At 62.1% G+C, this 115,343-nt stretch carries 104 protein-coding genes (2 of these 104 cut by a window edge); 75 read left to right on the top strand and 29 right to left on the bottom strand.

The features are described from left to right. Positions 1-653: the 3' portion of an anthranilate phosphoribosyltransferase gene (gene trpD, locus KRX51_RS10045; RefSeq protein WP_218363007.1), read on the top strand. Its footprint begins 397 nt before the window's first position; 653 of the gene's 1,050 nt are visible here — the last part of the coding sequence; its start codon lies beyond the left edge, outside the window; its stop codon occupies positions 651-653. A gap of 25 nt (positions 654-678) precedes the next feature. On the opposite strand, the gene KRX51_RS10040 is transcribed toward trpD, so the two are convergent. Beyond that, a complete protein-coding gene (locus KRX51_RS10040) occupies positions 679-2,307 on the bottom strand; it encodes a DEDD exonuclease domain-containing protein (RefSeq protein WP_218363006.1) in 1,629 nt (542 codons plus the stop codon). A 495-nt stretch (positions 2,308-2,802) separates the two neighbouring features. Here KRX51_RS10040 and KRX51_RS10035 point away from each other — a divergent pair, with 495 nt between their 5' ends. The 9 genes from KRX51_RS10035 to KRX51_RS09995 all read left to right on the top strand — a co-directional run bounded on the left by KRX51_RS10035 (position 2,803) and on the right by KRX51_RS09995 (position 11,070). Further along, positions 2,803-3,417: a C40 family peptidase gene (locus KRX51_RS10035; protein WP_218363005.1), complete on the top strand. Its 615-nt coding sequence runs from the start codon at positions 2,803-2,805 to the stop codon at positions 3,415-3,417. 250 nt (positions 3,418-3,667) lie between these two features. After that, the gene (locus tag KRX51_RS10390; protein WP_370625099.1) at positions 3,668-4,639 is read left to right on the top strand and encodes an NlpC/P60 family protein; all 972 of its coding nucleotides are present in this window, start codon (positions 3,668-3,670) and stop codon (positions 4,637-4,639) included. A gap of 3 nt (positions 4,640-4,642) precedes the next feature. Beyond that, complete coding sequence (locus KRX51_RS10025) at positions 4,643-5,812, top strand: glycosyltransferase family 4 protein (RefSeq protein ID WP_218363003.1); 1,170 nt, start codon at positions 4,643-4,645, stop codon at positions 5,810-5,812. Positions 5,813-5,868: 56 nt separating this feature from the next. Beyond that, entirely contained in the window at positions 5,869-6,309 is a 441-nt protein-coding gene (locus KRX51_RS10020; protein ID WP_218363002.1) for an SRPBCC family protein, read from the top strand. Further along, positions 6,306-7,199, top strand: coding sequence for a hypothetical protein (locus KRX51_RS10015; protein WP_218363001.1), 894 nt, complete (start codon positions 6,306-6,308; stop codon positions 7,197-7,199). The genes KRX51_RS10020 and KRX51_RS10015 overlap by 4 nt, the downstream gene beginning before the upstream one ends. A gap of 49 nt (positions 7,200-7,248) precedes the next feature. Beyond that, the gene (locus tag KRX51_RS10010; protein ID WP_218363040.1) at positions 7,249-8,238 is read left to right on the top strand and encodes an ROK family protein; all 990 of its coding nucleotides are present in this window, start codon (positions 7,249-7,251) and stop codon (positions 8,236-8,238) included. 97 nt (positions 8,239-8,335) lie between these two features. Further along, a complete protein-coding gene (locus KRX51_RS10005; protein WP_218363039.1) occupies positions 8,336-9,112 on the top strand; it encodes a lysophospholipid acyltransferase family protein in 777 nt (258 codons plus the stop codon). Between the two features lie 10 nt (positions 9,113-9,122). Continuing rightward, positions 9,123-9,611 (top strand): polyadenylate-specific 3'-exoribonuclease AS, encoded by a 489-nt coding sequence (locus tag KRX51_RS10000; protein ID WP_218363000.1) that lies wholly within the window; start codon positions 9,123-9,125, stop codon positions 9,609-9,611. Positions 9,612-9,681: 70 nt separating this feature from the next. Further along, positions 9,682-11,070, top strand: coding sequence for a class II 3-deoxy-7-phosphoheptulonate synthase (locus KRX51_RS09995; protein WP_218362999.1), 1,389 nt, complete (start codon positions 9,682-9,684; stop codon positions 11,068-11,070). 80 nt (positions 11,071-11,150) lie between these two features. Here KRX51_RS09995 and pknB read toward each other — a convergent pair whose 3' ends face one another. Next, positions 11,151-13,478 carry a Stk1 family PASTA domain-containing Ser/Thr kinase gene (pknB, locus tag KRX51_RS09990; protein ID WP_218362998.1) on the bottom strand — a complete coding sequence of 776 codons (2,328 nt, stop codon included), beginning with the start codon at positions 13,476-13,478 and terminating at the stop codon, positions 11,151-11,153. Positions 13,479-13,573: 95 nt separating this feature from the next. On the opposite strand from pknB, the gene KRX51_RS09985 reads away from it, so the two are divergent. Continuing rightward, a complete protein-coding gene (locus KRX51_RS09985) occupies positions 13,574-13,939 on the top strand; it encodes an Rv2175c family DNA-binding protein (RefSeq protein WP_218362997.1) in 366 nt (121 codons plus the stop codon). On the opposite strand, the gene KRX51_RS09980 is transcribed toward KRX51_RS09985, so the two are convergent. The 4 genes from KRX51_RS09980 to KRX51_RS09965 are packed head-to-tail and all read right to left on the bottom strand — an operon-like array spanning position 13,936 to position 19,349. Then, complete coding sequence (locus KRX51_RS09980) at positions 13,936-14,961, bottom strand: phytoene/squalene synthase family protein (protein ID WP_218362996.1); 1,026 nt, start codon at positions 14,959-14,961, stop codon at positions 13,936-13,938. The two genes, KRX51_RS09985 and KRX51_RS09980, sit on opposite strands and share 4 nt — an antisense overlap. After that, positions 14,948-16,603, bottom strand: a complete 1,656-nt coding sequence (locus KRX51_RS09975; RefSeq protein ID WP_218362995.1) for an alpha-(1->6)-mannopyranosyltransferase A — start codon at positions 16,601-16,603, stop codon at positions 14,948-14,950. Before KRX51_RS09975 ends, KRX51_RS09980 begins: the two co-directional genes overlap by 14 nt. After that, a complete protein-coding gene (gene crtI / locus KRX51_RS09970) occupies positions 16,600-18,252 on the bottom strand; it encodes a phytoene desaturase family protein (protein ID WP_218362994.1) in 1,653 nt (550 codons plus the stop codon). Before crtI ends, KRX51_RS09975 begins: the two co-directional genes overlap by 4 nt. Beyond that, entirely contained in the window at positions 18,249-19,349 is a 1,101-nt protein-coding gene (locus KRX51_RS09965; protein ID WP_218362993.1) for a polyprenyl synthetase family protein, read from the bottom strand. Before KRX51_RS09965 ends, crtI begins: the two co-directional genes overlap by 4 nt. Before the next feature lie 79 nt (positions 19,350-19,428). On the opposite strand from KRX51_RS09965, the gene KRX51_RS09960 reads away from it, so the two are divergent. Then, positions 19,429-20,415, top strand: coding sequence for a methylenetetrahydrofolate reductase (locus KRX51_RS09960; protein ID WP_218362992.1), 987 nt, complete (start codon positions 19,429-19,431; stop codon positions 20,413-20,415). 14 nt (positions 20,416-20,429) lie between these two features. On the opposite strand, the gene KRX51_RS09955 is transcribed toward KRX51_RS09960, so the two are convergent. Beyond that, a complete protein-coding gene (locus KRX51_RS09955; RefSeq protein WP_218362991.1) occupies positions 20,430-21,098 on the bottom strand; it encodes a hypothetical protein in 669 nt (222 codons plus the stop codon). Beyond that, the gene (locus tag KRX51_RS09950) at positions 21,095-21,745 is read right to left on the bottom strand and encodes a GNAT family N-acetyltransferase (protein ID WP_370625097.1); all 651 of its coding nucleotides are present in this window, start codon (positions 21,743-21,745) and stop codon (positions 21,095-21,097) included. Before KRX51_RS09950 ends, KRX51_RS09955 begins: the two co-directional genes overlap by 4 nt. Before the next feature lie 185 nt (positions 21,746-21,930). On the opposite strand from KRX51_RS09950, the gene KRX51_RS09945 reads away from it, so the two are divergent. The 23 genes from KRX51_RS09945 to KRX51_RS09835 all read left to right on the top strand — a co-directional run bounded on the left by KRX51_RS09945 (position 21,931) and on the right by KRX51_RS09835 (position 50,314). Further along, positions 21,931-22,371: an SAV_6107 family HEPN domain-containing protein gene (locus KRX51_RS09945; protein ID WP_218362990.1), complete on the top strand. Its 441-nt coding sequence runs from the start codon at positions 21,931-21,933 to the stop codon at positions 22,369-22,371. Positions 22,372-22,532: 161 nt separating this feature from the next. Then, positions 22,533-22,937 carry a DUF3040 domain-containing protein gene (locus KRX51_RS09940; protein ID WP_218362989.1) on the top strand — a complete coding sequence of 135 codons (405 nt, stop codon included), beginning with the start codon at positions 22,533-22,535 and terminating at the stop codon, positions 22,935-22,937. Between the two features lie 558 nt (positions 22,938-23,495). After that, the gene (gene mraZ, locus KRX51_RS09935) at positions 23,496-23,927 is read left to right on the top strand and encodes a division/cell wall cluster transcriptional repressor MraZ (protein ID WP_218362988.1); all 432 of its coding nucleotides are present in this window, start codon (positions 23,496-23,498) and stop codon (positions 23,925-23,927) included. 158 nt (positions 23,928-24,085) lie between these two features. Further along, complete coding sequence (gene rsmH, locus KRX51_RS09930) at positions 24,086-25,120, top strand: 16S rRNA (cytosine(1402)-N(4))-methyltransferase RsmH (protein WP_218362987.1); 1,035 nt, start codon at positions 24,086-24,088, stop codon at positions 25,118-25,120. Between the two features lie 56 nt (positions 25,121-25,176). Beyond that, positions 25,177-25,950: a hypothetical protein gene (locus KRX51_RS09925; RefSeq protein ID WP_218362986.1), complete on the top strand. Its 774-nt coding sequence runs from the start codon at positions 25,177-25,179 to the stop codon at positions 25,948-25,950. A 254-nt stretch (positions 25,951-26,204) separates the two neighbouring features. After that, positions 26,205-28,121 (top strand): penicillin-binding protein 2, encoded by a 1,917-nt coding sequence (locus KRX51_RS09920; protein ID WP_218363037.1) that lies wholly within the window; start codon positions 26,205-26,207, stop codon positions 28,119-28,121. A 45-nt stretch (positions 28,122-28,166) separates the two neighbouring features. Next, positions 28,167-29,708 carry a UDP-N-acetylmuramoyl-L-alanyl-D-glutamate--2,6-diaminopimelate ligase gene (locus KRX51_RS09915; protein ID WP_218362985.1) on the top strand — a complete coding sequence of 514 codons (1,542 nt, stop codon included), beginning with the start codon at positions 28,167-28,169 and terminating at the stop codon, positions 29,706-29,708. Continuing rightward, on the top strand, positions 29,705-31,195 hold the full coding sequence (murF, locus tag KRX51_RS09910) for a UDP-N-acetylmuramoyl-tripeptide--D-alanyl-D-alanine ligase (protein WP_218362984.1): 1,491 nt from the start codon (positions 29,705-29,707) through the stop codon (positions 31,193-31,195). Before KRX51_RS09915 ends, murF begins: the two co-directional genes overlap by 4 nt. Then, positions 31,192-32,295, top strand: coding sequence for a phospho-N-acetylmuramoyl-pentapeptide-transferase (gene mraY / locus KRX51_RS09905; RefSeq protein ID WP_218362983.1), 1,104 nt, complete (start codon positions 31,192-31,194; stop codon positions 32,293-32,295). Before murF ends, mraY begins: the two co-directional genes overlap by 4 nt. Continuing rightward, positions 32,295-33,761 (top strand): UDP-N-acetylmuramoyl-L-alanine--D-glutamate ligase, encoded by a 1,467-nt coding sequence (gene murD, locus KRX51_RS09900; protein WP_218362982.1) that lies wholly within the window; start codon positions 32,295-32,297, stop codon positions 33,759-33,761. The genes mraY and murD overlap by 1 nt, the downstream gene beginning before the upstream one ends. After that, positions 33,761-35,482, top strand: coding sequence for a putative lipid II flippase FtsW (gene ftsW / locus KRX51_RS09895; protein WP_218362981.1), 1,722 nt, complete (start codon positions 33,761-33,763; stop codon positions 35,480-35,482). Before murD ends, ftsW begins: the two co-directional genes overlap by 1 nt. Before the next feature lie 11 nt (positions 35,483-35,493). Then, a complete protein-coding gene (gene murG, locus KRX51_RS09890; protein ID WP_218362980.1) occupies positions 35,494-36,630 on the top strand; it encodes an undecaprenyldiphospho-muramoylpentapeptide beta-N-acetylglucosaminyltransferase in 1,137 nt (378 codons plus the stop codon). Positions 36,631-36,741: 111 nt separating this feature from the next. Further along, positions 36,742-38,139 carry a UDP-N-acetylmuramate--L-alanine ligase gene (murC, locus tag KRX51_RS09885; protein ID WP_255549630.1) on the top strand — a complete coding sequence of 466 codons (1,398 nt, stop codon included), beginning with the start codon at positions 36,742-36,744 and terminating at the stop codon, positions 38,137-38,139. Then, positions 38,136-38,822 carry an FtsQ-type POTRA domain-containing protein gene (locus KRX51_RS09880; protein ID WP_218362978.1) on the top strand — a complete coding sequence of 229 codons (687 nt, stop codon included), beginning with the start codon at positions 38,136-38,138 and terminating at the stop codon, positions 38,820-38,822. The genes murC and KRX51_RS09880 overlap by 4 nt, the downstream gene beginning before the upstream one ends. A 174-nt stretch (positions 38,823-38,996) precedes the next feature. Then, complete coding sequence (gene ftsZ, locus KRX51_RS09875; RefSeq protein ID WP_218362977.1) at positions 38,997-40,256, top strand: cell division protein FtsZ; 1,260 nt, start codon at positions 38,997-38,999, stop codon at positions 40,254-40,256. Then, entirely contained in the window at positions 40,253-40,990 is a 738-nt protein-coding gene (gene pgeF / locus KRX51_RS09870) for a peptidoglycan editing factor PgeF (RefSeq protein ID WP_370625096.1), read from the top strand. The genes ftsZ and pgeF overlap by 4 nt, the downstream gene beginning before the upstream one ends. Before the next feature lie 144 nt (positions 40,991-41,134). After that, on the top strand, positions 41,135-41,689 hold the full coding sequence (locus KRX51_RS09865) for a cell division protein SepF (RefSeq protein WP_218362976.1): 555 nt from the start codon (positions 41,135-41,137) through the stop codon (positions 41,687-41,689). 10 nt (positions 41,690-41,699) lie between these two features. Beyond that, positions 41,700-41,987, top strand: coding sequence for a YggT family protein (locus KRX51_RS09860; RefSeq protein WP_218362975.1), 288 nt, complete (start codon positions 41,700-41,702; stop codon positions 41,985-41,987). A 271-nt stretch (positions 41,988-42,258) separates the two neighbouring features. Beyond that, a complete protein-coding gene (locus tag KRX51_RS09855; protein WP_218362974.1) occupies positions 42,259-43,293 on the top strand; it encodes a DivIVA domain-containing protein in 1,035 nt (344 codons plus the stop codon). Between the two features lie 329 nt (positions 43,294-43,622). After that, positions 43,623-46,802 carry an isoleucine--tRNA ligase gene (ileS, locus tag KRX51_RS09850; protein WP_218362973.1) on the top strand — a complete coding sequence of 1,060 codons (3,180 nt, stop codon included), beginning with the start codon at positions 43,623-43,625 and terminating at the stop codon, positions 46,800-46,802. A gap of 72 nt (positions 46,803-46,874) precedes the next feature. Then, entirely contained in the window at positions 46,875-48,323 is a 1,449-nt protein-coding gene (locus tag KRX51_RS09845) for a DNA polymerase IV (protein WP_218362972.1), read from the top strand. A gap of 6 nt (positions 48,324-48,329) precedes the next feature. After that, a complete protein-coding gene (locus KRX51_RS10290; RefSeq protein ID WP_218362971.1) occupies positions 48,330-48,959 on the top strand; it encodes a sugar O-acetyltransferase in 630 nt (209 codons plus the stop codon). A gap of 107 nt (positions 48,960-49,066) precedes the next feature. Next, complete coding sequence (locus tag KRX51_RS09835; protein ID WP_218362970.1) at positions 49,067-50,314, top strand: Fic family protein; 1,248 nt, start codon at positions 49,067-49,069, stop codon at positions 50,312-50,314. Here KRX51_RS09835 and KRX51_RS09830 read toward each other — a convergent pair. Continuing rightward, positions 50,289-51,227 (bottom strand): asparaginase, encoded by a 939-nt coding sequence (locus KRX51_RS09830; protein WP_218362969.1) that lies wholly within the window; start codon positions 51,225-51,227, stop codon positions 50,289-50,291. The two genes, KRX51_RS09835 and KRX51_RS09830, sit on opposite strands and share 26 nt — an antisense overlap. A 109-nt stretch (positions 51,228-51,336) precedes the next feature. Here KRX51_RS09830 and KRX51_RS09825 point away from each other — a divergent pair, with 109 nt between their 5' ends. Next, the gene (locus KRX51_RS09825; protein WP_255549619.1) at positions 51,337-51,978 is read left to right on the top strand and encodes a hypothetical protein; all 642 of its coding nucleotides are present in this window, start codon (positions 51,337-51,339) and stop codon (positions 51,976-51,978) included. A 22-nt stretch (positions 51,979-52,000) separates the two neighbouring features. Here the strand turns inward: KRX51_RS09825 and KRX51_RS09820 are convergent, their stop codons facing one another. Continuing rightward, entirely contained in the window at positions 52,001-52,927 is a 927-nt protein-coding gene (locus tag KRX51_RS09820) for a hypothetical protein (RefSeq protein ID WP_218362968.1), read from the bottom strand. A gap of 91 nt (positions 52,928-53,018) precedes the next feature. Between KRX51_RS09820 and lspA the strand changes: the two genes are divergently transcribed. The 4 genes from lspA to rarD are packed head-to-tail and all read left to right on the top strand — an operon-like array spanning position 53,019 to position 56,033. Then, a complete protein-coding gene (gene lspA, locus KRX51_RS09815) occupies positions 53,019-53,570 on the top strand; it encodes a signal peptidase II (RefSeq protein ID WP_218362967.1) in 552 nt (183 codons plus the stop codon). Then, on the top strand, positions 53,563-54,489 hold the full coding sequence (locus KRX51_RS09810; protein ID WP_218362966.1) for an RluA family pseudouridine synthase: 927 nt from the start codon (positions 53,563-53,565) through the stop codon (positions 54,487-54,489). Before lspA ends, KRX51_RS09810 begins: the two co-directional genes overlap by 8 nt. Further along, a complete protein-coding gene (locus tag KRX51_RS09805; protein WP_218362965.1) occupies positions 54,489-55,100 on the top strand; it encodes a hypothetical protein in 612 nt (203 codons plus the stop codon). Before KRX51_RS09810 ends, KRX51_RS09805 begins: the two co-directional genes overlap by 1 nt. A 21-nt stretch (positions 55,101-55,121) precedes the next feature. Further along, a complete protein-coding gene (gene rarD / locus KRX51_RS09800) occupies positions 55,122-56,033 on the top strand; it encodes an EamA family transporter RarD (RefSeq protein WP_218362964.1) in 912 nt (303 codons plus the stop codon). Between the two features lie 8 nt (positions 56,034-56,041). Here the strand turns inward: rarD and KRX51_RS09795 are convergent, their stop codons facing one another. Then, positions 56,042-57,409 carry a D-arabinono-1,4-lactone oxidase gene (locus tag KRX51_RS09795; RefSeq protein ID WP_218362963.1) on the bottom strand — a complete coding sequence of 456 codons (1,368 nt, stop codon included), beginning with the start codon at positions 57,407-57,409 and terminating at the stop codon, positions 56,042-56,044. Further along, positions 57,406-58,608, bottom strand: coding sequence for an alanine racemase (locus tag KRX51_RS09790; protein WP_218362962.1), 1,203 nt, complete (start codon positions 58,606-58,608; stop codon positions 57,406-57,408). The genes KRX51_RS09795 and KRX51_RS09790 overlap by 4 nt, the downstream gene beginning before the upstream one ends. 175 nt (positions 58,609-58,783) lie before the next feature. Between KRX51_RS09790 and dnaE the strand changes: the two genes are divergently transcribed. From dnaE to KRX51_RS09775, 3 genes are all read left to right on the top strand, one after another. After that, on the top strand, positions 58,784-62,350 hold the full coding sequence (gene dnaE / locus KRX51_RS09785; RefSeq protein ID WP_218362961.1) for a DNA polymerase III subunit alpha: 3,567 nt from the start codon (positions 58,784-58,786) through the stop codon (positions 62,348-62,350). A gap of 24 nt (positions 62,351-62,374) precedes the next feature. Beyond that, entirely contained in the window at positions 62,375-63,679 is a 1,305-nt protein-coding gene (ilvA, locus tag KRX51_RS09780; protein ID WP_218362960.1) for a threonine ammonia-lyase IlvA, read from the top strand. Between the two features lie 145 nt (positions 63,680-63,824). Then, positions 63,825-65,396: an MFS transporter gene (locus KRX51_RS09775; protein ID WP_218362959.1), complete on the top strand. Its 1,572-nt coding sequence runs from the start codon at positions 63,825-63,827 to the stop codon at positions 65,394-65,396. A 438-nt stretch (positions 65,397-65,834) separates the two neighbouring features. Here KRX51_RS09775 and treZ read toward each other — a convergent pair whose 3' ends face one another. Beyond that, a complete protein-coding gene (treZ, locus tag KRX51_RS09770; protein ID WP_218362958.1) occupies positions 65,835-67,661 on the bottom strand; it encodes a malto-oligosyltrehalose trehalohydrolase in 1,827 nt (608 codons plus the stop codon). Between the two features lie 62 nt (positions 67,662-67,723). On the opposite strand from treZ, the gene KRX51_RS09765 reads away from it, so the two are divergent. The 3 genes from KRX51_RS09765 (at position 67,724) to KRX51_RS09755 (ending at position 69,109) form a co-directional block, all read left to right on the top strand. Next, positions 67,724-68,371, top strand: coding sequence for a YigZ family protein (locus tag KRX51_RS09765; RefSeq protein ID WP_218362957.1), 648 nt, complete (start codon positions 67,724-67,726; stop codon positions 68,369-68,371). A 107-nt stretch (positions 68,372-68,478) separates the two neighbouring features. Further along, a complete protein-coding gene (locus KRX51_RS09760; RefSeq protein ID WP_218362956.1) occupies positions 68,479-68,715 on the top strand; it encodes a hypothetical protein in 237 nt (78 codons plus the stop codon). Positions 68,716-68,722: 7 nt separating this feature from the next. Then, positions 68,723-69,109 (top strand): RNA-binding S4 domain-containing protein, encoded by a 387-nt coding sequence (locus KRX51_RS09755; protein ID WP_218362955.1) that lies wholly within the window; start codon positions 68,723-68,725, stop codon positions 69,107-69,109. Positions 69,110-69,165: 56 nt separating this feature from the next. Here KRX51_RS09755 and treY read toward each other — a convergent pair whose 3' ends face one another. Next, positions 69,166-71,625: a malto-oligosyltrehalose synthase gene (treY, locus tag KRX51_RS09750; protein WP_218362954.1), complete on the bottom strand. Its 2,460-nt coding sequence runs from the start codon at positions 71,623-71,625 to the stop codon at positions 69,166-69,168. A gap of 137 nt (positions 71,626-71,762) precedes the next feature. Continuing rightward, positions 71,763-73,181, bottom strand: a complete 1,419-nt coding sequence (locus tag KRX51_RS09745) for an exonuclease domain-containing protein (RefSeq protein WP_218362953.1) — start codon at positions 73,179-73,181, stop codon at positions 71,763-71,765. 306 nt (positions 73,182-73,487) lie between these two features. Here KRX51_RS09745 and KRX51_RS09740 point away from each other — a divergent pair, with 306 nt between their 5' ends. Further along, a complete protein-coding gene (locus KRX51_RS09740) occupies positions 73,488-73,751 on the top strand; it encodes a HigA family addiction module antitoxin (RefSeq protein ID WP_218362952.1) in 264 nt (87 codons plus the stop codon). A gap of 103 nt (positions 73,752-73,854) precedes the next feature. On the opposite strand, the gene glgX is transcribed toward KRX51_RS09740, so the two are convergent. Then, positions 73,855-75,996 (bottom strand): glycogen debranching protein GlgX, encoded by a 2,142-nt coding sequence (gene glgX, locus KRX51_RS09735; RefSeq protein ID WP_218362951.1) that lies wholly within the window; start codon positions 75,994-75,996, stop codon positions 73,855-73,857. 384 nt (positions 75,997-76,380) lie between these two features. Further along, positions 76,381-76,929 carry a TetR family transcriptional regulator gene (locus KRX51_RS09730; RefSeq protein ID WP_218362950.1) on the bottom strand — a complete coding sequence of 183 codons (549 nt, stop codon included), beginning with the start codon at positions 76,927-76,929 and terminating at the stop codon, positions 76,381-76,383. A gap of 249 nt (positions 76,930-77,178) precedes the next feature. Here KRX51_RS09730 and bioB point away from each other — a divergent pair, with 249 nt between their 5' ends. The 6 genes from bioB (at position 77,179) to nadC (ending at position 82,873) form a co-directional block, all read left to right on the top strand. Further along, positions 77,179-78,219, top strand: a complete 1,041-nt coding sequence (gene bioB / locus KRX51_RS09725; RefSeq protein ID WP_218362949.1) for a biotin synthase BioB — start codon at positions 77,179-77,181, stop codon at positions 78,217-78,219. Positions 78,220-78,255: 36 nt separating this feature from the next. Further along, complete coding sequence (locus KRX51_RS09720) at positions 78,256-78,558, top strand: hypothetical protein (protein WP_218362948.1); 303 nt, start codon at positions 78,256-78,258, stop codon at positions 78,556-78,558. A 69-nt stretch (positions 78,559-78,627) separates the two neighbouring features. Continuing rightward, positions 78,628-79,194, top strand: coding sequence for a hypothetical protein (locus KRX51_RS09715; RefSeq protein ID WP_218362947.1), 567 nt, complete (start codon positions 78,628-78,630; stop codon positions 79,192-79,194). Between the two features lie 185 nt (positions 79,195-79,379). Continuing rightward, positions 79,380-80,435, top strand: a complete 1,056-nt coding sequence (gene nadA / locus KRX51_RS09710; RefSeq protein WP_218363034.1) for a quinolinate synthase NadA — start codon at positions 79,380-79,382, stop codon at positions 80,433-80,435. 37 nt (positions 80,436-80,472) lie between these two features. Next, positions 80,473-82,026 (top strand): L-aspartate oxidase, encoded by a 1,554-nt coding sequence (nadB, locus tag KRX51_RS09705; RefSeq protein ID WP_218362946.1) that lies wholly within the window; start codon positions 80,473-80,475, stop codon positions 82,024-82,026. Positions 82,027-82,030: 4 nt separating this feature from the next. Then, positions 82,031-82,873 (top strand): carboxylating nicotinate-nucleotide diphosphorylase, encoded by an 843-nt coding sequence (gene nadC, locus KRX51_RS09700; RefSeq protein ID WP_218362945.1) that lies wholly within the window; start codon positions 82,031-82,033, stop codon positions 82,871-82,873. On the opposite strand, the gene KRX51_RS09695 is transcribed toward nadC, so the two are convergent. Together KRX51_RS09695 and KRX51_RS09690 are read right to left on the bottom strand one after the other, a co-directional pair. Beyond that, positions 82,874-83,497, bottom strand: coding sequence for a hypothetical protein (locus KRX51_RS09695; RefSeq protein ID WP_218362944.1), 624 nt, complete (start codon positions 83,495-83,497; stop codon positions 82,874-82,876). 10 nt (positions 83,498-83,507) lie between these two features. Then, the gene (locus KRX51_RS09690; protein ID WP_218362943.1) at positions 83,508-85,301 is read right to left on the bottom strand and encodes a hypothetical protein; all 1,794 of its coding nucleotides are present in this window, start codon (positions 85,299-85,301) and stop codon (positions 83,508-83,510) included. Positions 85,302-85,461: 160 nt separating this feature from the next. On the opposite strand from KRX51_RS09690, the gene hisD reads away from it, so the two are divergent. Genes hisD through KRX51_RS09670 form a run of 4 tightly spaced genes read left to right on the top strand, consistent with a single transcriptional unit; the run spans position 85,462 to position 88,796 of the window. Continuing rightward, positions 85,462-86,811 carry a histidinol dehydrogenase gene (hisD, locus tag KRX51_RS09685; RefSeq protein ID WP_218362942.1) on the top strand — a complete coding sequence of 450 codons (1,350 nt, stop codon included), beginning with the start codon at positions 85,462-85,464 and terminating at the stop codon, positions 86,809-86,811. Next, positions 86,804-87,946: a histidinol-phosphate transaminase gene (locus KRX51_RS09680; protein ID WP_218362941.1), complete on the top strand. Its 1,143-nt coding sequence runs from the start codon at positions 86,804-86,806 to the stop codon at positions 87,944-87,946. The genes hisD and KRX51_RS09680 overlap by 8 nt, the downstream gene beginning before the upstream one ends. Positions 87,947-87,957: 11 nt before the next feature. Beyond that, complete coding sequence (gene hisB / locus KRX51_RS09675; protein WP_218362940.1) at positions 87,958-88,593, top strand: imidazoleglycerol-phosphate dehydratase HisB; 636 nt, start codon at positions 87,958-87,960, stop codon at positions 88,591-88,593. Then, positions 88,593-88,796, top strand: a complete 204-nt coding sequence (locus KRX51_RS09670; RefSeq protein ID WP_218362939.1) for a non-structural protein NS4A — start codon at positions 88,593-88,595, stop codon at positions 88,794-88,796. The genes hisB and KRX51_RS09670 overlap by 1 nt, the downstream gene beginning before the upstream one ends. Here the strand turns inward: KRX51_RS09670 and KRX51_RS09665 are convergent. The 3 genes from KRX51_RS09665 to KRX51_RS09655 form a co-directional block, all read right to left on the bottom strand. After that, positions 88,793-89,413 carry a low molecular weight phosphatase family protein gene (locus tag KRX51_RS09665; protein ID WP_218362938.1) on the bottom strand — a complete coding sequence of 207 codons (621 nt, stop codon included), beginning with the start codon at positions 89,411-89,413 and terminating at the stop codon, positions 88,793-88,795. The two genes, KRX51_RS09670 and KRX51_RS09665, sit on opposite strands and share 4 nt — an antisense overlap. 453 nt (positions 89,414-89,866) lie before the next feature. Beyond that, positions 89,867-90,064: a hypothetical protein gene (locus tag KRX51_RS09660; protein WP_218362937.1), complete on the bottom strand. Its 198-nt coding sequence runs from the start codon at positions 90,062-90,064 to the stop codon at positions 89,867-89,869. Between the two features lie 166 nt (positions 90,065-90,230). Next, positions 90,231-90,992 carry a hypothetical protein gene (locus tag KRX51_RS09655; protein WP_218362936.1) on the bottom strand — a complete coding sequence of 254 codons (762 nt, stop codon included), beginning with the start codon at positions 90,990-90,992 and terminating at the stop codon, positions 90,231-90,233. A 55-nt stretch (positions 90,993-91,047) separates the two neighbouring features. Here KRX51_RS09655 and hisH point away from each other — a divergent pair, with 55 nt between their 5' ends. The 15 genes from hisH to KRX51_RS09580 all read left to right on the top strand — a co-directional run bounded on the left by hisH (position 91,048) and on the right by KRX51_RS09580 (position 105,286). Then, on the top strand, positions 91,048-91,731 hold the full coding sequence (gene hisH, locus KRX51_RS09650; RefSeq protein ID WP_218362935.1) for an imidazole glycerol phosphate synthase subunit HisH: 684 nt from the start codon (positions 91,048-91,050) through the stop codon (positions 91,729-91,731). 61 nt (positions 91,732-91,792) lie between these two features. Further along, entirely contained in the window at positions 91,793-93,133 is a 1,341-nt protein-coding gene (locus KRX51_RS09645; protein ID WP_218362934.1) for an MFS transporter, read from the top strand. A gap of 61 nt (positions 93,134-93,194) precedes the next feature. Continuing rightward, positions 93,195-93,938 carry a bifunctional 1-(5-phosphoribosyl)-5-((5-phosphoribosylamino)methylideneamino)imidazole-4-carboxamide isomerase/phosphoribosylanthranilate isomerase PriA gene (gene priA / locus KRX51_RS09640; RefSeq protein ID WP_218362933.1) on the top strand — a complete coding sequence of 248 codons (744 nt, stop codon included), beginning with the start codon at positions 93,195-93,197 and terminating at the stop codon, positions 93,936-93,938. A 24-nt stretch (positions 93,939-93,962) separates the two neighbouring features. After that, positions 93,963-94,805, top strand: a complete 843-nt coding sequence (locus tag KRX51_RS09635; RefSeq protein WP_370625095.1) for an inositol monophosphatase — start codon at positions 93,963-93,965, stop codon at positions 94,803-94,805. Between the two features lie 50 nt (positions 94,806-94,855). After that, positions 94,856-95,632, top strand: a complete 777-nt coding sequence (hisF, locus tag KRX51_RS09630) for an imidazole glycerol phosphate synthase subunit HisF (RefSeq protein ID WP_218362932.1) — start codon at positions 94,856-94,858, stop codon at positions 95,630-95,632. Beyond that, entirely contained in the window at positions 95,629-96,045 is a 417-nt protein-coding gene (hisI, locus tag KRX51_RS09625) for a phosphoribosyl-AMP cyclohydrolase (protein ID WP_218362931.1), read from the top strand. Before hisF ends, hisI begins: the two co-directional genes overlap by 4 nt. 32 nt (positions 96,046-96,077) lie before the next feature. Beyond that, positions 96,078-97,631 (top strand): anthranilate synthase component I, encoded by a 1,554-nt coding sequence (locus tag KRX51_RS09620; protein ID WP_218362930.1) that lies wholly within the window; start codon positions 96,078-96,080, stop codon positions 97,629-97,631. Then, complete coding sequence (locus KRX51_RS09615) at positions 97,632-98,279, top strand: TIGR02234 family membrane protein (RefSeq protein WP_255549617.1); 648 nt, start codon at positions 97,632-97,634, stop codon at positions 98,277-98,279. Between the two features lie 63 nt (positions 98,280-98,342). Beyond that, on the top strand, positions 98,343-98,522 hold the full coding sequence (locus KRX51_RS09610; RefSeq protein ID WP_218362929.1) for a hypothetical protein: 180 nt from the start codon (positions 98,343-98,345) through the stop codon (positions 98,520-98,522). A 126-nt stretch (positions 98,523-98,648) separates the two neighbouring features. Then, complete coding sequence (gene trpC / locus KRX51_RS09605) at positions 98,649-99,458, top strand: indole-3-glycerol phosphate synthase TrpC (protein ID WP_218362928.1); 810 nt, start codon at positions 98,649-98,651, stop codon at positions 99,456-99,458. Positions 99,459-99,584: 126 nt separating this feature from the next. Next, positions 99,585-100,883: a tryptophan synthase subunit beta gene (trpB, locus tag KRX51_RS09600; protein ID WP_218363031.1), complete on the top strand. Its 1,299-nt coding sequence runs from the start codon at positions 99,585-99,587 to the stop codon at positions 100,881-100,883. 3 nt (positions 100,884-100,886) lie between these two features. Continuing rightward, positions 100,887-101,666 carry a tryptophan synthase subunit alpha gene (trpA, locus tag KRX51_RS09595; protein ID WP_218362927.1) on the top strand — a complete coding sequence of 260 codons (780 nt, stop codon included), beginning with the start codon at positions 100,887-100,889 and terminating at the stop codon, positions 101,664-101,666. A gap of 43 nt (positions 101,667-101,709) precedes the next feature. After that, positions 101,710-102,672 (top strand): prolipoprotein diacylglyceryl transferase, encoded by a 963-nt coding sequence (gene lgt / locus KRX51_RS09590; protein ID WP_218362926.1) that lies wholly within the window; start codon positions 101,710-101,712, stop codon positions 102,670-102,672. A gap of 48 nt (positions 102,673-102,720) precedes the next feature. After that, positions 102,721-104,145 carry a pyruvate kinase gene (gene pyk, locus KRX51_RS09585; protein ID WP_218362925.1) on the top strand — a complete coding sequence of 475 codons (1,425 nt, stop codon included), beginning with the start codon at positions 102,721-102,723 and terminating at the stop codon, positions 104,143-104,145. A 19-nt stretch (positions 104,146-104,164) separates the two neighbouring features. Beyond that, a complete protein-coding gene (locus tag KRX51_RS09580) occupies positions 104,165-105,286 on the top strand; it encodes an alkene reductase (protein ID WP_370625094.1) in 1,122 nt (373 codons plus the stop codon). 7 nt (positions 105,287-105,293) lie between these two features. Here the strand turns inward: KRX51_RS09580 and KRX51_RS09575 are convergent, their stop codons facing one another. From KRX51_RS09575 to KRX51_RS09565, 3 genes are all read right to left on the bottom strand, one after another. Next, positions 105,294-106,556: an amidohydrolase gene (locus KRX51_RS09575; protein ID WP_218362924.1), complete on the bottom strand. Its 1,263-nt coding sequence runs from the start codon at positions 106,554-106,556 to the stop codon at positions 105,294-105,296. A 142-nt stretch (positions 106,557-106,698) separates the two neighbouring features. Then, positions 106,699-108,114, bottom strand: coding sequence for a DUF4921 family protein (locus KRX51_RS09570; RefSeq protein ID WP_218362923.1), 1,416 nt, complete (start codon positions 108,112-108,114; stop codon positions 106,699-106,701). Positions 108,115-108,152: 38 nt separating this feature from the next. Beyond that, positions 108,153-109,208 (bottom strand): glycerate kinase, encoded by a 1,056-nt coding sequence (locus tag KRX51_RS09565; RefSeq protein ID WP_218362922.1) that lies wholly within the window; start codon positions 109,206-109,208, stop codon positions 108,153-108,155. Positions 109,209-109,274: 66 nt separating this feature from the next. On the opposite strand from KRX51_RS09565, the gene KRX51_RS09560 reads away from it, so the two are divergent. The 3 genes from KRX51_RS09560 to KRX51_RS09550 all read left to right on the top strand — a co-directional run bounded on the left by KRX51_RS09560 (position 109,275) and on the right by KRX51_RS09550 (position 112,167). Then, positions 109,275-109,658 carry a hypothetical protein gene (locus tag KRX51_RS09560; RefSeq protein WP_218362921.1) on the top strand — a complete coding sequence of 128 codons (384 nt, stop codon included), beginning with the start codon at positions 109,275-109,277 and terminating at the stop codon, positions 109,656-109,658. A gap of 276 nt (positions 109,659-109,934) precedes the next feature. Beyond that, positions 109,935-111,278 carry an NADP-specific glutamate dehydrogenase gene (gdhA, locus tag KRX51_RS09555; protein WP_218362920.1) on the top strand — a complete coding sequence of 448 codons (1,344 nt, stop codon included), beginning with the start codon at positions 109,935-109,937 and terminating at the stop codon, positions 111,276-111,278. Between the two features lie 124 nt (positions 111,279-111,402). Next, entirely contained in the window at positions 111,403-112,167 is a 765-nt protein-coding gene (locus KRX51_RS09550) for a sulfite exporter TauE/SafE family protein (RefSeq protein WP_218362919.1), read from the top strand. A gap of 52 nt (positions 112,168-112,219) precedes the next feature. Here the strand turns inward: KRX51_RS09550 and KRX51_RS09545 are convergent, their stop codons facing one another. The 4 genes from KRX51_RS09545 to KRX51_RS09530 form a co-directional block, all read right to left on the bottom strand. Continuing rightward, positions 112,220-112,972, bottom strand: a complete 753-nt coding sequence (locus KRX51_RS09545) for an amino acid ABC transporter ATP-binding protein (RefSeq protein WP_218363029.1) — start codon at positions 112,970-112,972, stop codon at positions 112,220-112,222. Positions 112,973-113,043: 71 nt separating this feature from the next. Next, on the bottom strand, positions 113,044-114,015 hold the full coding sequence (locus KRX51_RS09540) for an amino acid ABC transporter permease (RefSeq protein WP_218362918.1): 972 nt from the start codon (positions 114,013-114,015) through the stop codon (positions 113,044-113,046). Beyond that, positions 114,012-114,911, bottom strand: coding sequence for an ABC transporter substrate-binding protein (locus KRX51_RS09535; protein ID WP_255549615.1), 900 nt, complete (start codon positions 114,909-114,911; stop codon positions 114,012-114,014). The genes KRX51_RS09540 and KRX51_RS09535 overlap by 4 nt, the downstream gene beginning before the upstream one ends. Positions 114,912-115,041: 130 nt before the next feature. Further along, positions 115,042-115,343, bottom strand: the end of a protein-coding gene (locus tag KRX51_RS09530; protein WP_218362917.1) for an NADP-dependent malic enzyme. 901 nt of this gene lie beyond the right edge of the window; only the last 302 of its 1,203 coding nucleotides appear in the window; the start codon falls outside the window, past its right edge — the gene reads right to left on this strand; it ends in the stop codon at positions 115,042-115,044.

Raw genomic sequence — 115,343 nt, 5'->3', positions numbered from 1 at the left:
CGGACATGCTCGAGGCCCTCGGCATTGATCTCGATACTGACCGTATCGTCGCCCCGCATCATCCGGACTTCTCACTGACATTCATCTTCGCCAAGAATCACCACCCGGCGATGCGTTTCGCCGGTCCGGTGCGCGCCAAGCTGGGCGTGCCGACGGTCTTTAACCTCCTGGGCCCGCTGACCAACCCCGCCCAGCCGCCAGCCAGCCTGGTCGGCTGTGCCTTCGCCAATCAGCTGGACACCATGGCCGGTGCTTATGCGCAACGCGGCCAGCAGGTGCTGGTGGTACGCGGTGATGATGGCCTTGATGAGATCACTGTCACCGGGCCGACTCAGGTGCGTGTTGTCCATGACGGCACCGTGCGTGCCGACGTGATTCGCCCTGAGGACTTTGGCCTGGAATCAGCACCTATTGATGCGCTGCGCGGTGGCAGCCCTGAACATAACGCCGATATTGCGCGCAAGGTCTGGTCGGGCGAATTGGACGGCCCGATCCGTGATGCGGTCTTGCTGAATTCGGCGGCGGCCATCGCGGCCTCGCGTGGGGTGGGGCAGCGCCCGGTTGTTGAGGCCATCTCTGAGGCGATGGATAGCGCCCGCGAGATCCTCGATTCGGGCCGTTGTGCCGAAATCCTCGCCGATATCGTCGGCTAGGTTTTCTTCCTCCTATATAGAAGGACTACGTCGGCCTCGTTTCGCGCGCCTCTCGGGCTTGTGCTGCCCACTGGCGCCACACCCCAGCCCCGGCCGCCGGTGAGGCCCACACCCCATCGATCGGGCCCAGGCGGACCTCCGGGCGGGTGAGCCATTCGTGCACCACCCCAATCTCATGGGGGTTCGCCCCGCGCAGCACCAGGTCCGCATCATCGGGTAGGACCGTTTCGGCTGCGTGGGTCAGCCGCTGGGCGATCCGCGCGGTATCTGCCGCATTGCTGGAATAACCGGCAGCGGCGAGCCTGCCATGGCGAATAATGGCGATCTCCCACCCGCCGCGCTCACTGGGGCGCGCCGCCTGGATTTGCGATACCGCGGCAAGGCCACCGAGGCGCTGCCGTCGGTCGGCCGCGACAATAATCTCGGCAACCAAGTCACGGGTAAAAGCCGCGCGGCGATACCGGCCCTGCAGCGCTAATTCGGTGACCTTGGCGACCAGGGAACCGATGAGGTCAGCCCCGCCCTGGTGTAGTTCGGTGGCAATGGCGAGCAAGTCGCCGTCGACGTCGGCAAGCAGACTCAATGCATTCTCCGCAGCTGCGCGGCTGCGGAATGGGCCAATGGTGTCTGGGGCAGCGCCGATACGAGGTGCGCGCTTAATGGTGGGGGAGCCGTCGGCACGCGCGCACAGGTACCAGCCACGGCCCGGGTGTTTGCGCTGCCGGTTATATGGCGGCTGCAGGTTCGCCAGCATGCGGGCCTCACGAACCTCGGCATCTAAAGCGTGGGCGCACTCTACGGTGTCCACACGATCGGCGAGCAGCACCATCTCGGACATGCGCTTGCGGGGGTCGGACCCGGTGAAGTACTGGCCGACGCGGCGGCGCAAATCCGACGCAGTACCTATATATAGGGGAATACCGGTAGAGCTACGGAAAATATAGACCCCTGGTCGATGTGACACCCCGGCGATGAGCTCGCGCTTGGCGGCGATGCGGGAATCGCGCGGTGGGGCATATGTGGCGAGCTCGTCGAGGGTATCGACATCCTGACTGCCGAGGCGCTCAATGAGGAAGTGCAGCACATCGACGGTGGCGCGGGCATCGTCATAGGCGCGGTGTGCGCGGTTGATCTCGGTGCCGACGTAGCGGGCGAGATCACCTAGCCGAAATGAGCCGACCTCCTCGCGGTCGAGGAGCTGCCGGGCCAACCGCAGTGTGTCAACCACGGTGGGGTGTGGCCAGCGCAGCCCCAGTTCGACAGTGTTCGCGCGCAGGAAACCCATATCGAATGAGGCATTATGCGCCACCCAGGTTGCGCCTTTGGCGAAAGCGAGGAAGTCGGGCAGCACCGTGGAGATCTGGGGTGCATTGGCCACATCTTCGTCTGTAATGCCGGTCAGAGCAGATATATGGGGCGGGATGGGGGAGCCGGGATTGACCAGTTGGCTGAAGGTGTCCTCGATAATGCCGCCGCGGACGCGGACTGCACCGATTTCAATGATGGCCGCAGCATCTGGTTTGAGGCCCGTTGTTTCTAGGTCAACGACGACGAAGGTGGTCTCCCGCAGCGGCTGTGCGGTGATGGGGGCAGGTGCGGTGCCGGCGCAGTTGGGGGCCTGCGTTAGCGATAACTGCGCGGGATCGTCGTTCACGCGGTCTACTTTAAGGCGACGGTGGACATCGTGATGTCCGGGGTATGAGGGTGTCGAACACCCCAAAACCAGCCAATGTGGCCCGAATCACACTTTGATTTTCGGCTGCGTGACGCCGGGTTGGGGTGTCGGGAAATTGTGAGAGACGTTCATAGATAGAAACTGCTGGTACGGCTTAGGACACAAGATGATAACGACGGTTCGTTACGCTGTTATCTCATTCGTTATCGAGCTGTTATCGGGGCCTGGTTAACGGCACTTACTCGCCGAAAATTGCGAAATGCCGACCGTTGTAGTGGACACAGCTTGATTACATTTCGTAACCTTGCCGAGACATTGCAGGGAAGCTCAGAACGAGCAACCCCGCAACGCACGGACAAGACAACCGGTTCCAACAGGAGCCGGGCCGGGATTTGGATTTACGAAGCCCCCGGATACATACGGAGTTTCCAGCCCTCCCGGCTGGTTCGAACAAAATCTTTTGGAGATCATTTCATGGGTAAGCACCACAACCGCGGCAACTTCGCCCGCAATGCCGCCGTCGCCGGCGCCACCTTCGCCTCCGTTACCGCTATGGCCATCCCGGCCGGCGCCTCCCCGCTGCAGGAGTTCGGCGTCCCCGCCGAAATCGACAACCTCGTTGAGCAGGGTGCCGGCTACGCCTCCGACATCTCCGGTGTTGACGTCAACCGCGCCACCGACGTCATCAACCAGGCTGTCGGCAGCAGCAACTTCGCGGAAGCCGCCGTTGCGCCGAAGGCCATCTCCACCGGCCAGCGCATTGTTGATGCCGCTCGCTCCAAGATTGGTTCCCCCTACGTGTGGGGCGCTACCGGCCCGAGCTCCTTTGACTGCTCCGGTCTGACCTCCTGGGCCTACAGCCAGGTTGGCAAGTCCATCCCGCGTACCTCCCAGGCTCAGGCCTCCTCCGGTATTCCGGTGGCCCGTGGCGCCATCGCCCCGGGTGACATCATCGCTTTCTACTCCGGTGCGACCCACGTGGGCATCTACTCCGGTGGTAACAACGTCATCCACGCCCCGCAGGCTGGCGACGTCGTCAAGGAAGCTCCCATGAACTACATGCCGTACCACTCGGCGGTTCGCTACTAAGAGCCTCCGGATAGGGGCTAAAAACACCCCATCCGCCGCACCAGTCACACTGGTCACAAGCTTTTCGCAATACCCCGCTGCCTGGTTGGCGCGGGGTATTTGCGTTGCTACGCTCGCTGAGGTCCCGGGTCTCATCCGGTGCCCCGCCACCGCTATCCGACTCGCACGTCGTTAACTGTTTGTGAAAGGTTCTTCCGTGAACACACCTGTCAAGGGCTACCGCACGCTGCTCATCGCAAGCGTGGCAGCGATGACCATGCTGCCTGTGGTCAGCCCTGTCGCCGTAGGCCAGCAACTCACTGCCGACGGCATCGACCAGGAGCTTGAAGACCTCTCCCGCAAAACCGAGGCCAATACCGAAGAGCTCATCAAGCTCGACGAAGAGGTCAAGGAAGCCGATAAGGAGATCCAGGCCCTGCAACAGGTGGTCGACCGCAATACCGCGGCCGCCGAGCGTGCCCGCAACCACGCCGAAGACGTTCGCAAAGAAGCCCGCAAATACGCCCGCCAGCGCCTGCGTGGCACCACCATGGACCCGGTCACTGTCGCCCTGGGCTCAGCGGACCCCCAGGACGCTATCGACCGTTCGGCCTATGCCGCCCGCATCACCCGCGAGCAGGAAGAAGCCCTCGGTGCGGTTGCCCAAGCACAGCGCAAGGCCGCGCGGAAGCACACCCTGGCCGCCACCGCCGAAGCAGAAGCTCGCTTCGAGCGCACCCTGCTCGACGAAAAGCGCAAAAAACTCGAATCCGAACGCGCCAACCTCGAACAGCAGCAAGACAAAGTCCGCGATATGGTCGATTCGCTCAGCCCCGCCGAGCTGGCCAAGTGGCGCGCCAAGAACAACCCGGTAACCGCCGGCCTAGAAAGCCTCATCGGCGCCTCCGGTGCCGTCGATGCGGCTATGACCAAGGTCGGTGCCCCCTACGAGTGGGGTGCCACCGGTCCGGGCTCCTTTGACTGCTCCGGCCTCATGTACTGGGCGTACTCCCAGATTGGTATCTCCATCCCGCGGACCTCCCAGGCGCAGCTAAGTGGCGGCACCCCGGTGTCCCGGTCCGAACTGCAGCCCGGCGACATCATCGGCTACTACCCGGGCATCACCCACGTCGGCATGTACGTCGGCAATGGCCAGGTCATCCACGCCTCCGATTACGGCATCCCGGTGCAGGTCGTCGGTATCGATCAGGCTGGCCCCTACCAGGGCGCAGTTCGCTACTAGGCCATGTCGCAGCCAGCGTCACACCCGCGGGTGCTGCTGATCACCAATGATTTCCCACCGCGCGCTGGCGGTATCGAGTCCTACCTGCGGGACTTCTGCGCGCAGCTGCCGCCTGAGTCGCTGACGGTCCTGGCCTCCACCAGGGCACCGCAGCACGATATCGACACCCACGACGCCGCCGCCCCCTACGAGATTGTGCGGCTGCGGGATCGGGTGCTGCTGCCACTGCCACATGTGGCCCGCGCCGCCGCACGCATCATCGCCGAACGCAAGATCGACGTGGTGTGGTTCGGCGCCGCCGCCCCGCTGGCCTTATTAGGCCCGGCGTGCCGACGTGCCGGCGCGAAACGCATTGTTGCCACCACCCACGGCCATGAGGTCGGCTGGTCGATGATTCCCGGCGCCCGCTTAGCGCTGCGCCGCATTGGCCGCAGTGCCGACGCCATCACCTATATCTCGAATTACACCCGGCGCCGGTTCGAATCTGCCTTCGGCACGAGCTGCCAGTACTTCTGGATGCCCTCAGCCGTCGACGCCACATTCTTTCACCCCGACGCCGCCGCAGCCGCCCGCATCAGGCAGCGCCACGATATCGCCGCCGACACCCCGGTCATTGCCTGCATTTCGCGGCTGGTGACCCGAAAAGGCCAGGACATGCTGATTCGTGCATTGCCTGAACTCATCGGTGACTATCCTGCGGTGCAGCTGCTTATTGTCGGCGTCGGCCCTAAAGAAAAAGCCCTGCGTCAGCTCGCTGAGCGTTTTGGGGTCTTAGGCCACGTCATTTTCACCGGGCGGGTCGATTACGCTGACCTGCCCGGCTACTACGCGGCGGCCAATATTTTCGCCATGCCCGCCCGAACCCGCGGTGCTGGTCTCGATGTCGAAGGCCTCGGCATTGTCTACCTTGAGGCACAGGCCTGCGCGGTACCGGTTATTGCCGGTGATTCCGGGGGAGCGCCCGAAACCATCATCGATGGCAGTACCGGCATGGTCTGCCCGGGCGGCGACTATCACGCCATTGGGCGAGCCATCTCAGGGCTGCTCGCCGATACCGACCGCGCAGTGGCGATGGGCCAGGCCGGTCGCCGCCACGTGGAACAGAACTGGACCTGGTCGGCGATGGGGGAGCAATTGCGGGCCGTGCTTGCCGGCACCGCAGCACCGAATTAACCCACCGACGAGGTTGGTTTCCGGCGCGGTTCCGGCTGCACCGGTAATTTGGTGGCATGAGCGAGCGCACGCACGCAGATATCGTCATCAACGCCCCAGTCACCGACATCCTCGATGTCATCGGCGACATCGCTGCTTATCCGACGTGGGCGACTGGCACCACCGAAGCTGAGGTCACTGAAGAGGGCACTGCCCCACTTCGGCCCCGCCGCGCCCGGTTTGTCATTGATGCGATGTTGCGGGATGAATTTGAACTCGAATACACCTGGACCGATACCGCAGTGTCGTGGACCCTGGTTCGTTCACACCTGCAGAAGGCACAAGATGGTCGCTACCAATTGCAGCCCTGCGAAGAAGGCACCCGCGTCACCTACGAACTAACCGCCGATACTGCCGTGCCGATGTTGGGCATGCTGCGTCGCAAAGCCGAGCGGCGCATTATCGACACCGCCTTGAGCTCTCTGAAACAGCGCGTGCACAACCTCGGAAAAGCATGACTGAGCCGGCCTCGCTGCGCCCGTGGCTGCATCTGGTGTGTGATGGCGCCCCGCCACCGGCTGATGCTCAGGAGCTTGCCGACGGTGATAATTACGCCGCCGTCGCCGAGCTCATCGCAAGCCTGCCGACCGGGCCCGATAGCCAACTGGGGGACAACCTTCTCAGCGCTGTCACCGGATTCGCCGGGCTGGAACACCTTGCGGTGTGGTTGCGTGCCCACGCCCAATACCGCGCCACCGGCACACCGGTTTTTATCCGAATCGGCGGCACGGACGGAGAACATCGCGCATGGTTGCGTCGGTTGCGTGGCCCCGGCGAACTCGCTGAATTACTTGATGCGATGAGCCCGCCACTGGCGCGGCACCGCGATATGCCGCCGGTTTTTGGCGAGGCATCGCGGCGCGCCCACGCAATAGATGGGCTTTCCCGACGGTGTACCGCGTTCCATGCCTGTGTGGCCAATGGGGAAGTGGCCGTCCACCCGGGCGGTGCTGCAACCGCCGCCGCAGCCATCGCCACCTGGTTGGGTGTGTGCGTGGCGCCAACGTCGGAAAGCAACCATGCCACCGGGTTACGGCTGTCCAGCCGGGGTCGTGATGATGACGGCGAGCTTGGCTATACCGCGCGTATCCCCGTGCCTTGTGGGCTGACCGAACACCCATTGAGCCGTCATGACGTCAAGGTTTCGGTACGCGGCGGGCACGCCATTATCAGTGTTGACCGGTGGCGGCGGCGGTTCACTCTTCCTGCGGTGCTGGGGGCCTGTGAGCTTACCGACGTCGAGGTTCGCGGAGCCGAGATGGCCAGTGATATTACGAGGAATGGCAGCAGCGACGATATTCTGTTGACATTCCGTTCCGTCGCGGGGCTATTGCCGCGCACCCAATAGGCTCAGCCACGCCCAGGCGTGGACCCAAGGAGACACCGTGACCACCACTATGGCCACCGGGCGCCCCCGCACCGTCGCGGGCGCACCCGCAATCGGCTTCGATATCGGTGGCACGAACCTGCGCGGAGCCGTTGTGACCGACACCGGCGAGATCATCGCCCGAGCCCAGCGCCCCACCCCCAACGTGGAAAGCGAACTCGAAGACACCATCGCCGACACCGTCTTTGAACTGCGCGCCGAAGTCCCGGAGGCAGAAGCTGTCGGCCTTGCTGTAGCTGGTTTCCTCGACGCGCAACGACGCCGAGTGCGGTTTGCGCCGCACCTGCCGTGGCGCGACGCCGATGTCGCAGACCGTCTGGAGCAACGCCTGGGGCATACCGTCACCCTGGAACACGACGCGAATTCAGCGGCGTGGGGTGAGTACCGTTTCGGTGCCGCCCAGGGGGCCAATACCTGGGTGTTGTTTGCGCTGGGCACCGGTATTGGCGGGGCGATGATGCATAACGGCGAAATGTTCCGTGGGGCCTATGGCACTGCGCCTGAATTTGGGCATCTTAGGGTCGTAGCAGGTGGGCGTGAATGCTCCTGCGGTAAGCGTGGTTGTCTCGAGCGGTACTGCTCGGGCACGGCGTTGGCCTATACCGCCCGGGAGCGTGCTGCCTCTGGCGGCTATAGCTCGGATCTGGCTGAACTGGCGCTGCGGCCAGGTTCCGCATTGACCGGGACGGCGGTGATGACGGCCGCCGCGGCCTCGGATCCCTTGGGCTGTGATGTGCTCGATGAGTTCTCTGAGTGGCTTGGTCAAGGCTTAGCCCTTACCGCAGATGTTTTCGACCCGGAGCTCATCGTTATCGGCGGCGGACTTGTGCGCGACCATGAGCTCTACCTTGACCGGGCGCGGGCTGTTTTCGCGGAGTCGATTACCGGTGCGGGGCACCGCCCGGTGGCTCGGGTTGCCCCCGCGCAGTTAGTTGCCGACGCTGGGCTCATTGGTGCTGCGTCATGCGCGATGGCTGATGCGCAACAACGATCGGCATAGCCGCCCACCTGCACAAAAGCTGAACGGCGCTCTTTATTGTCGGGGCCTGCAGTGCTATTTCGGGCACAATTAGTATGATTTGCTCGTGGCAAAAAAAGTGGGCAATAAGTGGTACTTCTTCTTCAAGTACATCCTGATCGGGCCGTGGCTGTGGGTCTGGAACCGGCCGCGCCATTCCGGCTTCGACAAGCTCCCCGACGAGGGGCCGGTCATCTTGGCGTCCAATCACCTTTCCGTGATGGACTCGTTCTTCTTGCCGCTGGTGCTCAAGCGTGAGCTGACTTTCCTGGCGAAGAAGGAATATTTCACCGGTACCGGCATTAAGGGCGCGGTGCAGCGTTTCTTCTTCCACTGCTTGAACCAGGTGCCCATTGACCGCACTTCTGGTGATGCCGCCAAAGACGCGCTGAATGCGGGCTTGAAGGTTCTTGCTCGCGGCGAAGTGCTCGGCATGTACCCCGAGGGCACCCGTTCACATGACGGCCGCCTCTATAAGGGCAAGACCGGCCTGGCGCGGGTTGCCTTGAACTCGGGCGCGAAGGTTTACCCATTGGCGATGTTCGACTCGGAGAAGGCCAATCCCATCGGCACGTGGGTACCGCGCCCAGTCAAGGTTGGTCTGCTTATCGGTGACCCGTTGGACCCGGCGGATTACCGCGATCGCGGCGATGAGTACCACTGCGCCCGTGCCATGACTGATGACCTCATGGCCACGCTGCAGCAGATGTCTGGCCAGACCTACGTCGCGGCGTACTCCGCCGACGTGAAGAATTCGTTGGCCGCTGGGGAGGGCTACCCCGAGGGCGCTGAGCCCGGTGGTGAGCTGGAAACCCCGCCGCCGCCCGGTGCTGGTTCGTTCTGGACTAAACGGTAGCCTGAGCCTCGTGCGTTATTTCTACGACACCGAATTCATCGAAGACGGTCGGACCATCGATCTCGTCTCTATTGGCGTCGTGGCTGAGGATGGACGCGAGTTCTACGCGGTATCAACCGAGTTTGATGCCCGCGCCGCCGGTCCGTGGGTGCGCCAGAACGTACTCAATCAGCTTCCCAGCCCCAGCAGTCCGACGTGGATGTCGCGTGCTGCCATCCGGGATCGGTTGGGGGAGTTCCTTCTTGCCCCCAATCAGGGTGATCCTGAGCTGTGGGCGTGGGTGGGGGCGTATGACCACATCGCGCTTGTGCAGTTGTGGGGCGATATGACCAAGCTGCCGCGGCGGATTCCCCGTTTTACCCGGGAGTTGAAGCAACACTGGCTGGCTGCGGGGTCTCCGAAGCTGCCGAATCAAAATGATGGGCGGCATGACGCACTCGCTGATGCGCGCCATAACCTGGCCCGATACCGGGCTATTGAGGCCCATTTGCGCTCCTGACCACACTGTGGGAAAAGAAATGGGATAGCCGACGGCGACGGATCGATTCGCACCACGTATTATGTCCCGCGTGAGTTGGAGCATCGATGTACCCGTATCCGAGCTGCCCGATCTGCCGCCTTTGCCGCAGGACATTCGGGAGTCCCTTGACGACGCCCTGAGCCGTCAGGCCCTACAGCAGCCATCGTGGGATCCGTATCAGGCTGAGAAGATTCGCCGGATCCTCGAATCGGTACCGCCGATCGTCGTAGCTCCAGAAATCCGCAAACTGCAGCGAGAGCTCGCCGCCGTCGCAAATGGCGAGGCTTTCCTGCTGCAGGGCGGTGACTGTGCTGAGACGTTTGAGTCGAATACCGAGCCGCATATCCGTGCGAATATCAAGACGCTGCTGCAGATGGCCGTTGTGCTGACCTATGGCGCCTCCACCCCGGTGATCAAGATGGCGCGTATTGCCGGCCAGTACGCCAAGCCGCGCTCGTCTGATATCGACGGTGATGGCCTGCTGAGCTACCGCGGCGATATGGTCAACGGCGTGGACGCCACTGAGGCCGCCCGCGTGCACGACCCCTCGCGCATGGTGCGTGCCTACGCTAACGCCGCCGCAGCGATGAACCTGGTGCGTTCCCTGACTACGTCGGGCACCGCAGACCTGCACCGCCTGCACGAGTGGAACCGCGACTTCGTCAACGATTCGCCCGCAGGTGCTCGTTATGAAGACATCGCCGCGGAGATCGACCACGCCCTGGACTTCATGGCCGCCTGTGGGGTGTCTGATAATAATCTGCAGACCGCCCAGATTTACTGCTCCCATGAGGCCCTCGTGGTCGACTACGAGCGCGCCATGCTGCGCCTGGCGGAGGACCACGACGGCGAAACCGCGCTGTTTAACCTCTCCGCCCACCAGCTGTGGATCGGCGAGCGCACCCGCGGTATCGACGATTTCCACATCGCCTTCGCTGCCCTCATCGGCAACCCGGTGGGTGTGAAGATCGGCCCGACGATGACCCCAGAGGAGGCTGTGGCGTACTGCGAGAAGCTCAACCCGCTGCGCCAGCCCGGTCGTCTGACGCTGACCTCGCGGATGGGCAATGACAAGGTCCGCACTGTGCTGCCGCCCATCGTGGAGGCTGTTGAGGAAGCTGGCCATAAGGTCATCTGGCAGGTCGACCCGATGCACGGCAATACCCACACCTCGTCTAATGGCTACAAGACCCGCCACTTCGATCGCGTCGTCGACGAAGTGCAGGGCTTCTTCGAGGTGCACCGCAGCTTGGGCACCCACCCCGGCGGCATGCATATCGAGCTCACCGGCGAGGATGTCACCGAGTGCCTCGGCGGCGCCCAGGACATCTGCGATGTTGACTTGCCGGGCCGCTACGCTTCGGCATGTGACCCGCGCCTGAACACCCAGCAGTCGCTGGAATTGGCCTTCCTGGTCGCAGAGATGTTGCGCCACTAACTGTCCACAGAAAAATAATCCGGCTGGGACGCGGTGAGTCGCGTACCAGCCGGATTTTCTATGCCCTGGGGAAGCCGGGGTCAGGCTGCGCGCACGGAGACTTTATCGTCCTTGTGCATTGTCTTGCCCGGCCGTGGGGATTGGGTGATGACCAGGTCATCATCGGTCGGATCGCCCTTGACATCCAATTGCAGGCCCGCCTCTTCGGCCTTATCTCGGGCATCGCCCACACTGGAGCCGATAAGCAACGGCACTTCCACGCGGTCCGAGATGAACAGCGTCACCCGCGGGTTGGCGGGGTCAACGACCTTGCCGGTGCTGGGGTTGACGCGTTCGACCTCACCGGCCTTGCGGGAGGAGTCGTTATCGATACGTACCTCCTCGACCACAATGCCCGCCTCGTCGAGTTTCTTGCGGGCATCTTCTTCGCTCATTCCCACAACATCTGGGATCTCCACACCATTATTGATGGTCAAGGTCACTTCGCTATCGCGTTCGAGTCCGGTGCCGACCTCTGGTTCGATTTTCAACACCTCGTCGGCCTTGGCGTCATCATCGAATTCTTCGTTGGTGGAGTCTTTCACCCTCAGCCCAGCGTCGGAAAGTATTTTTCGGGCTTCTTCTTCGGTCATCCCGACCACGTTGGGAACCTTGACCGGGGCTGGCCCCTTGGAAAGGAAAACAGTCACTTCACTGGCGACGTTTACTGTTTCGCCGGGGGCGGGGTTGGCTGAGACCACACCACCATCGGGGATGTCATCAGAAAAGACCGCTTCGCCGCGTTTTTCTTTTAATGTGCGCTCCGACAGCAGCTGGGAGTAACGCTGGGCCGAACGGTCCGGCGGCAACGGCGGCACCGTTGGTTTACCTAAAGAGATCAGCACCTCGATGGCATCGCCGCGCACCGCACGCGAGCCTGCCGACGGATTGGACCCGGCCACCGTCCCGGCGGGCACATCATTGCTGTACTCCTCCCCAGAAACCGGGTCGAAGCCAGCCTTGACGATGGTGCGCACAGCCTCTTGGCGGCTCATCCCGCTGATTTGGGGCACCTCGCCGTAGCGGCCCGAACCAAGCCACCACGCACCAACAAGAACAGCGGCGGTGGCGATAAGGGCAATAATGACCCACAGCGCACAACCAGTCCGGGTGCGTTTGCGGCCCTTGGTTGGCTCAGGGCCCCGCGGACTTCGCCCAGGCCCACCAGCAGGCGCACTCCCTGGCCCACCAGTAGGCCCACCAGCGGCGCCCATAGCTGCGGCCCCAGCGGCCGGGACGACGCTGGTATCCGCATTATCGGCGCCACCCTGTGGAGGCAAAATAGCCGTCATGCCCTCAGGGTTAGTGCGGGTGGGGTCATCGTCGGGCTTGCTCCACGCCAGATCAACCCTGGTTTCAGACTCCGTATCGTCATGCGGGCCAAAAGTGCCGGGGGCGGGGGCTCCAGCAATAATCGCGGTGCCGGTGATTCCCGGCTCAGTGTCGTTCGTGTCACCCGCAGCGTCGTCAGGCAGCTCCGCAGCCCGGTGTGCAGCCGAGTCCTTCGGGGACGGCACCGTAAATGACGGCAGCGCCAAATCCTCAGCCACCGACGCCAATTGTGCACTGAACTCGGCGGCGGTGGGGAAGCGATCCGCTGCGGATCGGGCGGTGGCATGTGCCACCAACTCATCAATTTCTGGGGGAATGCCGCCGATAGCGGTACTGGGCGCCGGGACATCCTTGTCCAGGCGCTGCATGGCTATCCCCAAAGCGGAGTCGCCGGTAAACGGCATTGTCCCGGTGAGCAGCTCAAAAAGCAGCACACCGGTGGAATACACGTCTGAGGCAGGGGTGATATCTGCACCAGTGACCTGCTCGGGGGAGAGGTACCCGGCAGTGCCCACAATCGCGGTATTTGCGGTGACTTTAGCGTCGGCCGCAGCGCGCACCAGCCCAAAATCGGTGAGCTTGACCTGCCCGGAATCACTGATCAGAACATTCTCGGGCTTAATATCGCGGTGCACCATGCCGCGCTTATGGGCCAGCGTCAAAGCCTGCAATACCGGCTGCACGACCGCCACCGCTGCGTGTGGGGGCATGGGGCCACGTTCATCGAGGAGTTCACGCAGGTTGCCGCCATTGACGAACTCCATGATCACAAAAACGTGACCGGAGCTATCCGCCCCCTGGTCGTAGACATTGACCAAGCAGGGATCACTGATCGCGGCGACTGAGCGGGCTTCTCGTTCAAAGCGGGTTCGGAAGGCCGCGTCGTCCTGGAACCGGGGGTCCATTACTTTCGCGGCGACTACGGTGCCCAGGCGGGTGTCAAGAGCACGGTAGACCGTCGACATACCACCGCGAGCGATCTTGGGGCCGATTCGGTAGCGGCCATCGAGGAAGTCGCCCTGTCGTAATTCAGTCACGTGTAGCTCCTCTGATTAATTCGCACACCAGTATGGCCGACGTGACACCGCTACGGCTAACGCACCGCAGTAGTAGCGCCGCTACCATGAGTGCCGTGAAGAAAATCCCAGCCTGCACTGATGTCCTTGACCCGTCCGAGCCGGTGCTGCCGGTGCCGGATGTTGCCGAGCGCCTTGACGTCCCGGTTACCCGCGTGCACGCAATGCTCCAGGAACGCACGATTCTCGCTGTTCAGCGTGACAATATCGCCCAGGTGCCGGAGCGCATGCTCACCGAAACTGAGGTCAACCGGTTCCTTCCCGGGGTACTTGCACTCATGCACGACGGCAATTACTCCGACGAGGAAACGTTGGATTGGTTGTTCACCGAGGATGACACGCTTCCCGGGCGGCCCATTGACGCCCTACATGGGCACCTGGCCCGCGAGGTACGCCGCCGCGCCCAGGCGATGGCGCTTTAGCGCAGCACAGCGCGTGCCGACGTGAGCGCTGCCTGGCCAATAGCTGCTGCCCCGTAGGGAATGGCAATGGCCAGGCGTCGTCGCGTTGGCACGACCGCCCGCCCCACAAAGGGGTCATGCCCCTGGGCGGCTATCCGCTCCAAGATGTCCCCGTAGAGAATCCGCGCAGTGCGGATAGCCGGCCGTGCCGGGCCGGAGAGCAGCTGCACCCCGGGGTCCGCATCGCGGTACATGGATCGGTTGACCGCAGCGAAATGCCGCATCGCGGCGGTGATTTCCTTTGTCGCGTGGCCTCGTTGCGCGCATTGGTGCAGCATTTCCGGGTCCACGCCGAAGGCTGCCCATTCGTCGGTAGGCAGATAGATACGACCCCGGCGCAGGTCCTCGGCGACATCGCGCAGAAAATTAGTGACCTGGAAAGCATTGCCCAACGCAATTGCGTACGGCTTGGCCTCTTCGGGGGCAGTGGTGGTGCCCAATACCGGAAGCATCTGCAGACCAATGACCGCCGCCGAGCCCCACATATATTCGGTGAGTTGCTCCCAGGTGGCGAAATGGGCGCGGTGCCCAGTCGCGCCGGGCACGTCCATCAGCATGCAGCGCGCGAAATCTGCGAAAAGGTCCGGTTGGATATCCCAGCGCACGATGGTGTCTGCAGTGGCCGCAGCAATGGACCATTCCTGCTGGCTAAGCGTGCTTTCCGGAGGTGTTTCTGGCGTGGGTTCGGCGGGCGGGTTGTGGTTGATGAAGTCAATGAGTGCGCTCTGTAGCCGGTGGACGTGGTCCTCGGTGTCGGCCGGGTCATTGACCGGCCCTTCAATATCCACGACATCGTCGACAGTGCGGGCCCAGGCGTAGAGGCACCACACTGCGGTGCGCTGTTCAGGTGTGAGCAGGCGTGCGGCAAGGGAATAGGTCCGCCCGTGACCGGCGGAGATGGTGTGGCATAGCTGCCGGGCCGCGGCGAGTTGTTCCGGTGCGATTCCGGTTATGGCGGGCTCAGCGGCATCATTGCGGTGCATGCGTGGTCTCCCATCGTCCGGCGGAAATAGGGGCGGCATCCGGCAGCGCCGGGTCATCTCGGTTGTCGATACCGGCGACGCTGTAGTCAACCGCCTTATCGGCGCCGTCGCCGTGGACACCACGCCACACCAGGCGAGTGGACCACACACCGTGAGTGAGCCATCGGGTAGCGGCTATTGCGCTGAGGGTGATCGCAATCATCCACCCGGGTTCGTAGAAGCGGTTATTGCCGCCGCCGGCGAATGACATACACAAGATGATGGTGCCCAGCACCGTAATATTCACCACCCAGCGGCGCGGCCGAATCGATCCCACAAGCACAAGCAAACTGCTGTGGTACCAGGGCAGAACAACTGAGTTGAAGACCACGATCGCGCCGTGGGCAGCGGCCATGCCTGCCACTGCGCGGCGCGGGGTATTGCGGAATACCAACCAGCTGCCGATCAAGCCCGCCACCAGGCACAGCGCGGAGATCGGCCGGGCGATATCGACGACGGTATTGAAGGTGATGGTGTCGGTGAAGTAGACCGCTACCGACGAGATAATCCCGGCTACCGCACTGGGGGCGGCTAGCGGATTGATGACCTTGACATTGCCGCTGAGCTCAGAAATCCAGCCCCAGCCGGCCCCGGTGATCCAGGTGCACACAGCCAGCACGCCGAGCGTAATAGCCGACAACATCACGCCCACACCAATGATCTCGCCGAGGCGGCCGAAGGTGGTGCGCCAATTGCGGATGGGGGATTTGCGAGTAAGTGCGATCCACACCATGAACGGCATGGCGATTATCGCGGTTGCTTTCAGCGCCACGGCGACGCCGACCAGGGCGGCACCGGCGGCTGCGCCAGGCAGAGGTTTTAGTGCCAGCGCTGCGGTGATGCCCGCGCCGACAAGCGCCAGCATGAGTGCCTCATTGTGCATACCGCCGACTAAGTGGAACAGCACCAAAGGATTGAGGACACCGATCCATTGCGCGAGGACAGGGTCTCCACCTAAACGCAGGGTGATTCGTGGCACGGTCCAGGCAATAGCCAGCACCGAAAGCAGGCACAGTAGGCGGAATACGATGATGCCGCCGGTGACACTATCGCCGGTAATGCTGGTGATGAGCTTGCCCAGGCCCAGGTGAAGCGGGCCATATGGGGTGGTGGTGTTGCGCCAGTCCGCTGATACTTCATAGAGCAGCGGGCCGGGATTCACCGCTGGGCCTTGGGTATATGGGTCGAAGCCGTCGCGCAGCATCGCGCCCTGAATGATGTAGGAATACACATCGCGCGAAAACAACGGACCCGATAGGGACAGCGGAATAAGCCACCACATGAAGGTGCGGTTGACCTCGCTGAGCTTCGTTTTCCAGCCCAGATCGGAGGACTCTGCTGTATCGACCGTGCCGCCACGCCAGATCATCTCCCGCCCCAGGCGCAGCCATGCAGCCAGCACAACAGCGGCACCGACCCAGATGACAAGCTCAAAGACGGCGAAGCCGTGCCCGTAGGTCATCCAATCCAACCCGAGAGCGTCGACAATGCCGCCGCGGTAGCGCGTAGCGCCGGCTCCGTAGGAACCCACCGCCATCAAAGACATACCGGTGACGCCGAGGCGTACCGGTGTCGAGGCGACAGCCGAGCAGAGCTTGTTCATGAGTGGATCGCCTTGAACCTATCTGCGGCAAGAGCACCGGAGAGCATGACGGTGGGCACGCCGACGCCAGGCACTGTGGTCGAACCTGCGTGCACCAGGTTGGCGGGGCCAGTCGAGGAGTAATTACGGGGCCGGAACGGCCCGGTCTGCCGGAACAGGTGCGCTAGGCCAAATGGGGTGCCCGCACCCATACCGGTTGCCGCCCATGTGGTGGGGGTATCCACCCGGCCGTACTGCCAGTGCGTGGAGATACCGGTGTATCCGCGCAGTTCCAGGGTGGCGGTGAGTTCGCGGATGTAGGAGTCGGCCACGGTGTCCCACACCACCGGTGCGGAGTTGAGGTTTGGGCATGGCGCCAGAATGCTCAGTGGCTCCCAGGCGCGCCCGTCGGTGCCTTTAATAATGCGGGCCGGGTCGGTTACTGCTGGACGGGTAATCAGCAGTGAGGGGTCCGTCATCACGGTGCCGCCAGTAGGGGCACAGATCTCGTCGAAGGTGGCATCCCAGTTCTCGCCGAAACTGATGGTGTGGTGGGCTTCTGGCCAGGTGTCGGTCACTGTTGTTGGGGCTGCGCCATGTGCAACAACTGCCGACGGTGACCATCGTCGCGGCACCTGCCGGTGCCTGGGCTTCGCGCCGGCCGCCGCTAACCAGTGGTCAAGTACTGGGTAATCCACGGTGGCGATAAAGCCATCGCAGCTCACCGATTCGGTGATGCCATCGGCAACGACGGTGACGTCGGTGACGTCGCCACGTCGACCAGGGGCGACTGTGAGACCTTGCACAGCAGTACCAAGGCGAATTTCGCCGCCTGCTGCGCGCACACCACGGGCCAATAGTTCCGGTACCGCCCCGGAACCAGAGCCGGTCGCAGAGGCTACGGGGTAGTGCACGCCGATGCCGGTATCCATATGGGAAATGCACCCGTAGACGGCGCGGGCATCTCGGGGGCCGACCCCGGCATAGAGGGCCTGGAAACTAAAGACACGCCCGAGTTCCTCATCGCCCAGTCTCTTATTGACCTGTTTGCCCAGCGACCCGAAAGCCCCGAGGCGAAGCAGCTCAATGAGGCGCTTCATGGTGGTGGTATCACCCACCATGTCCAATGGGGAATCATAAGAGCGATTGAGGAACCGGTCATAGGAGGAGTTAAAAAGCTTCTCCAACCAGCCGGTCATGGCGCGATGCCCGGAGACGGTCGTGCCGATGTGCTCCCTAGGTGTGCCCTTGGCCTGCAGAAACTGTTGGATCTGGTTGGCCATGAATACCTCATCGCCGGAGACATCAAGTGTCCGGCCCCCGGGGTAGCGGGCGTGGTAGGCAGGGTCTAGCCGCTCCATCTGCCAGAGCGGGTCAAGCTCAGTGGCAGTGAGCCCAACCCCGGCGAGGGCATCGTCGATAAGCGAGGGCATGGTCAGCACCGTGGCGCCAGTATCAGCGCGTATCGTGCCGACGCCGGGGATAGTGACATCCTCGGTGGCGCAGCGCCCGCCGACATGGTCGCTGGCCTCAAGCACAGTCACCCGGTGGCCCTTCGCCAATAGGTGCAGCGCAGCGGTCAACCCAGACAGGCCCGCACCTGCGATAACAATATGTTCACGGGTGCCGGGGACCTGGTTGGCTGTGGTGGAAGATTGCAGTTGCGTCATAGCTTTCGCACCGTGACTTTCTCAGCGAGGGAGCGCAATAATGAGCGGTGCTCCTCGGCAAGTTCGGGGATCTCGAGAGCATCCAGTCCACGTTCGGTACGTCGAGCGATCTCTTGCTCCATCTTGTCGTCGGCGCCAGTGGAACGGATCAGCTCGGTGAGTTCGGAAATTTCCTCCAGATCGGTGACAACCCCCAGGCTTTCATTGAGGTAGGTCGCCTTATCAGGGGCCGTTTCCTGCAGCTTTTCCAACGCGGTGGCCAGCAACATTGTGCGCTTGCCTTGTCGCAGGTCATCGCCGGCGGGTTTTCCGGTGACTTCGGGGTCGCCGAATAAGCCCAGTTGGTCATCGCGTAGCTGGAAAGCAATGCCGACGTTGCGGCCGTAGGTGGCCAGGGCGTGAGTGATGTCCTCGGACGCATCAGCGATTTCCGAGCCGATGAGCAGCGGACGCTCAATGGTGTACGCCGCTGTTTTATAGGTATTGATGCGTTCGGCGACCTCGAACCGGCCATCACCGGAGGTCTCGGCCACAATATCGATGGCCTGGCCACCGAGAACCTCGGTGCGCATCCGCCACCATGAGTTCTGCAGCCGCACCAGTGCCGCAGTGGACAGGCCGGATTCGCGCAGCATGTCATCTGCCCACACCATTGCCAGGTCGCCGCCGAGGATCGCCATCGCACGGCCAAAAGCACCACCGTCGCCATGCCACTGGGAGTCCCTGTGCACCGCCTCGAAACGACGGTGCACCGTGGGGTTGCCGCGTCGCGTATCCGAGGCATCAATGATGTCGTCGTGAATCAACGCGCACGCCTGCACCAACTCCAGTGCGGCAGCTGCGTGAAGCACTGCGGCGGGGTCCTCGGCTGTGTCCGCGCCACCGCTGGCGAGCCAACCGGCCCAGAGGAACGTCGGGCGGACACGTTTTCCGCCCTGAAGTGTGAATTCATTCACCGCATCGACCAGTTGGGTGAAATAGGGGTCGATCTCGACGGCGGTGTTGCGCCTTGAATTAAGGAACTTCCGCAAAGATGCGTTGACTGCCGCCGGTACGTCCTCAGGACCGGGTAGAGGTGCTGTGGGCTGTTGTGCCATACGCTTCACTCTAAACGAGACCCGGACACTGCCTGGGATTTAGCGCACAAAGCACGTCTTGATATTAGGATGAACAGACATGTCTATTTTACCGTCGTACGGCACCGGAAAGCAGGTGTCCATTCGCCGCGCGCTAAGTCTCTCAAGCCCAGCTGGCGTACCCTTTTCGGTCGAGTTCATGCCCCCGCGCGACGATGCCGCAGAAAATAGACTATTCACGGCAGCTAGCACTTTTCACGACCTCGGTGTTTCCTTCGCATCAGTCACCTATGGTGCAGGCGGCACCAGCAGGCAGCGCACAGTCCGAGTAGCTGAACAGCTATCGCGCCAACCGCTGACCACCCTGGTGCACCTGACCCTGGTAGACCACTCCGTCGCTGAGCTGCGCGAGATTCTGCGTGACTACCGCGACCGAGGCCTCACGAACTTGCTGGTCCTGCGAGGCGACCCGCCTGGTGATCCCACTGGCCCGTGGCATACCTCTGCAGGTGGGTTGCAGTACGCCTCCGAACTCATCGACATGATCCGCTCTGAGGATGAGTTCAGCGGATTCGAGATCGGTATCGCCTCATTTCCCGAAGGGCATTACCGCTCGCCGGATCTTGACGCCGATACGAAGTACACGTTGCTGAAACTCCGCGCCGGCGCTCAGTACTCCATTACGCAAATGTTCTTCGATGTCGACCACTATCTGCGGTTGCGGGATCGACTCGCCAAAGCGGACCCCGACCACGGCACAAAGCCCATCATCCCTGGTCTGATGCCGATTACGTCATTGCGCTCAGTGCGTCGGCAAGTAGCCCTATCTGGTTCGGCGCTGCCGAAGGGACTTGAGGACCAGCTCATCAAGGCCGCTGACGGTGATGAGGAAGCCAATCGTGATGAGATCCGCAAGATAGGTATTGACGCTTCCACGCGCATGGCTGACCGGTTGATCTCAGAAGGCGCGCCAGGGCTGCACTTCATGACGCTGAATTACGCCCGTGCCACCCAAGAAGTCCTGCACAATCTGGGTATGGCCCCGCCGTGGGGGAAGTCGCAGTCCATTCAGCGCGACGGTTTCTGATGAGCTTGTCGGGCTTACCGACGACGGTGGCGACTGCGGCGCCGCGGTGGCTGCACCGGCCGACCCCGGTCATCGCGCGCCCATAGGAAGACCAGCAGCGCAGAGATCAGGCCCGCACCCAGGAACAGCATGGACCACCGGGTAAACATGCGTGTACCTGAGGGGCGTCGCGGGGCGTTGGCGAAAATAGTGCGTGCCTCGCCGCCTTCGACAACCCAGCTGGCGCTGTCACCATTGATCTCGCCATTGGAATTCGTCACCGGGCCAGGGAAGTTCATGGTGACCTGCATCCTGGTGTCCGGGCCCTCATTGAAATCGGCGTAGCCGGTCATGGCGTTATTGCCGTCATTAGTGGGCTCGAGTTCGACCTCGACGTGGCGGGCACTGGCTTCGGCGACGGTGCGGGCAAGGTCGTCGAAGGGCACGTCGTACAGCTTCACAGTCATGACATTGCGCCCATCCTCGAGGGAATCCTCAGTGCGCATTATTTCCGATAAATGCGACGGGGGACGCCAGTTGGTGGGGTCGATCTCGCTGCCGACGGGGGCGGAGACCCGAACCGTGCCGGTGACCTCGTCTTCAGAATCGAGGGTGAGATCGGCTTCGGCATCAACACAGCCGGTCAAAAATGTGCCAGCGGTGATAGCCGCGACAGCGCCCAGGGCGATATGGCGTCGCTTCATCGCTGGTTCCTTTCGGGTGTCGACTGATGATGTGTGGTCGGTGGAGTAGCGGTCAGTGGCAATTCCGCGCCGAGGATTGCGAAATAGCGTGGATCGCCGGGGAAGCGGAATTGGCGTAGTACGTCGGTAAAGCCTAGACGGCGATAGAGCCGCCATGCACGATTGTCCTCACCAGTTACCTCTGGAGTCGATAGCAGCACATACCGTTCCGGCCTGGTGCTCAGTAACCGGCGCAACATGCGCTCGCCGAGACCATGACCCTGATGATCGGGGTGGACATGGATTTCGGACAGCTCTGCGTAGTCATTCATGATTGCGTGGATCTCATGCAGTGAACGCTGATTGGCGGCTAGCCCACCGCGGACCTGCTGATTCCACCACTGGTGGCCGGCGCCGGAATGGCTGTAGGCCACTGACACAAGCGGGTAGCGAGGATCTCGGGCGGCCACCTCAGGCGGCACTGATGGTGGGTGCAAGATACCGCCTACGGCAGCCCAATTGGGTTCATTTTGTTGCTGTACCCAGGCGCGCATGCGGTCCGTTCTGATGGCAGGGTTATAACCCATCGCGTCGATATAGATATCGACGGCTTCCTTCATCCGGCCCCGGAGTACTTCGCGGGGCAGCGCAACCACGCTGTATTCCACGCGTTTAGTGAACCATGAGTTATCGCTTTCGTGGGGCGAGCCCAAGGAATTTCTGCTGAAGAACACAAAATCGCTCGAACATGCGTTCTAATTTCGAACAGTTAGGCGATGGTGATGTCCGGACGCTTCCTAAAGTGAGGTGCACCGGAGCACAAGCCCGGCACAGCAGGAGGAGGGAATATCCAATGGCATATATCTACGATTTCAACTCGGCTGGCTTCCGTGAACAGTCTCAGGTCATGGCTCCTGGCGGCAATATTCGCCTGTGCCTGGATTACCTCCAGCGGGGAAGCGCTGCGCTACGCGAAGCACGCACTGCTGAAACCGCTGATGCAATCGAGCTGGCATATCTCGCTGCGGTGCGCGCGGCCAGTGCGGCGCAGGCGTTGCGCCCACCACGTAAGCGGTATCGGAGTCGGGTTATCTGGGCGAAGCTGCGACAAGTCGCCCCGGAGTACACCGACCTTGCGGACTTCTTCGAGGAGCGCGACTATGCCTGCGAGCGCGTGCGGGTCGGGATGGATCGCAATCCCTCGTCTGATTTCGCTAGAGAGCTGATCGATGCCGCGGCTGATTTCCTAGCCCGGGTGGAGCTGGAGTCTGGAGTTTTGCCTCTGGCGGCCTGATTTTCCAGCGACTGGGCGACATCTGGTTAGTGGCACGTACACTTAGGGCAATGAGGCGGCAGTTGCTCCCGGGAACAAATACGTGACTGCGGCCGTTAAATGAGGAAAGAGGTCTGTTGTTGACCGCTATCCAGTAGTGAGTCGACAGTTGGAGGGAAACCATGGCGTTATCGGAGCAAGAGCAGCGGATGCTCGATGAGATCGAGTCCGCGCTCCATGCCGAAGATCCGAAGTTTTCGTCGACGATGTCGAGCAGCATTTTCGACGAACGCTCCGGGGTAGCTACCCGCGGCCTCAACATCCAGTCGCTCGCTATCGGCGTGCTGGGGTTGGCGCTACTGCTTGGCGGTGTGGCGCTTGCGCAGGTGAATCTTTGGTTCCTCGCGCTATCGGTGGTTGGCTTCCTGGCTATGTTTGGCGCCGGTGTCTGGGCTATGACTGGCTCCGGCGATGTGAAGGCATCGGCCAAGAAAACGCAGAAGGTAAAGTCCGCCCCTCGTCGCGGTAATGGCGGTAACTCCGGCCCGGGCTCCATGGAATCCCGTTTCCGCGGACGCTTCGGATAACCCACCTCGACCCTTTACAGCCCGCCTGCACGGTATGTGCAGGCGGGCTTTTCTGTGTCCGGACAACCTGCAGTGGCCGCCATAGGCGCTGTTGATAGGGGTGTTTTTGGGCGGGCTCTGAAAATTTCCCACTTTGCCCCACCAGAATCACCCACTTCGTCCCACTAGGGCGGTTGGGGCTCGATGGTCTGTAAAAATTGGGGCGAATTTGCACTGATGTGACGCCAGATACGAAGCGTGTCAAGTAAAAATCCGGCTGATTTTTGAGGTTTTTGGGACTTTGCCCCATTGCCAGGTGCCGCGTGTAGATCTCTCAAAAATGCTAAATAACTTGGTGTTTCGCCGTTAGTTGACCCTGCTGTCAATGTGGAAAAGAGGTACCTTCCACAAAAACGTCCGCTGTGTCGGGTTGTTGGTGGGGGATAGTGGGGTACAGTGGGGCGTGATGTTGGACCAGTGGACTGACATCACAGGAAAAAGACCCATAGCTGAACACGACACACAGACTCACCGGACGCGAGTGCGACCGGGCAATACACGGGGAGAGGAGCCGGCGACATGTTTCTCGGCACCTACACCCCAAAGTTGGATGACAAAGGCCGCCTGACGCTGCCAGCGAAGTTCCGCGAGGACCTCGCCGGTGGACTGATGGTCACCAAGGGCCAAGACCACTCTCTAGCGGTCTACCCGAAGGGCGAGTTCATCGAACTAGCCCAGCGCGCTACGAAGGCATCCCGCACGAACCCTCGTGCACGTGCCTTTATTCGAAATCTGGCGGCCAGTACTGACGAGCAGCGCCCCGATGCCTCGGGACGCATCACGCTCTCAGCTGACCACCGCGAATACGCCCGGCTGACGAAACAGTGCGTAGTGATCGGCTCGATCGATTTCCTGGAGATCTGGGACGAAGAGTCCTGGAACGCCTACCGGGCGGAGCACGAGGAGAACTTCTCCGAAGCAGAAGACGATGCGCTCTTCGACGTGCTCTAGCTACTCGGAGGCTGGGAGCGTCCGCAAGGACTCTGCCTGGCTGGGCCCTGGTGTACTTCCCCGACACCAGGTCCTGGTCGGGCAGGGCCCTGTGCACGCTCCCTCATTTATCAAGGACAGCTTTTAGGTCCAGCTCAACACTTTCGGGAGGAGGGAGCATGACCGGTACAGATGACAACCGTCGCAGTGGTGAACACGGTCATGTCCCCGTCATGGCGGATCGAATCGCCGACCTCCTCACCCCAGGCATCGAAGCCATGGGCGATAAAGCCGTAGTCCTTGACGCCACCCTCGGCGCCGGTGGACACACAGAGCACCTGCTGCAGCGTTTCCCATCAGTCCACATCATTGGTCTTGACCGCGACCCAGTAGCCCTCGGCGGCGCGGTAGGGCGCCTATCCGGTTTCGGTGACCGTTTCGGTGTCGCCCAGGTTCGCTTCGATCAGCTTTCCGACGCAATCGCCGACGGTGACGGCGCCGTTTTCGAATTAGCACGCGCTCATGGCCTCGCCGGCGCACTATTCGACCTTGGCGTTTCCTCAATGCAGTTAGATCAGGTGGACCGTGGTTTCGCCTATCGGGTCGACGCGCCACTAGACATGCGCATGGACCCCTCCGGCCCACTGACTGCCGCTGACGTACTTAACACCTATTCCCACGGTGAACTCGCCCGTGTGCTGAACACCTATGGCGAGGAACGCTTCGCTGGGAAAATCGCCTCGGCCATCCTGCGGGAACGCGAAAAAGAACCATTCACGACCTCGGCACGCCTCGTGGAGTTGCTCTACAGCACTATCCCGGCTGCCGCTCGCCGCTCGGGAGGCCACCCCGCCAAGCGCACCTTCCAGGCGTTACGCATCGAGGTCAACCGCGAACTCGAGTCCATCGAGAACGCACTGCCAGCCGTCTGCGATGAACTAGCCGTCGGCGGCACTGCTGTGTTCATGAGCTACCAGTCGCTCGAGGACCGCATTGTGAAGGCCTACTTCGCCAAGCGGACCACGTCGACGACGCCACCGGACTTACCGATGGAACTCCCCGGCCACGAGCCGTCATTCAGGTTGGCGACTCGTGGGGCGGAAAAAGCCACCAAAGACGAAATCGAACTCAATGCCCGAGCAGCTCCTGCCCGGGTGCGGGCGATTACCCGAATCCGGCAGGACTCGGCGCCGCCAACGCTCCGCAAACCATAACCAGCACCACAACCAGCACCAGCATTAGCAGCGCAGCCGACCAGGGGAGAAATACCATGGCAGCCACTATCACCGCCGGGCCCCGCCCAGGGGCCCAATCCGGCGTAGCCACGCCAGCCCGGCCGCGTCCGCGCCGTGCCTACCGACGCCGCTTGGGTTCACGCCAGGTCGTCACGGTCCGCGGACGGCGGATCACCCGCGACCTTGACCAGCGTGTTGGCGGCAAGCTCGCCCTCATTACCTGTGCGCTAGCTGTCGTCGCGATCGTCGTCGCCCTGGTGCTTTCTGGTCTATCCACACAGACCTCCATGCAGATCTCCGCCGCCCGCGATAAGGAACAAAACCTCACCGACCAGGTGGAGGTTCTCGAACGCGATGTGGAGTACCTACGCTCTACCGCCGAGATAGCCCGACGCGCCGCAGAGATGGGCATGGTTAACCCAGACCAGCCCGCCATCCTGGCCAAGGACAATAACGGCGCTATCGTCGAACTTCGCCCCGGCGAAGCGGAAACCCGCGGCATCCTCGATGTCAACGGTGCCCCCATGCGTCCGGATAAGCCGACCTCCGACCCGGCTAAGACCGATAATGTCCCGGGCCTGAGCGGCAACCCACGGCGTGGTGCTTCCGGTGTGCCCTACGCCCCAGGCGGTCCGGACACGGGTAACGCCCCCGCACCGGCACCGGCCCCGGCACCGGCGCCCGCGCCGGCACCTGCTCCCGCCCCGGCTCCGGCTCCTGCTCCGGCCCCTCGTGTCGAGCAGCCGCAGCCAGCTCCACCGGCCCCGGCCCCGCCAGCGGCGAATCCCCCCGCCCCGGCAGTAAACTAACCCGCACATGACGGCTGCGTAATACAGCGCACTAGTCCCCTCGGAGGTGCCCGATGACTCCCCAGTCCGGAGGCGATCGCCGGTACCAACGACCAGGTAGCGACGGTGCCCGCGGTGCCGGGCGATCCCGTGCTACGGATCGCTCCCGGCGAATCACTGCACGCGAGAACACTCGAGCGCAGCGCGACACCGGTGCCCAGCGCACCGGCACCACCCGCCGCAGCATGAGCAGTGCATTCGCCGCGGCGAACCAGATGGGCAGCACCAAAGCTGATTTCCCCACCCGCCGCCGTTTCGTGCAGATAGCCGGCATTCTCGTCGTCCTCGCCCTCGTCGGACGGCTGGCCTGGCTACAGCTTGTGGCCGGCCCAGAACTAGCCGAACTAGCCGCTGAACAGCGCACCGTGGTGCTGGTCGATCCTGCTCGTCGCGGCAGCATCAATGACCGCTCCGGTAACGCGATCGCCTTCACAATGGAGGCCCGCTCCATCACCGTGCACCCCAATTCACTGCGTGACTATATGGAGGAGCGCCACCGACTGTGGCCCGATGAAGCCGCTGAGCCAGATGAGCGGATGAAGCAGATCGCCGACGAGCTGCCGGGCCTTATTGGGGTGCGCGACCTCGACGCAATCGACGAACGCACCGGTGGCCGTCGGCGTGCAGGCGCCAGCGCCAAGGAAGAAGAAGGTGCCGCGCCTACGCCCGATGACATCAGCTCCACAGAAATCCTCAAAAAGCTTCAGGACGAGAAGTCGACCTACGAGGTTTTGGTGCGCAATGTCGACCCCGATAAGGCAGCCGCGGTAGTTGAAAAATTCCCCGAACTTGTTTCCGAGCGCCAGGACATTCGTCAGTACCCCAATGGGGCAGTGGCGGCCAATGTCGTCGGCAAGATCGGCATGGACGGTGTAGGCCAGTTCGGTTTCGAAGCCGCCCGGGACGCCAAACTTCAGGGTGTCAACGGTGGCCGTACTGTCGATATCGCCGCTAAAGGTTTCGCAATTCCGGGTTCTACCCGCGATGTGCTCAACCCGATTGACGGCACCTCCTATGACCTCACGCTCGATATTGACATGCAGTACCAGGTGCAGCAGCAGCTCGAGCAGGCCAAGACCAACTCCGGGGCGAAGAACGCCGCCGCGGTGGTGCTCGATGCGCATACCGGTGAAATCCTCACTATGGCCCAGGCGGGTACCGCGAACCCCAATCGGGATATTGGCGCCGAAATTGACCGTGGCCGCGATATCGGAAATATCGCTGTGACCAGCCCCTTCGAGCCTGGTTCGGTGGCGAAGATTATTACCGCCGCAGCTGCTATTGAAGACGGCCTGACCACCCCAGATGAGGTGCACACTGTCCCCGGCAGTATCGATATGGCCGGTGTGACTGTCCGCGATGCCTGGGAGCATGGCGACGTGCCGTTTACCACTACCGGTATTTTCGGCAAGTCCTCCAACGTCGGCACGCTCATGTTGGCTGAGCGAGTAGGCCAGGACCGTTTCGCTGAGATGCTGGGGCTTTTCGGCCTGGGCCGCAGCACCGGTGTGGAACTTCCCGCTGAATCTCCAGGCCTGGTGCCTAGCCGCGAGCAGTGGTCGGGCGGCACATTCGCTAACCTGCCGATCGGGCAGGGCATGGCGATGTCGCTATTGCAGATGACCAGCGTGTATCAGACGGTGGCTAATGATGGTGAGCGCATCCCGCCGCGCATCGTCGAGTCCGCCACCGCGCCGGACGGTACCGTCACCCGGGCGGAGCGTCCCGAGGGCATTCGTGTGATGTCCCCGGAGACCGCCCGTACGGTGCGGGAGATGTTCCAGGCCGTGGTGCAGTCTGACCCCACGGGGGTGCAGATGGGTACCGGCACAGAAGCTGCGGTGGAGGGCTACCAGATTGCGGGTAAGACCGGTACCGCCCAGAAGGTGGACCCGAATACCGGCGCCTACTCGAATTCTCAGTACTACATCACTTTTGCAGGTATCGCCCCTGCGGATAACCCGCGTTTTGTGATCGGCATCATGCTTGATGAGCCGGTGCGTGGTGTGCATGGTGAGGGCGGCCAGTCTGCGGCTCCGTTATTCCACGACATTGCGACGTGGGCGTTGGATAAGTACAACGTGCCGCCGTCGCCGAAGCAGGAGGGGCAGTTGGTCCTCCAGGCTGATTAGTTCCACCACCCGCCCGACATCGTGACCTGACATCAAGGAGAAACCATGAGCGTCACCCTGAACCTCCTCGCGGAGATCGCTGGTGCCACCCTGCATCCCGCTAGTGCCGGTGATCTGCAGGTTTCCGATATCGGCATTAATGCTGCCGAGGTGCCTGCCGACGGTATTTTCGCCGCGGTGCCGGGCACGCGGTCGCATGGCGCCCGTTATGCCCACCAATCGCAGGGGGTGGCGGTGCTTACCGACGCCGCCGGCTACGAGATATTGCAGGAGGCCGGGGACCCGCCGCCTGTTCTCCTCGTGGATGAGGTGCGCCCAATTCTTGGCCGTGTCGCCGATGCTGTCTATGGGCACCCGTCGGCGGAGATGACGGTTATCGGTATTACGGGTACGTCCGGCAAGACCACTACCACGTACTTGTTGGAGGGGGCGTTGATGGCCGCGGGCCGCCGGGTGGGGCTGATTGGCACTACCGGTACCCGCATTAATGGCCGCACGGTGCCTTCCCATTTGACCACTCCGGAAGCCCCGGAGCTGCATAAACTTTTCCGCACCATGGCTGATGAGGGCGTGACCCATGTGGTGATGGAGGTTTCTTCGCATGCTGTGATGTTGGGCCGGGTGGGTGGTTTGGCTTTTGATGTCACTGCCTTTTTGAACCTTTCGCAGGATCATCTCGATTTCCACGACACGATGGATGAGTATTTCGCCGCTAAGGCGTTGCTTTTCGATCCTGCCGGGGACCTGCATGCACCGCGCACTGTGATCTGTACTGATGATGCCTGGGGGCAGCGGATGGCTGAGCTTGCCGACGGCCCGGGCGTGAGGGTGACTACTGCAGCGACTATGGCGGCGAACCCGCCGGTGGAGGATGCGGATTGGGTGGCCGGCCCGCCGGAGGTTGCCATCAATGGGCTCCAGCATGTTGTGGTGCGCGGCCCGGAGCGCGATGTTGACCTTGAGGTTCCGCTTCCTGGTGCGTTCAATATTGCTAATGCGACGGTGGCGTGGGCGTTGCTTGATGCTGTTGGTTGCGCCACTGATGAGGCCCGCGCTGGGCTTTCCGACGTTGCCGTGCCTGGCCGGATGGAACGTATTGATGAGGGCCAGGATTTCTTGGCTGTTGTCGATTATGCGCATAAGCCGGCTGCTGTGGGGGCGGCCCTGGATACCTTGCGGGACCACCTCGATGGCCGGTTGATTATTGTGTTCGGCGCTGGTGGCAATCGTGATCGGACCAAGCGCGCGAAGATGGGGGCCGAGGCGGTCCGGGCTGCCGACGAGATCATCATTACCGATGACAATCCGCGTCATGAGGACCCGGAGGCTATTCGCCAGGACATCATCGCAGGCGCGGAGGAAGCTGCAGCACGCCGCGGCGATGGCCAACGGCCGAGGATTCATAATATTGCTGGTCGAGCTGCGGCTATTGCGGCAGCAGTGCAGTTAGCCGGCCCCGGTGACGCGGTGATTGTTGCTGGTAAGGGGCATGAAACCGGTCAGGATGTGGGCGGGCACATGCACCCCTTTGATGACCGTATTGAGTTGCGCCGCGCCCTTCGCGATGCACGAGGAGACCAGAAGTGATTACTCTTAGCGCGCAACAGATCGCCGATATCACCGGCGGCACATTGCACAATATTGACCCCGGGACTGCGGTCGCCGGCCCTGCTGAATTCGATTCCCGCGCGATCACCCCGGGCTGTATTTTCCTGGCGCTGCCGGGTGCCCGTGTGGACGGGCACAGTTTTGCTGAGGCCGCCGTAGCCGATGGTGCTGCATTGGTGCTGTCGTCGCGTGTTGTTGACGCGCCGTGTTGCGTGGTGGAGCCGCTGGGGCCGCAGAGCTCGAATAGTGATGCCTTCGCCCATGACCCCGATGGCGCTGGTGCGGCGGTATTGGCTGCACTGGGTGCGCTGTCCCGGCACACCATCGACGTGCTTGCCGACGATGGGCTCACCGTCATTGGGTTGACCGGCTCGGCCGGTAAGACGTCGACGAAGGACATGGTGGCGACTGTGCTGCGCACCACGGGTCCGACCGTTGCCCCGCGTGGTTCTTTTAATAATGAGATCGGTCATCCCTACACGGCGTTGCAGGCCACCCCGGAGACGAAATTCCTCGTTGCTGAGATGTCTGCGCGCGGGATTGGGCATATTGCGCACTTAGCCCAGTTCGCTCCGCCGCGGATCGGTGCGGTCCTCAACGTCGGCAGTGCCCATGTGGGCGAGTTTGGTTCCCGCCAAGCCATTGCCCAAGCCAAGGGCGAGTTGGTGGAGGCCCTGCCCGATGCTGCCCATGGTGGGGTAGCGGTTCTTAATGCGGATGACTTGCTGGTCACCCCGATGGCCGCGCGTACTGAGGCTGCGGTGGTGACATTCTCCGCGGGCAGCCATGAGGCCGATATCCGGGCCACCGATATTGAACTCGATGATCTTTCCCGGGCTAGTTTCACGCTGCTGACCCCCGATGGCACTGCGGGCCGGGTTAACCTGCAAGTGTTCGGCGCCCACCAGGTTGAAAACGCTTTGGCGGCTGCTGCGGCAGCACGCGCGGCGGGCATTAGTGACGGGTCGATTGTGGCGGGATTGAGTGCCCATACTGCCGCCTCGGCGCACCGGATGGATGTGCAAACCCGCGCTGATGGGCTCACCGTCATTAATGACTCCTATAACGCTAATCCTGAGTCGATGCGCGCTGGTATTGATGCCCTATCGCGTACGGCAACAGCTCGCGGGGGCCGTGCGATTGCGGTGCTCGGTGAGATGGGGGAGCTCGGCGATAGCGCCGAGGTAGAGCATCAGCGCTTGGCTGGGGTGCTGGCCAGGCGTGGTGTGCACCATCTGGTCGCGGTGGGGGATTCGCCTGCTGTGCGCGCCCTGCTGGCAACTGCTGAGGATGCGGGTATAACCAGTGTGTCCGCACCTGATGTGGACACAGCGGTGCGCGCAGTGACTGATTTAGCGCAGCCGAATGACGTCGTGCTGGTCAAGGCGTCGTATGCAGGTGGTTTATGGCGAGTAGCCGAAGGTGTACTCGCCGATGAGCGAAACGACGAAGGGGCACAGAAATGACCCAGCTCATGCTGAGCGGCACAGTCGCATTCATTGTCTCGGTATTTCTCACCCCGGTACTTATCCGGCGGTTCTCCGCCGTCGGTATCGGCCAGGAAATCCGCGAAGAAGGGCCGAAGAGTCACCTGCGTAAGCGTGGTACTCCCACGATGGGCGGTATCGCCATCATCGCGGGCATTGTTGCCGGCTATATCGCAGCCCATATCCTCGGCCTGGTCACCGTTGGTTCCGGGCCGACCGCCTCGGGCCTGCTGGTGCTGTTCCTCACCTTGGCGATGGGTGGACTGGGCTTTGCTGATGACTTCATCAAGCTGCATATGGGCCGTAATCTCGGCCTGGATAAAAAAGCCAAGCTGCTCGGCCAGCTCGCGGCTGCACTGATTTTCGGCATCCTGATCCTGCAGTTCCCGAACCACCTCAATATCACCCCGGGTTCTACGCACCTGTCGTTCATCCGGGACTTGCAGACCTGGGATATCGCTATTGGTGGCGGGATTATCGGCACCATCATCTTCTTGGTCTTTGTTTTCCTGGTGATTGGTGGCTGGTCCAATGCGGTCAACCTCACCGACGGTCTTGATGGCCTCGCCGCCGGCACGATGTCGCTGCTATTGGCCTGCTACTCGGCGGTGTGTTTCTGGCAGTTCCGGTACAGCTGTGGTGAGTCCGTGGTGCAGGGCTGCTACACGGTGCGCGACCCGTTGGACGTGTCGTATCTCGCGGCGGCTGGCCTGGGTGCCTGCTTAGGCTTTTTGTGGTGGAATGCCGCCCCGGCGAAGATCTTTATGGGCGATACCGGCTCGTTGGCCCTGGGTGGTCTCGTCGCTGGTTTGTCCTTTGTCACCCGCACCGAGTTGCTCATGGTGGTCGTCGGTCTGCTGTTCGTGCTCGAGCTGCTGTCGGTGGTCATCCAGGTCGCTGTTTTCCAGACCACCGGTAAGCGCCCGTTCCGGATGGCCCCGCTGCATCACCACTTCGAAAACGGCGGGTGGGCTGAGACCACCGTCGTTATCCGCTTCTGGTTGCTCGCCGCTATTTTCACCATCACTGGTTTCGTTATTTTCTATGGCGATTGGCTGATTGAGACAGGATTGCTCTAATGACCAGCACCACCACCGCCCCTTCCACTCCGGCCGACGCTGAGCTGCTGAACCTGGTGCGCTCCGGGCGCATTATTGTGGCGGGCGCTGGTGTCTCCGGCGCCGGTATCGCCGGGATTGTGCACGATATCGGTGCCACGGACATTGTCATTGCCGATGACAACACCGAACGCGCCACTGCGTTGGCGCAGCGTTATGGCGCCCAGGCCTGCACCGTCGACCAGGCCTGCGCCGACCTAGGCAGTACTTCTTTGGTGGCGGTGTCGCCGGGATGGCGGCCCGATTCGGCCCTGCCCAGTGCCGCGCTCGCCGCTGGGGTGCCGGTTGTGGGCGAGGTTGCCTTGGCCCGTGCTGGTGATAGGGCCGGTATCTGGGGTGCGCCGCGCACTTGGCTGGTGGTTACCGGCACCAACGGTAAGACCACTACCACCGGGATGCTCGCCAGCATTCTCGGTGCCCGCGGTCAGGCTGTCGGCAACATTGGTGTTGCCCTGCATGAAGCGTTGACCGCCAGCCCCCGGGTGGAGATCCTCGCCGCGGAGCTATCCAGCTTCCAGTTGCACTGGGCTCCGCAGGTGCGTCCCGACGCTGGCGCCTTGCTCAATCTGGCGGAAGACCATATTGATTGGCACGGCAGCTATGCCGAATACGCCCGGGCGAAGGCACATGCCTTAACCGGTGATATCGCCATTTATGGCGCCGAGGATGATGACGTTGAATCCACCGTCGAGCGGTTGCGTGCCGACGGTGACCTCGCCCCGACCGTGGTGGGTTTTACCGCCGGGGTGCCTGAGCCAGGCCAGGTCGGCGCGGTCGATGGCTGGCTGGTGGATCGCGCATTCGCCGACCAGGACTCGGAGGAGGGCACCGGGATCATTGCCACCTCGGAGATCACGCCGCCGGGGGTGCGTGGTGTGCGCAATGCCGCCGCAGCTGCCGCGCTGGCCCGGGCTGTTGGCATCGATGCGGACACTATTGCCGCAGGGCTGCGGTCTTTTGAGGTAGCAGCGCACCGGGGCCAGATTGTGCACCGTTCCCACAACGGCACGGTGGCGTGGTGCGATGACTCGAAGGCCACGAATCCGCACGCCGCAGACGCTGCTATGGCTGGGGTGGACAATTTCGTGTGGGTCGCCGGTGGTCAGCTCAAGGGCGCTGATATCACCGATGTGGTCAATACCCACGTCGCCCAGATGTCTGCGGCAGTGTTGCTTGGCCAGGACGCGGCAATCATCGCCGATGCGCTTCGCGCGGCCCGGCCGGACCTTCCGGTGACTGTGATTGATGATACTGACCCCGAAGCCGCGATGCGTGCGGCCTGCGCTGCGGCCAGCGCAGCAGTGACCCCCGGTGGGGTAGTGCTGTTGGCCCCTGCCGCGGCCAGCCTGGATATGTACACCGGTATGTCTCAGCGTGGTGAACTCTTCGCCGCCGGTGCGCGCGAAGCTACCGGAGAGGATGTCTGATGAGTCAGCGCGCAACAACACCTGAGTCCGCATCGGCTGATACATCCAACAACCGGATGCACTCCTTCATGGAGAAGGTGTCGGATTACACGTCCCGGCCGCTGTTTGACTACCACAGTCTGTTGTTCATCACGGCGATGCTCACCGGCTTCGGCTTGGTGATGGTGTTGTCGTCCTCGATGGCGATCTCCGGTGATGAATCCGGCAGCGTGTGGGCTATTTTCCTGCGTCAGGCGATTATGGTCGCCGTCGGCCTGGTTCTCTTTGCCCTGGTGTTGCGGATGCGCATTGATACGGTGCGCTCTTTGGCGACCCCATCGCTTGTGGTTTCTTTTGGTTTGCTGTTTGCGGTATTGGCCATGGGTGTGGGCCTGGAAGAAGTTGGTGCCCAGTCCTGGCTGGCCATTGGCCCGGTGAATGTGCAGCCCTCCGAGTTCGCCAAGATCGCTTTGGCCCTGTGGGGCTCGAAGCATTTGGCGCAGCGGATGCGTACCGCACGCACCCAAACTGAGCTGTATGGGCTCTACGCGGTGGTCTCGGGCGTCATTTTGGTGCTGGTGATTCTACAGCGCGACCTGGGTATGGCTGCCTCTATTGCCATCGTGGTGATGCTGCTGGCACTGTTCTCCGGTTTGCCGTGGCGTATTTTCGCCGGTGTCTGTGGTGCTGCCAGTGTGTTCTTTGTTTTCTTCGTGCTGCTGGAGGGCTTCCGTTCGCAGCGCATCATGGTGTTCGTCGACACCTTATTCGGCAGGTTCACCCAGACCCAGGCCAGTGGCTACCAGTCCTATCAGGGCGTGTTGTCGCTTGCCGACGGTTCCCTCACCGGTGTGGGGCTGGGCCAGTCGCGTGCGAAGTGGTTCTACTTGCCGGAGGCGAAGAATGACTTCATTTTCGCCATCATCGGTGAAGAAACCGGGTTCTTCGGTGCCGCCCTGGTGATTTTGTTCTACGCCGCCCTGGGCTGGGTGGGTTTGCGCATCGCAATGAAGCAGGCGGACCCGTTTTTGAAGTTGTTGGCCGCGACGCTGACTACTGGCACGGTCATCCAGGCTTTTATCAATATCGGCTATGTCGTGGGCTTGCTGCCGGTCACTGGTCTGCAGCTGCCGTTGATTTCCGCCGGCGGCACCTCGGCTGTGGTGACGTTGGCGGCGATGGGGCTTCTGGCTACCTGCGCTCGGCATGAGCCAGAGGCGGTTTCTGCTATTCAGACCAGTGGCCCGCCGCTTATCGATCGGTGGTTGGCGCTGCCGGAGCCGTTGCCGTATGAGCCTTCTCGTACGGGTACCGGTGCTTCCCGGGCGCATCGGCAGCCGCAGCGTTTTGGTCGCCCGGTGACCCGCCCGGATGAGGATGAATTGTCCCCGCAGGAGTTTTCCCGCCAGCGGCGCAATCATCCCGTCCCAGAGCCTGCGGGGCAGTGGGAACGCCGCTCGCCGCGCCGCAGCCCTTCACGGGCAGGTCGGGAGGCGGCCCGGGAATCGGTGCGTGATTCTGGCCGCAGGGGCCAAACACCTGCGCGCCAGCCTCGTTCCCGCGGGGATAACCGGGTCACCCGGGATGCGTTGAATCCGCGTGCCCATCGTGATTCCGATCTCGGCCGGGATGGCCGTGGCAGTGCCTCACGGAGCCGGTACGGTGAAGTAGGCCGCCGCAGTACCCGTCGCGGTGGCGGATCCAATGGGCCGGCTGCGGGACCGGACAGGAAAAGAAGGTGACTGCGAACAGCATGAACACCCCAACCCACGCACCGTCCATCGTCGTTGCCGGCGGCGGCACCGCTGGTCATATCGAACCGGCGATGGCTGTTGCCGACGCAATTATTCGCTTGCGTCCCGACGCTAAGGTCACCGCCCTGGGGTCCCCGCGCGGCTTGGAATCGACTCTTGTGCCTGCCCGTGGCTACCAGTTGGAACTCATCCCGCCGGTGCCGGTTCCCCGCAAAATCAACCTTGACCTGGCCCGCCTGCCATTTCGGGTGCTCAACGCGGTGCGCGCCACCCGGGCGGCGCTGCGCCGGGTAGAGGCTGATGCCGTTATTGGTTTCGGTGGTTATGTCGCGGCCCCGGCTTATTTGGCATGCCGGGCTGGCCGCAAGATTCCCTTCGCTGTACATGAGGCCAATGCCCGCGCCGGTTTGGCCAATAAGCTTGGTGGCTGGTTGGGTGGCGTGACCATGGCGGCGGTACCGGGTTCGGGTATTGACGCTGAGGTCGTCGGGATTCCGGTGCGCGATTCGTTATCGCACGTGGACCGCGAGCAACTGCGCGCTGAGGCTCGTGAATTCTTTGGCCTGCCCGCACAAGGCCCGGTGTTATTTGTCACCGGCGGCTCCCAGGGGGCGCGCAGCATTAATGACGCGGTTGTTGCCGCCGCCCCGTACCTGCGTGCAGCCGGGGTGGCTGTGCTTCATGCCCACGGGAAAAACAACGAGGTCAGCGTCGGCAAGCCAGACGGTGACCCGATGTATGTCACCCGCTCGTATATCGATCGGATGGACCTTGCTTATGCCGCGGCTGATCTTGCGCTGTGTCGCTCTGGTGCGATGACGGTGGCGGAGGTGTCCGCGACCGGGTTGCCGGCGGTGTACGTGCCGTTGCCGCATGGCAATGGTGAGCAGGCACTTAATGCCACCAGTGTTGTTGAGGCCGGTGGTGGCATCATTATCAATGACCACGACCTTAACCAGGCCACAGTGCGCGATAGCGTTATCCCACTGTTGACCAACCCAGAAAAGCTCGCGGAGATGTCCGCGGCAGCATCGGTGGCCGGTTCCCGGGACGCGGCCGATACCATTGCCCGCCGAGTGTTGCGGCTGGCGGGGGTCGAGGTCCCCGTCGGTGACAACACCATCGGAATGGCTTAAACTCACTCCACTTCGCGCACCCCGCTACGAAAGGCAGGCACCATGACCAGCGGATCGAATACCGCCAGCGACGCATCGGCAACCGGCGGCTCGCTGCCCGCCAGTGTGCACATGATCGGTATTGGCGGCGCCGGCATGTCCGGTGTTGCCCGCATTCTTCTCGCTCGCGGTGTCACCGTCAGTGGTTCCGACATGAAGGAATCTCGTGCGGTGGTGGGGCTGCGCGCAATGGGGGCGCATATCGCCGTCGGCCATGATGCGGCCAACCTGGATCTCGGTGGGGAACCCGAGGCGGTCGTGGTGTCTTTCGCCGCCATCCCGGAGACCAACCCGGAGCTTGCTGAGGCACGCCGCCGTGGGGTGGAGGTGTTGAAGCGTTCCGACGTGCTGGGCATGTTGATGCAGGACTACCGGGCCCTGCTTATTGCCGGCACCCACGGCAAAACATCGACGACGTCGATGGCAGTGGCTGCGCTGCAGGCGGCGGGGGCGGACCCGTCCTTTGCTGTTGGTGGCCTGATGTCGAAGGCTGGGGTCAATGCGCACCACGGCACGGGGGATGTGTTCATCGCCGAGGCTGATGAGTCCGATGCCTCGTTGCTGACGTATCGCCCGCAGGTTGCGATTGTGACCAATATTGAGGAAGACCACCTGGACTTCTTCGGCACTGCCGACGCCTACTACCAGGTCTTTGATGATTTCGCCGATCGGGTGATTGAGGGCGGCACCTTGGTGGTGTGTGTGGAGGACCCGCGTGCTGCGGAGCTCGGTGAGCGCGCGGTGGCCCGCGGGATCAGGGTGCTCGGTTATGGCGGTGCGGAGCACCTCGCCAAGCACCCGGATATCCCCGCTGGTGCGGTGCTCGGTGGGTGGAGCTCCACTGGCGCAGGCGCTGAGGTCACGGCGACGGTGCTGGGCGAAGACACTGTGGTGCACCTGCAGCAGCCTGGTCGACATATGGCGCTGAATGCGATTGCCGCTCTGCTTGGGGGCCGTTGTGTTGGTGCCGATTTGTCGCGCATGTCTGCTGGTCTGTCGGACTTTACTGGTGTGCGCCGCCGTTTCGATTTCCACGGCGTGATCAGCGAGGGTGAGTGCGCCGGGGTGCGTGTGTATGACGACTACGCCCATCACCCCACGGAGGTCCGTGCGGTGCTTGGGGCCGCCCGTGAGCTGGTGGCCGAGGCCGGTGAAGGTCATGTCATCGCGGTATTTCAGCCGCACTTGTACTCGCGTACGGCAGCTTTTGCCGATGAGTTCGCCGCGGCTTTGGATATTGCCGATAGTGCCGTCGTGCTTGATGTTTTTGGTGCCCGGGAGGAGCCGATGCCGGGCATTAGTGGCGCCACCATTGCCGATAAGACCACGGTGCCGACGGTGTACGAACCGCATTTCACCGCCGTGCCGGCGCGCGTGCGTGAGATCGCGGGACCAGATGATGTCATTCTCACCATCGGTGCGGGCAGTGTCACCATGCTTGCCGACGAGATTCTTGGGGAACTGCAGTGAAACGACTCGGTGGGGTAGTCCGGCGCAGCAGAGTGCTGTGGGCCGTGGCCGCTGTGGTCCTCGTGGCGATTATCGGGTGGGCCGTGTTGTGGTTCACCCCGGTCGCCACTGTCGCCACGGTGCGAGTCGAGGGCGTGAAATACGCCCAGCCCGCCGAGATCACCGAAAGTTCTGGTGTCGTTGAAGGCCAGAAGATGCTGCGCATTGACCGTCGGCACGCAGCTGAGAATGTGGTGCGGCTGCCGTGGGTGAAACGCGCGACGGTCAGTCGCAGTTGGCCCAGCACTGTTGTTATTGAGGTTGTGGAGCATTCACCCCAACTTTTTATTCGCGGTGAGCCTGGTCAGGACCGGTTGATTTCGGCCCAGGGGGAAGTTTTCCTCACTGCCGCTGCACCTGAGGGGACCACGGAATTGGTGACCCCGCCGGAGCAGGAGGCTGAGGTAATCCCGGCAGCGCTTGAGGTGCTGGGGAAATTGCCTAAGGAAGTACGCGAACAGTTGGTGCGTATTGATGCGCCGTCGCCGACAGCAATGACTGTTGTTCTTGTTGATGACCGGCTGTTTTATATCGGTAGTGAGGATTCCGCGGCCGATAAGGGCATCGCGATTCGCGATGTGATGGGCCGGGAAGAGAACAACTGGAATGTGTCGAACCCCGAGCAGCCTGCGGTTCGTCCCTAAATTGGCGCGGGCCTCGGCCGGGTGCGGTGCGCCGATTGTATCCCTCAAGTGTTACTTGAGGGTAGCGACACGCCGCGCTGGTAGTTCTCGGCGCAGCACCGGTCTATGAACGATGATGTCTTGTGAGCAAGCACGGGCACGCACAGCAGCACTAAAGGAAGGGCGAGCACACTTATGACCTCCCCGAACAATTACCTCGCCGTCATCAAGGTCGTCGGAGTCGGCGGCGGCGGCGTCAACGCCGTTAATCGCATGATCGAGGAGGGCCTCAAGGGCGTCGAGTTCATTGCCATCAACACCGACTCCCAGGCACTGATGTTCTCCGATGCCGATATCAAGCTTGATATCGGACGTGAGAAGACCCGCGGCCTCGGCGCGGGCGCTGACCCCGAGGTCGGCCGCGAATCCGCTGAGGACCACAAGGACGATATCGCCGCAGCCCTCGACGGCGCCGATATGGTCTTCGTCACCGCAGGTGAAGGTGGCGGCACCGGCACCGGCGCGGCCCCTGTGGTCGCCTCCATCGCCAAGAAGGCCGGCGCACTGACCGTCGGCGTGGTGACGAAGCCCTTCTCCTTCGAAGGTCGCCGCCGCACCAAGCAGGCCCTGAGCGGTATCGAAACCCTCAAGGAGGCCTGCGACACCCTCATCGTCATCCCGAATGACCGGCTGCTGCAGATCGGTGAAGCCAATATCGGCATGATGGAAGCCTTCCGCTACGCCGACCAGGTGCTGCTCAACGGTGTGCAGGGCATTACTGACCTCATCACCACCCCGGGCATGATTAACGTCGACTTCGCCGACGTGCGCTCCGTGATGTCGGGTGCGGGCTCCGCCCTGATGGGTGTGGGCGCCTCACGTGGCGATAACCGCGCTATGGCCGCCGCTGAGATGGCCGTGAACTCGCCGCTGCTGGAAACCGCCATGGACGGCGCTACCGGCCTGCTGCTGTCCTTCGCTGGTGGCTCCGATATGGAGCTGCTCGAGGTCGGCGAGGCGGCCGCATTCGTTGAGGCCAAGGCCGACGAAGACGCCAACATCATCTTCGGCACCATCTTCGATGACAACCTCGGCGACGAAATCCGGGTCACCTTGATTGCCACCGGCTTTGATGCCCCCGTGGCCCAGGCCCCGCAGTCGCGCAATGAAGCCGCCAACCCGCGCCAGCAGGCCACTGCAAGCACCAGCCTGCCCGGCGGCGACAACCTCGGCGATGATGCCGATGCCGGCCGTGAGCAGGAACGTCAGTCCTACGAGCGCCAGGTCGGCAACCAGCACGATTCTGAGCGCCGCGCCCCGCGCCGCTCTGGCGGACTGTTCACCAACAGCTCCGATGATTCCCGTGATGCGCGTCGCGAGCGTCGCTATGACGGGCCGGACTCGGGTCGTCACCGCGATGAGGATGATGGCCTCGGCCTCCCGGGATTCCTGTGACCCCCAGCACTAACCGCAGCACCCGCCGCGTCCGAAAGGTTCTCACCACTCGGCGCGGCGGGTGTTCTGCTCCGCCCTATGACAGCTTCAACCTGGGCATGCATGTCGGCGATGACCCAGATGCGGTGCTGGAAAACCGCCACCGCCTCGCCCGTGGTCTAGGGCTGCACCCCAGCCGGCTGGTGTGGATGGACCAAACCCACTCCACTCATCTTGCGGTGGTGGGCAAGCCGCAATCTGCGCCGGTGCCCGATACGGACGCGATCATCACAACCTGCCCCGATCTTGCGTTAGTGGTGCTGGTTGCCGATTGTGTGCCGGTGTTGCTTTCCGACGAGGACGCCGGTGTGATCGCAGCCGTCCACGCCGGGCGGCAGGGGGCGCGCAATGGGATCGTCGCGGCCACTGTTGAACGCATGGTGCGACTAGGTGCTGATGTGTCGCGGATACATGCTTTGCTCGGGGCGGCGGCTTCGGGCCATTGGTATGAGGTGCCCGAGGAGATGGCTGCCGACGTCGAAAAGCATTTGCCGGGCTCGCGCACCACGACTGCGGCGGGCACACCCGGGCTCGATATTCGGGCCGGACTTGTGCATCAGCTCTACGATCTAGGGGTGACCAAGGTCGATAGTGAACCGCGCTGCACCATTGCTGAGCAGGACTACTTTTCGCACCGTCGTGACGGTGTTACCGGCAGGCAGGCCGGGGTAGTGGTGCTGCAGACACAGCGATAGCTGAAAGCCATTCAACACGCCGGTTATTCGGTGTGTCGGAGTCCCCAATTACTGCATTCAAGCTGTACGTTTAGGCACAACACACCGTCGCGACAGGCAACCCCATCTGCCGTTGTGGCACCAGGCACACGACAAAGGACAGACATGGCCGATCTTCTGAACAAGATCAATGACTTCTTCGGGCTCACCCCGGACGCCGGCAAGGTCGATTACGACGACTACGACGATGGCTATGAGCGCCGCGCCGATAGTGGTTATGACGCCCGGTACAGCCGCGACTACGACCGCGAGGACTACGACACCGGCTATGACCGCCGTGATGAGTACGCTCGCGGCTACTCCTCCCGCGGATATGAGCGCGATTATGACGACTACGACGATGATCGTGGCTACACCCCGCGCCTGCAGCCGCTGGCGGAACCGGTTGTCCCGGAGCACATCGAAATCGCGCCGCGCGCGAACTTCTCCGACCGCTACTCCGAGGCCCGCGAAATCGGTCAGCACTTCCGCGATGGCGATATTGTCACCTTCGACCTCTCTGGCCTGGAGATGGAAGAAGCCAAGCGGTATATCGACTTCGCCGCCGGTCTGACTTTCGCCCTGCGTGGCCGCATTGAGCGCGAAGGCGCCACCACCTTCACCATCCTGCCTGAGGGTGTGGAGATGCCGGCTGCTGGCCCCGACGCACTGTCTGTCTAGGTTGTAGCGCGTGAATACTTTCCTGACTTTGGTGCTGATCCTGCTCCAGCTGTTCACCTACCTGCTGCTGGTGCGGATCATCATTGAGATGATCGCCTCGTTCTCGAGGGCCTGGCAGCCGCCGCGCTGGTTCGCTGTGATTGGGGAAGTAATTTTCACGATCACTGACCCGCCGGTGAAGCTGGTCCGCAAATTCATTCCGCCGCTGCCCATGGGTGGGGTTCAGCTCGACTTGTCTGTGCTCGTGCTGTTCTTTGCCCTGTTCATTCTGCAGGTCATCGTCGGTGCGTTTATGTAGCAACCTCGGTACTGCCGGTATCGATGTGACCAAAGGTGATGCCGGCACATCCCGTGTCAGATGGGGCCAATGACATGACGCGGGGCTGCCGGGGCAGTAGAAAAAGTTGCGTCTGATGGTGTAAAAGCGCCGTTAACGGTTAATATAGTTCTTAAGAAATGTAGCCGTGACTATGTAAATCTTTGTATTTCCTGGTAGAACACTATTCAGGAATTACTGGTGAACTACGTAGCGTGGTCACTGTCAACAAACTGTGAAGGGGAACTCTCCAATGCCGCTCACTCCCGCTGATGTGCATAACGTAGCTTTCAGCAAGCCGCCGATTGGCAAGCGCGGTTACAACGAGGATGAGGTCGACCAGTTCCTCGACCTCGTCGAGGAAGCCCTCGGCGAACTGCAGGACGAAAACGCGGATCTGCGGGTTCGTGTCGACGACCTCGAGCGTGACCTTGAGGAAGCCCAGTCCAAGCAGGGCAGTGCCCCCGCCGCCGTCCCGGCTGGCCAGCAGGTCGATGAGCGCAAACTGCGCGCCAATATCGAATCCGAGCTGCGCGCCGAGTACGAGCGCCGCCTGAACCAGGAAGTCGAGCGCGTCCGCGCCGAGGCCCAGGATCGTGTCCGCGAGGCTGAGCGTCGCGCCAATGAGGCCGCGCAGAAGCAGCAGCCGGCCGCGCAGAAGGCCGAGCCGAAGAACGAAGCCCCGGCTAAGCCTGCTCCGCAGGCCGACGCCGCTAAGGGCGAGGCCAACGCAGAGACCCACATGCAGGCCGCCCGCGTGCTTGGTCTGGCCCAGGAAATGGCCGACAAGATGACCAACGACGCCCGCCGCGAGGCCGATGAGCTGGTCACCAGCGCTGAGCAGCGCGCCAAGGAGATCACCGCCAGCGCCAACCAGGAGTCCGACTCCACCCTGTCGGCTGCCCGCAAGGAAGCCAGCGAGACCCTGAACAACGCTCGCCGCGAGGCCGAAGAGCTTGTCACCAAGTCCCGCCAGGAAGCCCAGTCCACCCTGCAGGACGCCAAGCAGCGTTCCGAGCAGATGATTTCCGATGCCGACGCCCGCTCCTCGGCCACCGTCGCTTCCGCCGAGAAGCGCGCCGGTGAGCTGCAGGCCGACGCGGAGCGCAAGCACACCGAAATCATGACCACGGTCAAGGAACAGCAGGCTGCCCTGGAGTCCCGCATCGAAGAGCTGCGCCTGTTCGAACGCGAGTACCGCACCCGCCTGAAGACCTTCCTGGAGTCCCAGCTGGAGGACCTCAACTCCCGCGAGTCCGCCGCACCGGCCGACGGGTACAACAACTAAACATCCCAGTTTTCCGCACCGCCCTGCCTCTTACCCCTGGAGGCAGGGCGGTGTTGTGCATTGGCTAGGCCCATGTGAGTTATACTTCGCCGTGCACGCGCATTGATCCGGCTATCACCGGGGAGCGCTCCGGAAGAACAGTGTCGGCCCAGTGGGCGGCCACTTAGTAGAACCGGACGGGTCGGGCCCGGCATAGCCCGCCACGAGCGGACCTGAGTATCACGTTATGCGCAGGTCAAGCGGGGTGGTACCGCGTTGGCGCTGCATACCGGCAGCAATGGCGTCCCCGTGTCGAGCAGCAACGGCAACCGACATGGGAGACCTTTCTAGTGACTAAGCCCACCCCGGCAGGCGGCGCCTACCCGCGCACCGACCTCTTCGGCACCAGCGGTAATGCTGGTAGCCCGAAATTCCCCAAGCTCGAAGAAGACGTCCTGGCCTTCTGGGAGTCCGACCAGACCTTCCAAGCCTCCATTGAGCAGCGTGCCGACGCCGACGAGTACGTCTTCTATGACGGCCCGCCATTCGCCAATGGCCTGCCGCACTATGGCCACCTGCTCACCGGCTATGTCAAAGACATCGTCCCCCGGTACCAGACCATGCGCGGTAACCGAGTGGGCCGCGTTTTCGGGTGGGACTGCCATGGCCTGCCCGCCGAGTTGGAAGCCGAAAAGCAGCTCGGTATTACCGATAAGGGCCAGATTGAGGACATGGGCCTGGCGAAGTTCAACGACTACTGCGCCAGCTCCGTGTTGAAGTACGCCGATGAGTGGCGGGAGTACGTCACCCGCCAGGCCCGCTGGGTCGATTTCGACGGTGGCTACAAGACCATGGACCGCGACTTCATGGAATCGGTCATCTGGGCCTTCAAGGAGCTCTACGACAAGGGCTTGATCTACCAGGGCTTCCGGGTGCTGCCGTACTCCTGGGCGGAACACACCCCGCTATCGAACCAGGAAACCCGCCTGGATGACGCCTATAAGATGCGCCAGGACCCCACGGTCACCATCACCTTGCCGATCCTGGAGGCAACCGGGGACGCTGATCGCAGCCTGGTCGGCGCCAAGGCTCTGGCCTGGACGACCACCCCGTGGACGTTGCCGTCCAACCTTGCCTTGGCCGTCCACCCCGAGATCACCTACGCCCAGGTCCAGGTCGGCGACGACGGGTTGGAAGAGTTCGCCGGCGAGCGTGTGCTCATCGCCAAGGCACTGATGGGCTCGTATGCCAAGGAGCTCGGTAAGAATGCCGAGATCCTGTCCGAGCATCCCGGCACTGAACTGGTCGGCCTGCGCTATGAGCCGGTCTTCGATTATTTCCGTGATGAGCCGAACGCTTTCCAGATCATCTCCGCTGACTACGTCACCGTCGACGATGGCACCGGCATCGTCCACCAGGCCCCGGCCTTCGGTGAAGACGATATGAACACCTGTGCCGCCAATGGCATCGGCGTGGTCATCCCGGTGGATATGGACGGCAAGTTCACCGACCAGGTGCCCGAGTACGAAGGCCAGCTGGTCTTCGACGCTAATAAAGACATCATCCGGGACTTAAAAGCCAAGGTGCGCTGCTTCCAGCACAAGACCATCGAGCACTCCTACCCGCACTCGTGGCGTTCCGGCGAGCCGTTGATCTACATGGCGTTGCCGTCCTGGTTCGTCAAGGTCACCGCTATCCGGGACCGCATGGTGGAGCTGAACCATGAGCAGATCCGCTGGTCCCCGGAGCATATCCGCGATGGCCAGTTCGGTAAGTGGCTCGAAGGCGCCCGGGACTGGAATATTTCCCGTAACCGCTACTGGGGCGCCCCGATCCCGGTGTGGGTGTCTGACTCTGAGGAGTACCCGCGCATTGATGTCTACGGCAGCCTCGATGAGCTTGAGCGCGATTTCGGCACCCGTCCTGAGTCGCTGCACCGCCCGTATATTGATGAGCTGACTCGCCCCAACCCGGATGACCCGACCGGCAAGTCCACTATGCGCCGCGTGCCTGAGGTTCTTGACTGCTGGTTCGAGTCCGGGTCGATGCCGTTTGCGCAGAAGCATTACCCGTTCGAGAACAAGGAATGGTTCGAGTCGCACTCGCCGGCCGACTTCATTGTCGAGTACTCCGGCCAGTCCCGTGGCTGGTTCTACACCCTGCATGTGTTGGCCACCGCGCTGTTTGATCGCCCGGCCTTTAAGGAAGTCGTCGCCCACGGCATTGTGTTGGGCTCTGATGGGCTGAAGATGTCGAAGTCGAAGGGCAATTACCCCAACGTCAACGAGGTCTTTTCCCGCGATGGTTCCGACGCGATGCGCTGGTTCTTGATGTCCAGCCCGATTCTGCGCGGCGGTAACCTCATTGTCACTGAGCAGGGTATCCGCGAAGGCGTGCGCCAGGCACTGCTGCCGATGTGGAATGCCTACTCCTTCCTGCAGCTCTACGCTGCCAAGCCAGCGGAGTGGGCCACTAACCCCACTCACGTGTTGGACCGCTATATCTTGGCCAAGTTGGCTGAGACCGTCGATAAGGTCACCGAGCGTTTCGACGCCACCGATATTGCCGGTGCGTGCGATGAGGTGCGGTGGTTCTGTGACGCGCTGACTAACTGGTACGTGCGCCGTTCCCGGGATCGTTTCTGGGCTGGTGATAGTGAGCACCCCGAGGCTTTCAACACCCTCTACACCGTGTTGGAGACCCTGACTCGGATCGCGGCCCCGCTGCTGCCGATGGCCTCTGAGGTCATTTGGAAGTCGCTGACCGGTGGCCGTTCGGTGCACCTGACTCAGTGGCCTTCGGCCGCTGACCTGCCGCGCGATCCGGACCTGGTGGACGCAATGGATAAGGTCCGCGCGGTGTGCTCCGCGGCATCTCGGGTGCGTAAGGCCAACCAGCTGCGCAACCGCCTGCCGTTGCCGAAACTGACTGTTGCGCTTCCCGACGCTGGCGCCTTGGAGCCCTTCGCCGCCATCATCGGCGATGAGGTCAATGTTGATGATGTTGTGCTTACCGACGATGTCGCCTCGGCTGGCCGCTTCGAGATCGCTGTTAATGCCCGTGTTGCTGGCCCCCGCTTGGGTAAGGACGTGCAGAAGGCCATTAAGGCGGTCAAGACCGGTGATTATGAGGTCACTGGGGACACTGTGGTTGCCGGCGGCATTGAGCTTCACGACGGCGAGTTCACCCGCCGCCTGGTTGCCGAGGATGCTGACTCCACCGCAGAGGTCGACGGTGTCGATGGCCTGGTTGTGCTGGATATGCACCTCGACGAGTCCCATAAGGCCCGTGGTTGGGCCGCTGACCGGGTGCGGGAACTGCAGGAAGCCCGTAAAAACGCGGGCCTGGAGATCACCGACCGGATTGAGGTCACCATGAGCGTGCCTGACTCCCGCCTGGAATGGGCCCAGCAACATGGTGAGCTCATTGCCGCTGAGGTGCTTGCCACCAGTTTCAGCGCCGCCGCTGATGGCCACACCCGCAGCAATGACCTTGGTGACGGCTGCAGCGCCGATATCGCCAAGGCCTAACCACGGCCGCATATGACGGTTAAGCCCCGGCTGCGATAGTGATGTCGCAGCCGGGGCTTAGACTTGGTCCCCATGAACCGCTGGGTGCTGCATATCGACATGGACGCGTTTTTCGCCTCCGTCGAACAGCTCACCCGACCCACCCTGCGCGGCCGCCCAGTGCTCGTCGGAGGTATCGGCGGCAGGGGAGTAGTGGCCGGCTGTTCCTATGAGGCCCGCGAATATGGGGCGCATTCGGCAATGCCGATGATTCAAGCCCGCCGCCTCATGCCGCCCCAGGCGGTGGTGGTCAGCCCCCGGAAAAATATTTATGGCCCGGTATCGCACCGGGTGTTCAGCATTATTCGGCGGCGGGTGCCGGTGGTCGAACAGCTCAGTGTGGATGAGGCTTTTATGGAGCCAGCTGAGCTGCACGGGGCAACGCCGGAAGAAGTCCGCGAATGGTCTGAGCAGTTGCGCGCCGAGATCCGCGCCGAGACGGGGCTGCCGTGTTCGATTGGTGCAGGTTCCGGCAAGCAGTACGCCAAGATTGGTTCCGGTATGGCCAAGCCCAACGGGGTGGCGATTATTGACCCGGCGCGACGTCATGAACTGCTTGACCCACTGCCCGTCGGCAAGCTGTGGGGTATCGGGCCGGTCTCTGAAGCCAAGCTGCACGCTATCGGGGTGCGCACCATCGGCGATTTTGCCCAGATGAGCCTGCGCGATGTGGAGGTCTCCTTGGGTCGCACCAACGGCCCGGCGCTGTGGAATCTTGCCCGCGGGCACGATGACCGGCCCGTCCAAGAACGTGCAGTGGCGAAGTCCATTTCCGCCGAGTACACCTACCCCGAGGACCTCACCACCCAAGCCCAGGTGCATGCAGCTATCGACCGGGCGGGGCAACGCGCCCATGAACGATTGCTGCACGACGGCCGTGGCGCCCGCACGGTGACGGTGAAAGTGCGCTTGGCTGATTTGAGTAGCCATACCCGTTCAGAAACTCTCCCATTCGCCACCATCGACGATGAGACCCTGTTGGCGATTGCGCACCGGATTGCCTTCGAGGTGTCCGAAGTCGGGCCGATGCGCCTGGTCGGGGTTGGCCTGTCCGGGCTGGACAGCAATATTCAGGAAGTGATGTTCCCCGAGCTCGATCGCGACGGGCGTGCTCGCGCCCCAGCACCGCAGCTCGATTTCGTCGACGCCGGTTTCGCTGATCCCGAGCCCGCCGCTGTGATCACCGATGAGCTGACAGCCCAGCCGGTCATTCTGCCGGAGTCGAAGCCGGTGGACTCATCCTGGTACACCACCGCCGATGTGCATCACGACGACTACGGCCACGGGTGGGTGCAAGGCGCAGGGCACGGTGTGGTCACCGTCCGCTTTGAAAGCCGCAGCACCGGCCCGGGCCGGGCACGCACCTTCGCCGAAGACGACCCGGCACTGCGGGAATGCACCGCCGTGTGCAGCCTGGACTGGGCAGACTGGTTCGCAGCTGAACACGACGACCTGCCCGACACTGACGCCCCGGATATATAAGGAACCATGAGGACACACCGCAGCACCGACCGAGTAGACGATCCTGGAACAACGCTGCCGCCGAGTAACGACACAATGTGGCAACGCATGGTCACCGGGCAGTGGTATCTGGCAAGTGATCCCGAGATCGCTGCCGCTAATGCCCGGGCAATGCGGCTAGCTGCTGAATTCAACGCCTGCTGGGCCACCGATAGCAGCCGCGGTCATGACATTGTGGGCCAGCTGCTGGGAACAATTGGCCAGGGCAGCACCGTGCGCGGCCCGATCCAGGTTGATTATGGCTGCAACCTGCATATCGGCCAGCGGGTGTTCATTAATTTCGGCCTCATCGCGCTTGATGTCGCCCCGATCCATATTGGCGATGAGGCCCAGCTTGGCCCCGGTGTGCAGTTACTCACCGCCGTGCACCCGATTGCCCCAGGGGCGCGCCGGGCGGGGATCGAGGCCGCCGACCCGATTGTTATTGGCGAGGGGGCCTGGATTGGTGGTGGCGCGGTCATTCTCGGTGGGGTGGATATCGGCGCTAATGCTGTGGTTGGTGCCGGGGCGGTAGTTACTCGTGATGTGCCTGCCGACACTGTGGTTGCGGGCAACCCGGCGCGGATTATCCACGACCGGCGGATGCGCAGGGTCTAGTACTGCCGACGGCACATTGATACGGATAGATAGTTTCCACAAACGCGAAAGTAGGCTAGCCTTTCCTAGGATTGTTTATTGACACTTGAGAACGTAAGGAAGCAACTATGGCGACGTGGGTGGAACGGCGCTGGGAACCGCCACATACCGCCACGTCACACCGGAAAACCGGCGCTGGACGCACCTACCGCGCCTACGTGCCCAGCCCCTTAAGTTCCACCGCCCCCACCATCCCCAGCAGCGTGGCCACCCGCTCCCTGGAGATCGAACACGCCATCATCGATCTCACCCAGACCCCGGGATTCGACCAGGCCGCACCATTCCTCATGCGCGCCGAAGCATTAGCCTCGTCCAGCATTGAAGGTGTGGTACCCACCCCACAAGACGTTGCACTTGCGGAACTGGCCCAATACGCCCGCATTAATGGCACCAGCCCTGAGGCGCGCCAGGTTGCTGCGCAGATCAGTATCCTGTCCAACCTCGGGCACACACCACCAGCACGTCAGCCGTTCACCGTGGGCACTATCACCGATATGCACCGGGTGCTGCACGGGCCGAAGGGACCGCACCTGCGTCAGGAACAGAGCTGGATTGGTGGTTCGCTATTCCACCCACTATCCGCCGAATACGTGCCACCACCGCCGGAGAATATCGCGGACCTGATGGTGGACCTGGTTGGTTATCTCAACGGGGCAACCCACGGCGCACTTATCCAGGCCGCATTCGCGCACGCCCAATTCGCCGCCATCCAGCCCTTAGCTGGCTCTAATGGGGAAATTGGCCGCGTGCTGATCCACGCTGTGTTGCGTCGCCGCGGGCTGAGTTCGGCTGTGCTTCCGATCAGTGCGGTGCTGGGTACCTGGCCGGACCGATACGTCAACGGGCTCGCTGGATACCGCCATGACGACGCCGGTGCAGCGCAGTGGTTAGAAATCTTCCTGGAAGCAACCGCCCTTGCCGTTGACCAAGCCCACCGCTGTATTGACGACATCGCCCAATTACGCACAACCTGGGCGGCGCGGTGCTCCCAACGCCGCGAACGCGTCGGCCGACGCCGGGAACTGCGCTCTGATTCCATCGACGCCCATATCCTCGCCAACCTGGCAGAACACCCGATGGTGACCGCCGGCACCGTGGCGACAATCTTTGACGCTTCAGAAACCGTTGCCCGCCGCGCACTCGATGACCTTTCCGACGCAGGCATTGTGCGGCACGTGCCGTCGAAGCGTCGCCTGCGGGTCTACGTCGCCGACGAAGTGCTCGACCTCATCGCACATACCCAACGCCGGTTAGAAAATATCCGGATGGATAACCCGTCCACTGCCGGGTTCAGCGATGTGCGAACAACGCTGTAGCGGGCTTATCCGCAGCGATCGCCGTTGCCAGCACCATCCGGGCCTGGCCGGGGCGTAAATACCCGGAAGTGAGCACACCCAACTCCGCTAGCGTCGCGCCACCGCCGACACCGCCATAAGTTGCCGCAGTCGGCCCCTGGCAGACCTGGGTACTCAGCACCACCGGAATACCCGCCCGGCAGGCCCGGTAAATCGCCGTTGCGAGACCCGGGCCACAGTTACCTGAGCCCACACCAGCAATCACCACACCATCGGCGCCAGCGTCGATCGCAGCGTCGGCAAGCACCCCGTCACAGCCCGGATACGCGGTGACAATATCGACCCGCACCCCCTCAAGACGCACCGGACCAATCGGGGCGGGGCGCTGGGCCGGACTCGGCATAAACGGCTGATCGGCGGTGGTGTGCTGCTTCGTGGTGCCGAAAGCCGGCAGTAATTCACCGGCAAAAGCAATGAGGACGCCCCGGCCCCGGTTATTCCGATCTGCCGCGGCCGCCAAGGCGGTCGCCAGATTCGCCGGGCCATCCGGGTGGGCATCATCGGCAGGCCGCTGGGCGCCTACAAAAACAACCGGGCGCTCATCGAGATGCTGCAAGTCCACGGCAATCGCTGTCTCGGCGAGAGTATCGGTGCCGTGGGTGACCACCACCCCAGCAACACTGGGGTCGGCAAGAGCCTCCCGGGTCGCGGCGGCGATGGCGTCAACGTCGGAAAGCGATAAAGCCGAAGAATCCAACGAGCCAACCTCGGTAACAACACAGGCATAGGTATCGCTGAAACCTGCGACCAGCTCGGCACCAGAACGCGTCGGAGAGAGCTGACCAGCATCATTAGCGGTAGAAGCGATGGTGCCGCCCGTTGCCAGCACCGCGATACGGGGCCGGTGGGCAGCTGCAAGCGGTGGGGTCGACATGGCGCATACCCTACCCGCGTGGCCTGAGCGTGCGGCCTGCTGCGGTGTAGGCTGGCGTTCTGTTGCAACCTGGCTGGCTATACGTGGGTTAGCCGAAAAAGGAGAACAATTGAGCATCCGACGAAGCATTACCGCCGCCACCCTGGCTGGTGTCACCGCCCTGACTCTCGTGGGCTGCGGCGATGACGAAAAGGCCACCGAGACCAGCACCACCTCGACGACCAGCTCTACGCAAAACGACGCCATGGAGCTGCCCTCGGCCGAAGAGCTCAACGGCATCCTGGCCCGGATCGCCGACCCCAATATCGCGGTCGAGGATAAGACCACACTGGTCGAAAACGGTGAACAGGCCCCTGAGCTGTTCGACATTATGACCCGCGCCCAGGCCGAAAGCGGGGCCACCATCACTGTCGAAAACCCGGTGCTACCAGGCCTGGCCCCGAAGACCGTGCAGGCCCCGGTAACTCTGGTCCGCCCCGAACAAGACCCCTTCACCGTCGACGGTGTTGAGTTCGTCTACGTCGACGGCAACTGGCGCCTCAGCCAGATTTGGGCCTGCGCCATGGTCGAACAGATCGCCCCCGACCAGCTCCCGCCGGTCTGCCAGCAAAACGCCCCGGCAGACCCCAACGCGCCGGTGGACCCCAACGCCCCGGCAGACCCCAACGCCCCGGCGCCTGCTGAGCAGCCCGCGCCGCCGGCCCCGCCTGCCCCCGAAGGCGAGATGCCGCCGGAGCAGCCCGCAGCCTAAAACGCTAGCGGCTAGTCACCAGCTAGTCAGCGATGAAGGACAAGCCCCGCAAGGTGCGTTGCGTAATGCGCGTACCGGCGGGGTCGTCTTTTGTGTCATCCGCCCCGGTCTCGCCGTACACAACGGTGGTGACATAGCTCAGCTCCCCGGAAACCGGGATCGGCTCACCCAGATCCACCACCAGCCTGCCCTGCTCAGTTTTGGTGCCCACATCGAGGATCTCCAGTTCCACACCATTGCCCTCAATCGTGCGCACCACCGGGGTGAGCTCCACCTTCGCCGACAATTCGACCTGCTCGCCCTCCCGGCTGACCAGGCTGTAGGTCACTACCTGTTCCGTATCGACCTCATCAGAAATAGTGGTGCTCACCGTCCACGTAGCCCCGGCACCAATCGGCTCTTCCGGAAAGGCCACCGGGGTCGACAGCCACTGGCGCAGTGAGGCTTCCACACCGGCGCGCGCAGTCGCGGTCGCATCCTCAGGCGCGCCCACCTCCACTGCGGTGCGCTGGCCGGCATTGGTGGACTCCCAGGCAGCCTGGAAACCCTCCGCGGTGGCCAGATCGTCATTAAGTGACGTGTCCGAACCATGCGGCTCTTCAAGAGTCACCGACACCGCCCGATCCGCCCCGCCACCGGTTACCGACGCCTGCAGCGGCAACTCCATGGTGGTATCCGGCAAGGCGGGGTCAGTGCGTTCCTCGCCATCAGCGCCGGTGACGGACTGGGAAAATCCCCGGGTCACCGAGACGGTAACGCTTTGGGAGGAGCCCTCATCGTCGTAACGCACCTTCGATTTAGGGCCACTACCAGCGTCAATGACGGTGACTGTAGGTTCGGCGACACCGAGTGCGGTCATCTCCAACTCCGTTGCAGAACAGCCCACCAACGCAGTGGAGGCCAGTGCAGCGCCGACAGTGCAGGACAGGACGGAAGCGAGATTGTTCACCGTGCCTACGCTACCGCGATGAGACGTCAGGAAACACCACGACGGCCCCGTCTGGCCATATTCCCCGCTGATAGGTGATGATGGGAGAGTGATGTACACCGACGAATCCGCCGGGACCACCTCGGCCCGCCCTCGAACGCGCGCCATCGTTGCCATAGTCGCAGCGATTGTGTTCCTCGTAGACCAGGCCACCAAAATTATTTCCCTCGCCGCCCTGGAATACCGCCAGCCCGTCGAGGTACTGGGCGACTGGGTGGTGCTATTCCTCACCCGCAACCCGGGCGCGGCATTCTCCATAGGCACCAACGCCACCTGGATCTTCACCACCGTGCAGATCGTGTTCGTCATCGGCGCGGCCTACGTGGCCAATAAACTCCCCAGCCGCGCAATGGCCCTGGCAGTAGGCCTCATTGGTGGTGGCACGGCCGGTAACCTGCTGGACCGGCTGTTCCGCGAACCCGGCTTCTATATCGGCCACGTCGTGGATTTCATCAGCGTGCGCGGTTTCGCGGTCTTCAATATCGCAGACTCAGCAATCACTATTGGCGTCATCCTGCTCATTGGCCTGCTGCTTTTCGAGCCTGCCGACGTCGACGTCGCCGAGGCCGAGGCCGCCGAAGCGGAGGAGCGACGCGATGCGTGAGACCCGCCAAATGCCCATCCCCGGCGGACTAGCCGGAATGCGCGTAGACGCCGGCCTGGCAAAACTGCTCGGCCTTTCCCGCACCGCAGCCGCCCAGCTCGCCGCTGATGGTGACGTCAGCGTCGACGGCGCCCCCGTCGGCAAGTCCGACCGACTCATCGAAGACGCCTGGCTTGAAGTGCTGCTTCCCGACGTCGAACCGGCCCCCATGCCGGTAGCCGAACCGGTCGAAGGCATGGAGATTCTCTACCGCGACGAAGACCTCATTGCCGTGCATAAGCCCGTCGGTGTGGCCGCGCACCCCACCGTTGGCTGGGAAGGCCCCACCGTCATTGGGGGCCTAGCTGCCGCCGGATTCCGGATCTCCACCTCAGGGCCAGCCGAACGCCAAGGCATTGTGCAACGCCTGGACGTCGGCACCTCCGGGGTGATGGTGGTCGCTGCCTCCGAACGCGGATACTCGGTGCTGAAACGGGCATTTAAAAACCGGGAGGTCTCCAAGCAGTACCACGCGCTCGTCCAGGGACACCCCGACCCCACCAGCGGCACCATTGACGCCCCCATTGGGCGCCACCCCTCAGCAGGCTGGAAATTCTGCGTCCGCGGCGACGGCAAACGCGCCGTCACCCACTACGAAACGATGGAAGCCTTCGCGCCGGCGACACTGGTCAAAGTACGCCTAGAAACCGGCCGTACCCACCAAATTCGAGTGCATTTTTCCGCACTGCACCACCCGTGTGTCGGCGACCCCATGTATGGCTGCGACCCGGCGCTGGCCAGTCGCCTCAAGCTGAACCGGCAATGGCTCCACGCAGTTCAGCTCGGCTTCGCGCACCCCGCCGATGGCCGCTGGATGGAAATAACCTGCCCATACCCGCCCGACCTGCAGCACGCCCTCGACGAGCTGCGGCAGCACTAATGGGTAAGCACTCCAAACCCACACCGCCACGAGGCGACTCCGTCCACCCACTCATGGCGGCCCTCGCGGTGCTGTGCACCATAGCGTTGGTGGCCGTATTCATCGTCGCCGCGTTTTCTGACCGAGTCATCGGGCAACCCACTATCAACGGCGACCTGCTGGGGCCACAAGAAGGCGAAAACGCCGCAGCCTATATTGCGCGTGCCGACGAAGAACTAGCCGCAATGGACGGCGACCAACCCCGGTGGGCGTTGGTGTCCTTTGTCCCCGCCATCACTGCCGACATTGTGGACCTGCGGGTACCGGCCGGGTCAGTGCGCGTCGGCCGCGTGCTCATCGCAGGCTCGGCTGGTTTCGACGTCCCCGAGCCAACAAGAGGCGCCACCCGGGCCGAAGTCATTCGGCGCGAAGCTGGATTCGCCGGCGGCCGGGGCCAGCCCTTCACCCTCACCGACGATGGGACACTGCTGGTCAGTGGGCTCGTGGTGTACGCAGTCCCCAATGATCTGCGGACCCTGAAGACAGTAGCCGGGGTGGCCGCGGTGGAACCCTTACCCGAGGATGCGGCCTATGGCAGGTTCGGAGTCCGGCCTCTATGGGGCATCGAATAACTAAGGCGCTAGAGTCTGCCCGTGCCTTTAGTATTTGCTGCCTACTGTTTATGGGGCCTATTCCCGCTGTACTTCCCGCTGCTCGAGCCGGCCTCGGCCACCGAGATTCTGGCGCACCGGTTTGTGTGGACCTTCGTCCTGATGGGTCTGCTCATCGGTACCCGCGGCCAGTGGCGGCAACTACGTACCGCCTCCGCGCGCACCTGGGTATCGCTGGTGGCCGCAGCGATTTTCATCTCCGCGAACTGGGGCGTCTACGTCTACACCGTCAACACTGATCGGGTCTCCGAAGCGGCCCTGGGATACTTCATCAACCCGCTGGTAGCAGTATTACTGGGGGTGTTTTTCCTCGGGGAGCGGCTCAACCGGGCCCAATTAGTTGCCGTCGTCCTCGCCGCAATCGCCGTGGTCGTGATGACCATCGACGTCGGCACGCCACCACTGCTGGGCCTGACCTTGGCCATCAGCTTCGGCGTCTATGGCCTGCTGAAAAAGCAGGTACAGCTCAGCTCGGCGGTGTCACTGTCAGCAGAAACAGCGATTATTACCCCCATTGCGCTGGTCTACCTGTGGTGGCTCAGCGCTAATGGCACCAGCACCTTCACCGAATACGGCTGGCAGCACACCGCACTGCTGATGAGCGCCGGTGTGGCCACCTCATTGCCGCTGCTGCTATTCGGTGCCGGCGCGAAATCCGTCCCCATGATGACCATCGGCATGCTGCAGTACTTCACGCCCACCGTTCAGATGCTCATCGCCGTATTCATCAACGGAGAGCACATCACCGCCGGGCGTTGGGTCGGCTTCATCATCATCTGGGTGGCCGTGGCGATCTCTGTGGCCGATATGGCTACCCGCGCTGGCCGGGCGCGACGACAACGCCGCCGCCACCGGATGCATCCAGCGACAGCGGCGTCAGCGTCGGCAAGCTAGGGGCCTGACTACCCGACGAACATTGCGCGCAGGTGATCGTTGAGGAATAGGCCTGCCGGGTCGACCTGTTCGCGCAGCGCAGCGACCTCGTCGAATAGTGGGTAGCGCTGCTGCAAATCCTCGCGAGTCAAGGTGTGCAACTTGCCCCAATGCGGCCGGCCCTGGGCGGCCTTAAAAATCGGCTCAATAAGCCCGAAATAGTCCCGGTACGGCTCCCGGTGGTACCGGTGCACCGCGATATAACACGACTGACGGCCGTAGGACGTCGACAGCGGCACATCGTCGGCAGCGGTAGCGCGCACCTCCAGCGGGAACGACACCTCCATATTGTGCTTGGCGATAGTGTCCCGAATCTCGGAAATGACCTCCGGGGCATCATCCAACGGCACCGAGTACTCCGTCTCCGCGAAACGCACCCGACGCGGGGAAACAAACACCTTATGGGCGGTATCGACGTACTTACGCTCCGCGACGGTCCGGGCCGCGAAATTATTCAGGGTCGGCACCAGCGACGGCTTCGCCTTCGCCAACTCACACATACCCCACAGCGCGGCGTTATTAATGACCTCATCCGCGAACGCCCCGCGCATCTTCTCCACCTTGCTGGGGCGGTGATAACCACGCGCAGCCGGCGACTCCATCCATTGGTTAACCTCAGCAGAATCAATGCGGGTGTTGTTCTTCACCAGCGCCTTATCGGTGCCGGGGAACCAGTAAAACTCGAGATGATCGGTGGCGCGCACCCGTTCCGGGAAATTCGCACGCAGCTCCTCGAAGTCCTCGGCGTGCTCATCGGCAGCCAGATGGAATGCGGGCACCACATCCAAAGTGAGCTCAGTGAGTACGCCAAACATGCCGAGACTCAGGCGGCCCAGGCGGAAAATCTCCGCACCGATACCGTCAGCGTCGGCATGGCAATCAATGGCCGTACCACTTGCGTCAATGAGCCGAAAGCCACGCAGCATACCGGCGAAGCCCGTGAAATTAATACCGGTGCCGTGCGTACCGGTGGACACCGCACCAGCCACCGACTGCGGGTCCACATCACCCTGATTCGGCAATGCCAGGCCCAGCGGACGCAGCAGGCCGGGAACATCACGCAGGCGAGTGCCCGCACGCAGCGTGACAGTGTTGTTCTCCTGGTCCAGGCCCACCACACCGGCCATATTGTCCAACTGGACCCGAGACCCCTCAGTGGTGGCTACCGGGGTGAAGGAATGGCCCGCGCCCAAGGGCCGCACCGTGGTGCCACGGGTGGCTGCGGAGTGAATAATCTCGGCGATATCGGCTTCTGTGACTGGTTGGTGAACCGAGGCGGGAGAACACTTCTGGGTTCCGGCCCAGTTCTTCCAGACGGCGAAATCATTGCTGCTCATGCGTACATCCTTCCATTACCTCGGTAGGTGGCCCACCGATCGATGATCTCCCCGCCAGAAACGATGACGGCTTCATTAGCGTGCTCGGCGGGTTCGCCGGCCTTTGCGTGCCGCATCCACACCGGGTCTCCGATGCGCAGCGACTGTGCCTGCTCACCTGCCAGTGGGGTCTGGACCTCACCGGGGCCCTCATCGGCGATATAGCTCAAACCTTCCGGGTAGACCGGTTGCGGTAGCCGTTCGGCGCCCGCCGGGCCCGACGCGATCCGCCCCCCACCAGCGGCAGTGGCTATGCCATCACTGGGGCGACGCACCACCGGAAGCACGAACCACTCGGCCGGAGTGGGCTGGAAATGCCGGTAAAAGTCGAAAAGCAGTGGCCCAACGATGCCGGAGCCGGCGGCTGCTTCGGTGACAGCTTCTTCCGCGCAGGTCGATTCCAGCGAACCGGTGCCGCCCCCGTTGACAAACTCCAGCTTGCCGACGGCCTTTTCCACCGCGGCGACAACTTTTTTGCGGCGCTTGGCCAGTTCGCGCTTGGACAGCGCCTGCATGATGCGGACCCCGTACTGGCGCAGATCGCCGGTGTTATCGCCAACACCTGCGATATGCCCCTCGTACATCATGATTCCGACCACGGTGAATAAGGGCGTATTGGCGGCCGCTGTGGCGAGTTCGGCGGCGGCCTGCGGCGAGTGCGTCGGGGAGCGGTGGGTGCCGATATGGACCCCGGGCAGCGGCTTCCATGAGGCATCTACATCGAGGCAGACCCGCACCCGGGCGCCGTCGGGCAGATATGGGGATAGTGCTGCGGTGAGGAAGTCGAGGTGCTCGACGCAATCGATCATGATCGTGATGGCGGCGCGGGCCTGCGCATTGCTGGCTAGTTGTTCCAGCGCTACTCGATCAGTGGTGGGGTAGGCGACCACAATATCGTCGCTGATACCTGCGTCGAATAGGTCGAGGGCTTCGGCGAGGGTGTAGCCAAGTACGCCGGAAAAACCTGGCTTATCCAGCACGTATCGGATCAGTTCGGGGATTCGCAGTGACTTTGAGGCAACACGGATGGTGGTGCCATTTGCCCGGGCCCGCAGGTCGGTGCAATTCGCGTCGACTCGGTCCCGGTCGACTACCAGCGCGGGGAGGCGCTCACCTGCGACGGCCATGCGAACATCATCAGGCACGGGGGAAACGTTCATGTTGCGAATCTAACCAGTATGGCGGTGCGCTGTCGGCGCATCGGGCGAAAAACCACTGCTGCTGGTTGTGGTGTTCACCCTTCGGGGGTGTTTCGCAGCGGGGCGACCGGGGCGGATGCAGCGGTGTTCGAACACGGATCGGTTCATGTCCAACCGCCGCCTACAATTCGGCGTCATGGCCAACTCCTCCTTCGTGCATCTCCATAACCACACCGAGTACTCAATGCTCGACGGCATGGCAAAAATCGATCTGCTTGCCGACGAGGTCTCTCGCCAGGGCATGCCGGCTGTGGGAGTTACCGATCATGGCAATATGTTCGGCTCTGACGCCTTCTACCGAACGATGAAAGCCAAGGGCATCAAGCCGATTATTGGCATTGAGTGCTATATGGCTCCGGAGAGTCGCTTCAATAAAAAGCGCATCCGGTGGGGAGATCCGCACCAGAAGGCCGATGATGTGTCCGCATCGGGTGCCTACCTGCACCAGACGATGCTCGCGGAGAATGTGCAGGGCCTGCACAACCTGTTTTATCTATCCTCGATGGCCTCCTATGAGGGGCAGTTGGGTAAGTGGCCGCGCATGGACGCGGAGCTTATTGCCGAGCGTGCCGACGGCATTATTGCCACCACGGGGTGCCCTTCTGGGGATGTGCAAACGCGCCTGCGGCTGGGCCAGTTCGATGAGGCCTTGAAGGCCGCCGGGATGTGGCAGGACATTTATGGCAAGGACAATTACTACCTTGAGTTGATGGACCACGGCCTGGATATCGAGACCCGGGTGCGTACTGAGCTGCTGGAAATTGGGCGCAAGCTTGGGCTGCCTCCGCTGGTGACCAATGACTGCCACTACGTCACTCGGGATCAGGCCAAGGCCCACGAGGCAATGCTGTGTGTGCAGACCGGTAAAACCCTGCACGACCCGGACCGGTTCAAGTTCGGTGGCGACGGTTACTTCATTAAGTCGGCCGCTGAGATGCGCGAAACCTGGGATCACCTGGTGCCCGGTGCGTGTGACAACACATTGCTCATCGCTGAGCGAGTCGGCGATTATGACGAAATCTGGGAAGAGCACCCGCACGACCGCATGCCGAAGGCTGACGTGCCGGAGGGGGAGACGCCGACGTCGTGGTTGCGCCACCAGGTGATGGAAGGCCTGAAGCGTCGGTTCGAGGGCGCCGATGTGCCGCAGGACTATATCGACCGCGCTGAATACGAGATTGAGGTTATCGACGGTAAGGGCTACCCCTCGTACTTCCTGATCGTTGCCGACATCATCGCGCACGCCCGCGAGATTGGTATTCACGTCGGCCCGGGCCGTGGTTCGGCGGCGGGTTCTTTGGTGGCATACGCAACCTGGATCACCAATATTGATCCCATTGAGCATGGCCTACTCTTCGAGCGATTCCTCAACCCGGAGCGCCCGTCGGCACCTGATATCGATATTGACTTCGATGACCGCCGCCGCGATGAAATGATTCGCTACGCCGCCGATAAATGGGGCGAGGACAAGGTCTCCCAGGTGGTCACCTTCGGCACGGTCAAGACCAAGCAGGCGCTGAAGGATTCCGCGCGTGTGCAGTTTGGCCAGCCCGGCTACCAGATTGCGGACCGCATCACGAAGGCGCTGCCGCCAGCGCAGATGGCTAAGGACATTCCCTTAGGTGGCATCGTTGACCCGGAGCATCCCCGCTATGGCGAGGCCACCGAGGTGCGCGAACTTATCTCTAATGACCCCGATGTCAATAAGATCTACGAGACCGCTCGGGGCCTTGAGGGCGTGATTCGTCAGACCGGCGTGCACGCCTGCGCGGTGATTATGGCGTCGGTGCCGCTATTGGACCACATCCCGATGTGGAAGCGCGCCGCCGACGGGGCGATCATCACCGGCTGGGACTACCCGGCATGTGAGGCCATCGGCCTGCTGAAGATGGACTTCCTGGGTCTGCGCAACCTCACTGTGATTGGTGACTGCCTGGCCAATATCCAGGAAAACCGCGGCGACACAATCGACCTGGACACCCTGGAAACCGATGATGCGAAGGTGTACGAACTGCTATCGCGCGGCGACACCTTGGGCGTGTTCCAGCTCGACAGTGCGGGTATGCGTGAGCTGCTCAAGCGCATGCAGCCGACCAGCTTCAGCGATATCGTCGCCTCCCTGGCGCTATACCGCCCGGGCCCGATGGGCGTGAATGCGCATAATGACTACGCCGACCGTAAGAACGGCCGCAAACCCATTGAGCCGATCCACCCCGAGCTCGAAGAAGCGCTCTCAGACATCCTGGAGGAGACCTACGGTCTCATTGTGTACCAGGAGCAGATCATGCGTATTTCGCAGAAGGTCGCCAATTACACCGCTGGTCAGGCCGATGGTTTCCGTAAGGCCATGGGTAAGAAAAAAGCCGATGTGCTGGAGAAGGAGTACACGCGCTTCGAAGGCGGCATGAAGGACAACGGCTACTCCGATGACGCTATTAAAACCCTGTGGAACGTTATCCTGCCCTTCGCGTCCTACGCGTTTAACAAGTCCCACGCTGCTGGTTATGGCCTGGTGTCCTACTGGACGGCGTACCTCAAGGCCAATTACGCCTCGGAATATATGGCCGCACTGCTGACCTCAGTGGGCGATAATAAGGACAAAACCGCTATCTACCTGGCGGATTGTCGCCACCTGGGCATTAAGGTGTTGCCGCCGGACGTCAACGAGTCGGCCATGACATTCCAGTCCGTCGGTGATGACATCCGCTACGGGTTGGGCGCTATCCGCAATGTCGGTAAGGACGTGGTGAACTCCATTGTCACCACCAGACAAGAAAAGGGCGCGTTCACCAGCTTCTCGGACTACCTCGACAAGATTGAAACGGTGCCGTGCTCGAAGCGGGTGACTGAAGCGCTCATTAAGGGCGGGGCTTTTGACTCGCTGGGCCATCCGCGTAAGGGCTTAGCCCTTATTCACGAAGATGCAGTTGATGCTGCCTTGCCGACGAAAAAGGCCGCCGCCAAGGGCCAGTTCGACCTTTTCGCAGGTATGGGTGGGGAAGACGGCGCTGATTCGAGCGCCTCGGCTTTTGAGGTCAAGGTGCCTGATGAGCATTGGGACCGATCTCACCAGCTCGCCCTCGAACGCGAGATGCTTGGCCTCTATGTGTCCGGCCACCCCCTGGAAGGCTTCGAGGAGGCCCTGGCAGCACAGACTGATACCGCGTTGACCACGGTTGTTGCCGGAGAAATCCGGAATAACCAGTCGGTGGTTCTCGGCGGCATTATCTCGTCGGTGGAACGTAAGGTGACCAAGGACGGTCGGCCTTGGGTGAAAGCCACCATCGAGGATCACAACGGCGCTTCCGTTGAGATGTTGGTGTGGGCTGGCACCTACGAGCGTGTCCACACCGTCATTGCGCAGGACGCGATCGTGCTGGTCAACGCCACTGTGCAGTACCGCGATGATCGCATGTCAGTCATCTGCGAGAACATCACAGTGCCGGACCTGGGCGCCGCCGGTACCGGCGCGGTCGCTGCCCCTGTTCGTATTCACCTCCGCACCGCAGCGTGCACCCCGGTCAATATCTCGAAGCTTAAAGAAGTGCTGTTGGCCAACCCCGGCGATTCCGATGTGATTTTGAATCTGCACGACGGGGATAACTCCACGCCGCTGGTTCTTGGTGAGCACTTGCGCGTCGAGCGGGGCACTGAACTATTCAGTGACCTCAAGGCGACTATGGGGATGAATATCTTGGGCTAAATCACGCTGGTAACGTAACGATCCATGACAGAAACCGTCTCCCACAGTGCACCGAACGCAGCCAGCCACGGAAGGCTTCCGCATGCTGTTGATATTCAGGCCGCACAGGCCCGAATTTCCTCGGTGATTGCAGCCACTCCGCTGCAATTCTGTGGCCGGTTATCTGAGGCCACCGGCGCCCAGGTCTTCCTTAAACGCGAAGACCTCCAAGACGTGCGCTCGTACAAGATCCGCGGTGCCTATAACGCCATTGTGCAGCTGGGCGAAGCTGAACGCGCCGCCGGCGTTGTCGCCGCCTCCGCCGGCAACCACGCCCAGGGCGTGGCCTACGCCTGCCGCACCCTCGGTATCCAGGGCCGTATCTATGTGCCCAACCAGACCCCGAAACAGAAGCGCGACCGCATTGCCTACCACGGCCGCGACGCCATCGAAATCATTGTCGTCGGCAACAGCTTCGACGAAGCCTCCGCAGCTGCCCGCGCCGACGCCGCTGAAACCGGCGCCACCATCGTCGAACCCTTCGACTCCTTCAACACCATCGCTGGCCAGGGCACCGTGGCCGCCGAAATCGTCGCGCAGCTTTCCATGCAAGGGCTCACCCCGGACCGGTTATGCGTCCCCGTCGGCGGCGGTGGGCTGCTCTCCGGTGTGACCAGCTACCTTGCGGACATGTCGCCGCACACCAAGATTTGCGGCATTGAACCCGCCGGGGCGCCCTGTCTTACCGCAGCGCTGGAAGCCGGTGAGCCGATCACCCTCGACGAAGTTGACCCGTTCGTCGACGGCGCCGCAGTCAAACGCGTCGGCACCCTGCCCTACGAGACCGCCGTGAACAACAGTGAGCGTCTTGATATCAGCACTGTGCCCGAAGGTGCGGTGTGCGTCGCACAGCTGGACCTGTACCAAAACGAGGGCATTATCGCCGAGCCGGCCGGTGCGGTGTCAGTGGCGGCCCTGGATGACCTGGACCTCCAGCCCGGCGAGGTCGTGGTGTGCATTATCACCGGCGGCAATAATGACGTGCTGCGCTACGCCGAAATCATGGAACGCTCCCTGGTGTACCGCGGCCTCAAGCACTACTTCCTGGTGAACTTTCCGCAGAAGCCGGGCCAGTTGCGCACGTTCCTATCCGACGTGTTGGGCCCCGACGACGATATTGCGCTCTTCGAGTACCTCAAGCGCAATAACCGTGAAACCGGCGCCGCACTGGTCGGCTTGGAACTACGCCGCGCCTCCGACCTCGGGCCGCTCATTGAACGCATGGACGCATCACCACTGAACTGCCGACGTCTCGAGCCGGGCACCCCAGAGTACGAATTCCTGACCTAAAACTGCGCCTTCAGCCGTGTCCATCGTGCTGACGGGGCCCTGAACAAACCGTCGGCACGCCGAATTTACGTACGCCCAGCGCCGGTTTTTCGTCCGACTGAACCCCGCTGTGAATTACAGAAAATTCATAGGTAGCCTGACGGCCATGAGCGGTTCTCAGTCTTTCCCGGAATCCCCGGTATCGAAGGCCCGGCGGTGGGCCTGTCTAGCGGTGTTATCGCTGGCCGTGATGTTGCTGGCCATCGATATGACGGTCCTCAACCTCACCCTTCCTGCCATCGGGGCGGACCTTCGCCCCACCGGCACGGAACTACTCTGGATTGTCGATGTCTACGGCATGGTGATCGCCTGCCTGCTCATCAGCATGGGCACATTAGGCGACCGGATCGGCCGACGGCGGTTGCTGCTTCTCGGCTCCATATTCTTCGCCGCGGCCTCACTGATGGCGGCCCTATCCACGTCGCCACTTATGCTCATCATCGCTCGCGCGCTGCAAGGCGTGGGTGGTGCGACGCTGATGCCGTCGACGCTTTCGCTCATCAAATATATGTTCACCGACCCCGATGAGCTCGGACGGGCAGTGTCGACCTGGGTGGCCATGTATGCCCTCGGCGCGACTGTTGGCCCACTGCTCGGCGGCTTCCTGCTCGAGCATTTCGGCTGGGGAGCGGTATTCCTGATTAACCTGCCCGTCGTCGGACTGATCGTGGCACTGGGACTGTTGCTATTGCCAGAATCCCGGGCGAAAAACCCCGGCGCATTCGACCTTCCCGGTGCGGGACTGTCCATTGTGCTGCTGTTCGCCACCATCGGTGCGGTCAAGGCGCTCACCACCGATACGCCATGGTGGTTGCCGCTGGCACTGCTCCTATTCGCCGTAGCGATGGCCTGGTTGCTCAAACGACACCTGAGCACCGCAGATAGTCCGCTTATTGACCTCGACTTGCTGCGCAGCCGCCCATTCAGCGCCGCCGTCTTGGTCGCTACCGCGTCGATGTTCATCCTGCTCGGCGTGATGCTCTATATATCCCAGTACCTGCAGATTGTGCTGGGACTAAGCCCCATCGACGCCGGCTTAATCCTGGTCCCGGGAATGCTGACCACCGTGGTGGTGTCTGTGGTGACCGGCCGACTACTAGAAAAACTTGAGGTGCGCTGGCTGCTGACTGTCTCCCTGCTCACCGTTGCGGCAGGCCTGGTCATGCAAGTGATCGCGGCGTCCCAAATCGTGCCGAGCCTGTCCACCGGTGATGCAGCAGTGGGGTGGTGGATGGCCTCATTCGTCATCCTGGGCTTGGGCATCGGCCTCATCGACCCGATCGCCAACACCATCATCCTTGGTGCAGCCCCGCCGGACCGCTCCGGCGCTGCTTCTGCGATGTCGGAGACCGGCTATGAGCTCGGCGGCGCCTTCGGTATCGCCATGATGGGCTCAGTACTGGTCGGCACCTACACGCACCTGATGGGCGCGGAAGACCTCGGCTTCGTCGGCGAAGACGCCGCCGGGGCTGCCGGAGATGTCAATGTGGCGCACGCTGTCGCAGAGAGCCTGCCGGCCGATGAGGCCAGTAGGCTCATCGCCCTGGCTGACTCGGCATTCCTGACCGGTATGGAGCTCACCGCCATCTTTGCGGTGGTATTCACCTTCGCCACCTTGGCTTTGGTGCGGAAGTGGATTCCGAAAATGCGTGTGGCTGATGTGACCGTGAGCGAGTAGCGGCGCGGGCTTGGGGCTCGGCTCGGCTCGAGGTGCGGGAATAGATCCGTACGAATTGCGCAGATCCGTACGAAAGTTTGCACGGATCTGCGCAATTCGTACGGATCTGGCGCAGTAGGCGCCGCACGGGCATCACCCGGTGTCGAGCAACTCGGGTGAGTCCTGCACCACTGGCCGTCGACGGTAGTCAGCTAATGCCGAACGCCTCGAAGGCAAATGGGTCGCGAAAATGGCCATGCCTGTGTGAAGGCGCATTGCACCTCTCCGGCGGCCGTGCTGTCTCCTCACCGGACGAAGTCTCACACCGCAGATCCGTACCGATTGCGCAGATCCGTACGAAAGTTCGCACGGATCTGCGTCTTTGGTACGGATTTGCACCCAGGGGTCGCCCAAGCAGCACCCAAGCGGCGCCCAAGCGCCACCCAAGGCGAGGGAAGACTAGCCGAGGATGGCGTAACCCCAGGCCGGCAGGTCGATGACGCCATCGCCGAGGGCGGCTGGGGCATCGTCGTAGGTATGCAGTAGCTCCAAGTCGCCAGCACCGGGCACGGTCACGGGCGAATCGGAGAAATTCGCAACCAGCACAACACGGTCGTCGGCACCGCTTTCCACCGGAGTGGTCCGGGTCAGCGTCAACCACCGGCCGTCCGGGTCGATATCGGTCTCCACTGAGGCCGCCCACGGGTCGCGCAGCACCGTACGGGTCTTGCGCAGGCCAAATAGTGCACGGTAAGCATCTAGAAGCCTGGCGTGGTCAGCGTCGGCACGCTCGTCCCACTTCAGTTTGGAGCCATCGAAGGTCTCCACTGCCGAAGGATCGGCGACCTCATCGGGGTTCCACCCGGAGCGGGCGAACTCGCGCATACGGCCTTCGCGGGTCAGTCGTTGCAGCAGGTCAGACTCGTGGGAGCAGAAGAACGCGAACGGGGTGGACGCGCCCCACTCCTCACCCTGGAACAGCATCGGCGTAAACGGCGAACAAGCGATGACCGCGGCTTTCAGCGCCTGCTGGGCCGGAGTGAGATTCATTGACGGGCGGTCGCCGATAGCGCGGTTGCCGGTCTGGTCGTGGGTGGTGGTGTAGGTGACGAAACTGGACAGCGGTGTGACCGAGGTATCCAGCTGGCGGCCGTGGTGGCGGCCACGGAAGGTCGACATCCGCCCGGCGTGCCAGAAGGCGCGGGTCAGGGTTTCGGCGAGGACGTCGACGGTGCCGAAGTCGGCGTAGTAGGCGTGGTCTTCGCCGGAGACCAGGGTGTGCAGGGCGTGGTGGACGTCGTCGTCCCACTGGGCGGCAAGGCCGAAACCGCCGGCGGCGCGGGCGCGGGTGAGGCGCGGGTCGTTCTGGTCGGACTCGGCGATGAGGGTGCGCGGAATGCCGGTGCGGGCGGCGATAGTGTCGGCCAGCACCTGCATTTGTTCGAGGATGTGGAATGCGCCCTCGTCATGCAGGGCGTGTACGGCATCCAGGCGCAGTCCGTCGATGTGGTAGTCGACAAACCATTGGCGTACTGCGTCGAGAATATAGGCGCGCACCTCGTCGGAGTCATCGCCGGTGAGGTTGACGACCTCGCCCCAGCCGGTGTTGCCGCCGGAGGTGTAGGGGCCGAAGAAGCCGACGTAGTTGCCGTCGGGACCGAAGTGGTTGTAGACCACGTCAAGCACTACGGCCAGGCCGCGGCGGTGGCAGGCGTCGACGAGGCGCTGCAGGCCGGCCGGGCCGCCGTAGCCTTCGTGTACTGCGTGCCAGCCGACACCGTCGTAGCCCCAGTTGCGGTCGCCGCCGAAGGGGTTGATTGGCATGATTTCCAGGTGGGTCACGCCGAGGTCGACGAGGTGGTCGAGGTGTTCTTCGACGCCGGTGAAGTCGCCGGAGGCGCTGAACGTGCCGACGTGCATCTCGTAGATGAGTCCGCCGGGGAGGATACGTCCGGTCCAGTCGCCGTCGGTCCAGTCGTAGGAGGCGAGGTCGACGACTTCGGAGAAGCCGTGTGGGCCGTCGGGCTGGCGTTGGCTGCGCGGGTCGGGCAGGGGGATGGTCCAGTCGCCGGGGGTGTTGGCGTCGTTGTCTTCCGGGGCGCCGTGGCCGTCGGTGGCGCGGAGGCGGAACGCGTAGCGCTCACCGGTGGAGCGTTCGCGGTCGGCTTCGAACCAGCCGGGGGCTGCCGGGTCGGCACTCATGGGGATGTACTTGGGTTCGTCTTTGCTACCCAGGACCAGTTCGGCCTCTGCTGCGTACGGTGCCCAGACTCGGTAATTCGTCATGGCGCTGATAGTAACCCGGTTCACCTGGATACTGCGTACCGAAATAGCGGACAATGGGGGTTATGAGTGAAGCGTTGCTTGTTCCCGCCGCCGGTACCTTGGTTACCGGTGAGCTTGAAATTAAACGTTCCCGCTTCATCACTTTTATTGGGCGTGCCGACGATGAACACTCCGCCCGGGAGCTCATTGATACCGCTAAGGCGGATTTTCCTGATGCCCGGCACCATTGCAGTGCCTATATTCACCAGGTGCCTGGGGCGAATCGGGTGGAGCGCTCCAGTGATGACGGTGAGCCGTCGGGAACAGCTGGCCGGCCGATGTTGGATGTGTTGGCTGGTTCTGGGATGACCAATATCGCCGCTGTTGTGGTGCGCTATTTCGGTGGGGTGAAGCTGGGCACTGGGGGATTGGTGCGTGCGTATTCCGACGCTGTGTCCGAGGCGTTGGCCAAGGTTGAGGTGCACCAGCGCCGGCGGTGGGAGTTGCGTGAGGTCAGTGTTGATATTGCTGATGCGGGCCGGATTGAGGCGGAGTTGCGCGCCGGTGGTTTTGAGGTTGTGGATACCCAATGGCACCAGCAGGTGACGCACCGGATTGCGGTGGCCCCGGGCGATGAAGAGAAACTTGAGGGATTTTTGCAGTCGCAGTCACATGGCGAGCTGACCACTGTTGCTGCTGGTGAGGTGTGGTACGAGTCGCCGCGCCGATAAACGCTCACACAGAGACTGCGTTTGGGCTAAGTGAGCGCCCGATCCGGTATTGCCGTGAACGACATGCCACGTACACCGGCACATAAGGCTGTCTAGGATGGTCAATTATGAGTGATCTGCAGCGACGCCCCGCTAACCCAATCGAAGCGCGCAAGCAGGCGGTGCGTACATACAGCCGCAATGGCGCGCTATTCGGTGGTGGAGGTGTGGTTGCCGCAGTAGGTATTGGCCTGCTGGCCGATTCCTGGTCCTGGTTTTTCTGCCTTCTCATCATCGGTCTGGTGGGGGCGGGGTATAACGCCTATAAGGTCATGCAGATCGTGAACTACCGCGACCAGCAGTAGCGACGCTATGGCTAAGGACGTCGACGACTCCACCCCAGTGCGTATCGATGCGTGGGTGTGGGCGGTGCGCCTGCTGAAAACGCGTTCGGCAGCGGCCGAGGCGTGCCGTGGTGGACACGTGAAGCTCAACGGTCACGCGGTTAAACCCGCCCAGCTTGTCGCGCCGGGCGATGAGGTGCGGGTATGGGCGCATCACAAGGAAACTGTGGTGGAAGTCCAGCGCACAATAAAGAAGCGGGTGGGCGCCCCGGTGGCCCGTACCTGCTATATCGACCGCACTCCGGCGCCGCCGCCGCGCGAGCTCTACGCCGCCCCGCCGGTGCGGGATCGTGGTGCTGGCCGGCCCACGAAGCGGGAGCGTCGCCAGATCGACCGGCTACTTGGCCGCAACTGACTCCCGCGGCCCCAGGGATACCCCGGATACCGGCGGGATACGAGTTGTGCCGTTAGCTAGTTGTCATCGGATTCACTGATGAGCAATGCGAACGGGTAGTTGCTGAACACATGTGCCACAGTCAGCGTGCCGGAGAAGGTCCGGCCGGTGTACGTGTCCGTCCAGTACCCCTCGGGAAGGGTGACGGTGGTGTCACCCCAGCCGCCAGCAGCAGCCAGACCGATTGGGCGGCGGGTGGTTAGCGCGATGACGTCGACAGGCTCGTTTTTCGGGCCGCGGGCGCAACCGACTAGGAACCGTTCGCCGGTGCCTTCGGCGAAGACCGGCTGGTAAGAACCGCCGATAAAGGACTCGGGGCGTTCCTTACGGGCGGCGAGACCACCGTGGGTCACCATCAGTTTGACCTGGTCGGCGTCATCAGCACTGAAGCCTTCAGGCAGGGCGTCGGCATGCTCGGGGTGCACCGCGGTCGGGGCCGGGTTATTCGAGGCAGTATCGAGAGCAGAACGCCGGGCCGCGTAATCCACGAAGCGACGGTTATCCGGGTCCACGAGGGAGTCCTCAATGAACTCGGTGCCCTGGTAGGTGTCCGGCACACCGGGGCCAGCCAACTGCAGCAGTTTGCGGCCCCAGGACATGACCCAACCGGCCGGGGCGATCCGGCGCACGAACTCCGTGATGGAATCAGTGACCGGGCCGTCGAGGAGTGCATCAATCCAGTGCCGGATAGCCAGCTCCAGGTCCTCATTGGGTTCGGTCCAGGTGGTGAGCTGGCCGGCCTCACGCATGGCCTTAATGGCGTAGTCGTGCAGCCGCTGGCGCAGTTCGTCGGTGATCTCACCGTCGGCCGGCCACACGCCGATGATGTTCTGCAGCAGGAAGTAGCCGGTAGCGTCATCGGGAGCCGGGGTGACCGCAAGCCAGGAGCGGACATTTTCTGACCAGTCGCCGGCGACGTCGGAAAGCTGGGTAATGCGTGCGCGCACATCCTCGCCACGTTTGGTGTCGTGGGTGGACAGTGTGGTCATCGTCTTCGGCCACAGGCGGGCACGCTCGGACTGCAGTAGGTGGTACTCGGCAGAGCTCATGCCGTACCGGCCCGGGTCGCCACCGACTTCCTGGGTGCTCACCAGGCGGCAGGCGCGGTAGAAGGTGGTGTCCTCCACACCCTTGGCCATGACAGCACCACAGACCTGGGCGAAGCGGGTAGCTGCTTCACCATGAGCAATCAGGCCTGCGGAGATAAGGTCCAGGGCGAAAACCCGGGAGGGGAAGCGCACGACCATTTCGGCAATGACCGTGGACGTCACACGAGACAGCGATTCGTAGTCAGCGCGGTAGACCGGCATGGCGGCCACCAGCTGGCAGATGGTGTCGATGAGTAATTCCTCGTCGACATTGGCGCCGCCGGTAGACCAGTTATCGCGACGCAGGGCGCGGGCTAGACGGCGCACCTCAGCGGCGAGTTCGCCCTTGGCCGCGTCGTATTTCAGTGCCCGTTCGGTTGCTGAGACTGCCTGCTCATCCCAGGTGGAGCCGGATTGCTGCAGGGCCAGCATGCTCAGCTGGTCGCGGGATTCACGGTTGATGAAGACGTTGTCGTACTCGAATAGGGCGTCGTAGCCGGTGGTGCCGTCGACCGCCAGGCGCGGATCGAGTGGCTCTGTGCTGCCCAGGATCTTCTCAATGACCAGCCATTTATCGTTGTCGAGTAGGCGGCGCAGCTCGGTGAGGTAAGCGAATGGGTCGGACAGGCCATCGGGGTGGTCAATGCGGATACCGTCGATAATGTCGGCGGCGATGAGTTCACGCACCACGCGGTGGGTGTGTTCGAAGACCACCGGGTGTTCCTGGCGGATACCGGCCAGGCCGTTGACCGAGAAGAAACGGCGGTAACCAATAATGCCGTCGCGCCAGAACATCAGGCGGTAGCTCTGCCGGTCGTGCACTTCCTGTGGGGTGCCGTCTTCGGTTCCGGGGCGAACGGGGAAGACATTGTCGTAGTAGCGCAGTAGCGGTTCATCGCCGCTGGTGTCGAGCTCGAGTTTGTCGATATCGTCTGCCGACCCCAGCACGGGCAGGCCCATCTTGCCGCCGGCGCCGTTGTCCTCATGCCAGTCGATATCGAAATAGGGCTCGAACTGGGAGTCCTGGCCATAGGTGAGTACGTCCCACCACCAGGCGTTGGCCTGTGGGTCATCGACGCCGAGGTGGTTGGGAACCAGGTCGATAATGATGCCCAGACCTGCCTTATGGGCGACGTCGGCAAGCTTTTGCAGCTCGGTCATCCCACCGAGTTCCGGGTTCACGGTGGTGGGGTCGATGACGTCATAGCCGTGGTTCGATTCCGGCACCGAGGTCAGGATGGGGGAGAGGTAGAGGTGCGAGATACCCAGCTTGGCCAGGTATGGCACTAGCTCGGCGGCATCCGCGAAGGTAAAGGCGCGGCCTTGCTCATCGGCCTTGGGGCCGCGTAATTGCAGACGGTAGGTAGAGGTAATGGGTCGAAGGTCCATAGGGACTTTCACGCGCCTTTCACTTAAGTCCGGTTATGCCGGCTAGTCCGGTCCGGTGCTGGCCCTACTCTATCGGCTACCTGGACATCGCGACGGTTCAGCAGCGGTGGGTTGCTTGGCTGATGTGCTTGCCGACGCTACTGCCAGCCAAGATGCCGGTATAGGTCGTCGGCCTGCCAGATCTCGATGGCTTGGCCTTGTTCTTGTAATTGGCGGGCACGTTTTTCTTTACCGGTCATGGTTTTCCACTGGCCGACGACAACAATGGTGGTCTTCTTGGTCACACCCTTGCCGACGGTGGCGCCGCGATCGGCTATGGCTTCCCATAGTTGGCCTTTGGTGTAGGCCATGAACTCGCCGGTGAGAGTGATGTTGTGGCCATAGAGCGGGTTATCGGCGGCGGCGTTGGGGTTTGGGGCTGGGACAACGTCGGGCGTGGCGACTTTTGCCCATGCCGGGTTCTGGTGCGGGCGGGTTTTGCGGGCGCCGGTGTCGAGCCGGTCGTTGCTGATATGGCCTAGGTTCAGGTTCAGTTCCTTGGTGAATGCACGTGGCCCGGCGGTGGGGTTGGTGCTGTAGGAACGCATCAGCCACAGTGCTATGTGTGCGCAGGCCACCGCGTCGGAAGCTGCGTCGTGATGCTGGAGAAGCGGTGCACCTGCGGCCGCGGCGAGGGTGGGGAGTTTCTTATCGACGGTGTCGACTCCTGCTTTACGAGACCACCACAGGGTGCAGGCGAAATCGCGTTCCGGTGCGTTCAGCCCTGCTGCTTTACACGCGGAATAGAGCCCACTGAAATCGAAGGCTGCATTATGGGCGATAACGGTCTGGCCTGCTGTTATTTGTGAGAATTGGGTGAGGCGTTCGCCAAATGAGGGAGCATCTGCGACGTCTTCTGCAGTGATCCCGTGGACCCCGATATTGGCGGATTCGAAACAGTCCAGGCCCGCAGGCGGGCGACAAAGCCAGGAGTGAGTCTCGGTGATGTCGCCATCGCGGACAACGGCGAGGCCGATGGCGCAGATGGACCCGTTATTGGCATTGGCTGTCTCAATATCGAAGGCGACGAAATTGAGGCCTTCGGCTGTTGTTGGGTCTGTATCCGGCGAGGCGGTCGGCGCGGGGGCCGGTGCTGCGGGTTGCTCCCAGTGCTGGTCGGTTTCTGGTGCCGGGGTGCACTGGGCAATACCGTCGGACAGTACAGCTGCGACGGTGCGCTCGAAGATACTTGGGCTGGTGCAGGCTGCGTCGATAAGCCGACATACGGCCAGTGCAGCGGCATTATTCGACGGGGTGACTCGTACTGCCGGCAGCGCGGAGTGGCTGTCGAAGGACAGCTCACCTGGCCGGAATTTCCGTCCCATCTGCAATGTGGGGCAGCACGCCTGAGGGCGACTGGTCACCGGTCCGGTGTCGGATACGCGGGCGCGCACGGTCTGGGTGACAGTGACGCTATTGGCACTTACGCGCACTGTGGCGCTCGATAGTGCGATATCCACCGCCGCCGGGGTGGGTGTGCGGTGGTGAGGTGTGGGGCTATCCGACGGGGTGTTCATAACCAGTGATGCTAATGGCTGCTTGGACATTGGTGGCACCACAAATAACCAGGGTGTGATGTGAGTCACTTAGACTACGGGCAGGTGATCCTTTAGATAATTTTGCGTTAAAACATGTATCTGCTTCACCAATATTCGCCCTGGTAGTCGTACAATTTGGGTGATTCGGAACCAAATAAACATAAAACAAGACCAATCACGTGGTCTGATTTTTGTCTGTGTGGGGGTTACGGTGTTGCAGTCGGCGTAAAACCCATGCCGATAGTTGCCACACTCCTGCTTCACCCTGGAAGGAATGGCCGATATATGTCGACTCCCACCAGCACACCCAATGGTGCACAGCCGCACCCCGGCGCAGTCATGACCGAACGTTTTCTTGCCCCGCGTGGCCTGAGCATTCACCGTCTGGCCGTAGCAATTAACGTACCGAGCTCTACCCTTGAACGATTCCGCAGTGGCCGCACCCGCGTCACTGATGACCTAGCTCAGCGTCTAGCCAACTACTTCGATACTGACACCAAATTCTGGCACGACCACCAGGCGCGCTACGACTCGCGCCTGGCCGCCTAACCCCTTCTCACTCGCCCTGACCCAAGGGCTTAATCCACACAAAAACTCCGCCCCCTCCACGACAGCATGGAGGGGGCGGAGCTTTATTTCTGCGGACGCAGAATTAGTGGTGCTCTTGCAGCACAATCGTCGAACGGGCAGGCACTCGCAATTCGCCTTCCGCAGTGACGATGCGTTCATCAGCCGGACGACCAAGGATCTCCGAGGTGTCGACCACCACAGTCCACTCACTGGAGTACTCCGTGCCCGGAACCTGGAAGTCAATGTCCTCATAGTGGGCGTTGATGCACATCAAGAACGAGTCATCAATAATGCGGTGACCGCGCGAATCAGGTTCCTCGATGCACTTGCCATTGAGGAAGACCATAAGCGACTTACCGAAATCGAAGTCCCAGTCCTCCGGGGTCATCACCCGGCCGGCGTGGGTGAGCCAGGCGATATCGCGATCGTCGGTCTCAGCGCCCAGCGGGCCACCGCGCAGGAAGCGACGGCGACGGAACACCGGGTGCTCGGCGCGCATTTCAATAAGGAACTGGGTGAACTCCACCATCTCGGAATTGGTGTTGACCTGGTTCCAGTCAATCCAGGAAAGCTCATTGTCCTGGCAGTAGACGTTGTTATTGCCGCGCTGGGACCGAGACATCTCGTCGCCATGCGAAATCATCGGCGTGCCCTGGGAGAGCAATAGCGTGGTCAGGAAGTTGCGTTGCTGCTGGGCACGCAACCGCAGGATGGTTTCATCATCGGTCCAGCCCTCAACACCACAGTTCCAGGAACGGTTATGCGACTCGCCGTCGCGGTCATCCTCACCATTGGCTGCATTGTGCTTGTGGTTATAGCTCACCAGGTCATACATGGTGAAGCCGTCGTGGGCGGTGATGAAGTTGATCGACGCAGTGGGGCGGCGGCCGTTATTGGCATACAGGTCCGATGAACCGGTGATGCGGGAAGCGAACTCGCCGAGGGTGGCCGGTTCGCCGCGCCAGAAATCACGAATAGTGTCGCGGTATTTACCGTTCCATTCGGTCCACTGAGGCGGGAAATTACCGACCTGGTAGCCGCCTTCGCCCACATCCCAAGGCTCGGCGATGAGCTTGGCCTGGGAAACCACCGGGTCCTGCTGGACCAGATCGAAGAACGCGGAGAGGCGGTCGACGTCGTGGAACTCGCGGGCAAGCGTGGAAGCCAGGTCGAAGCGGAAGCCGTCGACATGCATTTCCGTGACCCAGTACCGCAGCGAATCCATGATGAGCTGCAGCGTGTGCGGGTGGCGCACATTCAGACTGTTACCGGTGCCGGTGTAGTCCATGTAGTGCTGGCGGTCGTCTTCCATCAGCCGGTAATAAGCCGAGTTATCGATACCGCGGAAACAGATGGTGGGGCCTAGGTGGTTGCCCTCAGCGGTGTGGTTATAGACCACGTCCAGGATGACCTCGATACCGGCATCGTGGAAGGCACGCACCATGCCCTTGAACTCGGGGACGGCACCGCCGGGCTTTGTTGAGCTGGCGTAATCGTGGTGCGGGGCAAGGAAGCCGAAGGTGTTATAGCCCCAGTAGTTACGCAGTCCCAGGCTGCGCAGCCGATCATCCTGGAGGAACTGGTGAACCGGCATCAGTTCGATGGCGGTGACGCCCAGGTCCTTCAGGTAATCGATAATCGCCGGGTGAGCCAGGCCAGCGTAGGTGCCGCGCAGGGCCTCCGGGATATCGGGATGGTTCATCGTCATACCCTTGACGTGGGCTTCGTAGATGACCGTTTCGTTATAGGGGGTGCGCGGCTGCCGGTCAGCGGCCCAGTCGAAGAAGGGGTTGATGACCACTGAGGTCATCGTGTGGCCCAGGGAGTCCTCGTAATTGCGCTCGCTGGGGTTGTGAATGTCGTAGCTGAACAGGCTGCTGTCGCCGTCGAATTCGCCGTCGAAGGCCTTGGCATAGGGATCGACCAGCAGCTTATTAGGGTCGCAGCGGTGACCATTGGCCGGATCGTAGGGGCCGTGGACGCGGTAGGCGTAGCGCTGTCCGGGCATGATGCCGGGCAGGTAGCAGTGCCAGATATGTGCGTCGACCTCTTCGAGGGTGATGCGGGTTTCTTTGCCTTCCTCACTGATCAGGCAAAGTTCCACGCTGTCAGCGATGTCAGAGAACAACGCGAAATTGGTGCCTGCGCCGTCGTAGGTCGAACCGAGCGGATAAGCATCGCCGGGCCAGACCTGAAGTTCGTCTTCTGAAATCGCGTTAGTCATATGGTGAACCATAGTGCCATCGAGTCTACTTTTCGTTATTGCGTGAGCCCCGCCACCGGGTGAGCTGCGCGGTTGCTGATCGGCTCGGCGTGGCGCGAGGTGAATGCTGTCCACCTCGTGCTCGATTGCGGTACCGCACGCCTGGGGCTTGCATGCCGACGGCTTGGGTGACGTCGAGCCACGAATTGACCTCCAGGACTAGGACACACCGAGCTCCTTGATACAAGCCTCGGTGAAGGCCAGACAGTTCCTCCTCGGCGAGCCCGTGTAGCCGCGCTAAACCAAAGAAGTCCCGGTTTCTTTGGTTAAGCCGGTCGCTGGTGGTGTCGAAACCCAAAAAAAGGGCCGTTTTTTATGTTTTGGCTCCACTGTCCTGATTCTTTGTCAGCGGCCCGCGTTGGCCGCGATGCCAGCGGTAATGATGGTCACGCCGCGACGCAGCCGCGCGGCCGGGTCAGTGGTGTGTTGTGTCTCGGCCCTGGCTAGCTTTGCTGTCTGCTCATCGACGGTGGCGCCGAGAACGAAGTAGAGCAGTGTTGCTGAGGCGTCGGCGCGATCGTCGGCAGGCAACCCCAGTGGGAGTAAGAGGTCGCTGAAGATAGCTGCAGGGGAGGTGTCCAGGGTGGCTGCGGCCAGGGCGGCTGCGACGACCTCGGCGCCATCATTATGTGCAATAAGCGCTTCGCGGAGGGAAAAAGCGTAGGCGGTCACGTCGAGACGCCAATCCCCGGTGCCGGTTGGGGTGCCTGCTTCGGCGAGGATGCGCTCAGCTACGCCTCCCAGGAGTGCCTGTTTGGATGGGAAGTGCCAGTACATGGCTCCGGCGGCGGCGTTGAGATGGCGTGCGAGACGGCGGATGGTCAGGTCCGGGAGGCCGTAGTTATCCAGAATCTCGACGGCGGCGTCGATAATGATGTCCTTGCTGAGCTGCACGAAGTCCACGGTAGTGCAGCTGGGCAGACGTGGGGGATGAACCTGGGCAATTATCCGCATGCCAGGGCATAACGTGCTGGTAGGGGGTCAGCGGCGGGATAATTGGGACAAGTCGCCACAAAAACTGAACACTGTTCGAGGTGGCGGGTATATTCACCAACAAAGTAACCGAACGGTGTTCATGCAACCCCATGAGCACCCCGGAGAAAACACCAACGGCACGCCAGCCGGTACTGGAGGAACTCACCCATGACCCGCACCCTCACCGAAGACTCGGCCACCCCGGCCGCCGACCTTCCCCCAATCCTCAAGCTCGCCCGGGAAAAAGCACTCACCCGCGGCGAAGGCCTGTCCCAAGAAGAAACCCTGCGCGTCCTACAGCTTCCCGACGAACACATCGAAGACCTCCTGGCCCTCGCCCACGAGGTACGACTGCGCTGGTGCGGCGAAGAAATCGAAACCGAGGGCATCATCAGCCTCAAAACCGGCGGCTGCCCCGAAGATTGCCATTTCTGTTCCCAATCCGGCCTATTCGAATCCCCGGTGCGTTCCGCCTGGCTGGACATCCCGGCGCTGATCGACGCCGCCAAACAGACCGCGAAGACCGGCGCCACCGAATTCTGCATCGTCGCTGCAGTCAAAGGCCCCGACGAGCGCCTACTGTCCCAGCTTGAGCAGGCTGTTGCCGCCATCCACGCCGAGGTCGATATCAATATCGCCGCCTCTATTGGCATCCTCACCCAGGAACAAGTAGACCGCCTGGCCAAGGCTGGTGTGCACCGCTATAACCACAATCTGGAGACCGCCCGGTCGTACTTCCCGCAGGTTGTCACCACCCACTCCTGGGAGGACCGCCACGACACGCTGCAACTGGTCCGCGAGGCAGGCATGGAGGTCTGCTGCGGCGGCATCCTCGGCATGGGTGAAAGCCTTGAACAGCGCGCCGAGTTCGCCATCGACTTACAAGAACTCGACCCCACCGAGGTGCCGATGAACTTCCTCGACCCGCGCCCGGGTACCCCTTTTGCCGGCCGTGAACCCATGCCGGCTGCCGACGCCCTGCGCGCTATTGGCGCATTCCGCCTAGCGCTGCCGAAGACCATCCTGCGTTTCGCCGGCGGCCGCGAGCTCACCCTGGGCGATCTCGGCGCCGAGAAGGGACTCTTGGGCGGCATTAACGCCATTATCGTTGGTAATTACCTGACCACCCTGGGCCGCCCGGCGGAGCAGGATCTCGATATGCTCGGCAAAATCCGCCTGCCGATTAAGGCCCTCAACGCCTCGGTATAACCCATTGACCAGCAGGGAAGTAGATATAGTCAGCCCATGAACGAGCCCACCTCCCGGCCGGTGCCGAAATGGCCGGGTCGGCCCCGCATCCCCGACTCCCACGAGTTATTGCGCGCCATCGTGTTGGGTGATGCCCCAGTCTTCGACCCGTTCACCGGTGATGACCTGTCCACTAACCAATCCCCGCAGCACAGTTATGGTGCCCGCGCTGGGTTGGAAGCCCCACGGTTTTGCCAACTGTGTGGCCGCAAGATGGTGGTTCAGGTCCGCCCGGATGGGTGGTCCGCGGTGTGCTCGCGCCACGGTGAGGTCGACTCGGCCGCCCTGGAGCGGCGCTAGGCCCAGCTGTGCCCGACATCAGCCCCGGCGTAGTTCCATCCTCCGACTGCGACCGGTAGCTTCTTCGGTATGACCGATCCAACGAATTCCGCACCCACCGCTACTGACTCCACGCAGCGGCGCCCCTCGTTGTTCACCCAGATCGGTGATTCCGCGGGCCTGTTATTGCTTGCCATGGCGATGGGGGCCGGCGGCGGCGTTGGTTTCGGACTCGCCCGCCCGACCCAGACCGTCACCCTCGCCGAGGGCGGCATGATCGAGGTGTTGCCTGGCGACGGTGCCGCCGGTTTTGTCGGCATGCTCATCATGCTCGCCATCGCCGCTGGTGTGGGACTCATCGTCGGCATGCTGGGGTTGCGGCAATTCGCGACTCGGCAGAACCTGGTCAGCATGCTCTGGGTGGGGGTGTGCGCTCTGGCGGGGGCATTCGGTGTCGCCGTTTTTGGTGATTTCATCGGCGGTATTCGACAGCCCGATATCACCGACCTGCCCGTCGGCAGTGTTGTTGAGGTGGTGCCTAAGGCCGGGGGAGTAGTGAACCTGGCCATCGCGCCTTTCTTCGCGATGTTCGCTTTCTGGTTAGGCATTCTCTTCAGTGGCCCCGGTGATGACGGTGATGACAGCGATGCCGAATAGGCGCCGCTGCGCCCGGTAGGGGGCCTCGATAGCAAGCGGTGGGGGCGGGGGTATTAGTATTTCGGACACATCCCCCGCGGAGCGTGCCCACCCAGCACACTCCGTGGCCTGCGTGCGACAGCCCACGTTCGCCACAGTTCCATAGTTGTCGCACCTGACCAGCCTCACCCGGCAGTGCCGGTGGGATCGGCGCTGCGCCCACGAAGGGAACACACGTGTCCGCCCTTGGCACTATCACCGATACTCCCGACGGCTATACCGGCATCACCGCCGATAACGCTTGGGTCGATGAGATTCGCCACCTGGCCAAACAGCGCAATGCCGTCATCTTGGCGCATAACTACCAGCTGCCCGAGATTCAGGACATCGCTGACTACACCGGTGACTCTCTTGGCCTGTCTCGCATCGCCGCCGATACTGATGCTGATGTGATCATTTTCTGCGGTGTGCACTTCATGGCCGAGACCGCCAAAATCCTCAGCCCCGACAAAACCGTGCTCATCCCCGACGCCCGCGCCGGCTGCTCCCTGGCGGACTCGATTACCGCCGATGAGCTGCGCGAGTGGAAAACAGAGCACCCCGGGGCGGTGGTGGTCAGCTACGTCAACACCACCGCTGATGTGAAGGCCGAGACCGATATTTGCTGCACCTCCTCCAATGCGGTGGATGTGGTGGCCTCTATCGATCCGGATACAGAAGTTCTTTTCGGCCCGGATCAGTTCCTCGGCGCCCATGTGAAGCGTGAAACCGGCCGGGACAATATCCATATTTGGTCCGGTGAGTGCCATGTGCACGCCAATATCAATGGTGCGGAACTTGCCCGCCGGGCAGCCGATAATCCCGAGGCGGATCTTTATATTCACCCCGAGTGTGGTTGCGCCAATAGCGCCATCTATCTCGCCGGTGAGGGCACGATCGACCCGAAGCGGGTGCATATGCTTTCCACGGGTGAGATGCTCACCGCGGCGACGAAGGCCGGTACCGACGGGACGAATAAGGTCTTAGTCGCCACTGAGATCGGCATGCTGCACCAGCTGCATAAGGCCGCCCCGAGTGTGGATTTCGCCGCAGTCAATGAACGCGCGTCCTGCCCGTATATGAAAATGATCACCCCAGCAGCCTTATTGCGGTGCCTGCGGGACAATGCCGATGAGGTCATTGTTGATGAGGACACTGCTGCCAAGGCCCGCGCTTCTGTGGAACGCATGATTGCTATTGGTAACCCCGGCGGTGGGGAATAGCCCAGGGGTGGGCCTGCGGCAGGGTAGAAACAGGAGTATGAGTTTTCACTCGGCGGACTGGGATTGGTACAGCCACTGCGACGTTCTGGTCATTGGTGCTGGGGTGGCCGGTCTGAGCGCTGCCCAACGCTCTCGGGAGCTTGGTGCTGATGTGCTGCTGATTGATAAGGGCACCTGGCGTGCTGGGGCGAGGCCGTATCCGCGGTTTCGTCGGGCGGCGACGAATCTTGCCCAGGGCGGTTTAGCGGTGGTGGGGCTTTCCGACGCCCCGTGCGGCCCTGGTGGCCATGACAGTGTGGCCAGTCATGTGTCCGACACGATTGCCGCTGGTGCTGGGCATTGTGACCCCGCAGCTGTGCACACGATTCTTTCCAATGCGGCGTTGGCTGTGCAGTGGTTAATTGACCACGGCGCTGATTTTGACCGGGTGGAAAGCGGCCCCTATGCCCGCACTCGAGAGGGAGCCCATAGTCATCGCCGCATTATTCATGCTGGTGGTGATGCTACCGGCGCGGAGATTCAGCGTGCCTTGGAGCGCAGTGTGGGTGGTATCCGGTTGCTCCAGAACGCCTCGGCGGTGGAAATCTTGCGTGCCGACGGCCACTGCGCTGGTGTGGTGGTGCGCGATCCACGCGGGCCGGGGCTTGTCAGCACGAATAAGGTCGTCATCGCCACCGGCGGGTTGGGGCATTTGTGGCAGGTGACGACGGCGCCGACGGGGGCGCTGGGGGATGGCCACATGTTGGCTGCCGACGCTGGTGCTGAGCTGGCGGATCTGGAATTCATCCAGTTCCACCCCACGGTGCTATTCGACGCTAAAGCCCAGGGGCGGCGTCCACTGCTGACCGAAGCGCTACGCGGTGAGGGCGCGCATCTTGTCGACTGCACTGGCGACGACATTATGAACACCGTCGACCCGCGCGGTGACCTGGCCCCGCGCGATATCGTTTCCCGGGCTATCGCTGCCCGAATGCACCAGACAGACACCGACCACGTCTACCTTGACGCCCGGATGATCCGGGGTATCCATCAGCGTTTCCCGACGGTGACCCAAGGCTGCCAGAGCATGGGCCTTGACCCTGCCAAGCACCTGTTGCCGGTAGCCCCGGCCGTGCACTACAGCTGTGGCGGCATTGTCACCGACACCGTTGGGCACACCCGAGTTCCCGGTATTTACGCGGTCGGGGAGTGTGCCCGCACCGGCCTGCATGGAGCGAACCGACTGGCGTCTAATTCCCTGCTGGAAGGACTCGTCGTCGGTAAGGCAGCCGCCGAAGATATTGCTGCCGGGTCTGGGCACTGGCCTGAGGTCAGCGCCCCAGCAGCGGCGAATACCGTCGCCTGGCCGCAGCGTCCCCGTGGCCTGCAGCGGCCCCAACTGGGCGATAAGGACCGGTTGGCGATGCAGGCGGCAATGACAGTGGGTGCTGGAGTGATGCGCACCCATGACAGTCTCAGTGCTGCTGCGGCTGAACTGGACAAACTGCCCGACTCTGGCCCGGTGACCGTGGCCCGCAGTGTGGTCGCCGCCGCGCTTGCGCGCACGCAGACCCTGGGTTGCCATACCCGCACCGACGACAAGGACAATTAACCCCATGCTCGACGAGCGAACCACCCGTGGACTCATCCGCACCGCGCTCCAAGAAGACCTTGCCTACGGCCCGGACGTGACCTCATTGGCCACGGTCAGCGCCCACCAGCGCAGCCACGCGCAGATCGTCTCGCGCGGTAGCGGCATCGTTGCCGCCGGGGAGGTCATCGAATGGGCTCTGTCCGAAGTCATTGCCGATAACTATGAAGTGGATCTGCACGTCAGTGACGGTGAGCGGGTTGTGGCGGGCACTGTCATTGCCGATATCTCCGCCCCGACTCGGGGGCTGCTGACCGCTGAGCGCACCCTGCTCAATCTGTTGACCCACGCCTGCGGCATCGCCACGGAAACCCGGCGCTGGGTGGATGCGGTTGCCGGTACCGGAACGACAATCCGTGATTCCCGGAAAACCCTGCCAGGTATGCGCAATCTCCAAAAATATGCGGTGTCCTGCGGTGGCGGCATGAACCACCGCATGGGCCTGGGTGATGAGGCGATGATTAAGGACAATCACGTCGCCGCGGCCGGGGGAGTAGTGCCCGCCTTAGCGCGGGTGCGCAAGGCCTATCCGGAATTGCGCTGCGAAGTCGAGGTCGACAACCTCACCCAGTTAAGTGACGTCCTGGCCGAAAAACCGGAATTGGTGCTGCTGGACAATTTCGAATTGTGGGAAACCCAGGTTGCCGCGCAGAAGCGAGCGAAGATATCCCCAGCAACCCAACTGGAGTCCTCCGGTGGACTGACCTTGGAGATGGCCCGCGAGTACGCCCGCTGCGGTGTGGATTTCCTCGCCGTGGGGGCATTGACCCATTCAGTTCGGGTCCTCGACCTTGGCCTGGATTTTTAACTACTCCGCGGCGAGACGATCGGCCACGGCAGCGGCGAGGGCGTCGATATTCTCGCCCATCCCGTCGGCAAGCGAAGGATCGACGCTGAGAATGCGGCGCAGCCGGTGCAGCGCCAGCTCCGCACGCGGGGCATCATTAACGGCGAGATAACACTGCACCAACGCCGCCACCAACGGCACTGCCACAGTCAGCAGGCCAGCGGTTTCATAAATACCGGAGGCTAATTCAAGGTGGTCGATGGCCCGGCCAAACCGGTCCCGCTTCATCTCCGTATTGCCACTAATGGTGTGCCACTGCGCCCACCGAAGATCCCGCGGCGGCACATTTTCATCCGTACCCGAGGGGGCCTGCTCCGCCTGGACATCGGTGGCGTGGGACTCCACCGAATCCAGGGCTTCAAGCCATTTGGCCGCAGCCTCCATCAAATCCACTGACGTGCCCCGGATCGGCCGTCCCATAGAGTCGTGCTGCTGGGGAGTCCGTCCGGCAGCCTCAAACTGGGCATAACCGGCCATGAGCGTGTCGGCAGCCAGCCATAGGTGACCCTGCTCGGCATATGAGCGGGCCTCGTCTAGCAGCTGCTGCGGGTCGTCAGTGATCGTGGGTTCGGTCGGGTGCGACATGGCGCCCAGCCTAGTCGCCCAGCAGCTCCGCTAACGCCTCCCGGACCGGATGGCCCTCCCAATTATTCTGCGGCAGCAACTGGTCAATCCGGTTGGCATAACGTCCCGCCCCGGCAGTGTCATCGCGGTCCAAGCAGCACCGCACACCGGTCAGCAGTGCCCGGGCGGATTCCACACCATCACCGGATTCCAAATACCCCGCCGCAGCAGTATCGACGTGGCCTAGCGCTAAGTCCTCCCGACCAGAAGCCCAGTAGATATAGGCCAGGTCATCATGCCAATCGGCGATCGACCACCCATCGGAGATCAGCTCGCGGGCGCGGATCATCATCTCCTCGGCCAGCTCGAGCACCACCCCGTACCCGGCATCTGTCAACGCCGAACTCATATCGGAAGGGGCGTGGCGCAGATCCATCGCCTCATCAGTATCGGCACCACCACCGGTATCAGCATTATCGAGCTCTCGGTGCAGCACCGCAGCAATCGGCCCCACCGCATTCGGCGCCACCGTGCCGGGCTGGGCGAGACCGCGGGCGCACTGGCGCAGCGCTGACGACGCGCCCTGGCTATCACCAATGCGCAGCAGGTGCCCGGCATGTTCGAGCAGCAGCCGGGTAGCGCGGGCACCATCACCAATGGCCGCAGCGCTGGCAGCAGCAATGGTGTACGCGGCGTCGGTGCGCTCCTCATCAGGCGACAGCATCGACCACTGCGCCACCGGCTCCGCGCGCCGCAACGCCTCGTCATGCTCCCCGGCATCGAAAAGGGACCGCGCCAAGATGAGCTCGATATCCATGGTCAGTGGATTGACCGGCATACCGCGGGCGTGGGCGAGTGCGCGGGTGGTGTGCAGACGCGCCTCGGCGTATTCGCCACGACCATTGAGTAAGGCAGCCAATAGCCGGTGGGAACGCAGCCCCGCCACAGTCAGATCCAGGGTGACGGTTGCCTCAGCTACCGGACGCAACTGCCGGATAGCTTCGTCTTCTTCCCCCGCCTCCAGGGAAAGCCAGGCCAACATTTGCCGGGCCTCGATTGTGGAGGTCACCGGTTCCCCCTCGGGGTCGGTGGCCACTTCGTCGCAGAGTCGGGCCGCACCGGAAAGGTCACCGCTGCCGTGGACAATCTGGGCCTGCAGCAGCCGGCGGTCATCGGAGGCAGAACGGCGCGGGGCATGTCGGGCCGCCCACTGCTCTAAGGCCCGGGCAAGGTCATGGCGGCGGCACAGTGAAGCCGCAGCGCCTGTCACCGTCGCCGCGAGCGCAGCCTGGTAGGGGGCTTTGCCGTCATAGGACAGGTCCAGAATGGACGCGGTGATCCCGATAAGTTCGGGAACCTCGGAGTCGGTGGGCACCTCCGGTGCGCCGTGGGCGTCGGCATAGCGCTCAGCTTCGGCGAATGCGGAAAATGCGCGGGCATGTAAAACAGCGTCGGGGCGGTTTTCCCGCATTGCCCAGTCCAGCCAGTCCTTGCGGGCCTCGGCGGCTTCCTCAGCTAGTTCAAGCTGGTCGGCGACAGCGTGCCGCAGCGCGTAGAACTCACCTGCGAGGTCTGTGGGCAGGTCGTGGCCGTCGTCAAGCCAGTGGTCCCGGGCGAAAGCGCTTACCGCACGCCAGCTGGCCACATGGTTGAGGTTCTGGGCGGCGTGGCGGGAGAAGGCCAGAAGTTCCGGGAGTTCTTCGGGCACCGGCTGCGGCGCGACCAGCGGCAGCCGTGCCGGGATTGCCGGGGGTTGCTCTGTTGTGGCCGCGCTCGGTGCAGTTGCCGTGTCGCTGTTGTGCTCGTCGTTGTCCCACCAGACCATTGGGACATTGTGGAGCTTCGCCGCCCCGAGGTGCAACGCGGCTGTGGTCCAGGCTGGTCGCTATGCTGAGATCCCTAAGTGTTTTTGGACGCGCCCATGCCCGTTTTCTCGGCGGTGCATGAGGCGCGGCAGCTACTACGGAAGGCGGTCACCCCGGCCCATGCTGACTATCACTGACCTGCGCGGACGGACCCCATCGACAGCTGAGCTGCGCCAGGCATTGCCGCGTGGCGCCGCCGATGTTGATTCCATGATCCCCACCGTGCGCCCGGTGGTGGACGATGTGCGTGAGCGCGGTGTGACCGCGGCTAATGAGTATTCGCAACGCTTCGATGGGGTAGTGCCAGCCTCGGTGCGGGTGCCTGCCGACGTTATCGCCAACGCCGCGCAGCAGCTGGACCCGCAGATTCGGGAGGCGCTGGACAATTCCATCACCCGTATTCGGGCTTTCCACAGTGCTCAGCGGCCCAGCGACGTCAGCGTCGATGTTGTTGATGGTGGCCGGGTCACTGAGAAGTGGATTCCGATTCGCCGCGTGGGCCTCTATGTGCCCGGCGGCAATGCGGTCTACCCCTCCTCGGTGCTGATGAATGTCATCCCCGCCCAGGAAGCCGGTGTGGAATCGTTGGTGGTGGCGTCCCCGCCGCAGGCCGATAATGATGGCTGGCCGCATCCGACGATTCTGGCGGCGTGCCATTTGCTCGGGGTCGATGAGGTGTGGGCTGTCGGTGGTGGCCAGGCTGTGGCGCTGTTGGCCTATGGTGACGACACGCCCGAAGGCGAGGGTGCACTGGAGCCGGTGGACATGATCACTGGCCCGGGCAATATTTTCGTCACCGCCGCCAAGCGTTTGTGCCGTTCTGTGGTGGGTATTGATTCTGAGGCCGGTCCGACTGAGATCGCGATTTTGGCTGATGCGACTGCCGACCCGGTGGCCGTGGCCTATGACCTCATTTCTCAGGCGGAGCATGATGTGATGGCCGCTTCGGTGCTGGTCACTGATTGTGTTGAGCTGGCTGAAAGCGTCGATGCTGAGGTGACCAAGCGTTATGGCATCACCCGCAATGCGGATCGGGTTCGGCAGGCGCTTGAGGGCTCTCAGTCCGGCATTGTGTTGGTCGATGATATTGAGGCTGGTCTGCGCGTTGTGGACGCCTATGCCGCCGAGCACCTAGAGGTGCACACCGCCAATTCCGTTGAGGTTGCTGCTCGGGTGCGTAATGCCGGCGCTATTTTCGTCGGTAGTTACTCCCCGGTGCCGTTGGGTGATTATTGCGCCGGCTCGAACCATGTGTTGCCGACTTCTGGTACTGCCCGTCATTCCTCCGGTTTGTCGACGCATACCTTTGTGAAGTCTGTGCACGTCATTGAGTACGACGAGGCGGCGCTGAAGGGCGTGGCCAATGATGTGGTCACGCTTGCCGACGCTGAACTGTTGCCGGCACATGGGGAAGCTATCCGTGCCCGCTTCGAAGACCTGGCTACCGACGAGGACACCAAGAATGTCTAAACAGACCAACCCGGACGCCATCACTGTGGCGGATTTGCCGCTGCGTGAGGAACTGCGCGGTGAGACGGCTTATGGTGCGCCGCAGTTGCATGTGGATGTGCGCCTGAATACCAATGAGAATCCGTACCCGCCGAGCGAAGAACTCATTGAGGATCTTGTTCGCGAGGTCGCCCATGTGTCCCAGCAGCTCAACCGCTATCCGGATCGGGATGCGGTGGAGCTACGAACCTCGTTGGCCGAGTACATCACGGGCCGGACTGGGGTGGCGGTTAGTGCCGATCAGGTCTGGGCTGCCAATGGGTCTAATGAGGTCCTGCAGCAGCTTTTGCAGGCTTTCGGCGGTCCTGGTCGCAGCGCTATGGGGTTCGTGCCGAGCTACTCGATGCACCCGATTCTTTCCAGCGGCACACAGACGAAGTGGGTGCCGATTGAGCGGGATGCCAATTTCGATATTGATATCCCCACGGCCCTGGAAGCTATCGCCGAACACCGCCCGGATGTCATCTATATCACCACGCCGAATAACCCCACTGGCGGCGTGACCAGCAATGACGATATCCGCCAAATCCTCGATGCAGCCCCGGGCATCGTCATTGTCGATGAGGCCTACGCGGAGTTCAGCGAGACGCCTTCGGCTGTGCACTTGCTCGCCGAATACCCCACCAGCCTTGTGGTGAGCCGCACTATGAGTAAGGCTTTCGACTTCGCCGGCGGGCGCCTGGGGTATTTCGTGGCTCACCCGGCGTTTATTGAGGCCGTCATGCTGGTGCGGTTGCCGTACCATCTCTCCACGCTGACCCAGGCGGCGTCACTGGTGGCTTTGCGGCATGCCGACGACACTTTGGCGACTGTGGATGCCCTGGCGAAGGAGCGTGACCGGGTGGTCAGCGCCCTGGTGGAGATGGGCTTTGATGTCGTTGAGTCGCACTCGAATTTTGTGTTCTTCGGTGAATTCACTGATGCCGCCGCGACGTGGCAGGCGCTTTTAGATCGTGGTGTGTTGATCCGCGATGTCGGCGTGCCTGGCCGGTTGCGTGCCACAATTGGATTGCCGCACGAGAATGATGCTTTTCTAGAAGCGGCCGAAGCCGTACTCGCCGCCGATACCACCGTGTTGCGCACGCAGCAGAGTTAGGAGACGCCGTAATGGGCTCCCGAGAAGAACAGTTGGACAACGAAAAAATTGAGCGGGTTGGGCATATTGAGCGTGCCACCCACGAGTCGACCATCGTGTGCACCATCAATCTTGATGGCACCGGTGACACTGAGGTTGAAACCGGCTTGCCGTTTTTCGATCACATGCTCACCGCGTTCACCCAGCACGGCCGGTTCGACCTGAAGTTGCACGCCAATGGTGATACCGAGGTTGATGCCCACCACACTGTGGAGGACTGCGGCATTGTGCTGGGCATGGCTTTTGCCGAGGCACTAGGGGAGAAGAAGGGCATCTACCGCTTTGGTGATTGCTTCGTGCCGATGGATGAGTCTTTGGCGCATGCTGCGGTTGATGTTTCGGGCCGACCCTACTTCGTGATGAATGGGGAACCGGAGCATATGGTGCACCAGATCATTGGTGGTCACTACGCCACGGTGATTAACCAGCACTTCTTCGAGTCGTTCGCCTTTAATGCACGTATCGCGTTGCATGTGCGGTGCCTCTATGGCCGCGATCCGCATCACATCACCGAGGCCGAGTTCAAGGCTGTCGCTCGCGCATTGCGGGTGGCCACTGAGCTCGACCCGCGATGCTCGGGTGTGCCGAGTACGAAGGGAAGCTTGTAATGGAGCAGTTCATTGTCGGTCAGGACGCGGCCGGGCCCAGTGCTGCTGTGACGTACATGCTCTTCATCATCGCCGGCCTGTTGGTCGGCGGTACGTGGTCGGCGTATCAGGCCGGAATGCGGATCGGCACAGTGGTGATGGGATTGCTTGCCGTGGTGGCTACCGCCGGCGCAATCCTATGGTTGTTGGGTGCCTTTACCTAGGCCGCCGCGATTGGTAGCTCCATCTCGGCGATAAGCCCGCGCACCTGGGTTTCGATCTCGTCGGCGATGGCACGCACTTCTTCGATGCTGGCGCCCTCGGGGTCCTTGACGTCCCAGTGGGCGTAGCGCACCCCGGGAACACCTGGGATTTCGTCGACGCCCATCAGGACGACGATGTCGGAACGGTGGACCACGCGCGGAACGATGGTGGTCTGGAACAGGCCGTCGGTGGCGATACCGCGTTCTTTGAGTACTTCGATGACGGTCGGGTTGATTTCATCTGCGGGCTCGAGGCCAACCGAGCGCACCACCACAGCGTCGCCGACGAGGTGGTGGGTGATGGCGTCGGCGAGTTGAGAACGCCCGGCGTTGCGTTCGCAGACGTAGAGGATTTCTTTGCGGGCGCCTGCAAATTCGCCGCGTGAGGTGGCCTCGTCCTTGATGGCTTCGGCGGCGGCGCGCTCAATCATTACCGGTAGGTAGGAGGTGACGCGGGCGGAGGCGGTCTCGGCTGCGATGGTGTCATCGAGGATCTGGTCGATATCGGCGGCGGGAAGGGCCTGGCCGAAGCGGCGGTGTAGGTCTTCGCGGACGATGTCGAGCTGGCGATCGATCATTGGATGTTCCCCCTTGGGAAGGAGCCGTTAGCAGCGGTTCGCTTGTTGTTAACTTGGTGTTCACCTTACCGGCCGTTTCGGTGGGTGTCTACTTCTTCTGTGTGTGTTGCGGGTCTCTTACCTGCAGATAAGGGTGGCGATGGAGTCTATGGATGTCGGGTCATCCGGCTCTATGGGGCGGTTATTGTGATTTTCGCGAAACTATTAAATGGGTTGATTTAGGTCTGATATATGTGAGCGGTACAAACCTATGGCTCTAATAGACTGTTGGCGATTTAGATAATTGCATAAAATAATTGAGATGTTGCTTCACAGCTGATATTATTTGTCGAGTCATTTAACGATTGCTCGATATCGAAAGCTCACTTCATGCGCCATCGCAGGTCCGCCGCCAGCGCGGACAGGCCGCTCAAGATAGGTTTCGCGGCCTCTTCCGGAGGGTATATTAAGCAGCTACAGAGGCTGAGTGCGGTTACCGAGAGCTGCTTCGATGATGTTGAGGTACTGCAGCATCTGCGTCAGTAGACGCACCAAGCCGAGCTCGTGAATTCCCAGGTACTGGACGAAGTACTTGTTCTGGAAGAACTGCACAATCATGGAAAGCGCAATCAGAACCAAGTTCAGTGCAAACGCATGGGAAGTTTTGTGCATCTAAGGAACCGTTCGGGTGAATTACCTCAATGAATAATCCTGTGGATTGTCTCAAATCATTCTGTCCGCTGCCAGCAGTGGCACGCCCATACCGCCAATGGGGGCTGCGCGTCAGCTGGACCGCATGGTTTTTAGTAACCCACTTCTGCAAGCAGCGAGGTAGGCCCTACCCGTCCTGGTTGGTGTTGCCGTCGCCGTACGCAGCGGCTTCCTCATCCCATTCGGCTAACTGGTAGTGGATTGCTTCGTAGTTATCGCGGTAGAACTCAAGCATGGCCCGAGAAATAATCGCCCACGGGATCTCAGTACGAAAAACGCCACACTGTCGTCGATGATCCTCAACCTTATTGGCAGCTCTCCAGCCCCGAAAGAACACGTCGCGGTCCACTCCGACCGCCTCGGCAACCCATGCCACACCGTGGAGACTCTGTAGCCGGTTGTAGGTTCGTTTCGCCGAGCGGTTGGGCTCTTCACGGGAGTACTCTCCGGAGCCTTTTGTGGTTTGTGAGTAAAACCAATCGACCAGGCACTCTCGTTGCGTCACGTACCAGCTGGTTGGGTCCCCTTGTTGTGGGACGAGCGGAGATAGGCTCGCCGTTATGACGACGTCCTCAGGCAGCAGTTGCAGCAGCACTGCGAAATCTTGAACATCGAAATCGAAGTTGCCGAAATCGATCGTGGCGAAATCGGCCGCCTGCAATTCTTCGAGCGTGTCGAAATCATTGAAGTGCATACGCACCAAACTCCTTGAGGCGGTTCTAAGAGCAACGCTGAGACCGTGGAGCATGCCAATATCGCTCTGCACACCGAGCACAATATTGTCCGGTCCCATCTGCAGGATACTGCTTCGCACATCGGAACCACCGGCACCGCTGGGCCGCGGACCCGGGGCGGCCGAAAAGCGCGTCAGCAAAGTCGAAACGCGCACATTTCCTCCTTGGTCGGTGACCAGCAGCCCAGCTATGGCCTCTAGACTGGCCGGCATGACTACCGTCGCGCTTCTTGATTACGGCTCCGGCAACCTGCGCTCGGCTGAGCGGGCTGTTGCCTCTACTGGTGCTACAACCGTGGTGACTCATGACCCGGACACTGTGCTGAATGCCGACGGTCTGTTGGTGCCAGGTGTAGGTGCCTTCGCGGCCTGTATGGACCAGCTCAATGCTGTGGGCGGCCCGCGCCTGATTGGTTCTCGTCTCGCCGGTGGCCGCCCGGTATTCGGTATTTGCGTCGGCATGCAAGTGCTTTTCGACCGAGGCGTGGAATACGCCGAGGGCATCCATGCTCCAGAAGCCCACGACGGCGCCCAGCCGCAGCCGCTGGGTACGCCTGGGTGCGGGGAGTGGCCCGGCACGGTGGAGCGTCTCGAAGCGAATGTGTTGCCGCATATGGGCTGGAACACCGTGGACGTTGCCGAAGGCTCGAAGCTCTTCGACGGTCTCGCTGCTGATGAGCGTTACTACTTTGTGCACTCCTACGCTGCGCGCCAGTGGCACCTTAACGACACCGGTCGTATTGCGGCGCCTTTGGTGCACTGGGCGGAACACGATGGGTGCCGGTTCATCGCCGCAGTCGAAAACGGTCCGCTGTGGGCTACGCAGTTCCATCCGGAAAAGTCTGGTGAAGCGGGGCTGAGGTTGCTGCGCAATTGGGTGTCTACGCTCGACTAATTCTGCGCAGCAACGCCTGAAGCCCTTCATTTGGTCAGGCAACCCTGATACGTTGCCTGCCATGACCACGCCTGCGCCTTCTCGCACCGAGCGCCTCGATAACCTGCCTATTACTTCTCGGCACCGCCGCCTGCTTGTGGGCTCCGGCGTTGGGTGGGCGCTGGACGCCATGGATGTCGGGCTTATCTCTTTTGTCATGGCGGCCCTGGCTGTGCAGTGGAATCTCGACAAGACCGAGGTTTCCTGGATTGGTTCCATCGGGTTCGTCGGCATGGCCATTGGCGCTTCCGTCGGTGGGCTGTTGGCGGATCGGATCGGCCGCCGTCAGGTTTTCGCGGCAACCTTGTTGCTTTACGGCCTGGCCACGGGCGCTGCGGCGCTATCGACCGGTATCGCGATGCTCATGGTGTTGCGTTTTATCGTTGGCCTGGGTTTAGGTGCGGAATTGCCGGTCGCCTCGACGCTTATTTCCGAGTTCGCGCCCCGGAAGATCCGCGGCCGCATGGTTGTGCTGTTGGAGGCTTTCTGGGCAGTGGGCTGGATTGCCGCGGCGTGTATTGGTTATTTCGTGGTGCCGCTATCCGACGATGGCTGGCGTTGGGCCCTGGCCATCGGTGTGGTGCCGGCGGCCTATGCCATTTGGGTGCGCATTAGTTTGCCGGAGTCGGTGCGGTTTCTGGAATCTCGGGGCCGCCATGACGAGGCGGAGCATATTGTCCAACAATTCGAGACAGCTGCCGCCGCCGAAGGCCATCGGCAAGCTGAACTTTCCGACGCTGTTTCCCGGCCGCCCCAGCGCGCATCGGCTACGGGTGGCCAGTCGCTCTGGTCTGCCCGGTTGCGGGCACGAACTGCAGCACTGTGGTTGGTCTGGTTCGCGATCAATTTCTCCTATTACGGAGCATTTATCTGGTTGCCGTCTTTGCTGGTGGATCGTGGTTTCGACCTGGTGCGTTCCTTTGGGTACACGCTGATTATCACGTGTGCTCAGCTGCCGGGCTATTTCGTGGCTGCATGGCTGATTGAGGTCTGGGGCCGCCGGGTCACGTTGGCGGTTTTCCTGGCTGGTTCGGCTCTTGCGGCGGGCTTATTTGGTTTCTCCGGGGCCGAGTGGCAGGTCATTGCCGCTGGTTGCGCACTGTCGTTTTTCAATTTGGGTGCGTGGGGAGCGTTGTATGCGATCAGCCCGGAGCTGTATCCAACGTCGGTACGCTCCTCGGGTGCTGGTGCCGCCGCTGCTTTTGGCCGTATCGCTTCTATTGCCGCCCCGTTGTTGGTGCCGGTGCTTCTCGTTGGTGGCCAGGCGTTGGTGTTTGGGGTGTTCGCTGCGGCGTTTGTGGTTGCTGCTGCGGCTGCGATGACGCTTCCGGAGCGCCGTGGCGAAGCATTGGAAAATTCGTGACGTAGAATCCCTACCCGAACCAGATGTACGCACCGCCACATATTTGGGAGTGACCCCACTGATGAGCTTGACTTTGCTGCCCGCTGTCGATGTCGCCGATGGTCAGGCTGTGCGCCTGGTCCAGGGGGCGGCCGGAAGTGAAACCCATTATGGTGCCCCCATTGATGCCGCGATGAACTGGCAAAACGCCGGTGCTGAGTGGGTGCACTTGGTGGATCTCGACGCTGCGTTTGGTCGCGGCTCCAACTATGAGCTGCTTGCCGACGTTGTGGGCAAGCTTGATGTCGATGTTGAGCTCTCCGGCGGTATCCGCGATGACGCTTCCCTTGAGGCGGCGTTGGCTACTGGTTGTCGTCGGGTCAATATCGGTACTGCTGCTCTGGAGGATCCTGAGTGGTGTAAGCACGTTATTGACAAGCACGGTGACCGGGTCGCGATTGGTCTTGATGCCCGCAAGATCGAAGGGGAGTGGCGTCTGCGTGGCCGCGGTTGGGTCTCCGATGGTGGTGACCTGTGGGAGGTTCTCGAACGCCTCGATTCGCAGGGTTGCTCCCGTTTCGTGGTCACTGACGTGTCCAAGGACGGCACCCTGACCGGCCCGAATATCGACCTGTTGCGCGATGTCGCCGCCGCCACCGACGCCCCGGTGGTGGCTTCTGGTGGTGTGTCCTCGCTTGCCGACGTTGCGGCCTTGGCTGGTTTGGTCGATGAGGGTGTGGATTCGGCGATTATCGGTAAGGCGCTGTATGCCGGCCGGTTCACTCTGGAAGAAGCACTGGCCACCGCCGGTGCGCCGGGTAAATAAGACCTCAGCACTAAGGAGCAGCCAGTGACGCCATCGACACCGGATTTCCCGTCGGACACTGGCCTCGATCTGCCTGGGCTGCTCGTGGCTGCGGAGGCGGCTGTTGACGAGGTGGCGGATTTTTTCCGCACCAATTTGGGGGCCCATCCCACCGTCACGAAAAAGGGCGGCTCTTTTGCTACCGAGATCGATCTCGAGATCGAGCGTCGGCTGCGGGACTTGCTGACCAGCTCTACTGGGCTGCCGGTTTTCGGCGAGGAGTTCGGCGGCACCGACCCTGCTGAGGCGACCTGCTGGGTGGTGGACCCGATTGATGGCACCACTAATTACTCGGCCGGCTACCCGGCGTGCGCCATTTTGGTGGCCTTATTGCACCGCGGCCAGCCTGTGGTGGGCGTGACTGATATGCCTATGGTCAATATTCGGCTCACCGCTACCGCTGGGGGCGGTACCTGGCGTAATGGCGAACGCATTCACCTTTCCAGCAAGCCTGGTGGCCCGGTCGGTATCGCTTTTGGTTCGGTGATTGCCCACCGGGGCGGTACGTTCCCGCGCACGTGGCGGCAGTTGTTGTTGGCTGAGGTCGGTGATGTGTACCCGACGATTCGTATAAGTGGTTCTGTCGGTGTGGATTTGGCCTCAGTGGCTGCCGGTGCTTTTGGCGGCACCATTACGTTTAGTCCGAATGTGTGGGATAACGCCGCCGGGGTATTGCTTATGCGTGAAGCCGGGGGAGTTGTTACCGACTTGGCCGGGCATGAGTGGACCCCGAGTTCGCTGGGGGTGCTTGCCGGACGGCCTGCAGTACATGCCCGTTTGCGTGAGATTATTGTCGGTTTGCAGCCGCCAGCCGATCTGCGCGGTTAGTTACTGGGCTACCCTCATAGGCGCTATTGCCGCCGCCCACAGGAGCTGCTATGACTGTCGCCACCCGCGTCATCCCTTGTCTCGACGTCAACGCCGGGAGGGTTGTCAAGGGCGTGAACTTCACCAATCTGCGTGATGCCGGGGACCCGGTGGAGCTCGCCGCCCGCTACGACGCCGAAGGTGCTGATGAACTCACCTTCCTTGATGTCACCGCCTCTACTGACGGCCGGGGCACCATGCTTGAGGTCGTGCGGCGTACCGCGGAGCAGGTTTTTATCCCGCTTACTGTCGGCGGGGGAGTGCGCAGCGCGGATGATGTTGACCAGTTATTGCGCGCTGGTGCGGATAAGGTCAGTGTGAATACCGCCGCCATTGCCCGGCCGGAGCTGCTGCACGAATTATCGCAGCGGTTCGGTGCCCAGTGCATTGTGCTGTCTGTTGATGCCCGGCGGGTGCCTGAAGGCGGCACCGCGCAGGCCAGTGGATTTGAAGTCACCACCCACGGTGGCACCCGGTCGGCCGGTATTGATGCCATTGAGTGGGTGCGTCGCGGTGAAGAACTCGGTGTCGGCGAGATTTTGTTGAATTCTATGGACGCCGATGGAACCAAGGATGGTTTCGATATTGAGCTCACCCGCCTGGTGCGGGCCGCCACGGATGTGCCGGTTATTGCTTCGGGCGGGGCGGGAGCGCCGGATCATTTCCCGCCTGCGGTGGCCGCAGGCGCTGACGCAGTGCTTGCCGCATCCATCTTCCATTTCGGTGATGTCACTATCGGTGAGGTTAAGCGGGCGCTTCGTGATGCTGGCCAGGAGGTACGACTATGAGCAATACCAATTCTGCGACCACCCCGGTTGCGGCTGACCTCACCGTCGGTGTGCGCAATGACACTGACCCGGCTACGTGGGAACTCGCCGAGGGATTACGCGACCGGCTCAAGCGCAATGATGCTGGCCTCGTGCCAGCGATTGTGCAGGATAGCGCTACCGGCAAGGTGCTCATGATGGCCTGGATGGATGATCATGCCTTGGCCTACACCATCGGCACCCGCCGTGGCACGTATTGGTCGCGTTCGCGTGGTGAGTACTGGATTAAGGGCATGACCAGTGGCCATTTCCAGTATGTCGACCATATTGCGCTGGACTGCGATCATGACACGGTGCTGCTGCAGGTCCAGCAGACCGGCGCGGCCTGTCATACCGGCGCGCAGTCCTGTTTCGACGTCGACCCATTGGGCTAAGCCCGCGCGGGGTCCGTGGCACAATATGCCCCATGACCCAGACCGCGATGACCACCCGGGAAAATTTCCGGAAGCTCGCCCAGGACTACCGCGTAGTTCCCGTCGCCAAGCGTGTGCTTGCCGACGGTGAAACCGCCCTGTCCGCGTACCGCAAGCTCGCCGGCGACCGCCCAGGCACGTTCCTGCTGGAATCTGCCGATGTGGGCGAGTCCTGGTCGCGTTGGTCCTATATCGGCTGCGGTAGCCGCACGGCTCTTACTGTTGTCGATGGCCAGGCTAAGTGGGTGGGCAATCCACCTCATGGGGTACCCGAAGGTGGCCACCCGCTCGATGCGTTGCGCGAGACGCTGCGGATTTTGCACACCGACCTGCCGGAGACCGAAGGCGCGGATTTGCCGCCGCTGACCTCTGGCCTGGTGGGCTATTTCGGCCACGATATTGTTCGTTATGTCGAGCCGCACTTGCCTGATACGTGCGAAAACGATTTGCAGGTCCCCGATATGGTGCAGTTGCTGGTCGAGGATTTGGCTGTGGTTGACCACCATGAGGGCACTATTTGGCTTATTGCAAACGCCGTCAACTGGGATGGTTCTGATGAGCGCGTTGATGCCGCATATGACGATGCGGTGGCCCGAGTGACCAATATGTTGGATCGGTTGTCCGCCCCGTCCACCATTGCGCCTGCCGATGTCAGCCCGGCGCAGCCGAATATTATTCGCCAGCGCACCGCCGAAGACCACAAGGACCGTATTGAGGTCTGTAAGGAACATATCCGCGCCGGTGATGCTTTCCAGATTGTGTTGTCGCAGCGCTTCGATATCGAAACTGAGGCCAGTGCTTTTGATATCTACCGGATGCTGCGGATGACCAATCCCAGCCCGTATATGTATTTGCTTAATGTGCCGAATGAGTCCATGGGGCAGACTGCTTTCCAAATTGTCGGTAGTTCCCCGGAGTCCCTGGTTGCGGTCCAGGACGGCACAGTGGTCACCAACCCCATTGCTGGTTCGCGCCCTCGCGGTAAGGACCGCGCCGAGGATGTGGCTAATGAGCAGGAGTTGCTTGCCGACGAGAAGGAAAACTCTGAGCACCTCATGCTCGTTGATTTGGGCCGCAATGACCTGGGTCGGGTATGCACCCCGGGCACGGTGATTGTCCAGGACTTCCGCTATATCGAGCGCTATAGCCACATCATGCATTTGGTGTCGAAGGTCACCGGTGAGCTTGCCGACGACCACGACGCCGTCGACGCGGTTGCGGCGACCTTCCCGGCTGGCACGCTGTCCGGTGCGCCGAAGCCGTCGGCACTGGCCTTGATCGATAAGTACGAGGACACTCGCCGTGGGGTCTATGGCGGCACCGTCGGCTATTTCGACTTCCGCGGCAATACTGACCAGGCCATTGCTATTCGCACCGGTGTGGTGCGCGATGGCATGGTGCATGTGCAGGCCGGTGGTGGCATTGTCGCTGATTCCGACCCGGACGCTGAGGACCTAGAAACGCGCAATAAGGCAGCAGCGGTGCTGCACGCCGTGGCCGCCGCCAATACCTTGCGCCCCGCCCAGGTCACCGCCGAGGAGCAGTAGATGAGCACCACGGATCGACGCCCCGGTATGGCACTGGGTTTGATTGCCCTTTCTGCCGCTGTGATGTGGCTTGCCGGCCGGGCTAGCTGGCTGACTGTCACCACTTTCGACGATAAGTCCGGCGGCGAAACCCATGAGATAGCCGGGGCGTACTGGGCTGCGGTCATCACCCCATTGGTGTTGACGCTATTGGCTGGAGCTGCCGCCGCGCTGATTTTGGGTGGTCTGGGGCGCCGAGTGGTCGGAGTTTTTGCTGCTGGTGTAGCCGCTGCTGCGGCGTGGCAGCCCCTGGAATTGCTCACCCGCGGTGCGGATTCGGATCGGGCGTTGACGTTGCTGCAGACCGGGCAGGCCACCCAGCGCGCTAATGACCCCATCACAGTGTCGGACTGGGCGGTGGTGCAAACCACCGAGGTGCACAATCTCGGGCCGATTGCGCTTATTGTCGGTGCGGCCCTTGGGGTGATTGGGGGAGTGCTTCTGGCGATGCGGCCTGGTGCGGCAGCTTCTCGTCGTTCTAGCGCGTATGAGACCCCGGAAGTGCGTCGGGAGCGCGCGCAGGAGGATTTGGACGATGATCCCAACTCGGGTCGAGCACTGTGGGACGCCTTGGATGCTGGGGTGGACCCGACCGATACTAATCCTTGATTTTGTTAGCTGACTTAATAAGATCAGGTCACGCTTCATGTAGGCGATTTTGAGGAGGGGCTCGTGGATCTCGGTATTGGTGAAGTCGTACTTTTCTTGGTGTTGATTGTCGCTGTCCTAGTGGTGATTGCTCTGATTATCGGCATCGTGCGTTATGCGGTGCATGGTTCGCTGACGATCGACAAGGGACGGACAAACGATTGCGTCGGTAAGCCCACTGACGGCACACAGCACGACCACTAGATATCTGCGCCCGGCAGGCGTGGCGCAGTACCCGGTGTGAGCGACAGCTTCGCGCCGGGTTATTTTTGTGTGCAGCAGGGACGTGTACGTGCTCCCCAGCTTTTTCTCACACAGGAGGGATCCCCCATGGCGACCGTGTTGGACGGCATCATCGAAGGTGTCCGTGAGGACCTAGCCGCCCGCGAAGCGGCGATCCCATTCGAAGAGATCAAACGCCGCGCTGAACTGGCGCCTGCTGCCCTCGACGCCAAGGCAGCTCTCGGTGCCTCCGGGGTGCAGGTCATCGCCGAGGTCAAGCGTGCTTCCCCGTCAAAAGGCGAGCTCGCCGATATTCCCGAACCCGCCGTATTGGCTAAGCAGTACGCCGATAACGGTGCCGCAGTGATTTCCTGCCTCACCGAACAGCGCCGTTTCAAAGGTTCCCTGGCGGATCTCGACGCAGTGCGCGCCGCGGTGGATATCCCGGTGCTGCGCAAGGACTTCATCGTCACCACCTACCAGGTGCACGAGGCCCGTGCCCACGGTGCCGACATGATCTTGCTGATGTGCTCCGCATTGGAGCAGCCCGCCCTGGAGGCACTGCTGGACCGCACTGAATCGCTGGGCATGAACGCCCTGGTTGAGGTGCACACCGAAGAAGAGGTTGACCGCGCTATTGCCGCCGGCGCCTCCATCATTGGTGTCAATGCCCGCAATCTGAAGACCCTCGAGGTCGATAAGAACGTCTACTCCCGCCTGGCGCCGAAGCTGCCGAAGAGCGCTATCGCTATCGCAGAATCGGGCGTGTCCGGCCGTGAGGATCTCATTGCCTACGCCAATGAAGGCGCCGACGCTGTGCTCGTGGGCGAGGGCCTGGTCACCGCACCCGACCCGGGCAAGGCCTGCCACCAGCTAGTGACCGCAGGGCTGCACCCGGCCTATGGCCGTAATCGCTAAAAAGCGGCGGTGAGCCGGGGAAAATAAGCCCCGCCGCCCACAAGGTCGCCGGGATACGACACAATATGTGTCGTGAGCGATACGGACTTCAAGAATCAGGATGCCCGCGGCGACCGGCTGCCGACCATGGGCGAGGTGATTGCCGAGCCAACCGGCCACGAGCCCGATGAGCGCGGCCACTGGGGCAAATGGGGTGGACGCTACCTCCCCGAGGCCCTTATGGCCGTCATCGAAGAGGTCACCGACGCCTACGCCAAGGCCCGCATTGACGACGGTTTTCGCGCCAAGCTCGACGAGTTGCAGCGCGACTACGTTGGCAGGCCCTCGCCGCTGTATAAGGCCGAACGTTTCGGTGCGGCCATTGGTGCGCAGGTGTGGCTCAAGCGCGAAGACCTCAACCACACCGGTTCGCACAAAATCAACAATGTGCTCGGCCAGGTGCTGTTGGCCAAGACCATGGGCAAGACCAAGGTCATCGCCGAGACCGGCGCCGGTCAGCACGGTGTGGCCACCGCAACTGCCTGTGCGCTGCTGGGGCTGGAGTGCCGTATCTACATGGGCGGGGTCGACGCCCGCCGCCAGTCGCTCAATATCGCCCGCATGCGGCTGCTGGGCGCGGAGGTCATCGAGGTTGAGCTGGGCTCGGCCACCCTCAAGGACGCCATTAATGAGGCCATGCGTTACTGGGTGGCCAATGCCGACGACACTTATTACGCCTTCGGCACTGCCGCCGGCCCGCACCCGTTCCCGACGATGGTTCGTGATTTCCAGCGCGTTATTGGTTCCGAGGCCCGCGGCCAGATGCTGGCTGCGACCGGTTCGCTTCCCGACGCTGCGGTCGCCTGCGTCGGCGGCGGCTCGAATGCCATTGGTCTGTTCCACCCGTTCATCGACGATGAGTCGGTGCGCCTCGTCGGCGCTGAAGCCGCCGGTGATGGTGTGGACACCGGCCGCCACGCCGCCCCGATTAATGCTGGCACCCCGGGCGTGTTCCAGGGGTCCTACGCGGCGCTGATGCAGGACGAGGACGGCCAGATCATCGAGTCGCACTCGATTTCTGCGGGCCTGGATTATCCCGGTGTGGGCCCGGAGCACTCGCTGCTCGCCGATACCGGCCGCGCTACCTACCTGCCGATCACTGACGAGCAGTGCATGGACGCTTTCGCGAAGCTCTCCAAGCTTGAAGGCATTATCCCGGCCATTGAGTCCGCGCACGCCGTGGCCGCCGCCGAGGTTCTCGCCCCGAAGTTGGCCGACGAACTTGGCCGCACCCCGGTGATTGTCATCAACCTCTCCGGCCGTGGCGATAAGGACGTCAATACCGCGGCGAAGTGGTTTAACCTGCCCAGCGCTGATGACAATATTGCCCCCGAGACCGAAGCAGCCGAGGCCGCCGAGGCATCTGATACGGAAGGAAAGGTCTAAGGCATGAGCCTGGCTCCTGTTTTCGAGCGCGCTAAAAGCGAGGACCGCGCAGCTTTTATCGCTTATTACCCGGCGGGTTATCCGACGGTGGATGAGTCCATCGCCGCAATTAACGCCATGGTTGACGCCGGCGCCGACATTATTGAGGTCGGGGTGCCCTACTCGGACCCCATGATGGATGGCCCGACTATCCAGGCCGCCGCCGACGTCGCCCTGTCCAACGGGGTGCGCGTTGCCGACGTATTCCACGTCATCAAGGCAGTCACCCAGCACGGCGGCACCTGCGTCACCATGACGTACTGGAACCCGGTGCTGCAGTACGGCCCGGAGAAATTCGCCGCGGACCTGGCTGCCGCCGGTGGCCACGGTGTCATCATCCCGGACCTCATCCCCGAAGAAGCCGGCCAGTGGCTTGCGGCCGCTGAGGCCCACGGCATTGAGACGATTTTCTTAGTTGCCCCGTCGTCGACTCCGCAACGCCTGGCGCTGACCGCCGATGCTGCCTCCGGGTTTGTTTACGCTTCGTCCCATATGGGTGTTACTGGCGCCCAGGCTGCGGTCGATTCGGCTGCGGGCACCCTGGTGGCGCGTACCCGCGAACTCACCGACACCCCGGTTGCGGTGGGTCTTGGCGTGTCCACCGGGGAGCAGGCCAAAGAGATCGCCGAATTCGCCGATGGTGTCATCGTTGGCTCGGCGTTGATTAAGGCAGCCGGGCGTTCCCGCGAGGATCTGGTTACTCTTGCCGAAGAGCTTGCCGACGGTGTCCGCGGCAAGGCCTAAGCTGCCTGCAGTTCTGACTGACACCCACTGACAAGGAGTCCGCATGGTCGTCGATGTGCTCGCCACCATCCCTTCCCCGCCGCAGGGAGTGTGGCACCTTGGCCCGCTGCCGCTGCGCGGCTACGCCATTTCCATCCTGATCGGCATCATCGTCGGACTGGTGTGGGCGCGGCGTCGCTATGCCGCCCGTGGCGGCGACCCGGATCTGATTCTCGATGTTGCTATTGCCGTGGTGCCTGCTGGCATTATCGGCGGTCGCCTCTACCATGTGGCCACCGATTACCAGAAGTACTTCGGCCCTGGTGGCGACCCTTGGCAGGCATTCAATATTGCTGGCGGTGGCCTTGGTATTTGGGGCGCGGTATTGCTGGGCACTCTTGCCGGTTGGGCCGTGGTGCGCTGGCGTGGGGTGCCGGTAGCCCCGGTGCTTGATGCGGTAGCCCCGGCGATCATCATTGGCCAGGCCATTGGTCGGCTCGGTAACTGGTTCAACCAGGAACTCTATGGCCGTCCCACCGATGTGCCGTGGGGCCTGGAGATCTATGAGCGCGTCAACGACGCCGGTATTTTCGCACCCGTCACCGGGCATTCCACCGGCACGGTACTAGCGGTGGTGCACCCCACGTTCCTCTACGAATTGCTGTGGAACTTGCTGGTTGCTGCGGTGCTGGTGTGGGCGGATCGGAAGTTCCGGCTCGGTGGTGGCCGAGTCTTCGCTGGCTATGTGGCCGGCTACACCATGGGCAGGTTCTGGATTGAACTGATGCGCTCTGATCCGGCCACCCTCGTCTTCGGGCTGCGGATTAACACCATCACCTCCACGGTGGTGTTCCTCATTGCTGTGTTCGTGTTGTGGCGGCTACGTGGTCGCCACCGTGAAGACCCGGCCTATGTGCGCGGCGACCGTGACGACGATGATCCAGACTGCTGCGGGGATTCCGCCGCCGCTGCGGCGCATAGTGAACCGGCTGCACACGACGTCGACACGCAGCATAAAGACAGTTAAGTCCACCGGGCACTGATCAAATGCGGCATGAGCGCTAGGCTTGGGCTCGTGCAAAGACGAACCAAGATCGTATGTACCCTCGGCCCCGCTGTCGCTAGCTATGACGGCATTAAGGGACTTGTGCAGTCGGGCATGGATGTTGCCCGCCTGAACTTCTCCCACGGCGACCACGCGGACCATCAGCAGAACTACACCTGGGTCCGCGAGGCCTCTGACGCCACCGGCCGTGCCGTTGGCGTGCTCGCTGACCTGCAGGGCCCCAAGATTCGCCTAGGCCGCTTCGCAGAGGGCGAAACGTACTGGGATGACGGCGAAGAAGTTCGCATCACCGTCGATGACGTGGCGGGCACCCATGACCGGGTTTCCACCACCTACAAGCAACTGGCTGAAGACGCCCGCCCTGGCGACCGCCTGCTTATTGATGACGGCAAGGTGGCGCTCGAATGCGTCGACGTTGATGGCAATGATGTTGTCTGCCGTGTCACCGAAGGCGGCCCGGTATCCAATAACAAGGGCGTGTCCCTCCCGGGCATGAAGATCTCCGTGCCTGCTCTGTCCGAGAAGGACGTCAAGGATCTGCGTTTCGCCCTCGGCATGGGCGTTGACTTCATCGCCTTGTCCTTTGTGCGGTCGCCTGCCGACGTTGAGCTGGTCCACGCCATCATGGATGAGGAAGGACGTCGCGTCCCCGTCATCGCGAAGCTGGAAAAGCCGGAGGCCGTCGACAGCCTCGAGGCCATCATTTTGGCTTTTGACGCGGTCATGGTCGCCCGTGGTGACCTGGGTGTGGAAGTGCCGCTTGAAGACGTGCCGCTGGTGCAAAAGCGCGCCATCCAGATCGCCCGGGAAAACGCGAAGCCCGTCATCGTGGCCACCCAGATGCTGGATTCGATGATCACCAACTCCCGGCCCACCCGCGCTGAGGCCTCCGACGTCGCCAACGCGGTGCTCGACGGGGCAGATGCGGTGATGCTTTCTGGTGAGACCTCGATCGGTAAGTACCCGCAGTCCACCGTGCGCACCATGAGTCGTATTGTCACCGCTGCTGAAAGCGACGGCCTGGTGCCGGGGCTCACCCACGTACCGCGCACCAAGCGTGGCGTTATCTCGTATGCGGCCCGCGATATCGGCGAGCGGCTCAATGCCCGCGCCATGGTGGCTTTCACCAGTTCTGGCGATACTGCCCGCCGCGTCGCCCGGTTGCATTCACGACTGCCGCTGTTGGTGTTCACCCCGTTCCAGGCGGTGCGCTCCCAGCTGGCGCTGACCTGGGGTGCTGAGACGTTCCTGACCCCCGAGGTGCATACCACCGACGAGATGATGCATGCCGTCGATGAGTCCCTGTTGGCGATGTCCGAATACAACCGGGGCGACATGATGGTGGTCGTGGCTGGTACCCCGCCCGGAAATGAGGGCAATACCAACATGATTCACGTGCACATGCTGGGTGAAGACATCACCACCGGCGACTAGGAAGAAAGCCACACCTGTAGTGCCGAACCTGTTCGACTCCGTGGAATGGTCGGGGCTGACGCTGCCGAATCGCATCGTCATGGCCCCGATGACCCGTGTCCGTTCCCAAAACCAGTGCGCTGATGAACTCACCGCCGAGTATTACGCGCAGCGCGCCAGTGCCGGACTCATCATTTCCGAGGGCACGTTTATCTCGCCCTCAGCGAAGGGTTCGGCGGCGGTTCCCGGTATTTGGCGCCAGTCCCAGGTTGATGGGTGGTCGGTGGTGACCCGCGCTGTGCACCGCGCCGGCGGGCGGATCGTCGCCCAGCTGTGGCATGTGGGGCGGGTGTCACATCCCGCGCTGCAGCCCGGTGGCGCCGCCCCGGTCAGTCCCACCTCGCGCGCCGCGGAGGGCGGCAAGTGTTATATCTTCGATGACTCTGGTGAGGGCAAGTTTGTGGCTTCCACACAGCCCCGTGGCCTGCATACCGAAGAAATTCCGGGCATTATTGACGATTTCGCCACCGCGGCCAGCAACGCTATCGCCGCTGGTTTTGATGGGGTGGAGATTCATGGCGCCAATGGTTACCTCATCCACCAGTTCCTCAACCCTGATGTGAATGACCGCACTGATGAATGGGCGGCGCAGGATGAGGACGGGTGCGTGAAATTCCCTCTTGCGGTGGCTGATGCGGTTATCGCGGCGGTCACCAAGGCCGGTTTTGGCCCGGGCCGGGTCGGTATGCGTTTGTCCCCTTACGGCTCAATTAATGGGATGCCCGTCTACTACGGCATTGAGGCGACCTACCTGCGCCTGGCTGCTGAATTGGGGCAGCGTCGGGTTGGCTATATCCACCTGGCGGACCAGTCCACGACCTCGCGCGATGCTTTAATGCCGATTCCGCGTGATTTCATCGCCCAGTTCCGTAAGGAATACCCCGGCAAGGTGATCTTCACTGGCGGTATGACTGGCCCGTCCGCCCAGCAGATGCTTGACGACGGGCTGGCTGACCTCATCGGTTTTGGCCGTGGCTTTATTGCCAACCCGGACTTGCCGCACCGGATTGCGCAGGACCTGCCGTGGGCCGATTATGACCAGGCGACGGTATATGCCCAGGGTCCCCAGGGCTACACCGACTACCCGGCCGCAGGCGAGTAGCTAGCCGCTATTTGGTGTTGAGCATAGCCAGGGCGGCGGCAGCGGCTGCCTTCGTGGCCGCCTCTGCGGTGCGGGCGTAGTCCGGCAGGAATGTCGACATGTGATTCGACGGCACATCCTCCACAATGCGGTCATTGGCTACTGCCGTGTCCCACTGTTCCCGTTCGGTCGCGCCGACTGTCCAGTACAGGTAGGGGCTGCCAAGACCACGCGGAATATCGGAGAAGTCCTCCGAGGCGGTCCAGCGTTCCGCGGTGACTGAATCCGTATCGAAAACCGCGTCGAAGGCGGGCCGGACAGTGTCGAAGACGCCCTGGTCATTATCGGTGACTTCGCCGTGATCAGAGTAGGTAAACTTCGGCTCCGGGGCGCCGGAGGCCATGCACTCGCCTCGCACCACCCGTTCGATGGCGGTGATGAGCTGCTTGCGCACTTCGTTGTCGTAGTAGCGGATCGACAACACGATCCGGGCGGTGCCGGGGATGGTGTTATTCGAATTGCCCGACTGCAGCGTGCCGACGCTGACCACAGCGAAGTTACTGGGTGCGATCTCGCGGGAAACAATGCCCTGCAGGCGCATCACGACGGCCGCAGCCAGGTAGGCCGGGTCAATGGAGTTATGCGGCATCGACCCGTGGGCCGACCGGCCTTCGAGGTCGATGGAGATGGTGTCACAGCCGGCCAGTACTGGGCCGGAAGCGCTCATGACATGGCCAGCCGGGCCTGGCACGACGTGCTGGCCGAGGCACACATCAGGCTTCGGGATGATTGCGCCCAGGCCGTCATCAACCATTGCTTGGGCACCGGAGGCGGTTTCTTCGGCCGGCTGGAAGAGGGCGATATAGGTGCCGGACCATTTATCGCGGTTTTCGTGCAGGATCGCCGCAGCACCCAGGCCAGCGGTGATGTGCATATCGTGGCCGCAGGCGTGCATGACTTGTGAACTGGCGCCTTCTCGGGAGACACCCAGCGTAGTGGAGGCGAAATCCACACCGGTTTCTTCGGCCACTGGGAGTGCGTCGATATCTGCGCGGAATAGCACCACCGGCCCGGGCCCGTTTTCTAGTATCCCCACCAGGCCATGACCACCGATGCCGGTGGTGATCTCAAAACCGGAGTAGGCGCCCAGTTTGTCGCTGATCGTCGCCGCGGTCTGCTCCTCCATCGCGGAGAGTTCCGGGTTCTGGTGCAGGTGCTTGTAGAGCTCCTCCTGCCAGTCCAGGTTGGCGCCGTGGTGGGAGAGGATGGCGGCGACGTCGGTGGCGCGCATGGCGGAAACTCCTTTCGTGGAGGTATCTGGGCGTCCCGGGCTGGGCGCAGGCACGTGAACTGCCTTCAGTTGAGGATAAACCTAACCACGTCCGCGCAAACGTTTGGACTCCCTGGCGCCAAGGTGGGCGGTATCAGCGTTGCTACAGCCTTGGGGCGTTATCCACCAACGGGTTGTATCGCAGCAGGTTGGGGTGGCATGAGCACTCCGTGGCGATATGGATATCCCGGCTAATCCGGCCCTCATCACGCAGCTGGTACAGCTTCGGCACCACTCGGTCGCGCATATCCCACGGGGAGACGGTATTGAGGTAAATCTTTGTGCCGCCCTCAAATCCAGCCAGATTCGACACGCGCCATTTGAGCATCACTCGCCACGGCATCCGCTCGTCCAGGTCGACGGGGCGGTGGTGCCATTCCTCATTGCATGGCACATCAGCGCCGGTTGCGGCATGGCAGGCGTGGATGAGGTCACTCATCGCCGCGACCTCTTCTTCGGACTGCAGCCATGGTTCGCAGGTCGCCGACTTCGAGTACACCTCCAGCGTCGGGTAGCGGTGCCCGAAACCGGCGAAGGCCACGGCGTGCTCATTTTCCGCGATGATGAGGTTGCGCCGGGCGGCGTAGTCCACGGCGTACTCGTTGTACATATTGGGTTGCTTGCGCAGCAGAGTGACCTCTTGGGTGAGCTGCTCACCGTATTCGTCGATAGCAACGAGTTGCTTATGCAGGTGATCGAAGCTCGCGCCGGCAGGTTTGAGCCAGTTTTGGAAGGCGGCGACGTAGCGCACGTATCGATTCCGCCGGTACAGATCGGCCATCGTTTCGATGGTGAACTGTACGAAGGCCCGGTGCTCATCGACGCTCAAGGTGCCTGAGGACGCTAGCTGGTCATCGTTGGTGGCCCCATCGGTGAAGTGACGCCGGGCAATGATGACGTCGTGGCCGCCGGCGAAGTACCCCGGTGCCCGGGCCATGAGCTCGCCTTCTGTCATGCCATCAACGACGTCGGCGCCCACACCAGCGGCTTTAAGCCGGACTCGAATGATATTGGCCACGTGGGCGCGACCAGCCGGGTCGGCGATATACCGGGCCATCCGCCGTCGGGCTGCCTCGTCGGGGGCGAAGCCGTAGTTGGAGTGCCAGTAGTCATAGGTGACGATCTCGAACAGGTTCGGTACGCGCCGAAACTCCGCAATGGTGTCATCGAGTTGGTCCGGCAGGATGCCGGTGATCTCGTAGAACCCGTGTCCGATATCGCGGACGTGCACCCCATCGGCGCCGCGCTGTAGTGGTTCAGTCTCCGCCGAGAGTGCCGGTGCATTCTCCGCGCGCACCACACGGGCTTTCTCCGGCGGGGTCATCCGTTTATTCGCTGAGCCGAAGGCATCGCGGCGGACGTAATCATCGTCGGTAAGCGGCTGTGGTTCTTCGCGTTTTATGCCAAGCGGCCGGTTGCCGCGCCCCGGGACGGTCCACACCTCCGTGCCGGAGAAAGGGTTGATCTGCTTGACCGTGCCATCGGCCAATGTGGTCAAAGGTGTGGGGACAGAAGACATATCGCTAGTCTAATTCCGCAGCACCCACCCCGGCAGGCTTAGCCGCCGTCGACGAGGTAAGGCAGCTCCCGCCCAAGTTGTTCACCAAGGCTGACTAATTGCTCCTCAGTGGTATCCGGGTTGGGCTTGCCGCCGAGTTCCCGAGAGGCCAGCACCTTTAGTGACTCCGCGATGGTGGGCGCTACTCGGCCGCCGACGAGGACAACTGGGGTAGTGCGTGCCGACGCTATTGAGTGCACCAGGCCGATAACTTTGCCGATGAGGCTTTGCTGATCGACGTGGCCTTCGCCGGTAATCACCACATCAGCAGCGCCAATAGCGTCGGCAAGCCCAGCTGCAGTGGCGACAGCGTGCGCCCCGGAATGGCGTGTGAAACCACGTGTGTGGCCAGCTAGTGCTGCGATGCCGACGGGGGTCGCACCAGCGGCGCCGTAGTCATCATCATGCGGATCGACCCCGACCTTTTCGCAAAGTTCGGCTAAACGGTGGTCAGCCAGGCCGATGGCGTGCTCATCCAGGCCTTTTTGGGGCCCGAATACTGCCGCCGCGCCATTGGGCCCGCACGGTGGGGTGCGCACATCGGCGTAGAGATCGAAGTGCAGCGCAGAGATATCCAGGCCCTCGCGGGTGGCTTTTGTTAGCGCCTCGACGATGCCGGTGCCGCCGTCGGTAGTAGCGGAGCCACCCAAACACAGCGCGATGGTGGTGGCGCCGTGGCGGACTGCGTCAGCGATGAGGACACCGGTGCCGTAGGTCGATGCGGCAAGCCCGCGCTGGGGGCTGAGACCTAGGTCCTCCACGTGGGGCAGGCCGGAGGCGGCGGCGATATCGATAAACGCTGTCGTCTCGGCGAGGTAATAGGTGGCCTGGAGTGGCCGGAAGTGAGCGTCAACGGTGGCGACCTGATACCGACGGGCGGGATGATTGGTGCTGCAGTAGCCGGCGAGTAGTTCGGCGGTGCCTTCGCCACCATCGGCCATCGGGATGTTCACCGTGTCGATGCCAGCCCGATTGAGCCCCCGAGCCAGGGCCGCGGCGACCTGGGGTGCGGTGGCTGTGGATTTGAAGCTATCCGGGCAGATGACAGCGCGCATGAACCTATTGTGCATCTAGTCCCAGACCATCGACGCAGCCACGAAGTTAGGTTAGCCTTAAACGCTATGAGTGCTATCAACTTCATCTGCCTCGTCAGCCCGGAAGAGGTCACGCCCCTTGCAGAGGCGTTCCGCACCCGGCTGACTGATTTTGCCGAAGCTGGCCGCCTAGAGTCTTTCGATATTGCCATTTCCGACGTTGACCTCGATGTTCAGCTGCGCCAACAGTGGGAGCGACAGCATCCCGAGCAGAGTCTGGGCCAGCGCAGTGAGCACCAGTACCACATCACCGTGGAGGGCCTGAAGGGCTCGCTTAATGAGCTGACAATGAAACTGTCCCGGTTGCTGACGACTGATGCCCCACTGCCGCCGGACCCGGTGTACCGGGAGTTTGATGCGATGCTCGAAGCTGTCTCGCAGTACCCGTGGTTTGTCACTATCGAGCCCTAAAACGCGCCGTGACCTCAATCACATAATTGGGAATTTGGGAGCCTTTGCTGCGGATTTACGAGCGAAATCTGCACCGTCGATGACCTCTGTGTAGTGGGCTTTTAGGCAGTTATGGAATTATTGATGGAGCGACGTAAGCGTGTGGGGTGAACCGCCCCCGTACTCTGTCCACGCACACCCAACGTGACACAATGCGCACAACGTCACATCACAACCCGCCCGGGCCGATAGGTTTGGCCCGATTGCTATGGGTGGGCCCCAAAGAAAGGTGATCAGTTGAACGTCGAAGACAAGGTTTCAGCTATCTACGAGGAAGTCCTGCGTCGTAACGCGGGCGAGCCCGAATTCCACCAGGCCGTCAGCGAGGTCCTGGATTCGCTCAAGATTGTTCTCGAAAAGGACCCCCACTACGCTGACGACGCCCTCATTCAGCGTCTGTGCGAGCCTGAGCGTCAGCTGATTTTCCGTGTTCCGTGGGTTGATGATGACGGCAACGTCCAGGTCAACCGCGGTTTCCGTGTTCAGTTCAACTCCGCCCTGGGCCCCTATAAGGGCGGTCTGCGCTTCCACCCGAGCGTCAACGTCGGCATCATCAAGTTCCTCGGCTTCGAGCAGATCTTCAAAAACTCCCTGACCGGCCTGCCCATCGGCGGCGGCAAGGGCGGCTCCGACTTCGACCCCAAGGGCAAGTCGGATATGGAAATCATGCGCTTCTGTCAGTCCTTCATGACTGAGCTGCACCGCCACGTCGGCGAGTACCGCGACGTCCCCGCCGGTGATATCGGCGTCGGCGGCCGCGAGATCGGCTTCCTGTTCGGCCAGTTCCGTCGCCTCGCCAACCAGCACGAGTCCGGTGTCCTCACCGGCAAGGGCCTGACCTGGGGCGGCTCCCTGGTGCGTACTGAGGCCACCGGCTATGGCCTGGTCTACTTCACCAAGGAAATGCTCGCCGCCCACGGTGAGTCCTTTGAAGGCAAGAAGGTCATCGTTTCCGGCTCCGGCAACGTCGCCATCTACGCCATCCAGAAGGCCCAGGAACTCGGCGCCACCGTCATCGGTTTCTCCGACTCCAGCGGTTGGGTACACACCCCCAACGGTGTCGACGTCGACAAGCTCAAGGACATCAAGGAAGTCCGCCGCGAGCGCGTCCAGGCCTACGTCGACGAAACCGAAGGCAACACCTTCCACGCAGATGGTTCCATCTGGGACCTCGACTGCGACGTTGCCCTGCCGTGTGCCACCCAGAACGAGCTCGATGGTGAGCACGCCAAGAAGCTCGCCGACTCCGGCTGCCGCTTCGTCGCCGAGGGCGCCAATATGCCCTCCACCGCCGACGCCATCGAGGTCTACCGCGAGCGTGGTATCCACTTCGGCCCCGGCAAGGCCGCTAATGCTGGTGGCGTGGCCACCTCGGCCCTGGAGATGCAGCAGAACGCCTGCCGCGACTCCTGGTCCTTCGACTACACCGACCAGCGCCTGCACGACATCATGACCAACATCTTCAAGGTCTGCGATGCCACCGCCAAGGAATACGGTCGCGAAGGCGACTACGTCATCGGTGCCAACATCGCCGGCTTCAAGAAGGTCGCCGACGCCATGCTGGCCCAGGGCGTTATCTAAGCGCTGAACACCACGCTGCGATAGCGAAAACCGCGCCGCCTCTCCTGCTCGTACAGGAGGGGCGGCGTTTTTAGCTCCGCCCGGGCGGTTGTGGCCACCACGGGTAGGACTACACTGCGCGATTATGGTTGTAGAGCTGTCGGTGTGGGCGGTTATTGGTATAGCTATCGCTGTTGCCGCAGGCGCATGCTTACAACGCGTATCCGGTATGGGACTGGGGCTCATCGGCGCCCCCATCCTGACCATCATCGCAGGCCCTGTCGCCGGAGTGCTCATGGTCAACGCCCTAGCGTTCATCAACTCATTCCTGCAGACCGCCGCGGTGCGCGCAGATATCGAATGGGGACGACTAAAAGTACTGGTTCCAGCGCTACTGGTGGGTTCCATCCCGGGCGCCATCATCGTCAGTAACGCCTCAGTGTCGCTTCTAGAGGTCCTCATCGGCGCTTTCGTGCTGCTGGGCTTATTCATCTCCCAACGCAAGGCGGTACAAGGCACCGCCACTGGCCCCGTAGCCGCCAGCGCCGCCGGTTTCGCAGGCGGTTTTATGTCCACCGTCGCCGGTGCGGCCGGCCCAACCTTTAAGGCCTACGCGGGTTTCGCCGGCTGGAATCACCGTAATTTTGCGGCCACGCTGCAACCACTATTCATGGTCAGCTCCTTATTCTCCGTTGCGGTTAAAGAACTCACCACCGACGGACCACTGCTGAGCACCATCCCCTGGAGCGTGTGGAGTAGCGGCGTAGTCGCACTTGTCATCGGTGTTGGTATCGGCAATATCATCGCCAAAAAAGTCAGCATCGCCGCTGCCCGACGCACCGCCTTTATCGTGGCCCTGCTCGGCGCGGCCGCCGCGCTCAGCGGTGGTCTTGCCGGCATGATCGGCTAGACAGCCACAAAAGCGCCCCAGGGTTTCTCACCTTGGGGCGCTTTTTCTTGGCCTAGAACAACGTAGAGATGAAAGCCTTCGTACGCTCATTCTGCGGGTTCACCAACACCTCATCAGGTGTGCCGCGCTCGACTACGAGGCCCTTATCCATAAAGACCACCTGGTCGGCGACCTCACGGGCAAAAGCCATCTCATGGGTGACCACAAGCATGGTCATGCCATTATCGGCAAGCGCGTGCATAACGTTGAGCACCTCGCCGACCAATTCCGGGTCCAGCGCCGAAGTGGGCTCATCAAAAAGCATCAACTTCGGGTTCATCGCCAACGCGCGGGCAATCGCCACGCGCTGCTGCTGGCCGCCAGAAAGTTGCAGCGGGAATGACTCAGCCTTATGGGCCAGGCCCACCTGGTGCAGCAATTCCATACCAAGCTCGGTGGCATCAGAAGAACTCATACCCTTCACATGCACCGGGGCTTCGATGATATTGCCGATAACCGTCCGGTGCGGGAACAGGTTGAAATTCTGAAACACCATGCCGATATCCGCACGCTGGCGGGCCGCATCAGCCTCAGAAATCTCGTGCAGCACACCGTCTTTCTCGCGGTAGCCGATAAGTTCACCATCGACATACAGCCGACCAGCAGTGACCTTCTCCAGGTGATTCACACAGCGCAGGAAGGTGGACTTACCCGAACCGGACGGGCCGACCAGGCAGGTCACCGACCCCTTCGGGACACGCAGGTCAATACCGCGCAGCACCTCAAGCTTGCCGAAGCTCTTGCGCAGCTGCTCGGCCTCCACCATCAGCGGCACGCCGGGGGAGAACGTCCGGTCTTGGCGTTTCTGATTATCGCCGGTGTTTTCTGGGCGCGCGGTCATCGCGGATCCTCCTGAGAAAAGCGCTTCTCATTGCGCTCGACGACAGTGGTATTAGCAGGCGGGTGGCCCTCGGCGTCGGCAAGCGCAGCCAACTGACGGCCAGTGAGCTGGCGCGAAGCGCCACGGGAGTAGTACTGCTCCACGTAGTACTGAACCACCATCAGCACCGACGTAATCGCCAAGTACCAGGTAGCAGCAACCAGCAGCAGCGGCACCGGAAGGAACAACTCCTGGCCAATATCGGTGCCACGACCATAAAGCTCAAGGGTATAAGGCACCGCAATAACCAGCGACGTGGTCTTCAACAGCGAAATGAACTCATTGCCCGTCGGCGGGATAATAATCCGCATAGCCTGCGGCAAAATAGTGCGCCGAGTCGTTTGCCACCAGTTCATGCCCAAAGCCTTCGAAGCCTCAGTTTGCCCCTCCGGCACAGCCTGAATACCGGCGCGCACAATCTCCGCCATATAGCCGGCCTCATTGAAGCCCAAGCCCAAAACCGCCAGCAAGAACATATTCGACAGCATCTGCTCCACCGAAATCTGGAAAGAGCCGATACCAATCATGGAGTAGATATTGCCCAACAGGCCCCAAATCACCAGCTGGACGTAAATCGGGGTGCCGCGGAAAATCCACAGGTAGACCCACGCCACCGAGGACATCACCGGGTTCGGCGACATACGCAAAACCGCCAAAATCGCGCCGCCAACAACACCAATAATCATGGCCAACACAGTCAGCGCAATAGTGTGCAGCGCAGCAGTGGCGATACGTGTATCCAGCAGATACTGGAAATAAATATCCCACCGGTAAGCCTCACGGCCCGCGGCGTCAACCACAAAACCGATAGCGAGCAGCAAAATAATTGTGGCGGCAATCCACCGACCAGGCCGGGGGAGCGGCTTGGCCTTAATCGGGGCTTTGAGCTCCGCATCCGTCGGCTTATGACGTTTATGCTTCTGGCTCACGCGATGTCCTCTCCGTTAATACGGGCCTCATCGACGGCACCGTCGCTAAGACCCCACATCTCACAGATGCGCTGATAATCACCAGTGTCAATCAGGTGTTGCAGTGCCTGAGCCAGCACCGGTCCCAAATCAGACCCCTTCGGTACCGGCCAGGAATACATGGCACCGTCGTACAAATCACCGGCAAGTTCGAGCTGGCCGTCGGCACGCTGCACCGCCCAGGCAGTCACCGGGGAGTCCGCGTTGACTGCGTCGGCACGCCCAAGCACCACCGCAGTCACCGCAGCCGCCGAATCGGGGTACGCCAACTTCTCAATCGGTGGCTTGCCTTGGCGGACACACTCCGCAGAAATCGCGGGCACATCATCAGTATCAGAGACCGTGCCGCGCTGAACAGCAACACGACGACCACACGCATTATCGGCGCTGGTGTCATTACCGGGCTGGCGCGCCCACTGCAGGCCCGCCTCCAAGTAATTAACGAAGTCGAAGGTCTTCCGACGCTCCTCAGTGTCAGTGAAACCCGAGGCGCCGAAATCATCCGTACCGCCACTAATCGACGGCAGAATCAACGAAAAATCCTGCTCCTGGACGACCAGCTCAAGCCCCAGCACATCGGCCGCAGCCTGCGCGAGATCAATATCGAAACCAATAATCTCGCCGGAGGAATCCTTAAACTCCGCCGGCGCGAACGGTGGGTTCGTGCCGATAGTGATCGTCCCGTCGGCAGCGATATCCTCCGGGACCTGGGCTGCCAGCTCAGGCACCACCGCCGGACGCACTGGCTCCCAAGCCTCCGGGTGCCCGGTCTCCTCATTAGTGACGCAACCAGAGCCACCCAGCGCCAACGAAACGACGCCTAAAGCAGCCAGAGCGCCGCGCATGCGAATTACCATGAGCGGAATACTACTCGGGCAACTAATTCAGAATCACCGGGACAGCACAAATAAGCGTTTTCTCACAAAAAATAGGCGCAGGGCTGGGCTTTCCGACGCCCGCGCCCGCGCCTACATGAGGTACCCGACGCTATTTGTCGTCCGCAGCCGGCTGCGGCGCACCTGAATTGTGATCGTTGCGGGCAGCAATCTCCACCGCCGCGGTCACCGCAGGGGCCACGGCAGGATCCAGCGGAGACGGCACAATCCGGTCAGGGGAGAGATCATCGGCAACGACCTCAGCAATAGCGCGCGTAGCAGCGAGCTTCATATTCCGCGTAATGCGCTTCGCACCAGCATTCAGCGCACCCTTGAAAATGCCCGGGAAAGCCAACACATTATTGATCTGGTTGGGGTGATCGGAACGGCCAGTAGCCACCACCGCGCCATACT

The organism is Corynebacterium sp. TAE3-ERU12, from assembly GCF_019209905.1.
GTDB lineage: Bacteria > Actinomycetota > Actinomycetes > Mycobacteriales > Mycobacteriaceae > Corynebacterium.
Note: the sequence above shows the minus strand (reverse complement) of the source record. Positions and strands in the feature narration are given on the sequence as shown.

What these genes read in the sequence shown, in the direction of transcription:
- KRX51_RS10035 (WP_218363005.1), top strand. Translation starts at nt 2,803, where the DNA reads ATGGGTAAGCACCACAACCGCGGCAACTTCGCCCGCAATGCCGCCGTC.
- KRX51_RS10390 (WP_370625099.1), top strand. Translation starts at nt 3,668, where the DNA reads ATGACCATGCTGCCTGTGGTCAGCCCTGTCGCCGTAGGCCAGCAACTC.
- KRX51_RS10025 (WP_218363003.1), top strand. Translation starts at nt 4,643, where the DNA reads ATGTCGCAGCCAGCGTCACACCCGCGGGTGCTGCTGATCACCAATGAT.
- KRX51_RS10020 (WP_218363002.1), top strand. Translation starts at nt 5,869, where the DNA reads ATGAGCGAGCGCACGCACGCAGATATCGTCATCAACGCCCCAGTCACC.
- KRX51_RS10015 (WP_218363001.1), top strand. Translation starts at nt 6,306, where the DNA reads ATGACTGAGCCGGCCTCGCTGCGCCCGTGGCTGCATCTGGTGTGTGAT.
- KRX51_RS10010 (WP_218363040.1), top strand. Translation starts at nt 7,249, where the DNA reads ATGGCCACCGGGCGCCCCCGCACCGTCGCGGGCGCACCCGCAATCGGC.
- KRX51_RS09980 (WP_218362996.1), bottom strand. Translation starts at nt 14,961, where the DNA reads ATGCACCGCAATGATGCCGCTGAGCCCGCCATAACCGGAATCGCACCG.
- KRX51_RS09975 (WP_218362995.1), bottom strand. Translation starts at nt 16,603, where the DNA reads ATGAACAAGCTCTGCTCGGCTGTCGCCTCGACACCGGTACGCCTCGGC.
- crtI (WP_218362994.1), bottom strand. Translation starts at nt 18,252, where the DNA reads ATGACGCAACTGCAATCTTCCACCACAGCCAACCAGGTCCCCGGCACC.
- KRX51_RS09965 (WP_218362993.1), bottom strand. Translation starts at nt 19,349, where the DNA reads ATGGCACAACAGCCCACAGCACCTCTACCCGGTCCTGAGGACGTACCG.
- KRX51_RS09960 (WP_218362992.1), top strand. Translation starts at nt 19,429, where the DNA reads ATGTCTATTTTACCGTCGTACGGCACCGGAAAGCAGGTGTCCATTCGC.
- KRX51_RS09955 (WP_218362991.1), bottom strand. Translation starts at nt 21,098, where the DNA reads ATGAAGCGACGCCATATCGCCCTGGGCGCTGTCGCGGCTATCACCGCT.
- KRX51_RS09945 (WP_218362990.1), top strand. Translation starts at nt 21,931, where the DNA reads ATGGCATATATCTACGATTTCAACTCGGCTGGCTTCCGTGAACAGTCT.
- KRX51_RS09940 (WP_218362989.1), top strand. Translation starts at nt 22,533, where the DNA reads ATGGCGTTATCGGAGCAAGAGCAGCGGATGCTCGATGAGATCGAGTCC.
- mraZ (WP_218362988.1), top strand. Translation starts at nt 23,496, where the DNA reads ATGTTTCTCGGCACCTACACCCCAAAGTTGGATGACAAAGGCCGCCTG.
- rsmH (WP_218362987.1), top strand. Translation starts at nt 24,086, where the DNA reads ATGACCGGTACAGATGACAACCGTCGCAGTGGTGAACACGGTCATGTC.
- KRX51_RS09925 (WP_218362986.1), top strand. Translation starts at nt 25,177, where the DNA reads ATGGCAGCCACTATCACCGCCGGGCCCCGCCCAGGGGCCCAATCCGGC.
- KRX51_RS09920 (WP_218363037.1), top strand. Translation starts at nt 26,205, where the DNA reads ATGGGCAGCACCAAAGCTGATTTCCCCACCCGCCGCCGTTTCGTGCAG.
- KRX51_RS09915 (WP_218362985.1), top strand. Translation starts at nt 28,167, where the DNA reads ATGAGCGTCACCCTGAACCTCCTCGCGGAGATCGCTGGTGCCACCCTG.
- mraY (WP_218362983.1), top strand. Translation starts at nt 31,192, where the DNA reads ATGACCCAGCTCATGCTGAGCGGCACAGTCGCATTCATTGTCTCGGTA.
- murD (WP_218362982.1), top strand. Translation starts at nt 32,295, where the DNA reads ATGACCAGCACCACCACCGCCCCTTCCACTCCGGCCGACGCTGAGCTG.
- ftsW (WP_218362981.1), top strand. Translation starts at nt 33,761, where the DNA reads ATGAGTCAGCGCGCAACAACACCTGAGTCCGCATCGGCTGATACATCC.
- murG (WP_218362980.1), top strand. Translation starts at nt 35,494, where the DNA reads ATGAACACCCCAACCCACGCACCGTCCATCGTCGTTGCCGGCGGCGGC.
- murC (WP_255549630.1), top strand. Translation starts at nt 36,742, where the DNA reads ATGATCGGTATTGGCGGCGCCGGCATGTCCGGTGTTGCCCGCATTCTT.
- ftsZ (WP_218362977.1), top strand. Translation starts at nt 38,997, where the DNA reads ATGACCTCCCCGAACAATTACCTCGCCGTCATCAAGGTCGTCGGAGTC.
- KRX51_RS09865 (WP_218362976.1), top strand. Translation starts at nt 41,135, where the DNA reads ATGGCCGATCTTCTGAACAAGATCAATGACTTCTTCGGGCTCACCCCG.
- KRX51_RS09855 (WP_218362974.1), top strand. Translation starts at nt 42,259, where the DNA reads ATGCCGCTCACTCCCGCTGATGTGCATAACGTAGCTTTCAGCAAGCCG.
- KRX51_RS09845 (WP_218362972.1), top strand. Translation starts at nt 46,875, where the DNA reads ATGAACCGCTGGGTGCTGCATATCGACATGGACGCGTTTTTCGCCTCC.
- KRX51_RS10290 (WP_218362971.1), top strand. Translation starts at nt 48,330, where the DNA reads ATGAGGACACACCGCAGCACCGACCGAGTAGACGATCCTGGAACAACG.
- KRX51_RS09835 (WP_218362970.1), top strand. Translation starts at nt 49,067, where the DNA reads ATGGCGACGTGGGTGGAACGGCGCTGGGAACCGCCACATACCGCCACG.
- KRX51_RS09830 (WP_218362969.1), bottom strand. Translation starts at nt 51,227, where the DNA reads ATGTCGACCCCACCGCTTGCAGCTGCCCACCGGCCCCGTATCGCGGTG.
- lspA (WP_218362967.1), top strand. Translation starts at nt 53,019, where the DNA reads ATGTACACCGACGAATCCGCCGGGACCACCTCGGCCCGCCCTCGAACG.
- KRX51_RS09810 (WP_218362966.1), top strand. Translation starts at nt 53,563, where the DNA reads ATGCGTGAGACCCGCCAAATGCCCATCCCCGGCGGACTAGCCGGAATG.
- KRX51_RS09805 (WP_218362965.1), top strand. Translation starts at nt 54,489, where the DNA reads ATGGGTAAGCACTCCAAACCCACACCGCCACGAGGCGACTCCGTCCAC.
- KRX51_RS09795 (WP_218362963.1), bottom strand. Translation starts at nt 57,409, where the DNA reads ATGAGCAGCAATGATTTCGCCGTCTGGAAGAACTGGGCCGGAACCCAG.
- KRX51_RS09790 (WP_218362962.1), bottom strand. Translation starts at nt 58,608, where the DNA reads ATGAACGTTTCCCCCGTGCCTGATGATGTTCGCATGGCCGTCGCAGGT.
- dnaE (WP_218362961.1), top strand. Translation starts at nt 58,784, where the DNA reads ATGGCCAACTCCTCCTTCGTGCATCTCCATAACCACACCGAGTACTCA.
- ilvA (WP_218362960.1), top strand. Translation starts at nt 62,375, where the DNA reads ATGACAGAAACCGTCTCCCACAGTGCACCGAACGCAGCCAGCCACGGA.
- KRX51_RS09775 (WP_218362959.1), top strand. Translation starts at nt 63,825, where the DNA reads ATGAGCGGTTCTCAGTCTTTCCCGGAATCCCCGGTATCGAAGGCCCGG.
- treZ (WP_218362958.1), bottom strand. Translation starts at nt 67,661, where the DNA reads ATGACGAATTACCGAGTCTGGGCACCGTACGCAGCAGAGGCCGAACTG.
- KRX51_RS09765 (WP_218362957.1), top strand. Translation starts at nt 67,724, where the DNA reads ATGAGTGAAGCGTTGCTTGTTCCCGCCGCCGGTACCTTGGTTACCGGT.
- KRX51_RS09760 (WP_218362956.1), top strand. Translation starts at nt 68,479, where the DNA reads ATGAGTGATCTGCAGCGACGCCCCGCTAACCCAATCGAAGCGCGCAAG.
- KRX51_RS09755 (WP_218362955.1), top strand. Translation starts at nt 68,723, where the DNA reads ATGGCTAAGGACGTCGACGACTCCACCCCAGTGCGTATCGATGCGTGG.
- treY (WP_218362954.1), bottom strand. Translation starts at nt 71,625, where the DNA reads ATGGACCTTCGACCCATTACCTCTACCTACCGTCTGCAATTACGCGGC.
- KRX51_RS09745 (WP_218362953.1), bottom strand. Translation starts at nt 73,181, where the DNA reads ATGAACACCCCGTCGGATAGCCCCACACCTCACCACCGCACACCCACC.
- KRX51_RS09740 (WP_218362952.1), top strand. Translation starts at nt 73,488, where the DNA reads ATGTCGACTCCCACCAGCACACCCAATGGTGCACAGCCGCACCCCGGC.
- glgX (WP_218362951.1), bottom strand. Translation starts at nt 75,996, where the DNA reads ATGACTAACGCGATTTCAGAAGACGAACTTCAGGTCTGGCCCGGCGAT.
- bioB (WP_218362949.1), top strand. Translation starts at nt 77,179, where the DNA reads ATGACCCGCACCCTCACCGAAGACTCGGCCACCCCGGCCGCCGACCTT.
- KRX51_RS09720 (WP_218362948.1), top strand. Translation starts at nt 78,256, where the DNA reads ATGAACGAGCCCACCTCCCGGCCGGTGCCGAAATGGCCGGGTCGGCCC.
- KRX51_RS09715 (WP_218362947.1), top strand. Translation starts at nt 78,628, where the DNA reads ATGACCGATCCAACGAATTCCGCACCCACCGCTACTGACTCCACGCAG.
- nadB (WP_218362946.1), top strand. Translation starts at nt 80,473, where the DNA reads ATGAGTTTTCACTCGGCGGACTGGGATTGGTACAGCCACTGCGACGTT.
- nadC (WP_218362945.1), top strand. Translation starts at nt 82,031, where the DNA reads ATGCTCGACGAGCGAACCACCCGTGGACTCATCCGCACCGCGCTCCAA.
- KRX51_RS09695 (WP_218362944.1), bottom strand. Translation starts at nt 83,497, where the DNA reads ATGTCGCACCCGACCGAACCCACGATCACTGACGACCCGCAGCAGCTG.
- KRX51_RS09690 (WP_218362943.1), bottom strand. Translation starts at nt 85,301, where the DNA reads ATGGTCTGGTGGGACAACGACGAGCACAACAGCGACACGGCAACTGCA.
- hisD (WP_218362942.1), top strand. Translation starts at nt 85,462, where the DNA reads ATGCTGACTATCACTGACCTGCGCGGACGGACCCCATCGACAGCTGAG.
- KRX51_RS09680 (WP_218362941.1), top strand. Translation starts at nt 86,804, where the DNA reads ATGTCTAAACAGACCAACCCGGACGCCATCACTGTGGCGGATTTGCCG.
- hisB (WP_218362940.1), top strand. Translation starts at nt 87,958, where the DNA reads ATGGGCTCCCGAGAAGAACAGTTGGACAACGAAAAAATTGAGCGGGTT.
- KRX51_RS09670 (WP_218362939.1), top strand. Translation starts at nt 88,593, where the DNA reads ATGGAGCAGTTCATTGTCGGTCAGGACGCGGCCGGGCCCAGTGCTGCT.
- KRX51_RS09665 (WP_218362938.1), bottom strand. Translation starts at nt 89,413, where the DNA reads ATGATCGATCGCCAGCTCGACATCGTCCGCGAAGACCTACACCGCCGC.
- KRX51_RS09660 (WP_218362937.1), bottom strand. Translation starts at nt 90,064, where the DNA reads ATGCACAAAACTTCCCATGCGTTTGCACTGAACTTGGTTCTGATTGCG.
- hisH (WP_218362935.1), top strand. Translation starts at nt 91,048, where the DNA reads ATGACTACCGTCGCGCTTCTTGATTACGGCTCCGGCAACCTGCGCTCG.
- KRX51_RS09645 (WP_218362934.1), top strand. Translation starts at nt 91,793, where the DNA reads ATGACCACGCCTGCGCCTTCTCGCACCGAGCGCCTCGATAACCTGCCT.
- priA (WP_218362933.1), top strand. Translation starts at nt 93,195, where the DNA reads ATGAGCTTGACTTTGCTGCCCGCTGTCGATGTCGCCGATGGTCAGGCT.
- hisF (WP_218362932.1), top strand. Translation starts at nt 94,856, where the DNA reads ATGACTGTCGCCACCCGCGTCATCCCTTGTCTCGACGTCAACGCCGGG.
- hisI (WP_218362931.1), top strand. Translation starts at nt 95,629, where the DNA reads ATGAGCAATACCAATTCTGCGACCACCCCGGTTGCGGCTGACCTCACC.
- KRX51_RS09620 (WP_218362930.1), top strand. Translation starts at nt 96,078, where the DNA reads ATGACCCAGACCGCGATGACCACCCGGGAAAATTTCCGGAAGCTCGCC.
- KRX51_RS09615 (WP_255549617.1), top strand. Translation starts at nt 97,632, where the DNA reads ATGAGCACCACGGATCGACGCCCCGGTATGGCACTGGGTTTGATTGCC.
- trpC (WP_218362928.1), top strand. Translation starts at nt 98,649, where the DNA reads ATGGCGACCGTGTTGGACGGCATCATCGAAGGTGTCCGTGAGGACCTA.
- trpB (WP_218363031.1), top strand. Translation starts at nt 99,585, where the DNA reads ATGGGCGAGGTGATTGCCGAGCCAACCGGCCACGAGCCCGATGAGCGC.
- trpA (WP_218362927.1), top strand. Translation starts at nt 100,887, where the DNA reads ATGAGCCTGGCTCCTGTTTTCGAGCGCGCTAAAAGCGAGGACCGCGCA.
- lgt (WP_218362926.1), top strand. Translation starts at nt 101,710, where the DNA reads ATGGTCGTCGATGTGCTCGCCACCATCCCTTCCCCGCCGCAGGGAGTG.
- KRX51_RS09575 (WP_218362924.1), bottom strand. Translation starts at nt 106,556, where the DNA reads ATGCGCGCCACCGACGTCGCCGCCATCCTCTCCCACCACGGCGCCAAC.
- KRX51_RS09570 (WP_218362923.1), bottom strand. Translation starts at nt 108,114, where the DNA reads ATGTCTTCTGTCCCCACACCTTTGACCACATTGGCCGATGGCACGGTC.
- KRX51_RS09565 (WP_218362922.1), bottom strand. Translation starts at nt 109,208, where the DNA reads ATGCGCGCTGTCATCTGCCCGGATAGCTTCAAATCCACAGCCACCGCA.
- KRX51_RS09560 (WP_218362921.1), top strand. Translation starts at nt 109,275, where the DNA reads ATGAGTGCTATCAACTTCATCTGCCTCGTCAGCCCGGAAGAGGTCACG.
- KRX51_RS09550 (WP_218362919.1), top strand. Translation starts at nt 111,403, where the DNA reads ATGGTTGTAGAGCTGTCGGTGTGGGCGGTTATTGGTATAGCTATCGCT.
- KRX51_RS09545 (WP_218363029.1), bottom strand. Translation starts at nt 112,972, where the DNA reads ATGGTGGAGGCCGAGCAGCTGCGCAAGAGCTTCGGCAAGCTTGAGGTG.
- KRX51_RS09535 (WP_255549615.1), bottom strand. Translation starts at nt 114,911, where the DNA reads ATGGTAATTCGCATGCGCGGCGCTCTGGCTGCTTTAGGCGTCGTTTCG.